The sequence below is a fragment of the Rhodoplanes sp. SY1 genome, assembly GCF_046000175.1.
GTDB lineage: Bacteria > Pseudomonadota > Alphaproteobacteria > Rhizobiales > Xanthobacteraceae > Rhodoplanes.
Genome location: NZ_JBEOMB010000013.1, coordinates 1 through 113083, shown reverse-complemented (window position 1 = coordinate 113083; position 113083 = coordinate 1). Strand labels below are relative to the sequence as shown.

General features: G+C 70.4%; 98 protein-coding genes, 1 tRNA gene and 1 pseudogene (1 of these 100 cut by a window edge). 48 read left to right on the top strand and 52 right to left on the bottom strand.

Annotated features, from left to right (window positions below; all coding sequences use genetic code 11):
• The 3 genes in view from ABTU92_RS05460 to ABTU92_RS05450 are tightly spaced (at most 26 nt apart) and all read right to left on the bottom strand, a layout consistent with a single transcriptional unit that may run on beyond the window.
• Nucleotides 1–230, bottom strand: the 5' portion of a protein-coding gene (locus ABTU92_RS05460) for an ABC transporter substrate-binding protein (protein WP_408088433.1). It extends 907 nt beyond the left edge of the window; only the first 230 of its 1137 coding nucleotides appear in the window; its start codon is at nucleotides 228–230; its stop codon lies beyond the left edge, outside the window.
• On the bottom strand, nucleotides 227–1144 hold the full coding sequence (locus ABTU92_RS05455; protein ID WP_408088431.1) for an alpha/beta hydrolase: 918 nt from the start codon (nucleotides 1142–1144) through the stop codon (nucleotides 227–229). Before ABTU92_RS05455 ends, ABTU92_RS05460 begins: the two co-directional genes overlap by 4 nt.
• Before the next feature lie 26 nt (nucleotides 1145–1170).
• Nucleotides 1171–3504, bottom strand: a complete 2334-nt coding sequence (locus ABTU92_RS05450; RefSeq protein ID WP_408088429.1) for a TonB-dependent siderophore receptor — start codon at nucleotides 3502–3504, stop codon at nucleotides 1171–1173.
• Between the two features lie 268 nt (nucleotides 3505–3772).
• Between ABTU92_RS05450 and ABTU92_RS05445 the strand changes: the two genes are divergently transcribed.
• Entirely contained in the window at nucleotides 3773–4801 is a 1029-nt protein-coding gene (locus ABTU92_RS05445; RefSeq protein WP_408088427.1) for a helix-turn-helix transcriptional regulator, read from the top strand.
• 149 nt (nucleotides 4802–4950) lie between these two features.
• Here the strand turns inward: ABTU92_RS05445 and ABTU92_RS05440 are convergent, their stop codons facing one another.
• From ABTU92_RS05440 to ABTU92_RS05405, 8 genes are all read right to left on the bottom strand, one after another.
• On the bottom strand, nucleotides 4951–5970 hold the full coding sequence (locus tag ABTU92_RS05440; RefSeq protein WP_408088425.1) for an ABC transporter substrate-binding protein: 1020 nt from the start codon (nucleotides 5968–5970) through the stop codon (nucleotides 4951–4953).
• Between the two features lie 117 nt (nucleotides 5971–6087).
• Nucleotides 6088–7101 (bottom strand): amidohydrolase family protein, encoded by a 1014-nt coding sequence (locus ABTU92_RS05435; RefSeq protein WP_408088423.1) that lies wholly within the window; start codon nucleotides 7099–7101, stop codon nucleotides 6088–6090.
• Nucleotides 7098–7952 carry a cupin domain-containing protein gene (locus tag ABTU92_RS05430; RefSeq protein ID WP_408088421.1) on the bottom strand — a complete coding sequence of 285 codons (855 nt, stop codon included), beginning with the start codon at nucleotides 7950–7952 and terminating at the stop codon, nucleotides 7098–7100. The genes ABTU92_RS05435 and ABTU92_RS05430 overlap by 4 nt, the downstream gene beginning before the upstream one ends.
• Nucleotides 7953–7991: 39 nt before the next feature.
• Nucleotides 7992–8384, bottom strand: coding sequence for a hypothetical protein (locus tag ABTU92_RS05425; protein ID WP_408088419.1), 393 nt, complete (start codon nucleotides 8382–8384; stop codon nucleotides 7992–7994).
• Entirely contained in the window at nucleotides 8381–9322 is a 942-nt protein-coding gene (locus tag ABTU92_RS05420; RefSeq protein WP_408088417.1) for a fumarylacetoacetate hydrolase family protein, read from the bottom strand. Before ABTU92_RS05420 ends, ABTU92_RS05425 begins: the two co-directional genes overlap by 4 nt.
• The gene (locus ABTU92_RS05415; RefSeq protein WP_408088415.1) at nucleotides 9319–9732 is read right to left on the bottom strand and encodes a RidA family protein; all 414 of its coding nucleotides are present in this window, start codon (nucleotides 9730–9732) and stop codon (nucleotides 9319–9321) included. The genes ABTU92_RS05420 and ABTU92_RS05415 overlap by 4 nt, the downstream gene beginning before the upstream one ends.
• A 17-nt stretch (nucleotides 9733–9749) precedes the next feature.
• On the bottom strand, nucleotides 9750–10826 hold the full coding sequence (locus ABTU92_RS05410) for an Ldh family oxidoreductase (RefSeq protein WP_408088413.1): 1077 nt from the start codon (nucleotides 10824–10826) through the stop codon (nucleotides 9750–9752).
• Between the two features lie 58 nt (nucleotides 10827–10884).
• Nucleotides 10885–11607 (bottom strand): GntR family transcriptional regulator, encoded by a 723-nt coding sequence (locus ABTU92_RS05405; RefSeq protein WP_408088411.1) that lies wholly within the window; start codon nucleotides 11605–11607, stop codon nucleotides 10885–10887.
• Nucleotides 11608–11979: 372 nt separating this feature from the next.
• Between ABTU92_RS05405 and ABTU92_RS05400 the strand changes: the two genes are divergently transcribed.
• The 4 genes from ABTU92_RS05400 to ABTU92_RS05385 all read left to right on the top strand — a co-directional run bounded on the left by ABTU92_RS05400 (nucleotide 11980) and on the right by ABTU92_RS05385 (nucleotide 15974).
• Nucleotides 11980–12831 carry an ABC transporter ATP-binding protein gene (locus ABTU92_RS05400; protein ID WP_408088409.1) on the top strand — a complete coding sequence of 284 codons (852 nt, stop codon included), beginning with the start codon at nucleotides 11980–11982 and terminating at the stop codon, nucleotides 12829–12831.
• Entirely contained in the window at nucleotides 12828–13595 is a 768-nt protein-coding gene (locus ABTU92_RS05395; protein WP_408088407.1) for an ABC transporter permease, read from the top strand. Before ABTU92_RS05400 ends, ABTU92_RS05395 begins: the two co-directional genes overlap by 4 nt.
• Before the next feature lie 73 nt (nucleotides 13596–13668).
• Nucleotides 13669–14409 (top strand): SDR family NAD(P)-dependent oxidoreductase, encoded by a 741-nt coding sequence (locus ABTU92_RS05390; RefSeq protein WP_408088405.1) that lies wholly within the window; start codon nucleotides 13669–13671, stop codon nucleotides 14407–14409.
• On the top strand, nucleotides 14406–15974 hold the full coding sequence (locus ABTU92_RS05385) for an FAD-dependent monooxygenase (protein WP_408088403.1): 1569 nt from the start codon (nucleotides 14406–14408) through the stop codon (nucleotides 15972–15974). The genes ABTU92_RS05390 and ABTU92_RS05385 overlap by 4 nt, the downstream gene beginning before the upstream one ends.
• A gap of 21 nt (nucleotides 15975–15995) precedes the next feature.
• Here ABTU92_RS05385 and ABTU92_RS05380 read toward each other — a convergent pair whose 3' ends face one another.
• Nucleotides 15996–16895, bottom strand: coding sequence for a LysR substrate-binding domain-containing protein (locus ABTU92_RS05380; protein ID WP_408088401.1), 900 nt, complete (start codon nucleotides 16893–16895; stop codon nucleotides 15996–15998).
• 154 nt (nucleotides 16896–17049) lie between these two features.
• On the opposite strand from ABTU92_RS05380, the gene ABTU92_RS05375 reads away from it, so the two are divergent.
• The 3 genes from ABTU92_RS05375 to ABTU92_RS05365 are packed head-to-tail and all read left to right on the top strand — an operon-like array spanning nucleotide 17050 to nucleotide 20710.
• On the top strand, nucleotides 17050–17772 hold the full coding sequence (locus tag ABTU92_RS05375; protein ID WP_408088399.1) for a Bug family tripartite tricarboxylate transporter substrate binding protein: 723 nt from the start codon (nucleotides 17050–17052) through the stop codon (nucleotides 17770–17772).
• Nucleotides 17772–18629, top strand: coding sequence for an enoyl-CoA hydratase/isomerase family protein (locus ABTU92_RS05370; protein WP_408088397.1), 858 nt, complete (start codon nucleotides 17772–17774; stop codon nucleotides 18627–18629). Before ABTU92_RS05375 ends, ABTU92_RS05370 begins: the two co-directional genes overlap by 1 nt.
• Complete coding sequence (locus tag ABTU92_RS05365; protein ID WP_408088395.1) at nucleotides 18626–20710, top strand: acetate--CoA ligase family protein; 2085 nt, start codon at nucleotides 18626–18628, stop codon at nucleotides 20708–20710. Before ABTU92_RS05370 ends, ABTU92_RS05365 begins: the two co-directional genes overlap by 4 nt.
• Before the next feature lie 18 nt (nucleotides 20711–20728).
• Here ABTU92_RS05365 and ABTU92_RS05360 read toward each other — a convergent pair whose 3' ends face one another.
• From ABTU92_RS05360 to ABTU92_RS05350, 3 genes are all read right to left on the bottom strand, one after another.
• A complete protein-coding gene (locus tag ABTU92_RS05360; protein WP_408088393.1) occupies nucleotides 20729–21211 on the bottom strand; it encodes a DUF192 domain-containing protein in 483 nt (160 codons plus the stop codon).
• 294 nt (nucleotides 21212–21505) lie between these two features.
• Entirely contained in the window at nucleotides 21506–22111 is a 606-nt protein-coding gene (locus ABTU92_RS05355) for a cold-shock protein (RefSeq protein WP_408088391.1), read from the bottom strand.
• Between the two features lie 169 nt (nucleotides 22112–22280).
• Entirely contained in the window at nucleotides 22281–23039 is a 759-nt protein-coding gene (locus ABTU92_RS05350; protein ID WP_408088389.1) for an SIR2 family NAD-dependent protein deacylase, read from the bottom strand.
• A 59-nt stretch (nucleotides 23040–23098) separates the two neighbouring features.
• Here ABTU92_RS05350 and ABTU92_RS05345 point away from each other — a divergent pair, with 59 nt between their 5' ends.
• From ABTU92_RS05345 to ABTU92_RS05335, 3 genes and pseudogenes are all read left to right on the top strand, one after another.
• Nucleotides 23099–23557: a VOC family protein gene (locus ABTU92_RS05345; protein ID WP_408088387.1), complete on the top strand. Its 459-nt coding sequence runs from the start codon at nucleotides 23099–23101 to the stop codon at nucleotides 23555–23557.
• 423 nt (nucleotides 23558–23980) lie between these two features.
• Nucleotides 23981–24056 (top strand) — tRNA-Glu (locus ABTU92_RS05340).
• Between the two features lie 651 nt (nucleotides 24057–24707).
• Nucleotides 24708–27345 (top strand): annotated as a pseudogene (locus ABTU92_RS05335) (cation-transporting P-type ATPase).
• A gap of 58 nt (nucleotides 27346–27403) precedes the next feature.
• On the opposite strand, the gene ABTU92_RS05330 reads toward ABTU92_RS05335, so the two are convergent.
• The 6 genes from ABTU92_RS05330 to ABTU92_RS05305 all read right to left on the bottom strand — a co-directional run bounded on the left by ABTU92_RS05330 (nucleotide 27404) and on the right by ABTU92_RS05305 (nucleotide 32331).
• Nucleotides 27404–28255, bottom strand: coding sequence for a universal stress protein (locus ABTU92_RS05330; protein ID WP_408088385.1), 852 nt, complete (start codon nucleotides 28253–28255; stop codon nucleotides 27404–27406).
• 66 nt (nucleotides 28256–28321) lie between these two features.
• The gene (locus tag ABTU92_RS05325; RefSeq protein WP_408088383.1) at nucleotides 28322–29200 is read right to left on the bottom strand and encodes a universal stress protein; all 879 of its coding nucleotides are present in this window, start codon (nucleotides 29198–29200) and stop codon (nucleotides 28322–28324) included.
• Nucleotides 29201–29370: 170 nt separating this feature from the next.
• Entirely contained in the window at nucleotides 29371–29691 is a 321-nt protein-coding gene (locus ABTU92_RS05320; protein WP_408088381.1) for a P-II family nitrogen regulator, read from the bottom strand.
• 5 nt (nucleotides 29692–29696) lie between these two features.
• Entirely contained in the window at nucleotides 29697–30458 is a 762-nt protein-coding gene (locus ABTU92_RS05315) for a DUF1538 domain-containing protein (RefSeq protein ID WP_408088379.1), read from the bottom strand.
• On the bottom strand, nucleotides 30455–31150 hold the full coding sequence (locus ABTU92_RS05310) for a DUF1538 domain-containing protein (RefSeq protein ID WP_408088377.1): 696 nt from the start codon (nucleotides 31148–31150) through the stop codon (nucleotides 30455–30457). The genes ABTU92_RS05315 and ABTU92_RS05310 overlap by 4 nt, the downstream gene beginning before the upstream one ends.
• A 143-nt stretch (nucleotides 31151–31293) precedes the next feature.
• The gene (locus ABTU92_RS05305) at nucleotides 31294–32331 is read right to left on the bottom strand and encodes a ketopantoate reductase family protein (protein WP_408088375.1); all 1038 of its coding nucleotides are present in this window, start codon (nucleotides 32329–32331) and stop codon (nucleotides 31294–31296) included.
• 154 nt (nucleotides 32332–32485) lie between these two features.
• On the opposite strand from ABTU92_RS05305, the gene ABTU92_RS05300 reads away from it, so the two are divergent.
• Nucleotides 32486–34180, top strand: coding sequence for a GMC family oxidoreductase (locus tag ABTU92_RS05300; RefSeq protein ID WP_408088373.1), 1695 nt, complete (start codon nucleotides 32486–32488; stop codon nucleotides 34178–34180).
• Between the two features lie 8 nt (nucleotides 34181–34188).
• Here the strand turns inward: ABTU92_RS05300 and ABTU92_RS05295 are convergent, their stop codons facing one another.
• The 7 genes from ABTU92_RS05295 to ybaL all read right to left on the bottom strand — a co-directional run bounded on the left by ABTU92_RS05295 (nucleotide 34189) and on the right by ybaL (nucleotide 41794).
• The gene (locus ABTU92_RS05295) at nucleotides 34189–35202 is read right to left on the bottom strand and encodes a branched-chain amino acid ABC transporter permease (RefSeq protein WP_408088371.1); all 1014 of its coding nucleotides are present in this window, start codon (nucleotides 35200–35202) and stop codon (nucleotides 34189–34191) included.
• 10 nt (nucleotides 35203–35212) lie between these two features.
• Nucleotides 35213–36088 (bottom strand): branched-chain amino acid ABC transporter permease, encoded by an 876-nt coding sequence (locus tag ABTU92_RS05290; RefSeq protein WP_408088369.1) that lies wholly within the window; start codon nucleotides 36086–36088, stop codon nucleotides 35213–35215.
• Nucleotides 36089–36182: 94 nt separating this feature from the next.
• A complete protein-coding gene (locus ABTU92_RS05285) occupies nucleotides 36183–36908 on the bottom strand; it encodes an ABC transporter ATP-binding protein (protein ID WP_408088367.1) in 726 nt (241 codons plus the stop codon).
• A complete protein-coding gene (locus tag ABTU92_RS05280) occupies nucleotides 36905–37648 on the bottom strand; it encodes an ABC transporter ATP-binding protein (protein WP_408088365.1) in 744 nt (247 codons plus the stop codon). The genes ABTU92_RS05285 and ABTU92_RS05280 overlap by 4 nt, the downstream gene beginning before the upstream one ends.
• Nucleotides 37649–37686: 38 nt before the next feature.
• Nucleotides 37687–38901: an amino acid ABC transporter substrate-binding protein gene (locus ABTU92_RS05275; protein WP_408088363.1), complete on the bottom strand. Its 1215-nt coding sequence runs from the start codon at nucleotides 38899–38901 to the stop codon at nucleotides 37687–37689.
• A gap of 87 nt (nucleotides 38902–38988) precedes the next feature.
• Nucleotides 38989–40047 (bottom strand): NAD(P)-dependent oxidoreductase, encoded by a 1059-nt coding sequence (locus tag ABTU92_RS05270; RefSeq protein ID WP_408088361.1) that lies wholly within the window; start codon nucleotides 40045–40047, stop codon nucleotides 38989–38991.
• Nucleotides 39995–41794 carry a YbaL family putative K(+) efflux transporter gene (gene ybaL / locus ABTU92_RS05265; protein WP_408088359.1) on the bottom strand — a complete coding sequence of 600 codons (1800 nt, stop codon included), beginning with the start codon at nucleotides 41792–41794 and terminating at the stop codon, nucleotides 39995–39997. Before ybaL ends, ABTU92_RS05270 begins: the two co-directional genes overlap by 53 nt.
• A gap of 252 nt (nucleotides 41795–42046) precedes the next feature.
• Here ybaL and ABTU92_RS05260 point away from each other — a divergent pair, with 252 nt between their 5' ends.
• Complete coding sequence (locus ABTU92_RS05260) at nucleotides 42047–42475, top strand: hypothetical protein (protein WP_408088357.1); 429 nt, start codon at nucleotides 42047–42049, stop codon at nucleotides 42473–42475.
• A gap of 110 nt (nucleotides 42476–42585) precedes the next feature.
• Complete coding sequence (gene secD, locus ABTU92_RS05255) at nucleotides 42586–45150, top strand: protein translocase subunit SecD (RefSeq protein WP_408088355.1); 2565 nt, start codon at nucleotides 42586–42588, stop codon at nucleotides 45148–45150.
• Between the two features lie 222 nt (nucleotides 45151–45372).
• Here the strand turns inward: secD and ABTU92_RS05250 are convergent, their stop codons facing one another.
• From ABTU92_RS05250 to ABTU92_RS05240, 3 genes are read right to left on the bottom strand one after another with little or no spacing between them, the layout of a single operon-like run.
• Nucleotides 45373–46065 carry an ABC transporter ATP-binding protein gene (locus ABTU92_RS05250; protein ID WP_408088435.1) on the bottom strand — a complete coding sequence of 231 codons (693 nt, stop codon included), beginning with the start codon at nucleotides 46063–46065 and terminating at the stop codon, nucleotides 45373–45375.
• Nucleotides 46066–46120: 55 nt separating this feature from the next.
• Complete coding sequence (locus ABTU92_RS05245; RefSeq protein WP_408088353.1) at nucleotides 46121–47254, bottom strand: ABC transporter permease; 1134 nt, start codon at nucleotides 47252–47254, stop codon at nucleotides 46121–46123.
• Nucleotides 47251–48450 carry an efflux RND transporter periplasmic adaptor subunit gene (locus ABTU92_RS05240; protein ID WP_408088351.1) on the bottom strand — a complete coding sequence of 400 codons (1200 nt, stop codon included), beginning with the start codon at nucleotides 48448–48450 and terminating at the stop codon, nucleotides 47251–47253. The genes ABTU92_RS05245 and ABTU92_RS05240 overlap by 4 nt, the downstream gene beginning before the upstream one ends.
• Before the next feature lie 271 nt (nucleotides 48451–48721).
• Here ABTU92_RS05240 and ABTU92_RS05235 point away from each other — a divergent pair, with 271 nt between their 5' ends.
• From ABTU92_RS05235 to ABTU92_RS05220, 4 genes are all read left to right on the top strand, one after another.
• Nucleotides 48722–49276: a hypothetical protein gene (locus tag ABTU92_RS05235; RefSeq protein WP_408088349.1), complete on the top strand. Its 555-nt coding sequence runs from the start codon at nucleotides 48722–48724 to the stop codon at nucleotides 49274–49276.
• A gap of 84 nt (nucleotides 49277–49360) precedes the next feature.
• A complete protein-coding gene (locus ABTU92_RS05230; protein ID WP_408088347.1) occupies nucleotides 49361–51097 on the top strand; it encodes an efflux RND transporter periplasmic adaptor subunit in 1737 nt (578 codons plus the stop codon).
• Between the two features lie 9 nt (nucleotides 51098–51106).
• On the top strand, nucleotides 51107–54241 hold the full coding sequence (locus tag ABTU92_RS05225) for an efflux RND transporter permease subunit (RefSeq protein ID WP_408088345.1): 3135 nt from the start codon (nucleotides 51107–51109) through the stop codon (nucleotides 54239–54241).
• Between the two features lie 32 nt (nucleotides 54242–54273).
• The gene (locus ABTU92_RS05220) at nucleotides 54274–54675 is read left to right on the top strand and encodes a hypothetical protein (protein WP_408088343.1); all 402 of its coding nucleotides are present in this window, start codon (nucleotides 54274–54276) and stop codon (nucleotides 54673–54675) included.
• 166 nt (nucleotides 54676–54841) lie between these two features.
• Here the strand turns inward: ABTU92_RS05220 and ABTU92_RS05215 are convergent, their stop codons facing one another.
• Both ABTU92_RS05215 and ABTU92_RS05210 read right to left on the bottom strand, forming a co-directional pair.
• Entirely contained in the window at nucleotides 54842–55348 is a 507-nt protein-coding gene (locus ABTU92_RS05215; protein WP_408088341.1) for a response regulator, read from the bottom strand.
• A 149-nt stretch (nucleotides 55349–55497) separates the two neighbouring features.
• The gene (locus tag ABTU92_RS05210; RefSeq protein WP_408088339.1) at nucleotides 55498–56436 is read right to left on the bottom strand and encodes a LysR family transcriptional regulator; all 939 of its coding nucleotides are present in this window, start codon (nucleotides 56434–56436) and stop codon (nucleotides 55498–55500) included.
• A 124-nt stretch (nucleotides 56437–56560) separates the two neighbouring features.
• Between ABTU92_RS05210 and ABTU92_RS05205 the strand changes: the two genes are divergently transcribed.
• Both ABTU92_RS05205 and ABTU92_RS05200 read left to right on the top strand, forming a co-directional pair.
• Nucleotides 56561–57121: an N-acetyltransferase family protein gene (locus ABTU92_RS05205; RefSeq protein ID WP_408088337.1), complete on the top strand. Its 561-nt coding sequence runs from the start codon at nucleotides 56561–56563 to the stop codon at nucleotides 57119–57121.
• Nucleotides 57118–58329 carry an MFS transporter gene (locus ABTU92_RS05200; RefSeq protein WP_408088335.1) on the top strand — a complete coding sequence of 404 codons (1212 nt, stop codon included), beginning with the start codon at nucleotides 57118–57120 and terminating at the stop codon, nucleotides 58327–58329. Before ABTU92_RS05205 ends, ABTU92_RS05200 begins: the two co-directional genes overlap by 4 nt.
• Here ABTU92_RS05200 and pflA read toward each other — a convergent pair.
• The 3 genes from pflA to ABTU92_RS05185 form a co-directional block, all read right to left on the bottom strand.
• A complete protein-coding gene (gene pflA / locus ABTU92_RS05195) occupies nucleotides 58316–59134 on the bottom strand; it encodes a pyruvate formate-lyase-activating protein (RefSeq protein WP_408088333.1) in 819 nt (272 codons plus the stop codon). The genes ABTU92_RS05200 and pflA overlap by 14 nt on opposite strands.
• Before the next feature lie 119 nt (nucleotides 59135–59253).
• Nucleotides 59254–61512: a formate C-acetyltransferase gene (pflB, locus tag ABTU92_RS05190; RefSeq protein WP_408088331.1), complete on the bottom strand. Its 2259-nt coding sequence runs from the start codon at nucleotides 61510–61512 to the stop codon at nucleotides 59254–59256.
• A 462-nt stretch (nucleotides 61513–61974) separates the two neighbouring features.
• The gene (locus tag ABTU92_RS05185; protein WP_408088329.1) at nucleotides 61975–62658 is read right to left on the bottom strand and encodes a GntR family transcriptional regulator; all 684 of its coding nucleotides are present in this window, start codon (nucleotides 62656–62658) and stop codon (nucleotides 61975–61977) included.
• A gap of 247 nt (nucleotides 62659–62905) precedes the next feature.
• Between ABTU92_RS05185 and ABTU92_RS05180 the strand changes: the two genes are divergently transcribed.
• Together ABTU92_RS05180 and ABTU92_RS05175 are read left to right on the top strand one after the other, a co-directional pair.
• Nucleotides 62906–63982, top strand: a complete 1077-nt coding sequence (locus tag ABTU92_RS05180; protein ID WP_408088327.1) for a tartrate dehydrogenase — start codon at nucleotides 62906–62908, stop codon at nucleotides 63980–63982.
• Between the two features lie 39 nt (nucleotides 63983–64021).
• Complete coding sequence (locus ABTU92_RS05175) at nucleotides 64022–65062, top strand: tripartite tricarboxylate transporter substrate-binding protein (protein ID WP_408088325.1); 1041 nt, start codon at nucleotides 64022–64024, stop codon at nucleotides 65060–65062.
• Nucleotides 65063–65193: 131 nt separating this feature from the next.
• Here ABTU92_RS05175 and folE read toward each other — a convergent pair whose 3' ends face one another.
• Nucleotides 65194–65904, bottom strand: coding sequence for a GTP cyclohydrolase I FolE (gene folE, locus ABTU92_RS05170; RefSeq protein ID WP_408088323.1), 711 nt, complete (start codon nucleotides 65902–65904; stop codon nucleotides 65194–65196).
• Between the two features lie 204 nt (nucleotides 65905–66108).
• Here folE and ABTU92_RS05165 point away from each other — a divergent pair, with 204 nt between their 5' ends.
• A complete protein-coding gene (locus ABTU92_RS05165; RefSeq protein WP_408088321.1) occupies nucleotides 66109–66522 on the top strand; it encodes a DUF2177 family protein in 414 nt (137 codons plus the stop codon).
• Between the two features lie 444 nt (nucleotides 66523–66966).
• Here the strand turns inward: ABTU92_RS05165 and ABTU92_RS05160 are convergent, their stop codons facing one another.
• The 4 genes from ABTU92_RS05160 to ABTU92_RS05145 form a co-directional block, all read right to left on the bottom strand.
• Nucleotides 66967–67992 (bottom strand): SAM-dependent methyltransferase, encoded by a 1026-nt coding sequence (locus ABTU92_RS05160; RefSeq protein WP_408088319.1) that lies wholly within the window; start codon nucleotides 67990–67992, stop codon nucleotides 66967–66969.
• A 29-nt stretch (nucleotides 67993–68021) separates the two neighbouring features.
• Nucleotides 68022–68846, bottom strand: coding sequence for a DUF1295 domain-containing protein (locus ABTU92_RS05155; RefSeq protein WP_408088317.1), 825 nt, complete (start codon nucleotides 68844–68846; stop codon nucleotides 68022–68024).
• Nucleotides 68847–69155: 309 nt separating this feature from the next.
• A complete protein-coding gene (locus tag ABTU92_RS05150; RefSeq protein ID WP_408088315.1) occupies nucleotides 69156–69899 on the bottom strand; it encodes a ChrR family anti-sigma-E factor in 744 nt (247 codons plus the stop codon).
• On the bottom strand, nucleotides 69896–70468 hold the full coding sequence (locus ABTU92_RS05145; RefSeq protein ID WP_408088313.1) for a sigma-70 family RNA polymerase sigma factor: 573 nt from the start codon (nucleotides 70466–70468) through the stop codon (nucleotides 69896–69898). The genes ABTU92_RS05150 and ABTU92_RS05145 overlap by 4 nt, the downstream gene beginning before the upstream one ends.
• Before the next feature lie 261 nt (nucleotides 70469–70729).
• On the opposite strand from ABTU92_RS05145, the gene ABTU92_RS05140 reads away from it, so the two are divergent.
• From ABTU92_RS05140 to ABTU92_RS05125, 4 genes are all read left to right on the top strand, one after another.
• Nucleotides 70730–72139, top strand: coding sequence for an NAD(P)/FAD-dependent oxidoreductase (locus tag ABTU92_RS05140; protein WP_408088311.1), 1410 nt, complete (start codon nucleotides 70730–70732; stop codon nucleotides 72137–72139).
• Nucleotides 72136–72939: a DUF1365 domain-containing protein gene (locus ABTU92_RS05135; protein WP_408088309.1), complete on the top strand. Its 804-nt coding sequence runs from the start codon at nucleotides 72136–72138 to the stop codon at nucleotides 72937–72939. The genes ABTU92_RS05140 and ABTU92_RS05135 overlap by 4 nt, the downstream gene beginning before the upstream one ends.
• 33 nt (nucleotides 72940–72972) lie before the next feature.
• Complete coding sequence (locus tag ABTU92_RS05130) at nucleotides 72973–74259, top strand: class I SAM-dependent methyltransferase (RefSeq protein WP_408088308.1); 1287 nt, start codon at nucleotides 72973–72975, stop codon at nucleotides 74257–74259.
• Nucleotides 74260–74549: 290 nt separating this feature from the next.
• Nucleotides 74550–74954 carry a hypothetical protein gene (locus ABTU92_RS05125; RefSeq protein ID WP_408088307.1) on the top strand — a complete coding sequence of 135 codons (405 nt, stop codon included), beginning with the start codon at nucleotides 74550–74552 and terminating at the stop codon, nucleotides 74952–74954.
• A 213-nt stretch (nucleotides 74955–75167) separates the two neighbouring features.
• On the opposite strand, the gene argC is transcribed toward ABTU92_RS05125, so the two are convergent.
• From argC to ABTU92_RS05110, 3 genes are all read right to left on the bottom strand, one after another.
• Nucleotides 75168–76226: an N-acetyl-gamma-glutamyl-phosphate reductase gene (gene argC, locus ABTU92_RS05120; protein WP_408088305.1), complete on the bottom strand. Its 1059-nt coding sequence runs from the start codon at nucleotides 76224–76226 to the stop codon at nucleotides 75168–75170.
• Nucleotides 76227–76491: 265 nt separating this feature from the next.
• Entirely contained in the window at nucleotides 76492–77490 is a 999-nt protein-coding gene (locus ABTU92_RS05115; RefSeq protein ID WP_408088303.1) for an MBL fold metallo-hydrolase, read from the bottom strand.
• Between the two features lie 138 nt (nucleotides 77491–77628).
• Entirely contained in the window at nucleotides 77629–78177 is a 549-nt protein-coding gene (locus ABTU92_RS05110; RefSeq protein WP_408088301.1) for a DedA family protein, read from the bottom strand.
• 389 nt (nucleotides 78178–78566) lie between these two features.
• On the opposite strand from ABTU92_RS05110, the gene parE reads away from it, so the two are divergent.
• The gene (parE, locus tag ABTU92_RS05105; protein WP_408088299.1) at nucleotides 78567–80651 is read left to right on the top strand and encodes a DNA topoisomerase IV subunit B; all 2085 of its coding nucleotides are present in this window, start codon (nucleotides 78567–78569) and stop codon (nucleotides 80649–80651) included.
• A 125-nt stretch (nucleotides 80652–80776) separates the two neighbouring features.
• Here the strand turns inward: parE and ABTU92_RS05100 are convergent, their stop codons facing one another.
• Entirely contained in the window at nucleotides 80777–81325 is a 549-nt protein-coding gene (locus ABTU92_RS05100; protein WP_408088297.1) for a hypothetical protein, read from the bottom strand.
• A 137-nt stretch (nucleotides 81326–81462) separates the two neighbouring features.
• Here ABTU92_RS05100 and ABTU92_RS05095 point away from each other — a divergent pair, with 137 nt between their 5' ends.
• The 7 genes from ABTU92_RS05095 (at nucleotide 81463) to ABTU92_RS05065 (ending at nucleotide 87304) form a co-directional block, all read left to right on the top strand.
• Nucleotides 81463–81705 (top strand): DUF4160 domain-containing protein, encoded by a 243-nt coding sequence (locus tag ABTU92_RS05095; protein WP_408088295.1) that lies wholly within the window; start codon nucleotides 81463–81465, stop codon nucleotides 81703–81705.
• The gene (locus ABTU92_RS05090; protein WP_408088293.1) at nucleotides 81680–81922 is read left to right on the top strand and encodes a DUF2442 domain-containing protein; all 243 of its coding nucleotides are present in this window, start codon (nucleotides 81680–81682) and stop codon (nucleotides 81920–81922) included. The genes ABTU92_RS05095 and ABTU92_RS05090 overlap by 26 nt, the downstream gene beginning before the upstream one ends.
• Nucleotides 81923–82348: 426 nt before the next feature.
• Entirely contained in the window at nucleotides 82349–82996 is a 648-nt protein-coding gene (locus ABTU92_RS05085; RefSeq protein ID WP_408088291.1) for an acetate uptake transporter, read from the top strand.
• A 41-nt stretch (nucleotides 82997–83037) separates the two neighbouring features.
• Nucleotides 83038–83592 (top strand): cache domain-containing protein, encoded by a 555-nt coding sequence (locus ABTU92_RS05080; RefSeq protein ID WP_408088289.1) that lies wholly within the window; start codon nucleotides 83038–83040, stop codon nucleotides 83590–83592.
• A 576-nt stretch (nucleotides 83593–84168) separates the two neighbouring features.
• Nucleotides 84169–85725 (top strand): tetratricopeptide repeat protein, encoded by a 1557-nt coding sequence (locus ABTU92_RS05075; protein WP_408088287.1) that lies wholly within the window; start codon nucleotides 84169–84171, stop codon nucleotides 85723–85725.
• Nucleotides 85726–85896: 171 nt separating this feature from the next.
• Entirely contained in the window at nucleotides 85897–86622 is a 726-nt protein-coding gene (locus ABTU92_RS05070; protein ID WP_408088285.1) for a superoxide dismutase, read from the top strand.
• Between the two features lie 301 nt (nucleotides 86623–86923).
• Nucleotides 86924–87304, top strand: coding sequence for a hypothetical protein (locus ABTU92_RS05065; RefSeq protein ID WP_408088283.1), 381 nt, complete (start codon nucleotides 86924–86926; stop codon nucleotides 87302–87304).
• A gap of 204 nt (nucleotides 87305–87508) precedes the next feature.
• On the opposite strand, the gene dksA is transcribed toward ABTU92_RS05065, so the two are convergent.
• Both dksA and ABTU92_RS05055 read right to left on the bottom strand, forming a co-directional pair.
• Nucleotides 87509–87925, bottom strand: coding sequence for an RNA polymerase-binding protein DksA (gene dksA, locus ABTU92_RS05060; RefSeq protein ID WP_111356778.1), 417 nt, complete (start codon nucleotides 87923–87925; stop codon nucleotides 87509–87511).
• Between the two features lie 315 nt (nucleotides 87926–88240).
• Nucleotides 88241–88660 (bottom strand): flagellar assembly protein FliX, encoded by a 420-nt coding sequence (locus tag ABTU92_RS05055; protein WP_408088281.1) that lies wholly within the window; start codon nucleotides 88658–88660, stop codon nucleotides 88241–88243.
• A 244-nt stretch (nucleotides 88661–88904) separates the two neighbouring features.
• On the opposite strand from ABTU92_RS05055, the gene ABTU92_RS05050 reads away from it, so the two are divergent.
• The 11 genes from ABTU92_RS05050 (at nucleotide 88905) to ABTU92_RS05000 (ending at nucleotide 103663) form a co-directional block, all read left to right on the top strand.
• Nucleotides 88905–90020 carry a flagellar basal body P-ring protein FlgI gene (locus tag ABTU92_RS05050; RefSeq protein WP_408088279.1) on the top strand — a complete coding sequence of 372 codons (1116 nt, stop codon included), beginning with the start codon at nucleotides 88905–88907 and terminating at the stop codon, nucleotides 90018–90020.
• Nucleotides 90020–90460 (top strand): rod-binding protein, encoded by a 441-nt coding sequence (locus ABTU92_RS05045; protein WP_408088277.1) that lies wholly within the window; start codon nucleotides 90020–90022, stop codon nucleotides 90458–90460. The genes ABTU92_RS05050 and ABTU92_RS05045 overlap by 1 nt, the downstream gene beginning before the upstream one ends.
• Entirely contained in the window at nucleotides 90457–90945 is a 489-nt protein-coding gene (locus ABTU92_RS05040) for a hypothetical protein (protein WP_408088275.1), read from the top strand. The genes ABTU92_RS05045 and ABTU92_RS05040 overlap by 4 nt, the downstream gene beginning before the upstream one ends.
• Nucleotides 90946–91322: 377 nt before the next feature.
• Nucleotides 91323–94856 carry a hypothetical protein gene (locus tag ABTU92_RS05035; protein WP_408088273.1) on the top strand — a complete coding sequence of 1178 codons (3534 nt, stop codon included), beginning with the start codon at nucleotides 91323–91325 and terminating at the stop codon, nucleotides 94854–94856.
• Nucleotides 94857–95190: 334 nt separating this feature from the next.
• The gene (locus ABTU92_RS05030) at nucleotides 95191–95610 is read left to right on the top strand and encodes a hypothetical protein (RefSeq protein WP_408088271.1); all 420 of its coding nucleotides are present in this window, start codon (nucleotides 95191–95193) and stop codon (nucleotides 95608–95610) included.
• 456 nt (nucleotides 95611–96066) lie between these two features.
• Entirely contained in the window at nucleotides 96067–98340 is a 2274-nt protein-coding gene (locus ABTU92_RS05025; RefSeq protein ID WP_408088269.1) for a flagellin, read from the top strand.
• A gap of 493 nt (nucleotides 98341–98833) precedes the next feature.
• On the top strand, nucleotides 98834–101110 hold the full coding sequence (locus tag ABTU92_RS05020) for a flagellin (protein WP_408088267.1): 2277 nt from the start codon (nucleotides 98834–98836) through the stop codon (nucleotides 101108–101110).
• Nucleotides 101111–101388: 278 nt separating this feature from the next.
• Nucleotides 101389–101757: a flagellar biosynthesis regulator FlaF gene (gene flaF / locus ABTU92_RS05015; RefSeq protein WP_408088265.1), complete on the top strand. Its 369-nt coding sequence runs from the start codon at nucleotides 101389–101391 to the stop codon at nucleotides 101755–101757.
• 135 nt (nucleotides 101758–101892) lie between these two features.
• Nucleotides 101893–102786, top strand: coding sequence for a phosphate ABC transporter substrate-binding protein (locus tag ABTU92_RS05010; RefSeq protein ID WP_408088263.1), 894 nt, complete (start codon nucleotides 101893–101895; stop codon nucleotides 102784–102786).
• 126 nt (nucleotides 102787–102912) lie between these two features.
• On the top strand, nucleotides 102913–103344 hold the full coding sequence (flbT, locus tag ABTU92_RS05005) for a flagellar biosynthesis repressor FlbT (protein WP_408088261.1): 432 nt from the start codon (nucleotides 102913–102915) through the stop codon (nucleotides 103342–103344).
• The gene (locus ABTU92_RS05000) at nucleotides 103289–103663 is read left to right on the top strand and encodes a flagellar biosynthesis regulator FlaF (RefSeq protein ID WP_408088259.1); all 375 of its coding nucleotides are present in this window, start codon (nucleotides 103289–103291) and stop codon (nucleotides 103661–103663) included. The genes flbT and ABTU92_RS05000 overlap by 56 nt, the downstream gene beginning before the upstream one ends.
• Nucleotides 103664–103713: 50 nt before the next feature.
• Here ABTU92_RS05000 and ABTU92_RS04995 read toward each other — a convergent pair whose 3' ends face one another.
• Genes ABTU92_RS04995 through ABTU92_RS04985 form a run of 3 tightly spaced genes read right to left on the bottom strand, consistent with a single transcriptional unit; the run spans nucleotide 103714 to nucleotide 110100 of the window.
• Nucleotides 103714–106200, bottom strand: a complete 2487-nt coding sequence (locus ABTU92_RS04995) for a hypothetical protein (protein WP_408088257.1) — start codon at nucleotides 106198–106200, stop codon at nucleotides 103714–103716.
• Nucleotides 106201–106207: 7 nt separating this feature from the next.
• Nucleotides 106208–108073, bottom strand: a complete 1866-nt coding sequence (gene flgK / locus ABTU92_RS04990) for a flagellar hook-associated protein FlgK (RefSeq protein ID WP_408088255.1) — start codon at nucleotides 108071–108073, stop codon at nucleotides 106208–106210.
• Between the two features lie 29 nt (nucleotides 108074–108102).
• The gene (locus ABTU92_RS04985) at nucleotides 108103–110100 is read right to left on the bottom strand and encodes a flagellar hook-basal body complex protein (RefSeq protein ID WP_408088253.1); all 1998 of its coding nucleotides are present in this window, start codon (nucleotides 110098–110100) and stop codon (nucleotides 108103–108105) included.
• Nucleotides 110101–110539: 439 nt separating this feature from the next.
• Here ABTU92_RS04985 and ABTU92_RS04980 point away from each other — a divergent pair, with 439 nt between their 5' ends.
• Nucleotides 110540–111385, top strand: coding sequence for an AAA family ATPase (locus tag ABTU92_RS04980; RefSeq protein WP_408088251.1), 846 nt, complete (start codon nucleotides 110540–110542; stop codon nucleotides 111383–111385).
• A 120-nt stretch (nucleotides 111386–111505) separates the two neighbouring features.
• Here the strand turns inward: ABTU92_RS04980 and ABTU92_RS04975 are convergent, their stop codons facing one another.
• Nucleotides 111506–111634 carry a hypothetical protein gene (locus ABTU92_RS04975; RefSeq protein WP_408088249.1) on the bottom strand — a complete coding sequence of 43 codons (129 nt, stop codon included), beginning with the start codon at nucleotides 111632–111634 and terminating at the stop codon, nucleotides 111506–111508.
• 111 nt (nucleotides 111635–111745) lie between these two features.
• Complete coding sequence (locus ABTU92_RS04970) at nucleotides 111746–112282, bottom strand: methyltransferase family protein (RefSeq protein ID WP_408088247.1); 537 nt, start codon at nucleotides 112280–112282, stop codon at nucleotides 111746–111748.
• A gap of 109 nt (nucleotides 112283–112391) precedes the next feature.
• Between ABTU92_RS04970 and ABTU92_RS04965 the strand changes: the two genes are divergently transcribed.
• A partial coding sequence (locus tag ABTU92_RS04965; protein WP_408088245.1) for a peptide MFS transporter occupies nucleotides 112392–113083 on the top strand: 692 nt, incomplete at its 3' end.

Sequence of the window (113083 nt, the reverse complement as noted above, 5' to 3'; positions counted from 1 at the left end):
GGCCAGCCGGCGAGCAGCGACACCGGATCGGGGTGGACGAGCGACAGCGTGATCAGCTGGCGCCCCTCGCCGAGCACGATGCGCTTCACCGGTCGGGCGATCTCGACCCGGCGGCCGGCGACGTCCGTCACCGTGATCACGTCGTGCGCCGCGCGGGCGCGGCGCGGTGCCAGCGTGCCCGCCGCCGCGGCGGCGCCGGTCGTGAGAAGGGTGCGGCGGGACAGCGTCATGGGTTGCTCCGCAGCGGCCGGCCGAGCGCCAGCGTGACGGCGCGCGAGATCGCGGCCGGGACCACCGAGACATGGTCCTCGTCAGGAAACTCCACGTAGTCGACCGCGAGCCCGCGGCCCGCGAGCGGGGCGAGGCGGCCCGCCATCTCGCGCGCGTTGTCGATCATGCGGTTGCGCCGCTTCCAGGCGGCCCGCGTGTCGGCGTCGGCGCCGTCGCGCTCGACCGTGGTCGGCTCCTGCTCGCAGCCGCCCATGGTGATCAGCAGGCGCAGATCGGCGTCGGGCCGCAGCGCCGCGACGAAATCGCGCTCGTGCGCCAGGATCACCCGGTCGGCGAACCAGATCGACGGGCTCGCCGCCACATGAGTGCGGAACAGGCCCGGCCGCGTGAACAAGGTGTAGAGCGTGAACAGCCCGCCGAACGAGTGGCCGAACAGCGTGCGGCGCGCCGGGTCGAGCGGGAAATCGCGGCCGATCGCCGGCAGCACGTCGGCCTCGATGAAATCCAGGAACGCATCGGCCCCGCCGACCGGTGGCCAGGCCGCGCCGTCCGGCCGCGGCGGCATCTCGAGCGGCCCGCGCGGCGCCGGCGTGTAGTCGTAGGTGCGCCGGACGAGATTGAGCGGCTCGTCGGTCGGATAGCCGAGCCCGACCACCACGGCCGGCACCACGCCAGTCACCTCTGCGCGCCGCGAGCGAAGGCCCACCGCCTCGGAGACTGTCGCGAAGGCGGCGTTGGCGTCGGTGATCACGATCAGCGGATAGCCGGCCGACGACGGCGGCTTTCCGTGCGGGTGCGCGACGAAGACGCGATGCTCCAGCCCGCCGCGTGGGCGCAGCGCCAGCACCTGCGTGTGCGGCAACGCCGCCGGCGGGGGGCAGAGGCCGGCGGCGTCGAGACGGTCACGGCGCACCGCGACCGCCGGTCCTGAGGATCGCATCACCAGCGATACCTCGCGGTCGCCAGGATGGTGCGCCGCGTGCCGAAGTAGCAGCCGGTGTCGAAGCTGCCGCTGCCGGCGCTGCAGGAGGCGACGTACTCCTTGTCGAACAGGTTGGAGGCGTTGAGCGACAGGCGCAGGCCCTTCAGCTTCGGTTCGATATAGTCGAAGTCGAAATGGACGGCGGCGTCGACCAGCGTGAAGGCCGGCACCTCGAGCGTGTTGGCGACGTCACCATAGGTCGACGAGACGTGGCGCACGCCGGCGCCGAGACCGAGTCCCGCGAACGGGCCGTCGCGGAACGTGTACATGCCCCACACCGAGCCGAAATACTCGGGCACCTGGATGGGCCGCTTGCCGAGGCTGGTGTCGTTCGCCTGCGTCACCACCATGTCCTGCCACGTGAAGGCGCCGAGCAGGTCGATGTTGCGGTTGATGCTCGCCTTGGCCTCGAGCTCGACGCCGCGGGTGCGCACCGCGCCGGTCTGCACGCTGCACGAGCTCGACGGCGTGGTGCCGCAACCCTTGTGGGTCGGATCGGTGTCGGGCGTCTGCACGTTGTACTGGGTGAGCTCGTAGACGGCCGCCGTGAACAGCATGTTGGTGCCGGGCGGCTGATACTTGAGGCCGGCCTCGACCTGCTCGCCGGTGGTCGGCTTGAACGGCCGCTTGTAGTAGTCGAGTGTCGAGCCGGTCACCGGCTCGAACGAGGTCGAGTAGCTGATGTAGGGCGCCAGCCCGTTCTCGAAATGATAGAGCAGGCCGGCCCGCCAGGTGGTCGCCTCGTCGGTCTGCGACGCCGCCGTGACGGCGCCCGACGCGATGGTGACCTGGTCGAAGTCGAAGCTCGCCCGATCGCGCCGGACGCCGAACATCCCGATCAGGTTGCCGAGCCGGATCTGGTCCTGGACGTAGAGGCCGAGCTGGTCGTTGGTCTGCTTGGCGTCGGTCGTATAGGCCGGAATGGTGATGTTCTGCCAGTACTGCGGCGCGAGGAAGTTGATGGTCGCGACGCCAGTGCTGGCGTTGCCGAGCAGGCGGCTCGAATCGGCATACTGGTAGTCGAGGCCCATCAGCACCGTGTGCTTGAACGCGCCGGTGTAGAACTGCGCCTGCACCTGGTTGTCGGTGGCGAGCGAGTCGAGCTCGTCCTTCACGTTCGACTTGGAGCGGTTGATGATCGACTGCGCCGCGTTGGCGTAGCTGGTGGGCGAGAGGCCGCGGAAGTTGGTCTCGAGATGCATGATCCGGGTGTTCTGGCGGACCGTCCAGACATCGTTGAAGCGGTGCTCGAACAGCGAGGTGAGCGAGGTCTGCTTGCGCTCGAACACCTCGTAGCCCGGGTCCGAGACGTTGAAGGTCGACGCGATCCAGCCGCTCCGGCTCGGCATCACGGTGCCTTCCTTGGGCAGGAACACCGAGTAGAAGCTGTTCGGATCCTGGGTGTGGTTGGCGAGCAGCGTCCAGGTGGTGTCGCTGTTGGGCTTCCAGGTCAGCGCCGGGGCGAGCACGTAGCGGTCGTCCTCGGTGTAGTCGACCTGGGTGCTGGAGTTGCGGGCGAGGCCGGTCAGCCGATAGAGCCAGTGGCCGTCCTTGTCGATCGGGCCGGAGAAGTCGAACGTGCCCTGCAGGCGCTCGAAATTTCCGCCCGTGACCTGCACCTCGTGGAACGGCTTGTCGAGCGGCCGCTTGGTCACGAGGTTGATCATGCCGCCCAGATTGGTCTGGCCGTACAGGATCGACGAGGGGCCGCGCAGCACCTCGATCCGCTCCAGCGTGTAGGGATCGATGGTCGGCACCGCGAACGAGATGCCGCGCTGCAGCTTGAGCCCGTCCTGGAAGCCGACGAAGCCCTGCAGCACGCCGAGATTGCCGCCGTAGCCGCGCACCGGGATGATGTCGAAGCGGCTCGCCGGCCGCAGATCGGTGAGCACGCCCGGCGTGTAGCGCAGCGCCTGGCTGACGCTCTGGGCCTGCTGATCCTCCATCTGATCACGGGTGACGATCGACACCGACTCGGGCGTCTCGACCACCGGCGTGTTGGTCTTGGTGCCGGTCATGCTGCGGTCGGCGACGTAGCCGTCGACCGGGCCGACGGCGCTCCCCGAGGTCGCCGCGACGCCGCGCGTCGCCGTGACGGTGCCACCGGCACCCGGCGCCGTCGCCTCGCCGCCGCCGCTGCCGCCGGTGTCGCGATCCCCCTCGACCCGGATGGTCGGCAGGGCCGTGCTCTGCGCGAGCGCCGATGCCGCGAGCGTGCCAGTCAGCATCGTCGTGGCGAGCAACAGGCCGACGATCCGCACGGATCCGCTGGTCGATGTCGTGTGAGTCATGGTCAGCCCCTGTCGTCGCACTCACGGCCGTAGCCGCGTCACACCCGTCCTCAAGTGATCCCGACAGTTAACCGGGGTCGGAGGAGGCGTACATTCGACAGGGCGTGTATTTCCTTTGCGAAATCACCAAACGCCTACGACAATGGGCTTGCTTGATGCAATTCTAGACTTCGAAGTTTAGAGCTATACCATTTCGAAATCGCCGGAGAGCCGTTGACGTCACTGTCGCGCTGAACGAAGTTGCTGGCGTGATCGATCGGACGGCACCTTGAGCGACATCTCGATGAACGCGAGCCAGGACGGCCCGGGCGCACGGCTCGTGCGGCATCGCGATCTGCGTCGCTGGGCCAAGGCAGCGGACTTCCGGCTCGTCGCCCCGGTGCTCGACGACGACGCGGCGCTGCTGCGCGGCGACTTCGTCCAGCTCGTGCTGCGCTCCGGCCTGCAGCTCCACGCCACCGACGTGTGGGATCTGCACGACCTGGAGACCCAGGCCGTGCAGGAGCCCGGGCTGACCTTCTCGCTGTTCCTCGAGGGCGGCGTCACGGCCCATGTGGGCGAGCGTGCCTTCGCCATGGGGCGGCGCGACGGCACGAGCGGCCCGATCGAGGCCGTGGTTGTCGCCCGCGCGCGGCGCGAGATGTTCCGCCGGGTCTCGGCCTGCGGCACCCATATCCGCAAGGTCACCGTGACGGTGTCGCCGCAATGGCTGGAGGAGAGCGGCCTCGACACCATCGAGGATCACCGCGGCGTGCTGGCGTTCAGCCGCTCGCATCTCGCCAGCCTGCGCTGGACGCCGTCAGCGCGGCTGGTCTCGCTGGTCGAGCAGATTCTCAAGCCGCCGCCCTACGCGCCGCTGATGCGCAACCTGTACGTGGAGAGCCGGACGCTCGACATCGTCGGCGAGGCGCTCAACGCGGTCGCGCACGCCGACATCGCCGCTCAGGACAGGACCGCCGCGGCGATGCTGCGGCCGAAGGACTATGCCCGGGTGCGCGCCGTCTGCGAGTTCGTCGACGCCCATCTGGACGATGCCGTGACGCTCGACACGGTCGCCCGCCATGTCGGCATGAGCGTCTCGACCCTGCAGCGGGTGTTCCGGGCGGCGCGCGGGACGACGGTCGTCGACCACATCCGGGCCCGCAAGCTGGAGCGCGCCCGCGAGGCGCTGGAGCGCGACGGCGTCTCGGTCAACGAGGCGGCGTTCATCGCCGGCTACGCCAACCCGGCGAATTTCGCCACCGCCTTCAAGCGCACCTTCGGCGTGCCGCCACGCCATTTTCGCGCCCGCCTGTAGGCGCGTTTCCGGCAGTCGCAGCTCGCCGGATCTGCGCCGCCGTCACACCGACCGGCTCCTCGAGAGCATCGGAGAGGTCGCCGGGGCACGGCCCGCCGGGACCGGCCCGGCCGTGCTCCGGTCGCTCCGCGACCGATGCGACGATCGCCTTACTTCGGCAGGACCGGCGTCTCGGGCAGGAAACCGGGGCGCCAGATCTGCTCGGCCGCGAGCTTCTCGCCCGGGATGTCGACGTTCTTGTTCATGAAGTCGACGGTGCGCTTCATGGTGTCGAGCGAGACGGTGCCGAAGCCCTTCTTCTCGACCTCGGGGGTGACGGCGATGCGCTTGAGGATCTCGACCTCCTCGGCGACGATGTCGGGATTGAGCGCCTTGACGTACTGGATCTGGATCTGCGCCGCCTCCTTCGGGTTGGCGAGCGCGTACTGCCAGCCGCGCAGCGAGGCGCGCACGAACTTCTTCACGACGTCGGGATTCTTGGTCAGGTACTCCTCGGTGGTGCCGATCGAGTTCGAGTAGATGTCGAGCCCGAAATCGCCGAGGAACAGGCACTTCGGCTTCGCGTCCGTGACGGCCCGGCGGATCGCCGGCTCGCTCATGATGAACTGGTCGACCGAGGCGACCTTGCGGGCGGCGAGCATCGGCACGCGCGCGGCGCCGTCGATGTTCACGACCTTGAGGGTCTTGCTGTCGACCCCGTTCATCTCCATGAAGGCCTGCATGATGCGCGGCAAGAACGACGACGTGCTCGAGCCGAACTCGAGATTGGCGAGCTGTTTCGGATCGGTGACGTTGGCGCCGGGGTCGAGCGAGAACACGCAGTACGGCGGTTTCTGATAGTTCACGGCGACGATCTTGACGTTGCCGGCGGCCGAGCCCGACGCGACCAGGCTCGGGATGTCGATGAAGCCGATGTCGGCGATGCCGGTGACGACGGAGCGGATCGCGTCGGCCGTGCCCTTCGACGGGATGATGGAGACGTTCAGCCCCTCCTCCTTGTAGAAGCCCTTGCCGAGCGCCACGTACCACGGCGCGTGCCGGCCGAGGCTGATGAAGTCGAGGATGAACTTGACGTCGCGCTCCTGCGCCATCGCACTGGACGTCAGTGCGGTCGAAAGCGCGACGACCGCGCCCAATGCGGCTCCGATCAGCTTAGTGACGGTCGGCATGTCGGTTCTCCGTGATCATCCGAGCCTCGGGGGTGACGTGGACGAGACCGAGCCGTCGCATCTCACGTCAGGTGGAACGCACGTTACAGGGACGCAAAAGCCGGACCACAGGGCGGTTCATCGCGCCGCGCTCCGCTCGGCTCCCGCACAGCCGGCGAGACGATCGGCCCCGAAGGCCGCGCAGGCGTTTTCGTATCGGATGGTTCGGCGAAGCCCGGGCGGAAGATGGCCGAGATCGTGATCGGCATGGTCGGCGCCCATCGGGAACGGCCAGTCGCTGCCGAGCACGATGCGATCGGCGCCCATGACGGCGATCAGATAATCGAGATAGGCCGGGTGATGCACCAGGCTGTCGACGAAGAAGTGCTTCAGTGCATCGAGCGGCATCAGCGCGGTCTGCGGCACGCCCGGACGCTTCGTGAGAACACCCTGCTGCCAGCGGCCGGCGAGCGTCGCGGTGCAGCCGCCGCCATGGGCCAGCACGACGTGCAGGTTCGGATGACGCTCGAACACGCCGCCGAGCACGAAGCCGGCGCCCGCGAGCGTCGTCTCGTAAGGGTTGCCGAGCAGATTGGTGAGATAGTGGCGATCGAGGCGCTCGTCGGGGCAGTCGCCGGGGTGGAGGAAGGCGGCGAAGCGGCGCGCCTCCAAGAGACTCCAAAGCGGCTCGTAATCAGGATCGGCGTAGGAGCGCGCGCCGAGCGCGGTGCCGATGACGACGCCGGCCCATCCCTCGTCGAGATTTTCGGCCACCGCGACGGCGAGTTCCGGATCCTCGGTCGGCAGATAGGCGAGCGGCCGCAAGGTCGGCGCATGCGGCGCGCAGGCTTCGCGAAGACCCTCGTTGATGGCGTCCACATAGGCGCGCCGTTCCGCCGGGGCGATGTCGGGCCGGAACAGCGGCGGCGGCACCGACACGACGGCGCCGTCGAGCCCGTCGCGCCGCACCCGCTCGACCAGCGCGCCGGCCTCCGAGATCGGCCGCAGCGGCACGCCGTGCCCGCACACCTTCAGGGTGCCGGCGGCCGCCGTCATGCCCCACACGGCCCCCCGCTCCGCCGCCGCGACCAGCGCCGGCGGAATCAGGTGGGTGTGGACATCCCAGCCGCCGGGATCAGAAGGCGTCGTCATCGGGCATCGTCGTCGTTGGTATACCAGGAGGGGCGGACCGGGTAATGCGGGCCGTCGTAGATCTCGAGCAGCACCGAGGTCTCCTCGGCGATGGTCGGGCCGTGCACGCTGCCCTTCGGGTTCCAGTAGAAGCAGCCCGGCGTCAGCGTCGTGCCGGTCGGGATGTAGCGGTATCGGCCCTCCAGGCAGAACATGAACTGATTGGAGGCGTGGGCATGCGCTTCCGGCACGCCCGCCCCCTTCTCGAACCGCACGAGGCCGATCGACGCGCCGGTCTCCTCGTTGCGCCACAGCATCTTCTGCGACAAGCCCGCGAGCGACTTGGCGGCCCAGTCCATGTCGGCGGTCTGGATCAGGATTTCCTTGAACGCCGCCATCGCGTCGGCCGGCAAGGCCGATGCGCTCGCAGAACCCGCTTCGGCCGGCAAGGCCGACGGGGCTCCGGCTGGCGTCGACGACGCGGCCGGCGTCGCCGCATCGGTGCTCGGCAGCGGCGCCTCCTCGGGCGTCCAGGTGATGTGCTTGAGCTCGACCAGGCGCGACAGGTAGGTCACGTTCGACTTGTTGGTGAGCTTGTGGACGGGCCGCATGCCGTCGATGAACACGGTCGCGCCCGGCGGCTCGAAGGTGCTGCGTGTGTCGCCGAAGATCGTCTCGACCTCGTTCTCGCCGCCGTCGATCGAGACGACCGCATAAGGATGGTAGTGGATGTGGAAGTCGACCGTCTCGCCCGGCTCGACCTTCACCTCCCAGATGCGCACGTGCTCGTTCTCGAGCACGACCCGGCTGCCGATCTCGCGCAGCCTGATGCCGAGCTCCTTCGCCTTCTTCAGTCCGTGAACGTCGCTCATGGGCTCTCCTGCTCGGGCGCGTCTTCGCCGCGCTCGCGGTCATTCGGTGTCGGGTCGCTCGAGGCTCGGCAGCGGTGCGGTTTCCGGGATCCAGCGGATGTGCTTGAGCTCGATCAGCCGGGCCAGATAGGTCGTCTTGTCGCGATTGGTGAGGCGATGGACCGGTCGCATGCCGTCGATCAGCACGACATGACCGGGCGGCTCGTAGGTGGTGCGCCGATCGCCGAAGATGGTCTCGATCTCGTTCTTGCCGCCCGTCACGGCGATCACGACATAGGGATGGTAATGGATGTGCCAGCCGAGCGTCTCGCCGGGCGCGATCCGCACCTCCCAGATGCGCACATGCGCGTTGTCGAGCAGGATTTTCGATCCCACGTCGTCGAGCGTCAGGCCACGCTCGGCCGCGAGCTGGAGACCGTGGCGGTCCGTCATGGCACGCTCTCCGCCCGCGCGGGCGCGAGCGCCGCGCCGGTCTTGGCGCCGGCTGCGGGCGTGTGAAGATCGGTCGGAGTCATAACGTTGCGCAGCTCGCCGAGCCCGGTGCCACGCACGATCACCTCGTCGCCTTCGTTCAGGAAGGTCTGCGGCGTGCGGGCATTGCCGACGCCGGACGGCGTGCCGGTGAGGAACAATTCGCCGGCATGCAGCGTCATGCCGCGCGACGCCTCGGCGATCAGGGTCGGCAGGTCGAACGCCATCAGCCGCGTCGAGCCGTCCTGCAGCGTGGTGCCGTTGACGACGCATTGCAGAGTCACGTCGTGATAATCGAGCGCGTCGGCCGTGACGATCCACGGCCCGATCGGCATGGTGCCGTCGACGCTCTTGCCTTTCAGCCACTGGCCGCCATGGGCGCGCTGCACGCTGCGCAGCGAGACGTCGTTGGCGAGGCAGTAGCCCCACACGTGATCCATCGCCGTCTCGACCGGGATGTTGCGCCCGGTCTTGCCGATCACGACGGCGAGCTCGGCCTCGTAGTCCCACTGGTGCGACAGCGCGGGATCGAAGGCAATCGGATCGTACGGCCCGATCACCACGTCGGGGCGCTTGGTGAAGAAGGTCGGATGGTCGGGCTTGGGGACGTCCTGGCCCTCGCGGCGGCCGAAGCCCTCCTCGAAATGATCCCAGTAGTTCCAGCCCGTGCACAGGATGTCGCGGCCGAAGCGGCGGACCGGCGGCAGCAGCCGCGCGCCGGCGAGCGGGATTTTCTCACGTGATCGTTCCGCTGCCGCCCGAAGTCGCGAGAGTGCATCGGCGCCACCCTCCACGATGCCGACCAGATCGCCGAGATCGGCCGGCAGAAGGACGAGGGCGTCACCCTCGACCAGCGCGAGCCGCTCGCCGCCCTGATGCGCGACCGCCGCGATCCTCATGCCGCGACCCCGCTCTCGGGCACCACCGCGATGGCGTTGATCTCGATCAGATACTCAGGGTGCGCGAGCTTGGTCACCTCGACCAGCGTGGAGGCCGGCAGCGGCGGCTTGAAATACTCGCGCCGCACTTTGTGGATCTGCTGGAAGTGCTCCATGTTGCGGACATACACGTCGACCCGACACACGTGATCGAGCGTGCCGCCCGCCGTCTCCAGCGCCGACTTGATGTTCTCGATCACCTGGCGGGTCTGCGCCTCGATGTCGCCGATGCCGGCGATCGAGCCGTCGGCGCGGCGCGCCGTCATGCCGGAGACGAACACCATCTTGCCGCGCGCCTCGACCACGGCGGCCTGCGCATAGTGCCCGAGCGGCTTGATCAGCTTGTCGGTGGAGAGTTCCTGCTTGCTCATGATCGCTGCCTCCCGGGTCACGCGATGGCGCGGCCGCCGGCGGCCCGCCGCCCCGCGTTCATCTCGTCGGTGAGCCGATCGAGCGTCGCGGCGACGCTCGCCGGAATCCTGATGCGGTCGCCGCCGGCACGGCGCCGCTCCCACTCGATCTCGCCCGGCGTGTAGAGCCGCTCGACCCCGGACGCGCGCGGCGCGCTCCGGATGCGATCTCCGGCCGCCGTGGCGGCGGCGCGGAAGGCGTTCAGGTCGCCGAAATGGCCGACGTCGATTGCGACGAACAGATGCGCGCAGTCGTAGGGCTCGCCGAGGTTGCCATAGAGCGGCCGCACCGCGTCGCCGATGGCGCCGCCCGACAGGAGCCCGCACATCAGGTCGATCATGAAGGCGAGCCCGAAACCTTTCGGCCCGGCGGCGGGCAGCAGCATGCCGGCGATCGCCTCGGCCGGATCCGTGGTCGGCGCGCCGTCGGCGCGCACGGCCCAGCTCGGCGGGATCGCGCGGCCGCTCTTCTCGGCGAGCCTGATCTTGCCCATCGCGGCCTCGCTCATCGCCATGTCGAGCGCGAGCGGCGGCGCGCCGTCGCTCGGCACCGCGATGGCGAGCGGATTGTTGCCGACGGCGCGCGCCGCGCCGCCCGGCGCCGGCATCAGCGGGCGCGTGTTGCACATCACGAGGCCGATGCAGCCGTCCTCGGCGGCGATCGCCGCGTAATGGCGCGCGACGCCGAAATGAAAGGCGTGCCGCACCGCCACGATGCCGGCGCCGAGCGACTTCGCCTTGTCGACCGCGATGCGCATCGCCTGCGGCGCGGTGAGATGACCGAGTGCGTGGCCGGCGTCGAGCACCACGGCGATGCCGCGATCGCTCACCACCTCGGCCGTCTCGCGCGCCGACACCGAGCCGCGGCGCAGGCGTTCGAGATACATCTCCGCCATGGCGACGCCGTGCGAGCCGATGCCGTCGCGCTCGGCGTCGACCAGCGTCGTCGCGACCCGCTCGGACGCGGCGGCCGACAGGCCGGCGTCGGCGAACAGCGCGGCGACCCGGGCGATCAGCCCGTCGGCTTCGAGCTCGACCGTTCCGTCCGACGTCATCCGGGGGCTCCTCGATTTTCTTCTGTCGCTCGTCGCCGCCGCGGGCCGCGCTCGGCCGTCAAACGGCGGTGAGCGCGTCGGTCGCGGCCAGCACCTTCTCGGTGGTCTGGCGGATATGGGTCGCGCACAGGTGGCACGCGGTCTCGGCGTCGCGCGCCAGCACGGCCTTCATCAGGCCTTCGTGCTCGCCGATGTCGTCGCGCGGCTTCGCCGTGAAGCCGATCGAGAGCGCCACGTAGCGCTCCGCCTGGTCGAACAGCTGATCACGAAAGTTGCGCAGGAGCTCGGACGGACAGGCGTCCGACAGGCTCGCATGGAAGGCGCGGTGCTCGCGCGACCAGGTGGGCGAGATCGCGCCGGGCGCCGACGGATCGGCCTTCTGCTGGCGCGACAGGCGGTGAAAGGCGCCGAGGATGTCGGCCTCCCAGGCGACGTCGCCGGCCGCGACGGCGCGGCGGATCATTAGCGTCTCGATCTCGATGCGGGTCTCGGTGAGGTCGGTGAGATGCGCCGGCGACACCGGCGCGACCCGGAACCCCTTGTTCTCGGCGAGGACGACGAGCCCCTCCGACTCCAGCCGCATCAGCGCCTCGCGCAGCGGGCTGATGCTCATGCCGTAGCGCTCGCGCAGCTCCTCGAGGCGCAGCCGCGTGCCCGGCCGCAGGCGGCACTGCAGAATGTCGGCGCGCAGCACGTCGAGCGCGCGCCCGCCGAGAGTCTGCGGCTCGGAGAGGTCGGCGCGTCCGCGCGGAGCGGTGCGCGCATTGGTGCTGATCGGCATGGCGGTCTCGCATGGCCCGGCCCGACGCCGGAGCATGCTCCTCCTTAGCCGACCGATTTCCCAAAATCAACGGATTTTATAAAATGTATTGACGCGAGCAGACGACCGCGATCTTATAAAATCATTCTGGTGACCGCCCGTCCCGATGCGTCTCTTGCAGAGTGCGACGGCGGCGTGGATCGCCCGGGATGTGCGCCGGAGCCCCCGTACCGGCAGCAACAGAGGAGCGACGCCGATGCCCGATCGCACGAGCCCCGCAACGCGCGGCGCCGTCGCAGCGTCCGGGCCGCCGCTCGCCCCCGGCGGACGCGCAGGCCCCGCACCCGCTCCGGCTTTGCACGCAAAACCTCTGCCGGCCCGGCCGGTGTCGCCGTGAGCGCCGGCACCGTCACCATGGTCGCGGAACCGACAGCCGGGGCGCCCGGCACGCCGGCGACGAGCGGATCACCGGCTGGCGCGAGCCGGCCGTTCGGGCGCTTCCGCAACGTCCATCAGGAGTTCAGGCAGGACTCGGGCCGCCCGCTGGTGGCGATCGAGGACATCTCCTTCGATCTCGCCGAGGGCACGCTGGTCAGCCTGTTGGGACCCAGCGGCTGCGGCAAGACGAGCTTTCTGAAGATCGTCGCCGGGCTCGCCGAGGCGACCTATGGGGTGGTCGAGATCCGCGGCCAGCAGGTGACGCGCCCGCAGCCCGACTTCGGCTTCGTGTTCCAGCAGGCGAACCTGATGCCGTGGCGCACCGTGCTCGACAACGTGCTGTTCCCGATGGAGATCCTGCGCCGCAAGGATGCCGCCGCGAAGCGCCGCGCCCTGGAGCTGCTCGCCCTCGTCGGCCTCTCCGGCTTCGAGAACGCGCGGCCCTCGCAGCTCTCCGGCGGCATGCAGCAGCGCGCCGCGCTGTGCCGCGCGCTGGTGCACGAGCCGAAGCTCCTCCTGATGGACGAGCCGTTCGGCGCCCTCGACGAATTGACCCGCATGGAGATGCACGACCTGCTCCTGCAGATCCGCAAGGTCACCAACGCGACGACGCTGTTCGTCACCCACTCGATCAGCGAGGCCGTCTATCTGTCCGACGTGATCGTCGCCTTCTCCAAGCGACCGGCCCGCATCGCCGACTACATCGAGGTCGATCTGCCCTACCCCCGCACGCCGGCGCTGCGCTACGACGCGGCCTTCACCGGGTACGAGCACCGCGCCGGCATCGCTCTCGGAATCACGCGATGAAGCCCAGCAGCACCGCCCGCACCGTCGAGGCGATCGCCTATCCGATCGTCGGCATCGTCGTCGTGCTCGGCTTGTGGCAGGCCTATGTCACGGCGTTCTCGGTCAACCCGATCGTTCTGCCGGGCCCGTGGGCGATCGCCAAGGCGAGCATCCGCCACTTCGACACGCTGCTCGAGCAGACCTGGCCGACGCTCGCGGAATCGGTCTACGGCTTCGCGCTCGCCGTGGTGATCGGCGTGCCGCTCGCCGTCTGCGTCGCCAACTCGCGCATCCTCAACCTCACCTTCTACCCGATCCTGATCGCCACCCAGTCGATCCCCAAGGTCGCGGTCGCACCGATCATCCTGGTGTGGTTCGGCACCGGCATGGAGTCGAAGCTCGTCATCGCCTTCCTGGTGGCGTTCTTCCCGATCGTCGTCGACACCGCGACGGGCCTGCGAGCGACGCCGCCGGGGCTGCTCGAGCTCGCCCGCTCGGTCAGCGCCTCGCCGAGCCAGACCTTCTGGAAGGTGCAGTTCCCGGCCGCCATGCCGTTCATCATCTCGGGCGCCAAGGTCGCCGTGACGCTCGCCGTGATCGGCGCCGTGATCGGCGAGTTCGTCGGCTCCAACGAGGGGCTCGGCAACCTGCTGCTCACCGCCAACTCCCAGCTCGACGGCCCGCTCGCCTGGGCCGCGCTGGTCTGGCTCAGCATCCTCGGCATCGCGCTGTTCTTCCTGGTGGTGGTCGCCGAACGCATCCTGATGCCGTGGGGCCATCACTGACGACCCCGACGTCGCGGCCGGCGGCGTCGAGCGACGTTTCACGGGCGCCGCGCCCGCGGGGGAGACCGATCGAATGAAAGTGCGTTTCGAGGCAGACGGCGACGTGATCGTCGTCACGGGCGGGGCGAGCGGAATCGGCCGGGCGCTCGCCCGTGCCGCCGCGGCGGCCGGCGCGCGCGTCGTGGTGTGCGATGTCGACCGCGACGCGATGGCGCGCCTGCAGCGCGACGCGCCGTCGATCGCGGTGCGAGCGCTCGACGTGTCGAACCGCGACGCCGTAATGGAAACCTTCGCCGCCATCGAGGCGGAGCACGGCCGTATCGACGGCCTGGTCTGCGGCGCCGCCGTGCAGCCGCGCCGGCGCGTCGAGGACATGGACGCAGCGGCGTGGCGACGCGTCATCGGCGTCAATCTCGACGGCGTCGTGTGGTGTTATCAGGCCGTGGTCGCCGGCATGGTGCGGCGGCGCCGCGGCAGCATCGTCGCCTTCACGTCCGGCCTCGCGCACCAGGGCTGGCCGGAGGCGTCCGCCTATGCGGCCAGCAAGGCGGCGCTGATCGCCTTCGTGAAGAGCGCCGCCAAGGAGGTCGCGTCGCATCGCGTGAAGTTCAACCTGATCGCGCCGGGCGTGATCGACACGCCGCAATACCGGGCCGCCAACGAGGGCGCCGATCACGAGCGCTGGCGCGCCTCGACGGGCGTCGGGACGCCCGAAGACGTGGTCGGACCGCTGATGTTCCTCCTGTCGGACGCGGCGACCATGACGGCGTCGCTGCTCAGCCGGGACTTCGTCTATTCCGCGAGCGACGCATGAGCAGCGCTGACATCAGGAAGCCTGTCATCGTCGTCGGGGCCGGACCGGTCGGCCTGACCACGGCGCTCGGGCTCGACTTCTACGGCCTGCCCCTAAGAATCTTCGAAGAGGACGACTCGCTGTCGCTCGACACCAAGGCCGGCACGATCCTGACCCGCACCCTGGAGGCGTTCCGCCGCTACGGCGTCGCCGACCCGGTGCTCGCGAAGGCGTTGCGGGTCGACGAGATCGGCGGGCTCGACCGCGCGACCAACACGCCGACGCTGTCGGTGCGCACCGCCGTGCTGGCCGAGGACACCCGCTATCCGTTCGTCATCAACCTGCCGCAGCATCACCTCGAGCCGGTGCTGCGCGACGAGCTCGATGCGCGCTGCCCCGACGCGCTGCATCTGCGGCACCGCCTGACCTCGTTCCGGCAGACTGCCGACGGCGTGGTGGCGACCTTCGCGACGCCCGAGGGCGAGCGCGAGGTCGAGGGGTCCTATCTGCTCGCCTGCGACGGCGGCCGCAGCACGGTCCGCACGCAGCTCGGCGTGGCGGTCGACGGCGTGTCGCACGACGTGCGCTACATGCTGGTCGACCTGAAGGTCGACCTCGACGTCGAGAACCCGCGCGACTACCCGTATCTCGCCTACTTCGCCGATCCGCAGGAGTGGATGATCCTGGTGCGGCAGCCGCACTGCTGGCGCCTTCTGTTCCCGCTGCCGCCCGAGGCCGAGCCGCCCGGCCCCGACGTGCTCGCCGACAAGGCGCGGCGCTTCATCGGCGACGTACGCGACATGGAGGTGATCAACACGGTCGTCTACCGGGTCCACCATCGCATCGCCACGGAGTGGCGGCGGGACCGCGTGTTCCTGATGGGCGATGCCGCGCATCTGATCACGCCGATGTGGGCGCTCGGTCTCAACACCGGCATTCTCGATGCGATCAGCCTGCCCTGGCGCCTCGCCTGGGTGACCCGCGGATGGGCCGGCGCCGCGCTGCTCGACGGCTACGCACGCGAGCAGCAGCCGCTCGCCGTCGGCGGCTCCGGCGAGATGGCCGAGCAGGCCCGCAAATACATGGCCGGTGAAGGCGAGGTCGCCGACCTGATGTCGGGCAGCGCCTGGGGGCTCGCCGCCACCCGCACCCTGCTCGGCATCCGCATCGGCGTCGACGAGACGACGCCATGGTCGATGGTGAAGATGGATCGCGGCCCGCTGCAGGTCGGCGACCGCATGCCCGACGCCGAGCTGCACGGCCCGGACGGGCGGCCGCACCGCCTGCACGACCTGATCGACGACAGCTTCGTCGCGCTCCATTTCACCGACGCGCGTCGGCGGCCGGCGATCCCGCACGCCGGCGTGCCCGGCCTGAAGCATTATGTCGTCTCGCGCTGGGACGCGCCGCTCGACTCCGGGCTGCGCGACCGCGCCCTGCTCGACGTCGGCAACCGGCTGTTCGAACGTCTCGGCTGCCCCGCCGACACGGTGGTGCTGGTGCGGCCGGACGACTGCGTCGCCGCCATCGTGCCGATGCGCGACGGCGTGGCGGAGGAGATCTACCGGCGCATCGTGGGCATTTGAACGGGGCGCTCCAGGGCGTTCTCAGCCTGCCTCCAGCTCGCGGGAAATCTCGTCGCGCAGCCAATCGCGGAACGCCTTCACGGCGCGGCTGGTGCGGCGGCCCTCCGGCAGCAGCAGGTAATAGCCGAGGTCGAGCGGCAGCACGTGGCCGAACGGCGCGACGAGGCTGCCGAGCCGGACATGCTGGGCGACCAGCACCCGCACCCCCATCGCCACCCCGATGCCCTGCAGGGCCGCCTCGTAGGCCAGCACCGAGTTCTCGAACTTCAACCCGCGGGTCGCGTCGATCCCGTCGACGCCGGCGGAGGCGAGCCACAGCGCCCAGTCGTTCGGTCGCGCCATCGAGTGCAGCAGCGTGTGGCGCGCGAGGTGCTCGGGCGCGCTCGCGTCCGTCCAGCCGCGCGCCAGCGTCTCGGTGCACACCGGCATCAGCTCGACCGGCGCCAAAAGCTCCGCCTCGCAGCCCTCGAATCGTCCGGTGCCGGTCCTGATCACGACCTGGTCGGCGCGCGCATCGAGCGTCGGATGCGCCGACGCGGTGAGGCGGATCTCGATGTCGGCAAAGCGGTCGTGGAAACGCTGCAGCCGCGGGATCAGCCAGCGCTGGCCGAAGGTCGTGTGGGTGTGGACGGAGAGGACATTGCGCTGCCCCCGCATGCTGACCGCGGCGACGGCGCCGTCGATCTCGTCGAGCGCGCGGTTGATGGTCGGGAACAGCCGCCGCCCGCTCTCGGTCAGTTTGATCGTGCGGTGCGAGCGCTCGAACAGCGACACCGCGAGCCACTCCTCCAGCGCGCGGATCTGGCGGCTGACCGCGACCTGGGTGACCTCGAGCTCGGCGGCCGCCGCCGTGAAGCTGAGATGGCGGGCCGCGACCTCGAAGGTGCGCAGCGGATTGAGGGGAACGCGACGGCCACGCATGGCTTTGCCCAACATTTGGTTATGGATGCTGAGCCTTTTGCTTCGTTGTGTCAACGCCGGCACCGGCTAGCATCGGGCCGCGGCCGCAATGCGACTTCAAGTCAGCAGGCGCCTCTCCGGGGGCAACGACAAGGCCGGGACACACGGAGGAACCATGCGCACCCTGGACGGCGAAACCCTCTACGCGCCCGAGGCCGATCGGTCGGGCCGGACGACTCCCACGACATCGCGATCGCGCGCCGCCGCGACACTCCTCCAGTGCCTGCGGGCGAGGTTTTGCGCCGCTCTCCTCGGCGTGCTCGCGGTCACGCTCGCCGGCGCGGCGCCGACCCTGGCGGCGTTCCCGGATCGCGTGGTGCGCATCGTCGTGCCGTTCGCGGCCGGCGGCGGCACCGACCTGATCGCCCGCCGCCTCGCCGACGAGATGGGCAAGGTCCTGGGCCAGCGCGTCATCGTCGAGAACCGCCCCGGCGCGGACCTGATGGGCGGCCAGATCCAGGTGATGTTCACGACCGCGGCGAGCGTCGCCTCGCACATCCAGAGCGGCCGGCTGCGGCCGCTCGCCGTCACCACGGCGGACCGCGCCTCGCTCTATCCGGATCTGCCGACCGTCGCCGAGGCGGGCGTCACGGGCTACGTCGCCGAGAGCTGGTACGGGCTCTACGCCCCGGCCGGCACGCCGGCCGAGATCGTTGCGGTGCTGAACCAGGCGGCGCGGCGCGCCGCCGAGAGCGAGGCTTTCGCCAAGCTGAAGGATATCGAGGGTCTCACCATCGAGGCCGGCGCGCCGGCGGATCTCGACCGCTACGTGCGGGCCGAGGCGGAGCGCTGGAAGCGCCTGGTCGAGGCCGCGAACATTCGCACGGAGCGCCAGTGATGAGCGACACGTCCACGTTCCAGTTCGTCGAGCTCGCGATCGAGACCGGCGTCGCCACCGTGACGCTGAGCCGGCCGGAGGTGCGCAATGCCATCAACGACGCGATGCGGGCCGAGCTGATCGCGGCGCTCGACCGGGTCGCCGAGGACGAGACCGTGCGGGCCGTGGTGATCACCGGAGCCGGCGGCGCCTTCTGCGCCGGCGGCGACGTGTCGGGCATGCGCACGCGGCTCACCGAGCCGGCCGGCGAGATCGCCTTCAACGGCTGGCGCCGCCAGCGCAAGACCCATCGCAGCATCGCGAGCCTCCACCAGATGGGCAAGCCGACCATCGCGGCCGTCGCGGGGCCTGCGGTCGGGCTCGGCTGCGACCTCGCGCTGTGCTGCGACTTCATCGTCGCGGGCGAGAGCGCCGTGTTCGCGATGAGCTTCATCCATCGCGGCCTGGTGCCGGACGGCGGCGGGCTCTACTTCCTGCCGCGCCGGGTCGGGCTGCCGCGCGCCAAGGAGCTGATCTTCTCGGGGCGCCGCGTGAAGGCCGAGGAGGCCATGCGCATCGGGCTCGTCGACCGGCTGGTGAGCGACGCCGATCTGCTCGGCACCGCGCAGAAATGGGCGGCCGAGCTCGGCGCCGGCTCACCGGTCGCGCTCGCGCTGACCAAGTCGATCCTCGACCGCACCTTCGAGCTGCCCGAGGAGCAGGTCTTCGCGCTCGGCCGCCAGGCGCAGGCGATCTGCTACACCACGACGGCGCATCGCGAGTCGGTCGAAGCCTTCCTGTCGAAAGCCGATCGCAAGGACACCGACCGCAAGGACACCGACCAAAAGCGCACCGACCGGCCGGAGCCGAAGTCGTGAGCGCCATCGCTCGTCTGTTCAGCCCGCGCAGCATCGCCGTGATCGGCGCCTCCGCGGACGCGACCAAGCTCACCGGCCGCCCGATCGCCTATCTGGAGAAGCACGGCTTCGCCGGTGCGATCTATCCGGTGAACCCGCGGGCCGAGACGATCGGCAGCCGCCGCTGTTATCCCGATGTCGCGTCGCTGCCGGAGGTGCCCGATGTCGGCCTCGTGCTGCTCGGCGCCGAGCGCGCCGTCGCCGCGGTCGATCAGCTCGCGCGCGCCGGGGCGGCCGCCGCCGTGGTGCTGGCGAGCGGCTTCGGCGAGGCCGGCGAGGACGGCCGGCGACGCCAGCAGGCCCTTCGCGAGGCGGCCGGGAGCATGCGGCTCCTCGGGCCGAACACGATCGGGCTCGTCAATGTCGGCGAGCGCATCATGCTGTCGGCGAGCGGCGCCATGGAGCTCGACGGCTTCGTGCCCGGACGGGTCGCCCTCGTATCGCAGAGCGGCGGCATCCTCGGCGCGCTCCTGTCGCGCGGCGCGGCACGCGGGATCGGGTTCTCGAAGCTGGTCGCGACCGGCAACGAAGCCGATCTCGACATCGCCGACATGATCGCGCATCTGGCCGACGACGACGCGACCGCCGTGATCGCGCTCTACATCGAGGGCCTGCGCCATCCCGACCGGTTCCGCGCCGCCGCCACGACGGCTGCCGCGCGAGGCAAGCGGCTCGTCGTATATAAAGTGGGCCGCTCGGAGACCGGGGCCCGCTCGGCCGTGTCGCACACCGGTGCGCTCGCCGGCTCCGACCGGATGTACGACGCGCTGTTCCGCCAGCTCGGCATCGTCCGGGTGAACGCCTTCTCGGATCTGCTCGACATCCCGGCCGCGCTCGCCACCGGCCGCCGGCTCGCCGGCGCGCGACTCGCCGTCGTCACCACCACGGGGGGTGCCGCGACCCTGATCGCCGACAATGCCGGGCTCGCCGGATTTGCGCTGCCCGACCCCGATCCGCCGACTTCCGAAGGGCTGACGGCGCTCGCCATTCCCGACGCGACGCTCGACCGCAACCCCGTGGACGTGACGCTGGCCGGGCTGCGGCCGGAGCTGTTCCGCCGCGTGCTGGCGCTGCTTTCCGAGAGCCCCCGCTACGACGCGATCGTGACGATCGTCGGATCGTCGGCGCTCGGCCAGCCCGATCTCGTCGCCAAGCCGCTGATCGCGGCGCTCGAGAACACCGAAAAGCCGATCCTCGCCTATGTGAGCCCGGAGGCGCCCCACATTGTCGCGGCGCTCAACCGCGCCGGCGTTCCGGCCTTCGCGAGCCCCGAGGGCTGCGTCGCGGCGCTCGCCGCCCTGCGGGTCGTGCCGCCCGGGCCTTGTATGGAAACCACGACCGCGGCTGCATCGCCGGACGCAGAGCCGGCCGCGCCCTCGGGTAGCGGCGCCCTGAACGAGGCCGACAGCAAGGCGCTGTTCGCGCGCTTCGGCATTCCGGCCGTCGCCGAGATCGTCGCCGCGACCCCGGATGACGCCGCGGCGGCGGCGCAACGGCTCGGCGGCGCGCCCGTGGTGGTGAAGGTCTTGTCGCGCGCCATCCTGCACAAGAGCGAGGTCGGCGGCGTCGCGGTCGGCGTCGCACCCGAGGCGGTCGCCGACTGTTGCCGCGCCATGGCGGTGCGCGTTTCGGAATGCGCGGCGGACGCGCTCGACGGCTTTCTGGTGCAGGAGCAGGTCGCCGACGGCGTCGAGATGATTCTCGGCCTGTCGCGCGATCCGCAGCTCGGCCCGGCCGTGCTGCTCGGCTTCGGCGGGGTCACGGCCGAGCTCCTGAAGGACACGACGCTGCGGCCGCTGCCGCTCGCGCCCGGCGACGCCGAAGCGATGATCGGCGAGCTGATGCTGTCACCACTGCTGAAGGGGTATCGCGGCCGACCGCCGGCCGACGTGGTGGCGCTCGTCGGCGCGATCGAGGCGTTCGCCAGGATGGTGACGCGCCTCGGCGACCGGCTGCAGGAGGCCGAGATCAACCCGCTGTTCGTCCGCCCCGCCGGAAAAGGCGTCGCCGCCGCCGACGGCCTCGTGGTGCTCGCACCGTAGCCCGTCCGGTTCAGGTCGTCAGCGGCCCGAGAACATCGGATGCCCGATGCGGTCGCCCGGCGCGATGCCGAGCTTCTTCGCGGTGCCGGCGACCACCTCGAGCACGCCGCGCACCGGGCCGCCCGACGGGATGATGCGCTCCGACATCGGCGTCGTGTTCTCGGCGATGCGGTGGATGCGTCCGTCCGCCGTGATGAAGATCATGTCGAGCGGCACATAGGTGTTCTTCATCCACATCGCGACCGGCTCGTCGCGCTTGAAGTCGAACAGCATGCCGGTGCCTTCGGGCAGCTCCTTGCGGTGCATCAGGCCCTGCGCCCGCTCGGCGTCCGTGGTGGCGACCTCGACCGAGAAGACGTGCACGCCGGTCTTGGTGGCGATCTCGAGCGTCTGGCGCTCGAAGGCGGCGGCGCCGAGGCCGAGCGGCGCGTCGAGAACAAACACCACGACCGCGGCGACGACGAGCCGAAGCGCGGCGGACAGAACGGTACGTCGGGTCATGCGGAACCTTGCGGCCATGTGCCATGCTGGTGCGGACACCCCGCGGGCACGGGGTGCCGGCGGGCGAGCTTCGCCGTGCGGGCGCGATGCGCATGCCAGCCCGGCGGCGCGTCACCCTACCCCATCGTGCGTGGATTTGAAGGGCCGATCCCGCGAGAGGCCCGGGGACTCGACGTACGACGACCACGATGGGCCAGTGTCATCGTGCGGATGGCATCAATGCGCGCAATCCGAAATCCACGTCGGTGGTGAAGCCACACGGACGTCGGCGCGAACGCGGTGTCGGCGATCGGATCAGTGCGAGGCGAGCGCGTGGGTGCCGCCGTCCGGCCGCACCTCGGCGGCCATCAGGCCCTTCGGGCCGGGGCCGAAACGGACCAGCACGGTCTGTCCGGGCCGCAGCTCGGTGAGACCATACCGCCGCAGCGTCTCCATGTGGACGAAGATGTCGGGCGTGCCCTCGCCGCGCGTCAGGAAGCCGAAGCCGCGTAGCCGATTGAACCACTTCACCACGGCGCGCTCGAGCCCGCTGGTCGGCGTCACCGTGACGTGGGTGCGGGGCGGCGGCATCTGGGCCGGATGCACGGCCGTGGATTCGTCCATCGAGACGATGCGGAACGCCTGAAAGCCCTTCGGACGGGCCAGCGCCTCGCACACCACCCGGGCGCCTTCGTAAGCGGTCTGGAAGCCGTCGCGCCGCAGGCAGGTGACGTGCAGGAGGACATCCGGCATGCCGTTGTCCGGAACGATGAAGCCGTATCCCTTGGCGACGTCGAACCACTTGATGACGCCGCTGATCTCGACGACCGCAGCCGTCGCGTCGTCGACGAAGTCGCCGATCGCCTCGCTCACGCCGTAGCTCGCGCTAGGCCCCTTCGCACCGAATTCGTCCGTGGCCATGAGGACGTACGCCGCCGCTTTTGGCGCCTCTTCTGGAGCGCTTCAACGAATCTCTTCAACAAAAGATATCCAGGCCGCCCCGGATGGGAAACAGGAAAATGAGTTTGCCGCAATCTGTGCGCTAAATCTGTGCACGACCGTGGCAACCGTGCACGGAAGCCGAGTCAAATCAATGTGAAACGAGCGGGGCTAGCACGTTTCCTATATCGGCATGCACGACGAGGTCGGCGATCTCGTCGAACTCGGTCGACTCGCGGTTCAGGATCACCAAGCGTGCGCCGTTGCGCTTGGCGAGCAGCGGGAATCCGGCCGCCGGCCACACCACCAGCGAAGAGCCGATGGCGATGAAGAGATCGCAGCGGAGCGTCAGCTCCTCGGCGCGCCGCATCTCCGCCTCCGGCATCGCCTGGCCGAACGACACGGTCGCTGTCTTGATGTGACCGCCGCAGGCGCAGTCCGGCGCGTGGCCGGTCGCATCGAACCGCTCCTTCACCCAGGCGATCTCGTAGCGGGCGGCGCAGGACAGGCAGAGCGCGTAAGTGGTGTTGCCATGCAACTCGACGACGTCCTGCGCGGCGACGCCGGACGCCTGGTGCAGATTGTCGATGTTCTGGGTGACGACGGCGGGCGCCTTGCCGGCGCGCCACAGGCCGGCGAGGGCATGGTGGCCGCGGCCCGGCCGTGCGGCGCCGAACTGCTCCTCCAGCACGAAGCGGCGCCGCCAGGCCTCGTCGCGCATCTCGCGGCGGGCGACGAAATCGCGAAAGTCGATCGGCGCGTTCTTGGTCCATACCCCGCCGGGCGAGCGGAAGTCCGGGATCCCGCATTCGGTGGAGATGCCGGCGCCCGTGAAGGGCAGCACCACATCAGAGTCCTCGATCAGGGCGAGAAGCCTGCGGCGACCTGTCTCGACGTCCGTCGTGATCATATATGCAATCTCGGGTGGCCGGCCTTCGTGCGCGGCCGCCATCTGTCGAAGAGGACTTCATGCGATATCTGCACACGATGCTCCGCGTCCGCAACCTCGACGCCGCGCTCGACTTCTGGCGCGACAAGCTCGGGCTCGTCGAGACGCACCGGACCGAGAGCGAGAAGGGCCGCTACACGCTGGTGTTCCTGGCGGCCCCCGAGGACGAGGGCGACGTCGAGGCGAGCCGCGCCAAGGGCCGCCCGGCGCCGCTGCTCGAGCTGACCTACAACTGGGACGGCGACGAGGACTACGCGGAGGCGCGTTATTTCGGTCACCTCGCCTTCGAGGTGGACGACATCTACGACACCTGCGCACGCCTGCAGGCGGCCGGCGTCACCATCCTGCGGCCGCCGCGCGACGGCCAGATGGCGTTCGTCCGCTCGCCCGACCGCCAGTCGGTCGAGCTCCTGCAGAAGGGCGCCGCCAAGCCGCCTCAGGAGCCGTGGAGCACGATGCCCAACACCGGGCACTGGTAGCCGCCCCCGCGGCGGCAGGCCCCCGGCGAGGTCGCACCGCGGCCCAGGGCATCGCCCGATGGCTCCGGGACCGCTCGACGGCCCCGGCGTCGTCGCGACGGCCGCGGCGGCGTGTCGACGGCGCCGGCGGCGGGGCGGACTCGGCGGCGGGGCGGGCTCGGCGGCCGGGCGGCCGTCGCGGAGCGGGCCTCACGACGCGGACGGGGGCCCGATGCGCCCTGCCGGCGGGCCGATGCGCTGCCGGCGGCCAGTGGGGTGCGCCTTCGCCACGCCGTCCCAGAGCCGATGCGCCCCCTGCCCGGCGGCCGTCGCGGGCGCGGGCGGAATGGGCCGGCCGGGCCATTCGGCCGTCGGCCGGCCGCTTGCCGGCCGACCCAAACGCCACTATACGTCTCGCCGCGTCGGCGCCGCGCGCCGGCCTCCGCGCCCATCGTCTAGCGGTCCAGGACGTCGCCCTTTCACGGCGAAAACAGGGGTTCGATTCCCCTTGGGCGCGCCAGGAAGATCAATCGCTTACCTCGAAAATTCGAACCGATGCGGCGCCGGCGTCGAACCGGTAGCCGATACCGTGCGTGGAGAGGCTTCGAACCGCTCCTCGGAAGACCTGGCTTCAGGACGCTCCGACCACGTCCCGGACCTCCCGCTCACGTCGGCGGCGAACTCGTCCGGCTGCTCCTGTTTCCACGAGGCCGCGGACTCGCGACCGCTCTCGAACCTCGGGACATCGCCGCCCGCGCTGTTCGCGTGCAGATGCGGCAGCCGCGACGATCATGCGCCGCTCGATCAGGGAGCGCTCGAGGTCGCCCTCGTCGGCGGGCGGGCGCGGGTCGTCTCTCGGGGGCGTCGTCTCTCGGGGGCGTCGTCTCTCGGGGGCGTCGTCTCTCGGGACGTCGTCTCGGGTGGGCCGAGCCTGTCCCGCTTCATCGCCCGCCCAGCGTCATCACGCCCCACCCGGAAGACGCCGGAATTGCGACGCATGCCCGCGTCGCCATGATCAGGAGGACCGTTCGGCAGACCCGCGGAGACATCGATGACCATCGATCCCACCGAGGCCGCGCTCGATCCCGGCACCGCCACCCGCGAGCACCGCGCGCTCGGTGCGGATCCCGACCGTGTCGTCCCCTGGCACGCCACGCCGGCCGCCGAGGTTCTGGACCGCCTCGCGGTCACGGCGGAGGGATTGACGGGAGCCGAGGCCGCGACGCGGCGCGCGGTCCACGGCTTCAATCGCCTGCCGACGGCCGCGCCGCGCAGCCCGCTGCTGCGCTTCCTCGCCCAGTTCGACAATCTGCTGATCTACGTGCTGCTCGCCGCGGCCGTGGTCACGGCGCTGCTCGGTCACCCGGTCGATACGGCCGTCATCCTGCTGGTCGTCGTCGCCAATGCGGCGATCGGCTTCGTCCAGGAGGGCAAGGCCGAGAAGGCGCTCGACGCCATTCGCGGCATGATCACGCCGCACGCTTCGGTGCTGCGCGACGGCCACCGCGTCACGCTCGCCGCCGAGGAGATCGTTCCCGGCGACGTCGTGCTGATCGAGGCCGGCGACCGGGTGCCGGCCGACCTGCGGCTGATCCGCGTCCGCAACCTGAAGATCGAGGAGGCGATCCTCACCGGCGAGTCGGTGGCGGTCGACAAGGACGTGCAGCCGGTGGCGGTCGACGCCGCGCTCGGGGACCGCGCCCCGATGGCGTTCTCCGGGACGCTCGTCGTGGCCGGCCAGGGCCGCGGCGTCGTGGTGGCGACCGCGCTCGCCACCGAGCTGGGCCGGATCAGCGCGCTGCTCGGCAGCGTCGAGACGCTGACGACGCCGCTGCTGCGGCAGATGAACCGGTTCGCCCGCCAGCTCACCGGGGTGATCCTCGGCGTCAGCGTGGTCGTCTTCGGCATCGCCGTGCTGCTGCGGTTACACTTGGCCGGAGGCCTTCATGGCGATGGTCGGGCTCGCGGTCTCGGCCATCCCGGAGGGGCTGCCGGCCGTGATGACCATCACGCTCGCCATCGGGGTGCAGCGCATGGCGGCCCGCCACGCCATCGTGCGCCGCCTGCCCGCCGTGGAGACGCTGGGCTCGGTGTCGGTGATCTGCTCCGACAAGACCGGCACGCTGACCCGCAACGAGATGATGGTGCAGACCGCCGTGACGGCGATCGGCACCATCGCGGTGGCGGGCGAAGGCTACGAGCCGCGCGGAGCGTTCCGGTACGACGGACGCGACATCGTGCCGGCCGACCTGCCGGTCCTCGACGACCTCGCCCGCGCGGCGCTCCTGTGCAACGACGCGGACCTGCGCCAGGCCGAGTCCGGCTGGACCATCGACGGCGATCCGATGGAGGGGGCGCTGGTCTCGTTCGCCGTGAAGGCCGGGCACGACGCCGCGCTCGTGCGCAAGCAGATCCCGCGCACCGACGAGATCCCGTTCGACAGCCGCCATCGCTTCATGGCGACGCTGCATCACTCGCACGAGGATGCGGCGGTCGCCTATGTCAAGGGCGCGCCCGAGGTGGTGATCCGCATGTGCGCCCGGCAGGCCGGTGCCGACGGTCCGGAGCCGCTCGACACGTCGCGGTGGACCCATGCGGTCGAGGCGTTGGCGGTTCAGGGCCAGCGCGTGCTGGCGCTCGCCCGCCGGACCATGCCGCACGGCGCCGTCACGCTCGACGTCGCCGACGTCGAGAGCGACCTGGTGCTGCTCGGCCTGCTCGGCCTGATCGATCCGCCGCGCGAGGAGGCGATCGCCGCGGTGGGCGAGTGCCGCAGCGCCGGCATCGCCGTCAAGATGATCACCGGCGACCATGCGGCGACGGCGAGCGCCATCGCGGCCCGGCTCGGCCTGCCCCGGCCCGCCTCGGTGATCACCGGCGACCGACTCGCCGCCCTCGACGAGGACGCCTTCGCGGCGGCCGCGCGCGACACCACGGTGTTCGCCCGCACCAGCCCGGAGGACAAGCTGCGCATCGTCACCGCTCTGCAGGCGGACGGCGGCGTGATCGCGATGACGGGCGACGGCGTCAACGACGCCCCCGCGCTGAAGCGCGCCGATGTCGGCATCGCGATGGGCCAGAAAGGCACCGAGGCCGCCAAGGAGGCGGCCGAGATGGTGCTGGCCGACGACAACTTCGCCTCGATCGTCGCCGCGGTGCGCGAGGGCCGAACCGTCTACGACAATCTCGGCAAGGTGATCGGCTGGACGCTGCCGACCAACGGCGGCGAGGCGATGGCGATCATCACGGCCATCCTGTTCGGGCTGGCGCTGCCGATCACGCCGGTGCAGATCCTGTGGATCAACATGGTCACGGCGGTGGCGCTCGGCCTGACGCTCGCCTTCGAGCCGACCGAACCCGACGCCATGCGGCGGCCGCCGCGCGCCGCGGATGAACCGATCCTGTCCGGGCTGCTGGTCTGGCGGGTCGTGCTGGTGTCGCTCCTGTTCGTCGCCGGCGCGTTCGGCATGTTCTTCTGGGCCGAGAGCCGCGGCCTGTCGATCGAGGAGGCCCGCACCATCGTCGTCAACACGATCGTCGTGATGGAGATCTTCTATCTGTTCAGCATCCGTTATCTCCACACGACGTCGCTGTCCTGGACCGGCGTGGTCGGCACGCCCGCCGTGCTGATCGGCGTCGGCGTGATCACGGCCGCCCAGGTCCTGTTCACCTATGCGCCGTTCATGCAGGCCATGTTCGCGACCCGCCCGGTGTCGCTGATGGACGGCATCGCTGTGGTCGCGATCGGCGTCGCCCTGTTGCTGGTGCTGGAGGTCGAGAAGCTGGTGCGACGGCGCCTGTGGCCGTGAGGCCGCGGGCGGGCGGCAGGGCACCGAGCGCGACGCGACGACCGCGGCCGGGGCCGCGTCAATACGACATCAGCACCAGTAGCCGCGGCGCGGCGAGCACCGAGCGGGTGGCGCCGCCGAACACCAGCTGCCGCACCCGCGCGTGCCCGTAGGCACCCATCACCATCAGGTCGGCCTCCAGGCGCAGAGCCTCGGCCATCAGCTGCTCGCCAACCGGCAGGCCGCCGAGCCCGACCGCGTGATGACGCGCCGCGATCGCGTGTGCCGCGAGATGCCGCACGAGGTCGTCGCCGCTCGGGCCGCGGTCCAGCGGCTTCTCGTCGGTGATCGAGACGATCTCGACGCGGCGGGCGCGGCCGAGCAGCGGCAGTGCGTCGTGCACGGCGCGGGTCGCCGCGCGGCTGCCGTCCCAGGCGATGCAGGCGACGTCGAGACGCCCCTCCGCGGTCGTGTCCCGGGGGATCAGCAGGAGCGGACGGCCGGAGCCGAACAGCACCTGCTCGACGATCGGCGCCGCATGCCCGGCGACCATGTCGGCGGCCGGCACGAGGACGAGATCGTGGACGCGGGCCAGATCGGCGACGAGGTCCGGCACGTCCTCGGGCGTGCAGTGACGAACCATCACGTCGTGCGGGACGCCGCGCGCCGCGGCGGCCGCCCGGACCGCCTCCTCGGCCTGGCGGGCCGCCGCATGGCCGGCGCGCCGTCGCTCCGCCAGCCGGGCGATCGCCTGCTCGCGCTCGCTGTCGAACACGGCCCGGTCGAGCTCGGTGTAGTCGACCACGTGGGCGTCGATCACCACCGCGTGGAGGCGGGCGGCGAAGCGCGACGCCACCGCGACCGCAACGCCCGCCGGCCCCGCTGCCTCGTCTCCGGTATCCACATAGGCCAGGATCTCGCGATACGACATGGGACACCCGTCATGGCTGGGATCCGGCGGCCCCCGCCGGATCGAGCGTGATGACGTCGGGCCGGGTTACCCTTCGGGCGCCTCCGAGGCGCGCAGCGGCGGTACGGCCAGGACGTCGATGTCGAGGCTGCGGAGCACCGCTTCCGCGACGCTGCCCAGCAGCAGCCGCGCCAGGGCGCCGCGTCCGTGCGTGCCGACGATGACGAGATCGGCGCCGAGCTCGCCGGCGACACGACCGATGGCATCGAACGGCACGTCCTCGACCAGATGCATTGCGGTCTCGGCTACGGTCAGGCGGCTCGCCTCGAGGAAGACGGACAGCTCGCGGCGCACCTGGTCGCGCTCGCGCGCCACGTAGTCGCCGAGCACCGCGCCGGGAACGTCCACGGCGGCCAGCTTGCCCTTCCCGGCCGCCGTGAAGGCATGGACCACGGCGAGCATGTCCGCGGCGACGAGCCCGAGGGCGAGCGCCGTGCGGACCGCGCGGGCCGACGACTCCGACAGATCGATCGCCGCCAGGGGGCGGACGTGCGGGCCGGCCACCGGACCATTCACCATCAGCACCGGGAACGGCCCGCTGCGGATGACGCGCTCCACCGTGGTGCCGACGAAGATGTCGCGCAGGAGCTGCCGGCGATGCGGTCCCATCACGATCAGATCCGAGCCGCGCGACTCGGCGGCGCGCAGGATGCCCTGGAACGCCTCGCCGGTGACGACCAGCGCCTCGCATCGCACGTCGCGCAGCTCGGCCGTGGTCGCCGTCAGCCCGGCCATGATCCGGACCGCCTCGTCGCGCTCGACCGCGATCAGGCTGTCCGGCTGCTCGTCGTCGACGACGTGGACGAGCGTGATGGCGCAGCCGGTCGTCCGGGCGATCAGCCCGGCGCGACGCAGGGCGCGCTGCGAGCGTGCGGAAAAGTCGGTCGCGACCGTGACATGGCGCATCGCATCCTCCTCGCGGCGGATCGTGGACGATCCTGAGCGGGGCGCGGGCGCCGCGCTTGATCCCGGTCAAGACGCGGCGATGCGTCGCGGCACGGGACGTCGTGAGTGCGGAGTGCAGGAACCACGTCGGACAAAAGCTCGGGCGCGAGGTCGGACGAGAGTCGCGAGCCCTACTCTTCGACGAGGTGCGCGACGCCGACCAGATCCTGCACGGGAAGGACGAAGGCGAGGCCCTTCCCGGGACCGTCGAGCTCGGCCGCCGCCACGATGGCGTCGAGGACGGCGGCCTTGATCTCGGTCGGGACGAGCGTGAGGACGATCTCCTTCTCCGGCTCGATCTGGATGCCGAAGACCCGAAGCTGCTCGTTGCGGCCGATGCCGCGGCCGAGCACGATGGTGCCGCCGTGCGCGCCAGCCGCCATGCTGGCCTCCAGCACCGCGTCGCCCCATCCCTTCCGCACGATGGTCACGATCAGGCAGCGGTCGTGCATGGTGGTCACTCCGGTAGGGGCCGCCGCGACGGCGGCGTCGCGGGCGGTCGTTCGGCCGTTCTCGCGCGGACCAGCAGCCCGAGCAGGCCGACCGAGATGATCGGCGCGACGGCGATCAACGCGACGAAGCCGAAGCCCTGCACCACCGGGTCGGCGCCGACGGCCGTCGCGGCCCCCAGCGCCAGCGCCAGCAGGAACGAGTTGGCGAGCGGCCCGGTGGCGACGCCCCCGGCGTCGACCGCCACGGCGACGAACTCGCGGTCGCCGAGCCAGACCAGCACGAGCACCACGAGATAGCCCGGCACGAGCAGCCAGAGGAGCGGAATGCCGAGCGTGATGCGCAGCATGCCGATCCCGACCCAGGCGGCGACCCCGACGCACACCGCGATCAGCACCATCCGGCCGCGGATCGCGCCGCTCGACGCGCTCTCCACCTGGTCGGCCAGGATGCGGACCGCCGGCTCGCCCCAGGTGACCAGGAACCCGAGCAGGCCGGCGATCGCGACGACCAGCCACATGCTGTCGAGCGCCCCCAGCGCCTCGCCGACCGCCCGGCCATAGGGCAGGAAGCCAACGCCGATGCCGAGCAGGAACAGGAACAGGCCGACGCCGGCGATCGCGGTGCCTTTCAGGATGTCGCTCACCTGTCGGCGCGGCAGGCGGAGCATCGTCATCTGGAGGATCAGGAAGACGGCGCCGAGCGGCAGCACCGCGACCGCGACGCTCTCCGCGACGGCGACGACCTCGTCGATCAGAAGCGGGATCACGACAGCAGGATCTCCATGATCAGCACGGCGATGATCGGGCCGATCGAGGCGAAGCCGAGGAGCCCGAACCCGTCCGACACCGCGGAGCGGCCGGCCAGCACCGAGCTGAGGCCGATGGCGAGTGCGATCACCACCGGAGCCGAGAGGATGCCGGTCGTCACGCTGCCCCCGTCGAAGGCGAGCGGCACGAAGGTGCCGGGGGCGACGAGGGCCAGCGCGAGCATCAGTCCGTAGGCGACCGTCAGGGCGTACTTCATCGGCCAGCCGGTGACGATGCGGGCCATCGCCAGCGCCGCGAAGACGGCGAGCCCGGTCGCGATGACGAGCAGAACGGCGAGCCGCGAGATGACGCCGTCGGACGCCGCGTCGATCTGCCGCGACAGCACGAGCACGTCCGGCTCGGCGACCGTTGTGGCGAAACCGAGCGCGAAGGCGACCGCCAGAATCAGCGCCAGCGAGCCCTCCCGCGGCAGCGCGGCGCCGATGAACCGGCCCATCGGCAGGATGCCGATCTCGATGCCCATGAACAGCAGCAGCATGCCCACGACGGCGAGCAGCGATCCGGCGAGAAACTGCAGGAACAGCGCGGTCGGCGCTTGCACCAGCACGAGCTGGAGCACCACCACGACGACGATGAACGGCCCGACGGCTCTGACCACCTCGAGCAGCTTGTCGCGAACGAGGGTCATCATGCGGCGACGGTATCGCCGCACGCGGCACACGGTCAACCGAGCCACCCCGCCCCGGACCGGACGGTCGTCGCGGCAAGAGCGCCGAAGCCGGCCGATCGCGTCGGCACGGCCGCGTCCTCCCGCCCCTGCGGGCCCGCCGCGAGTCAGGCGCGGGCGAGGTGCTGCAACAGCTCCAGGTTCTGCGGACCCGGGGCCAGCTCGCCGCGCTCGATCCGGCGGGCGAGCGCGACCACGGCCGCGTTGATCGGCGCCCGGCCGCCGTGCCGCGCATGCTCGGCGACGACGAGACCGTTGAGGTCGTCGACCTCGCTGTGACGTCCCTTCATCCAGTCCTGCAGCACGGTCGTCTTGGTGTGCGGCAGCACGAAGCCGGCGAGCAGCGTGTCGAGCAGCATCTCGACCAGCCGGTTGGTCTGCCGCACGTCGTCCGGCGTCAGGCCGAAGATCGGCAGCACGGCGTGACCGGCGAGCGCGCCCGCGTCGAGCGCCTCCTGGCCGGAGCCGAGCATCAGCTCGCGCATGCCCGGCAGCCGCGCCGCCTCGAGCATCGGCAGGCCGAGAATGGCCGTCGTCACCAGCGTGGTGGCGTTGCTGACGAGCTTCATCCATTTGGCCGCGCGGATGTCGTCGACGATCTCCACCGTGCCGACATGGCGCAGCAGCGCCGCGATCTCCTCCTCGCGCCCCGCGGCGGCAGCGTCGATCGCCCCGACCGCGAACCACGAGCGCGGCGGCGGCGAATGGCGCTGCACGACCCCTGGGTCGAACATCATCGACGAGATCTCGATGACGCAGCCCATCGTCCGGTGCGCCCCGACCACCGCCGCGATGGTGTCGGTCGTCATGCCGTTCTGCACCCCGGCGACCAGGCCGTCCGACTTCAGATACGGCGCGATCAGCTCGCAGGACCAGCGGGTGTCGTAGGCCTTGGTCACCAGGAGAACGACGTCGAACGGCTCCCGGAACGTGCAGACGTCGCACAGATGGTGCGCCCGCACCGGCACGGTCAGGGTCTCGTCCGGCATCTCGATCCGCGCACCGCGCGCCCGCATCGCCTCCACATGTGCCGGCCACTGATCGATCAGCACCACGTCGAGCCCGGCACGGGTGAGGTCGGCGCCGATCGAGGCGCCGTTGGCGCCGGCCCCCAGCACGGCGATCTTCGTCTTCGTCACGTCCACGCGGCGCTCCGTTTTTTTGGCGGTCAGGCGATCACGAGATCGGATGGTTCGAGATGTGGCGCGCCGCGCTTCGCTCTTGACGAGCCGGGGCGGTTGATTGTCCGATCGGGCATCGTCGATGCCTCCTCCCCTCACCCGCGCGAAACAGTTTCAGATGGACGAGCCGGACCACCTGATCGTCGGCGGCGGCAGCGCGGGCGCGGTTCTCGCCGCCCGCCTCTCCGAGGATCCGAGCCGCCGCGTGCTGCTGATCGAGGCCGGACCGGACACGCCGCCCGGCGCCGTTCCGAGCGACGTTGCCGACACGTTCCCGACCTCGTCGCTGAACCCGCGCTACTTCTGGCCGGGTTTGCAGGCGACGCGCCGACCGGACAGCGCCGCCTATCCGTTTCCGCAGGCGCGGATCATGGGAGGCGGCTCCAGCGTCATGGGCCTGTGGACGCTGCGCGGCCTCGCCAGCGACTTCGCGGCGTGGGAGCGGGCCGGCGCGACCGGCTGGGGACCGGCCGAGGCGCAAAGGCTCTATGACGCCATCGAGCGCGACCTCGGCCGGCACGTTGCGCCCGATCGCCCCCGTGACGACGCAGACCCGCGGCCTTATCCGGTGCGGCGGATGCCGCGCTCCGAATGGCCCGGCTTCGTCACGGCGATCGAGGCGGCCGCCGTGGCGCGCGGCCTGCCGGTCGTCGACGACATCAATGCACGGCCGGGCGACGGCTTCTTCCCGATGCCGGTGGCGCAGGACGAGCACGTCCGCTCGACCAGCGCGGGCTGCTATCTCACGGCCGCGGTCCGCCGCCGGCCGAACCTCGCGATCCTCACCGACGCCGAGGTGACGGCGCTGCGCTTCGACGGGCGGCGCGCCTGCGGCGTGACGGTCCGGCACGGCGGCACCACGCGCGACATCGCGGCCCGCGCCGTGATCCTGTGCGCCGGCGCGATCCACTCTCCGGCGCTGCTGCTGCGCGCCGGGATCGGTCCGGCCGCAGAGCTCGCGGCGCTCGGCATCGTGCCGCTCGCCGATCGTCGCGGCGTCGGCGCCAACCTGCAGAACCATCCCTACCTGCAGTTCGCCCTCACCCTGCCGCGACGCTCGCGGCTGCCCGCACGGCTGCGCCGCTTCGCGATCGCCGGAATCAGGATGTCGTCGCAGGCCTCGGACTGCCCACCCAGCGACCTCCTCGCCTTCGCGATCGGGCGGGTGAGCCCGCACGCCTACGGGCCCGATCTCGGCATGGTCGGCGCCGCCCTTTACGCCCCCTTCTCCCGCGGGCGGGTGACGCTGCGCAGCGCCGACCCCGACGTGCCGCCCGACATCGCCTTCGCGCTGCTGCAGGATCCGCGCGATCCGCCGCGGCTCCTGGCGGCGGCCCGCCTGGTCGAGGCGCTGCTCGCCGACCCGGCGGTCGTCGCGACCTACGGCGACGCCTTCCTGTTGCCGCCCGTGATGTCGCTGCAGCAGTTCAACCGGCAAGGCGCCGCCGGCACGCTGCTCGCCGGCGCCGTGAAGGCCGTGCTGGCCGCACCGGCGCCGCTGCGCCGGCTGGCGCTGGACCGGGTGCTCGCGCCGGGGCGCTGGGTCGGCAACCGGACCGGCCGCTCGCAGATCCCTGACGACGAGCTCCTCGGCGCGATCGCCCCGATGGCGCATCCGAGCGGCACCTGCGCGATCGGCCGCGACGGCGATCCGATGGCCGTGGTCGATCCGCACTGCCGGGTCCACGGGGTCGAGAGCCTGCGGGTCGTCGACGCCGCGGTGATGCCGAGCGTGCCGAGCGCCAACACCAACCTCACCGCCATTATGGTGGCCGAGCGGGCCGCCGAGCTGATCAGGTCCGATCGGGGCTGACCGCGGACTCACGGCGCCGGCACGCCGCTCGGCGCGTCCTTCTCGACGGCACGGGCGCGCCGCAGGCGCTGCACCAGGCCCATCACGCCGCCCGGAACGAACAGCGCGATCACGATGACGATCAGGCTGAAGATGACGCGATTGACCTCGGACGTCACCGTGACGCGCAGCGCATCGGCCACGAGCAGCACGATCGGCGCACCGATGAGCGGCCCCTGCCAGGTGCCGGCGCCGCCGATCACCGCCATCAGCACGACATTGAGCGAGATGTCGAACGAGAACGTGCCGGTCGGCTCGATATAGGCGATGCGCTGGGCGTAGAGCCCGCCGACCACGCCCGCGATGAAGCACGAGATGGTGTTGACGGCCCATTTGATCTCGACGGTCCGCACCCCGACGATCTCGGCGGCGTCCTCGTCCTCGCGGATCGCCACCAGGGCCCAGCCGACATTGGAGTGCTCGACCGCGTAGACGAAGGCCGTGACCAGCACGGCGAGCCCGAGGAACACGAAGTAGAACAGCCGCTCGACGGCGAGCGGCGACAGCGGCAGCCGCGGCAGGTAGATGCCGAGCGCCCCTTGTGTGATCGCCAGGTTGAGCGCGAGGATCTGCACCGCGAAGGTGATGATCATGGTGACGAGCGCGAAATAGGCGCCGCGCAGCCGCAGCGTCGGAATGCCGATGGCGAGGCCGGCGATCCCGGCGGCGAGACCAGCGACCGGCGCGGTCAGGAACGGCGACAGCTCGAAGTAGTGGAACAGGATGCCGCTCGCATAGGCACCGATGCCGAAGAAGGTGACGAGGCCGAAATTGAGATAGCCGCCGTAACCGCCGATCAGGTTCCAGGCCTGCGTCAGGATCACGTACATGAACACGGTGCCGAGCGTGCTGAGCACGAACAGCTTCGTGCCGAGCAGGCCGTAGGCGGCAAGTCCGGCGACGAGCGCGAGCCACGCGCTCCAGGCCGCGACCGTCGCGGCGCGGCTGCCGCCCGACTTCGGAACCAGATAGACCGAGAACACCCGCCCCCTCCTAGATGGTCCGACGAACGGCGCTGCTCAAGCCCTCGCGACGGACCATGAGGATGACGGCGAGCAGCACGTAGAGCACGAGATAGACGTAGTCGAACGGCATCACGGCCGTGCACACGCTCTGGATCAGTCCGACCGCGACGCCGGCGAACAACGTGTTCTCGACGCTGCCGAGGCCGCCGAGCACGACGACCAGGAACGCCCAGGCGAGCCACACCACCTGGGTGTTCGGAGAGAACGGGAACACCATGGCGAGCGCCACGCCGGCGGCGCCCGCGCAGGCGATGCCGAGCCCGAACATGATCGCGGAGAGGCGGCGGATGTCGACCCCGACGATGCGAGCGGCCTCCGGGTTCTGCCCCATCGCCCGGATCGCCCGGCCCGTGAGCGTGAAGCGCAGGAGGCCCCAGAACAGCCCGATGAGCCCGAGCGCGAGGCCACCGGCGATCAACCGGACATACGGCAGCACCAGCCCGCCGACCGCCAGCGAGGCGTTGGTGTAGCTCGCCGTGATCACCCGCGTGTCGGTCGTCCAAACGATGGTGCCGAGGTTCTCGATCAGCACCATCAGGCCGAACATCGCCACCAGCCCCTGGGTCTGCGCGGCGGTCTCGAGCCGGGTGACGAGAACGCGGTAGACGACGGTGCCGAGCAGGAAGAACACCGGCAGCGCAACGACGAACGCCACCACCGGATCGACGCCGAAGCGCCGGAACAGCTCGAAGGCGAGGAACGAGCCGAGCATCACGAAGGCGCTGTGCGCCACGTTGACGATGCCCATCACGCCGAGCACCAGGCTCAGCCCGAGGCCGGTGATCGCGTAGATCAGGCCGAGCAGCACACCGTCGACGAGGATCGAGAGGATCTGGTCCAGCATCACGGGTCCTGACGCGAGGTATCGTGCCGCGGCGCCGCGCGTCCCTGTCGCGCACGAGCCGACGACACTTGGATCGAGACCATGGAAAACTCCCCTAGACGCCGAGCCAGCCGCGCACCATGGCGCCGAGATCGCCCTCGAAGGCGGAGCGATCGCCCTCGATGTCGTTGCGCCCGGAGCCGAGGACATAGACGTAGTCGGCGACCGCCACGGCGGCCCGCACGTCCTGGTCGACCAGCAGGATGGTGCGGCCCTCCGCCTTCAGGGCCTGCAGCTCCTGATAGACCTGACGCGCGACGATCGGCGAGAGCCCGACCGACGGCTCGTCGACGAGCAGCACCTTCGGATCGGGCACCAGCATGCGGGCGATCTCGACGGCGCGCTGCTGGCCGCCGCTGAGGCTGCCGGCCGGCCGGTCGCGCAGCTCCCGCAGATGCGGATAGCGGGTCAGCACAGCCTCGACGGCAGCGGCGAGCCGCTTGCGGTCGGACCGCATCGACCAACCGCCGAGTTCGATGTTCTCGTGGACGGTCAGGTCCGGAAAGGTCGAGCGCCCCTGCGGCAGCAGCCCGACGCCGAGCGCGATGTGGCGATGCGCCGGCAATTGCCCGATGTCGGTGTCGTCCAGCATCACGGTGCCCTGCTGCGGCGCCAGGAAGCCGGCCGCGACCTTGAGCAGCGTCGACTTGCCGGCGCCGTTCGGCCCGAGCACCACGGTGATGCGCCCCGCCCGCGCCGTCACGTCGACGCCGCGGAGCACGGGGTGCGCCGGGGTGTAGCCGGCGACGAGGCTCGTCATGCGGAGCGTCGGCGCGGTCATGCGTCGCTGCGTCCCAGATAGCCGTCGATCACCTTCTCCTCCGCGATCACCTCGGCCGGCAGGCCGCGCGCCGCGACGGCGCCCTCGACCAGGCACACCATCTGGTCCGACATCGCGACCAGATCCGGCACCTCGTGGCTGACGATCAGGAACGAGGCGCCCTCCTGCGCGACCGTCTCGCGGATGCAACGCACGAGCGTGGTCTTGATCTGCGGATGCACGCCGGCGAAAGGCTCGTCCATCAGCACGACGCGCGGCCGGGTGACCAGCGTGCGGGCGAACTCCAGGAGCCGCTGCTGGCCGCCGGACAGCTCGCTCGCGACCCGGTCGGCATGCCGCTCGAGGCCGACGAAGGCGAGCAACTCGGCGGCACGCCGCCGCGCCGGGCCACGATCGAGAGCCCGCTGATGGAGGAGCGGCACGAACAGGTTCTGCATGGCGGTCAAGGTGCGGAACACCCGCGCGGCCTGGAACGTGCGGGTGATGCCGAGCGCGGCGAGATCGGACGGGCGGCGCCCCGTGGTCGCGGCGCCGCCGAGCCGGATCTCGCCCTGGTCCGGCGAAAGCACGCCGTTGACGATGTTCAGCAGCGTCGTCTTGCCGGAGCCGTTCGGCCCGATCAGGCCGACGACCGCGCGGTCCGGCACCGAGAACGACACGTCCCGCACGGCGATCACGCCGCGGAACCGTTTCCCGATGCCGTCGATGCTCAGGAGCGGCGCACCGCCCGCCCCGCTCATGACCGAGTGCTCACGACCGAGTGCTCACAGCTGCGTGCTCACGGCTTGGCGAACACCGGCGGCGCGGTGCGGGCCTGCTTCGGCCAGACGACCTGGTTCTTGCCATTCTGGAACTGCAGCAGCACCTGGCTGTAGACCGGCGTGCCGTCCGGCTGATAGCGGAACGTTCCGGCCGCGGTCTTGAACTCGTTGGCGTAGATGTACTCCTTGAGCTTGGCCTGATCGAGCGTCTTGGCGCCGGTGACCGCCTGCTCGATTACCTGCAGGATGGCGTAGCCGACGATCGCATAGGTCGGCAGCGTCTCGTAGCCGCGCGTCTTGAACACCTCGGCGAGCTCGGCGAGTCCCGGATAGCCCTGGGTCGGCCACGCGATCGTGGTGCCGAAGCCGTTCTCGGCCGCCTCGCCGAGCTTCGGCCACGCCGACAGCGTCGTCACCTGCGAGCCGCAGGTGCAGAACACCATCGGCTTGAGACCCTGCTGATGGACGGTGCGGGCGATGTTGAGGGTGTCGTTGGGCAGGCCGAGCGCCAGCACCATGTCGGCGTTCGCCGCGCGCGCCTTCTGGACGAGACCGTTGAAGTCCGTGGTCGTCGGCGGATACTGCTCGTCGACGACGATCGGGATTCCGGCCGCCTTGGCGTAGCCGAGCACGCCGCCGACGCCGCCGAGCCCGGCCCGCACCACCACGGTGAAGGGGTTCTGCGACGTGAACACGGCGAGGCGCTTGGGCTTCTGGTCGGGCGGCAGCTCGCCCAGCATCTCGAACAGGCCGCGCGTGTAGTCGGGCTCCTGATAGGTGAAGCTGCCGATCATCGAGCCCTTGTTGTTCTTGAAGATGTTGATGCCGACGAAGCCGCCGTTGAACAACAGCTTCTCGTGCGACATCACGATCGGCACGACGGCGCCGCCCACGAAGGTCGTGTAGGGGGCCAGCACGAGGTCGACCTTGTCCTGGTCGAGCAACCGGTTGTAGAGAGACTGGGCGACGGTCGGCGTGCTCTCGTCGTTGTAGATGATCATCTTGACCGGCCGGCCGAGCAGGCCGCCCTTCTTGTTCACCTCCTCGACCCAGCGGTCGTAGACGAACTTGTAGTCGGTCGAGGGCTCGGCATAGGCGCCGGTCAGGCCGAGCGTCCCGCCGATCACGATCGGGGTCTGCTGGGCCGCAGCCGGCGCGGCACCGGCGATCGCCGCGGCGAGGCCCGAGGCGAGGACGAGGACGCGACGCCGCGTCTGTTCGAACGAAGTCATGCTGGAACCTCCCTGGAGACGATTCTTGTCGTGAACCTGTCGTGGTCGCGCGGCGGCGAACGGACCAGCCGCGGTCCCGTCGGTCGCTCAGGCGGCGTCGAGGCCGGCGCGGCGCAGCGCCACGCCGGTGACGGCCGACCAGTCCTGGTGGCCGGCCCCGTGCGCGAGCGCGTCGAGATAGTTGTCGCGGAGAACGCTGGCGAAGGGCAGCGGCAGGTTCGCCGCCTCGCCGGCGGCAAGCGCGAGCCGGGCATCCTTCAGGCCGAGCGCGAGATCGAACCCGGCGGGCTCGAAGCGCTGATGCGCGACGAGATCCGCATAGATGCGGAAGATCGGCACGTCGAACAGCGAACCGACGACGACGTCCAGGAGGTCGGCCGGCGGCATGTCGTAGGCGCGCGCGAGCGCCGCCGCCTCGCCGAGCGACTCGATGACGCACGCGACCAGGAGATTGCCGGCGATCTTGGTCACGTTGGCGCGCGTCGGATCTTCGCCGAGCCGCCAGGTCTTGCGGCCGATCGCGTCGAACAGCGGCTGCACCCGGTCGATCGCCGCCGCGGGGCCGGCCGCCATGATGTTCAGCTCGCGCCGCGCCGCCATCTCGGGACGGCCGAACACCGGCGCCGCCACATAGGCGATCCCGTGCCGGCCATGCAGCGCGGTCAGCTCCTGCGCGCACGCGAGCGAGGCCGTCGCCATGTTGACGTGAACGAGCCCCTTGGGCGCGGCGGCGAGGAGATCGTCGGTGAACACGCCGCGCATCGCCGCGTCGTTCGGCAGCATCGAGACGACGGCATCGCCCCGGAGCGCGTCGCGGGCACTCGAGACGCCGGTGGCACCGGCCGCGACGGCGGTCGCCACGGCGACGTCGGACACGTCCCAGACGTGGACGCGATGGCCGGTCTGCAAAAGGTTGCGGAGCATGGCGAGCCCCATTCGGCCCGCCCCGACGAATCCGACCTCCATGACGTCTCCATCCCGGCGCTTTTTAGTATTTTGTATATCAGGCAGGTTAGCGTGTCGGGACGAGGTTGCAAGCGGGCCGTTGCGCCGGAACGAGGTGCCGCCGCTCAGGCGGGAGGGGATCGGGGGATCAGCGCCTCGGCGGCACGGGCTCGTCGACGCCCGCGCCACCCGACGCCGCATCGCCGGCCGCGGCCGCGTCGAGCGGCACGATGTGCTCGACGATGCCGCGGGCGATCTCGCGCTCGCCCATGATCACCACGGCGGCACCGAGCGACTCCAGGTGCTCGACCTCGGCGTCGGAATGCGCCCGCGCGATGATCTCGAGCGCCGGATTGGCGGCCTTCGCCTGCTCGACCACCTGCCCGGCCTCGAAGGCGTTGGGGATCGCGAGCACCAGCCTGCGGGCGCCCGCCAGGTTGGCGGCGGCCAGCACCTCCGGGTCGGCGGCGTTGCCGGCCACCACGTCGGTCCCCTGCGAGCGCAACGCCGCGACGGCCGCGTCGGCGTCCTCGATCACCAGGACCGGGAGCCCCCGTGCGGCGAGCGCGGTCGCGACCAGGCTGCCGACCCGGCCATGGCCGACCAGCACCGTGTGGCCGGTGAGCGCGGTGGCGACCAGCGGCTCGACCGCGGTCGCGGCGGGGGACGTTCGGGCGCCCGCGGCCACCGTGCCGCCCATCGGCGAGGCGACCGGCCCGCCGGCGCGGCGCCTGAGCGCGGCGACCGTCGCGAAGGCGAGCGGATTGAGCAGGATCGACAGGATGGCGCCGGCCAGGATCAGGTCGCGCGCCGCCTCCGGCAGCAGCTTCAGGCCGACGCCGAGCTCGGCGAGGATGAAGGAGAACTCGCCGATCTGTGCGAGGCTTGCCGAGATGATCAGCGCCGTGCTGGTCGGGTGGCCGAACGCCCGCACGATGAGGAACGCCGCGGCCGACTTGCCGACGACGATGATGAACAGGGTGATCAGCACGGCGATCGGCTCACGCAGGATGCTCGCCGGATCGAACAGCATGCCGACCGAGACGAAGAACAGCACCGCGAAGGCGTCGCGCAGCGGCAGCGATTCTTCGGCGGCCCGATGGCTCAGCTCGGATTCGGACAGGATCATGCCGGCGAAGAAGGCGCCGAGCGCGAACGACACGCCGAACAGCTTCGCCGCCCCGAAGGCGACGCCGAGCGCGATCGCCAGCACGGCGAGCCGGAACAATTCGCGCGAGCCGGTGTGCGCGACCCAGTGCAGGACCCACGGAATCACGCGCCGGCCGACCACCAGCATCAAGACGACGAAGCCGGCGACCTTCAGAACCGTCACGGCGAGCACACCGCCGACGCCGAGGTCGCCGACGAAGCCGAACAGGCCGCCCGGCGCCGCATGGCCGCTCGCATCCGCGCCGCCGGTGCCGAGCGCCCCGGCGAGCGCCGGCAGCAGCACCAGCGCCAGCACCATCGCGAGATCCTCGACGATCAGCCAGCCGACCGCGATCTTACCGCGCTCGGTCTCGACGAGACGGCGCTCCTGCAGGGCCCGCAGCAGCACGACGGTCGAGGCGACCGAGAGCGCGAGCCCGAACACCAACGCGGCCGGCATCGACCAGCCGAGCCACCAGGCGAGTCCCGCGCCCATCGCCGTCGCGGCGGCGATCTGCACGATCGCTCCCGGCACGGCGATCGCCCGCACGGAGAGCAGATCGTCGAGCGAGAAGTGCAGGCCGACGCCGAACATCAAGAGGATCACGCCCATCTCGGCGAGCTCCGGCGCCAGCGTCTGGTCGGCGACGAAGCCCGGCGTGTGCGGACCGACCAGCACCCCCGCCACGAGATATCCGACCAGCGGCGGCACCTTCAGCCGGTGCGCGAGCGCGCCGAACACGAAGGCGAGGCCGAGACCGGCGACGATGGTGGCGATCAGCGGAGTGTGATGCAGCATGAACGGCGAGGCCTCGCACGGTCCCGCGGGCGGAACGGCATCCTGATGGATGGATTTCCGCCATTATGATCGGTTAGAGGACGATCGAGCAAGCGCACCGGCACGCGTCGTCCGCGACTTCGTGCGCGAGATGCGATACGACACGCGAATCGATATCACCAGTGAACCGTGACAGCTGTTCGCGACCCGACGAGACCCTGGCGACGAGACCTTGGGACGAGAGCCTGGCGACGAGAGCCTGACAGCGAGATCATGACGGCCAGACGCGCGACACGACAGCAGACGAGCGGCACGGCGACGCCGGCCGGCCTGCGCGCTTGTCTGGTCATCGCCCTGCTGATGCTGCACTGGAGCGCGCTGCCGCTGCTCGGGCTCCATCTCGGGATCGGCGTCGGCGGCACGATGTCGCGGGGCGTCGAGAACGCCGATCAGACGGCGCGGCCAGCCCTTCCGGTGCGCGACATGCTCCGCGCCGCCGTGACGATGCGGGCGGAGCGCAGCGAGCCGGGCGCCCCGGCCGCCTTCGGGCCGTCGGGCGATCACCCGGCCGTGCTGCCGGTCGATGTGCAACTGACGATCGTCGGGGCAGCGACGCGCCTCGCCGGGCCATCGATCGAGTCGTCGCGCGCGCGCGTCCGCCGCGCCTTCGACGCGCGCGGTCCGCCGGCCGTCGGGGTCTGAGCCCGACCGCGCCTCCGTCGCGCGGCTGTTTCCTCCTTTCCGATCTCATCACGGTCCCGCCGGGCGACGACGTCGCGCCGGTGCGCGATCGCTCGACCTGGACGACACCCATGCGAACCTCGCCTCGGGTGCTGGTGACCTATGCCCTCGTGATCCTTCTGGGCATGCTCGCGGCACTCCCCAATCTCCTCACCTCCACCCAGCTCGCGGCCCTGCCGGACTGGCTCCCCAAGAAGCAGATCACGCTCGGGCTCGATCTGCGCGGCGGATCGCATCTCGTGCTCGAGGTCGACATCCGCGAGCTCGTCAAGGAGCGCCTGCAGGGGCTCGTCGGCGAAGCCCGGCGCGAGCTGCGCCAGGCCGGCATCGAGACCGCCTCGGTCCGCCGGCAGGACAATGCCGTGGTGGTCGACCTGCGGGATCCGGCCCGCGAGGCCGATGCCGTGAAGCTCCTGCGCAAGCTCGCGCAGCCGGTGGCGTCGCTCGCCTTCGGCAGCCCGACGACCACCGACATCACGGTGACGCCCGGCCCGGCCGGTCCGACCGGCCCAGCCGGACGCATCCGCATGACGCTCGGCGAGGACGGCATCCGCGACCGCACAAACGCCGCCGTGGAGCAGAGCATCGAGATCATCCGCCAGCGAATCGATCAGGTCGGCGTCGCCGAGCCGACGATCCAGCGCGCCGGCGCCGACCGGATTCTCGTGCAGCTTCCCGGCGTGCAGGATCCGAGCCGCATCCGTGCGCTGCTCGGCAGCACCGCCAAGCTGACCTTCCATATGCTGTCGATGACCGATCCGTCCGGACCGCTGCCGGCGGGCGTTCACGTGATGCCCGGCACCACGGCGGGCGAGCGCTACGCCATCGAGGATCGCGTGTCGGTCGCCGGCGACCGGCTCGCCGACGCGCGCGCCGGCTTCGACCAGCGCACCGGTGAGCCGATCGTCTCGTTCCGCTTCGACGGGGTCGGCGCCCGCCAGTTCGCCGACATCACCACGGCCAATGTCGGCCGGCCCTTCGCCATCGTGCTCGACGGCAGGGTGCTGAGCGCGCCGGTGATCCGCGAGCCGATCACCGGCGGCTCGGGCCAGATCAGCGGCCGCTTCACGGTGGCGCAGGCGACCGACCTCGCCGCGCTGCTGCGCGCCGGTGCGCTGCCGGCGCCGCTCACCGTGATCGAGGAGCGCACCGTCGGCGCCGATCTCGGTGGCGATGCCATTGCGCGCGGCCTGGAGAGCGGGCTCATCGGCTTCGGCCTGGTGTTCGCCTTCATGCTGGTGCTGTATGGGCCGTGGGGGCTCGTCGCCAACGCGGCCCTCGCCCTCAACGTGGTGCTGACGCTGGGTGCCCTCAGCGTGCTCGGCGCCACCCTGACGCTGCCCGGCATCGCCGGCATCGTGCTCGGCATCGGGCTCGCGGTCGACGCCAACGTGCTGGTCAACGAGCGCATCCGCGAGGAGACCCGCAAGGGTCTCGGCGCGTTCGCGGCGCTCGATGCGGGCTTCAATCGCGCCTGGGCGACCATCGTCGACTCCAACGTCACGGCGTTGATCGCCACTGCGCTCCTGTTCCTGTTCGGCTCCGGCGCGGTGCGCGGCTTCGCCGTCACGATGGGGCTCGGCATCGCCATTTCGATGTTCACGGCGGTGTCGATCGTGCGGGTGATCATGACCGCGATCGTCCGGCGCCGGCGTCTGAAGACCCTGGACATCGGGCCGCTGTTCCGACTGCGGCTGATCCCGGAGGGCACCGCGATTCCGTTCATGCGCGGCCGCTTCGTCGGCATCGGCGTGTCGGCCTTCCTGTCGCTCGCCTCGCTCGGCCTGTTCGTCACGCCGGGGCTCAATTACGGCGTCGACTTCCGCGGAGGCATCCAGATGGAGGTGGTGACCAAGGGGCCGGCCGACCTCGCCGCGCTGCGCAGCGGGCTGGACAAGCTCGGGCTCGGCGAGATCGCGCTGCAGGAGTTCGGCGACGCCTCGACCGTGCTGGTGCGGGCTGAGCGGCAACCCGGCGACGAGGCGGCCCAGACCGCGGCCGTGGAGACGATCCGCGCAGAGCTCGCGACGATCGCGCCGGGCTCGAAGGTCGAACGCACCGAGGTCGTGGGGCCGAAGGTGAGCGGCGAGCTCGCCACCGCGGGCGTGCTCGCCGTGGTGCTCGCGAGCCTCGCCATGATGGCCTACATCTGGGTGCGTTTCGAATGGCCGTTCGCGGTCGGTGCCATCGCGACCCTGGTGCTCGACGTCACCAAGACGGTCGGCTTCTTCGCGCTGACCGGGCTCGACTTCAACCTCACGGCGATCGCGGCGCTGCTGACGCTGATCGGCTACTCGGTCAACGACAAGGTCGTGGTATACGACCGCATGCGTGAGAACATGCGGCGTTTCAAGGCGATGCCGCTGCGCGACGTGATCGACCGGTCGATCAACGAGACGCTCGGCCGCAGCCTCTACACCTCGGTGACGGCGTTCCTGGCGATGCTGCCGATGGCGCTTTTCGGCGGCGCCGCGGTGGCTAGCTTCGCCATTCCGATGGTGTTCGGCATCGTCGTGGCGGCGAGCTCGTCGGTGTTCATCGCGGCGCCGATCCTCCTGTTCCTCGGCGACTGGCGGACCCGCCGGCGGGCGGCGATCGCCCCGCATCGCGGCGACGAGGCCGAGAGTCCGGCCTGAGCGGCCGATGCGCGCGACCGACAGCCGGCGCCGCGCGGTGCCGGCGGTCGGCAGGCGGCGGGCGTATCATCCGGCATCCGCCCGATCACTTCCGGTCATTCCGGGGCGGTGCGCAGCGCCGAACCCGGAATCCAGCCGAGCGTTCGGGCGTATCGCTGGATTCCGGGTTCGCGGCTTCGCCGCGCCCCGGAATGAGGGCGTACCGATCGACCGCAACGGGTGTCAGATCAGCAGGCCGTCGCGCAGCTCCAGCACGCGGTCGAAGCGGTCGACGATCTTCTCGTCGTGGGTGACGACGACGATCGCCGCCTTCTGGTCGACGGCGACGCGGCGGAGCAGATCCATCACGGTCTGGGCGCGCTGCGAATCGAGCGCCGCGGTCGGCTCGTCGGCCAGGATGATGCGGGGCCGGTTGGCGAGCGCGCGGGCGATGGCGACGCGCTGCGCCTCGCCGCCCGAAAGCTGCGACGGAAAGGCGTCGCGGCGATGACCGACGTCGAGATAGTCGAGCAGCTCGCCGGCGCGACGCCGGGCCGCTGCGCGCGGCTCTCCGGCGAGCTGAAGCACCAGCGCCACATTGTCGGTCGCTGTGAGGAACGGCAGCAGGTTGTGGAACTGGAAGATGAAGCCGACGGTCTCGAGCCGCAGCCGGCGCAGATCGCGCCGCAGCCAGTGCCCCTCGGCGAAGATGTCCTCGCCGGCGATCCGCACCGTGCCCGCCGACGGCGCCAGGATGCAGCCGACGATGTTGAGCACCGTCGTCTTGCCGGAGCCGCTCGGGCCGCGCAGCCCGACCACCTCGCCGGCGCCGACGTCGAACGAGACGCCGCGCAGCGCGTCGACCCGCGCCGGGCCCTCACCGTAGTGCTTCTTCACGTCGACGAAGCTGACGAGGGGTGTCGCGGCGTCGATCATCGCGGCACTGATCATCGCGGGGCTGATCATCGTAGGATCGCTCATGCTGCGCTCCTCACCCGGCCAGCGCCGTCGCTGGATCGACCTTGAGGGCGAGCCGGACACCGAGCGTGCTGGCGACCAGGCAGATGACGACGACCACGGTGGCGAGCGCCATCACGTCCGGCGGATCGACGACGACGCGGCGCGGGAAGCTGTCCTTGAGGGCGAGGAGCAGGCCGAGGCCCGCGGCGAATCCGATCGCGCCCATCGCGAGCGCCTGCTGCAGGATCAGGCCGACGATGGTGCGATCCGGCGCGCCGATCAGCTTGAGGGTGGCGATCTCGCGGGTCTTGTCGATGGTCAGCGTGTGGATGATCAGCGCGATGATCACGGTCGAGACGATCAGCAGCAGCGTCGTGAACAGACCGATCTGCCGGCGCGCCCGCTCGATCACCGAGCGGCTCAGCACCGTCTCCTGCTCCTCCTGGGTCAGCACCGCGAGATGCTTCCAGCGCCGCACGCCGTCGGCGACGCTCGCCACCGGCACGTCGGGGCTCACCCGCGCGACGATCGCGTTGACGATGTCGCTCGACGCCTCGCCGCCGCCGCGGGCGAGCTCGCGGCGCGCCGCCGGCGGGGCGAGCTCGAACTGCAGCTTCTGCGAGTCGCGCAGCGTGATGAACACCACCGGGTCGCCGCCCGAGGAGACCTGCCCGGCCGTGACGCCGACCACCGTGAAGGTGCGGCGGCCGAGCTTCAGACGCTCGCCGACCGTCAGGCCGGTCGAGCGATCGACGACCGCCTCGTAGCGGCTCTGCACGATCGGGCGCCCGTCGATCAGGTTCGCCGGCCCGCCGGGACGGCCGGGCTCGGAGCCGATCACATAGACGCGCAGCTTGCCGGCCGCCGTCTCGGTCTCGACCGACTGGAACGTCACGGCGCCGGCCACCGTGACGCCGGCGACGCGGGCGACCGCCTCGCGCGTGTCGCCGGGCAGCCGCGAGGCCTCGGCGAACGGACCGCGCGTATTGGTCTCGACCACCCAGAGGTCGACGGCCGGCGAGCGCGCGAGCGTCAACGCCTCGGCGATCAGGCCGCGATAGATGCCGAGCATCGAGAGCACGATGGCGAGCAGCAGGCCGAGCCCCAGGCAGGTCATCAGGAAGCGGCCGAGATTGTGCCGGATGTCGCGGGCCGCGAGATTCATGGCCGCGATCCTTGGGCCCGCGATTCTTGGGCCCGCGATTCTTGGGCCCCTGCCGCGATCGAGGCGGAGCGTCCCTCGCGAAATCCCGAGCCGACCACGGCGGCGATGCGGGCGCCGTCCGGCAGCCCGCCCCTCAGCGCGACGCGGCCATCGTGATTGCGGTCCCCGAGCTGCACCTGCGCGCGAGCGAGCCGTCCATCGCGAACGATCCAGACGACACCGGTGGCGCCGTCGAAGCGCTCGATCGCCTTTTCGGGGATCATCAGGGCGTGCGGCAGCACCGCCTTGGTGACGAACACCTCGGCCTGCTCGCCGATGTGGAAGTCGGTCGGACAGTCCGTGCAGGCGACGTAGACGCGGCGCTCCTCGTTGACCCGGTCGCTCTCGATGCCGATGCGCACGACCGTGCCGTGGAACGTCCTTTGGGGCAGCGAGCGCAGCCGCACCTCGGCGGGCTGGCCGAGCGCGATGCCGCCGGCGCGCGCCTCGTCCACATAGGCGAGGATCCACACGGTCTGCGGCGCGACCAGCGTGAACAGCGCCTCGCCGGCCCCCACCACGGCGCCGAGCTCCTTCGCACGCGACACCACGATCGCGTCGAACGGCGCCTTGAGGACGTGCTGATCGAGCACGGCGCGGTCGCTGGCGAGCTGGGCGCGGGCGTCGTCGAGCCTCGCCTTGGCGGACGCGATCTCGCTCTGGGCGACCAGGAGATCGGCGCCGGCGATCGCCTCGTTGGCCTGTGCCTCCTCGGCGGCCTCCTGCGACACCGACTGGCGCTCGAGCAGCGACTGGCGGCGGCGGTTGGTCTGCACGCGCTGGCGATGCGTCGCCTCCGACTTGCGGGCGGCCGCCTCGGCGACCTTAAGGGCCGCTTCGGCGCTGGCGACCTGGGCTTCCGCCTTGGCGAGGCGCGCCGCCTGCTCGGTCGCGTCGATCGCGGCCAGCACCTGCCCGGTCTTGACGGCGTCGCCGTGGTCGGCGTGCAGCGCCGTGAGCGTGCCGGCCACCTTGAACCCGGTCCGGCTCGTCACCCGCGCCTCCACGGTGCCGAGCCCGAACACTTTTATGGGCACCTCGACCCCCGGCTCCACGACCGTGACCGAGATGGGCGACGATCGCACGACGAAGACCACGCCGGCCGCGACGACGGCGACGACACCGAGCACGGCGAGCACGAGAGCGAGGCGGCGCATGGGCTGCTCTGATCAGGACAAGGGGAGCGAATGGACGACACCGTGGACAAGCACGCAGGACGGATGCACGGCGGGACCGATCACGCGAACGATCACGGGCGGGAATGATCACAGGTCCGAGTGTCCATGCGATGTCTTGAATGTAAAGTCGTGTAAAGACCGGACGGTCGGGCGCGCATCGCAGATGTCCCGACCATCTTACCTCTCGTTGCGTCGATTGCCGTCGCGGCCGAACACGTGTATTCTGATTGGCGAGAGGATCTCCCGACCGATGCAACCGTCGATCCTGCGCCTGCTCGGGCTGGCCGCGCTGCTCGTCGCAGTCGCGGTCGGCTTCGTTGCGGCCGGATCCGGCCACGCCCAGGCCCATCCGGGACATGGTCACGATCGTCCGGGCCATGCTCACGCCGGTCATCTCCTGCCGAGCCTAGTCCAATCAGGTGATGCCCATGCGGGTCACGTCCCGGCACCGCCGCCGGTGTCGGCTCCGGCCGAAGTCGACCTGACAGTCTCGGCCACGACGATTACCCAAGCGCCGCATTCGGCCACCCTCGCGCCGCAGGCGAGCGTGCATGAATCCAACTCGTCCGGCGCCGCCGCGGTCGACGGGTCCGTGCAGCACGACGGCACGGCATCCGGAGGCGGCTGCGCGGCACCCGGCTGCTGCGGCGGTGGTCCCTGCAGTGTCTGCTGCTCGGTGGTGCCCACCGGTGCCGGCCTCGTCTGGCCGTCGCGTGCCGCCGCGACGCTCGGCATCCTCTCCGGCCCGACGCTCGACGACGCGGTGTCGTCCGGCCTGATCCGTCCCCCTCGATCCTTCGTCTGAGCCCGCTTCCGCAACGACCACGCCCCCGGCCCGTCCCGCCGGGACGTGATCACTGCCCGGTTCCAGGACGAAGGACGTTTTTCGATGCTCTCCCGCATGTTTCGCGCGGCCGCGTCACACGCGACCGTGGCGGCTGCCGCGCTGCTCGTCGCGCTGCTCGCCAGCATGGCGACCGCCGTCGCCCACGAAGGTCACGATCACGGCGACCAGCCGACCGCGCCGGCCCATGTGCTGCCGCGCGGCGAGGCGACGAGCGGACCCTTCCAGCTCGTCGCCGTCCTCAACGGCGACGAGCTGGCCCTGTGGCTCGACGACTTCGCCACCAACCGGCCCATCACGGACGCCACGCTGGAGATCGAGACCCCGCAGGGGCCGGTAGCGGCGGACGCGCGATCGGCGGACGGCAGCTTCCGCCTGAAGGCGCCCTGGCTCACGGCCGCCGGCGCCGCCGCCGGAGGACATGTCGATCTCGCCGTCACGGTGACGGCCGGCGACGCGATCGAGATTCTCGCGCTCACCATCGAGACCGGAGGCGCGGCGGCGACCACGGCCCCGCCCGCCGCCGGCAGCTGGCCGGCCTGGACGGCCCGCCTCGCCGCGCTCGGCCGGCCGGCCGTGCTGTCGACGCTGGCCGGCGGCATCGCGGCGGGCCTGCTCCTCGCCGGCCTGTTCGGACGGCGCCGCGCCGCCGCCGTGCCGCTCGCCGGCGTCGGGCTTCTCGCCGCGGTCGGCCTCGGGCTCCTCCAGCAGGAGAGCGTCGCGCACGAGGAGCAGGCCGCCGACGTCCAGCAGGTAGCGCCCCGCCCGTCCGCGACCGCGGTCGCCGAGCGGGCGCAGCGCCAGACCGACGGCACCCTCTTCGTGCCCAAGGCGGTGCAGCGCATCTTCGCGCTGGAGAACACGCTCTCGGTAACCAGCGACACGCGTCGCGCCGTCGAGCTGCCGGGCCGCATCATCCCGGACCCGGACGCCGCCGGCTACGTGCAGACCGCGGTGGGCGGCCGGCTGGCGCCGCCGCCCGGCGGCTTCCCGCGGCTCGGTGCGACCGTGAAGGCCGGCGACGTGCTCGCCTATGTCACGCCGCCCGTGCAGGCGATCGACGCCTCCGACATGCGCCAGCGCCAGGGCGAGCTCGACCAGCAGATCGCCATCGTCGAGCGCCGCATCGCGCGCTGGGAGCCGCTCGCCGCCTCCGGCGCCGTCACCCGCACCCAGCTCGAGGAAGCCAGGCTCGAGCTGAAGGGCCTCGCCGACCGCCGCGCCGCGCTCGACCGCGTGCGCCGCGAGCCGGAGGCGCTGGTCGCCCCGGTGTCGGGCATCGTCGCCGACGGCGTGCCGGTCGCCGGCCAGATCGCCCAGACCAACGCGATCGTGTTCCAGATCGTCGACCCGACGCGCCTGTGGGTCGAGGCGATGAGCTTCGATCCGCTCGACGGCCTCGCCCAGGCGAGCGCCGTCACGGCCGGCGGGACGACGCTGCCGCTCGCCTTCCGGGGCGCCGGCTTCGCCGATCGCGGCCAGGCCATCCCGGTGCACTTCGCCGTCACGGGCGACACCAAGGGCATCCGCAGCGGCCAGTTCGTCACCGTGGTGGCGGCGACCGGGGAGACGACGTCCGGCCTCGCCGTGCCGCGCTCCGCCGTCGTGCGCGGGTCCGACGGTCAGGCGCAGGTGTTCGACCACGTCTCGGCCGAGCGATTCGTGCCGCGCCCGGTGCGCACCGCGCCGCTCGACGGCGACCGCGTGCTGATCCTGGCCGGCGTCGAGCCGGGCCGGCGGATCGTCGTGCAGGGCGCGCCGCTCCTCGACAACGTGCGCTGAGGCCGCGCCATGTTCACCACCCTGGTCACCCAGTCGCTGCGCAACCGCATCCTGGTGCTGGCGCTCGCCGCCGTGCTGATCCTCGTCGGGATGTTCAGCGTGTCGCGCCTGCCCGTCGACGTCTTCCCCGACCTCAATCGCCAGACCATCACGATCATGACCGAGGCGGAGGGGCTCGCGCCGCCCGAGGTCGAGCTGCTCGTCACCTATCCGATCGAGACGCGGATGAACGGGGCACCCGGCGTCACCCGCATCCGCTCGGTGTCGGGCGTCGGCCTGTCCATCGTCTATGTCGAGTTCGAGTGGGGCGGCGACATCTACCGCAACCGCCAGCTCGTCGCCGAGCGGCTCGCGCTGGTGCGCGATCAGCTCCCGCCCGAGGTGACCCCGATGATGGGGCCGGTCTCCTCGCTGATGGGCCAGATCGTGATGATCGCCATGACGAGCCAGACCGCGACCCCGATGGAGCTGCGCGAGACCGCCGACTTCGTGGTGCGGCCGCGGCTGCTGGCGATTCCGGGTGTCGCCCAGGTGATCCCGATGGGCGGCGAGGTACGCCAGTATCGCGTCTCGCCGCAGCCGCCGGCGCTGCGCGCGCTGGGCGTGAGCTACGAGCAGATCGAGAAGGCGCTCACCGCCTTCGGCGCCAATGCGGGCGGCGGCTTCGCCGATCTCGATGCGCGCGAGGTGCTGATCCGCAACATCGGCCGCACGACCAGTCTCGAGGATCTGCGCAACGTGGTCGTCGCGACCGTCGACGAGCGGCCCGTGTTCCTGCACCAGGTCGCGACCGTCGACTACGCGGCGCGCGCCAAGCGCGGCGATTCCGGCTACATGGGCAAGCCCGCCGTGGTCGTCGCCATCGAGAAGCAGCCGGACGTCGACACGGTGGCGCTGACGCGCCGCATCGAGGAGGCCGTCAAGGAGCTGGAGCCGTCGCTGCCGCACGGCATCTCGCTCGACAATCCGATGTTCCGCCAGGCCGACTTCATCGAGACCTCGATCCGCAACGTCGAGACGGTGCTGATCGAAGCCGGCATCGTCGTCGCCGTGGTGCTGTTCGCCTTCCTGTTGAACTGGCGCACCACCGTGATCTCGCTGACCGCGATCCCGATGTCGATCCTGATCACGGCCGTGGTGTTCCACCTCGCCGGGCTCTCGATCAACACCATGACGCTCGGCGGCATCGCCATCGCGATCGGCGAGCTGGTCGACGACGCGGTCGTCGACGTGGAGAACATCTTCCGCCGCCTGCGCGAGAACGTCGCGCTGGGCTCGCCCCGCACGGTGTTCGACTTGGTGGTCGGCGCCTCGCAGGAGGTGCGCTCCGGCATCGTCTACGCCACCGCCATCATCGTGATGGTGTTCGTGCCGCTGTTCGCGCTCGGCGGCATCGAGGGCAAGCTGTTCGCGCCGCTCGGCCAGGCTTACATCGTCTCGATCCTGGCGAGCCTCCTGGTGTCGATCACGCTGACGCCCGTGATGGCCTTCTACATGCTGCCGGCGCTCGGCCGGCACGCCCATCGCGAGGGCTGGCTGGTCCGCGTGCTCAAGCGCGGCTATGCGGCGACGCTGCGCCGCGCCTACGGCAACGGCGGGCCGATCATCGGCGCCACCGTGGCGCTGGTGATCGCCGCCGGCGCCGCCGCGCTGTCGCTGCCGCGCGTCTTCCTGCCGCCCTTCAACGAAGGCACGTTCACGATCCTGCTCACCTTCAATCCGGGCGTGTCGCTGCCCGAGTCGAACCGCGTCGGCACCATCGCCGAGCGCCTCCTGATGGACGTTCCGGGCATCCGCACGGTCGGCCGGCGCACCGGCCGGGCCGAGCTCGACGAGCACGCCGAGGGCATCCACGTCACCGAGCTCGAGGTCGCGCTCGACCGCGGCCGCCCCAAGCAGGAGATCGTCGCCGACATCCGGGCGCGGCTCGCCGTGCTGCCGCTGTCGCTCAACATCGGCCAACCGATCTCGCACCGGCTCGACCACATGCTGTCCGGCATCCGCTCCGAGCTCGCCCTGAAGGTGTTCGGCGAGGATCTCGACACCATGCGGACGGTCGCCGAGAGCTTCCGCGAGAAGCTCGCCGGCATCCCTGGCGTCGTCGACCTGCAGGTCGAGAAGCAGGTGCGCATCCCGCAGCTCGAGATCCGCGTCGACTACGGCCGCGCCGCGCTCTACGGCGTGCAGCCGGCCGCCGTGGTCGATCAGCTCGGCCGCCTCTCGAACGGCCGCGTCGTCTCGCGGGTGATCGACGGCAATCGCCGCTTCGACGTGGTGATGCGCCTGCCCGAGCGGCTGCGCACCACCGGCGGGCTCGGCGATCTCCTGATCGAGACGCCGCGCGGCTGGATCCCGGCCCGCCTGATCGCCGACATCCGCGAGACCGACGGGCCGAACCAGATCCTCCGCGAGAACGCCCGCCGCCGCATCGTCGTGCTCGCCAATGGCGACGGCTCCAGCGACATGGCCGGCATCGTCGCGTCGATCCGGAAGATCATCGCGGAGACCTCGCTGCCGCAGGGCGTCACGGCGCGCCTGGAAGGAACGTTCCAGGCCCAGGAGGAGGCGACCCGCACCATCGGGCTCCTGTCGCTCGTCTCGCTGTCGATGATCTTCGCGATCCTGTACGGCCGCTACCGCTCGGCCGTGCTGGCGCTGATCATCATGGGCAGCGTGCCGCTCGCGCTGATCGGCTCGGTCGCGGCGCTGTGGATCGCCGGCGAGCCCCTGTCGGTCGCCAGCATGGTCGGCTTCATCACGCTCACCGGCATCGCGGCCCGCAACGGCATCCTCAAGATCAGCCACATCGCGAATCTCGCGGTGAGCGAGGGCATGCCGTTCGGCCGCGATCTCGTCACCCGCGGGTGCCTGGAGCGGATGACGCCGGTGTTGATGACGGCGCTCTCCGCCGGCGTCGCGCTGGTGCCGTTGCTGATCGATGCCTCGGGCGCCGGCAAGGAGATCCTGCACCCGGTCGCCGTCACGATCTTCGGCGGGCTGATCAGCGCGACGCTGCTCGACGCCTTCGTGACGCCGATCCTGGTGCTGCGCCTCGGCGAGAAGCCGATCGCCCGGCTGCGCGCCATCGCGGCCGAACGCGCCACCGATTCCGCCGCGGCCACGCCCGCGCCGGCGACCTACTGATCACTCACTCACACCACAGAAGGAGAATCTCGATGGTCAACCGACGCACCCTGCTCACGAACGCCGCCCTCATGACCGCCGCCCTGATGGCCGGCACCACCCTGCTCGCCCCCGCGCCGGTCCTCGCCCACAATCCGAAGCCGAGCCACGGCGGCCGGATCGTCATCGCCGGCAACTTTCACGTCGAGCTGGTGATCGACGGCACGAGCCTGTCGGCCTATCTGCTCGGCCACGACGACAAGCCGCGCGATGCGGCCGGCTATCAGGGCGTCGCCCTACTGGTGGTCGACGGCAAGAGCCAGCGCGTGCCGCTCGCGCCCGCCGGCGGCAACCGCCTCGACGGCAAGGCACCCGCAGCGCTGCCGGCGACCGTCAAGGCGGTCGTGCAGATCACCGGGCCGAGCGGCGCCACGGCGCAGGCCAAGTTCGACTGACGGCCGGCAAAGCGGAGTGCCTGGTGAAGTCGCCCCGCACTCCGCTCATGCCCGCGAAGGCGGGCATCCAGGGCTCCACGTCGTGACGCCCCTGGGTCCCCGCCTTCGCGGGGACGAGCGGAAATCGGGGCAATGCACGTAGACGAGAACGAGCGCCTGCTCCGGCTCAGGCCGGCAGCGGCTGCGGCGCGGCGGCTTCGGCCTCTCGGCGGATGCGGGTCAGCACCTGGCGCAGCAGGGTGAGGTCGACCGGCTTCGGCAGCGCCTCGCGCACGTCGAGCTTCATCAGGATCGCCATCGACACGGTCTCGCTGCGCATCGCCGCGTTCGAGCCGCTGACGATGACGATCGGGGAGCGGCAGTCCATCTCGACCAGCGCATGCATGACGTCGAGGCCGTTGCGGGCGCCGAGCGAGAGATCGAGCGTGATGGCCGTGAACACCGTGCGGCGCAGGCTCGACACCGCCGCGCCGAAGGTCGCGGCCTGGGTCGGTACGTAGCCGGCCCGATCGGCCGTCTTGCACAGCACCATCCGGTGCACCGGATCGTCGTCGATCACCAGCACGGTCGAAGCGGCGACGGTCGGTGCGCCGACGGTCGGCGCGGCGACGGCGCCCGCACAGGCGGGCTCGAACGACTTCCGGAGGATCGGGTCGTGGGCCAGATCGAGCATGTCCGACCTCCCAGCTCGTGATTGGACCCCTCCGACCTACGCCCGCCGGCCCCAACGTCCTGTTAATTCGATCCGACAAACTCGGGCATATTGTCGAATTCGCCGCAACGAACTCGAAACCGCATCACTCCGCCAATCGCGCACCGCCCTCAGGGCGCCCGCCGCCCGGCCGCCGATGCCCGCCGCGGGCCCGCATCCGCGGACGTCGGCGACAGGTCCGAGAGCGCCTCGACCACGGCGCGCAGGCCGCGGTCGAGCCGCTTGTCCCGGCGCAGAACGACGCCGAGCGAGCGGGCCAGCCGCGGCGACAGCGGCCGCATCGCGATCTGGCCGCGCGCCTCCGCCGCCGCGACCGCGAGGCGCGGCAGCACGGCGAATCCAAGCCCGGCGCCGACCAGCTCCTTGATCGCCTCGACGCTGCCGAGCTCCATCACGGGCTTCGGCGTGCGGCCGGCGCGGGCGAACCAGCGATCGATCACCCGGCGCGTGTTGCCGCCGGCCTCGTAGAGCACCAGCGGCTTGTCGGCGAGCGCGGCGGCGCCGAAGCGCGGCGGCAGCGCCGCGTCGGGCGGCGCCACCGCGACCAGCTCGTCGGCATAGACGGGCGTCACCTGGAAGTTGCGGCCGGCGATCGGCAGGGTCGCCAGCGCGACGTCGAGCGCATTGGCGGCGAGGCGGTCGAGAATGTCGGCGGTGTTGCCGGTCTCGACCGTCAGCTCAAGCCCGGGCAGGCGCCGCCGCAGCGCCCGCAGCACCGGCGGAAGCAGATAGATGCAGGCCGTGGCGCCGGTGCCGATGCGCACCCGCCCGGCCGTCCCGGCGCGGTGCGGCGCCAGCGCCGCGACCGCAGCGGCGAGCTCGTCGCCGATGCGGCTCGCGTGGACGAGGAGATCGCTGCCCGCCGCGGTCGGCTGGGCGCGGCGGCCGAGCCGCTCGATCAGCCGCACCCCGAGCCGTCGCTCGAGGGTGCGGATCTGCAGGCTGACGGCCGGCTGCGTCAGCCCGGCCCGTTCGGCCGCGGCCGAGAAGCTGCCGAGCGTCGCCACGTCGCAGAAGGTGCGGAGCTGGTCGAGCGTCACGCCTTTCATGGCAGCGATCCTTATCGGATGCATAAGTCCCATAAGCTTCCATCGCGGCGCCTCAGGGCGCAAGATCGCAGGCCCGCGGCACGCCGCTCCGCCCTGCCCGCTCCGGGCCTCTCGCGAGGTGTTCTTGTCCCGTCCGCTCGTCTCGTCCCGGCCGTCGCTGCGCGATTGCGCGGTCGGCGACCTCCCGGCCGTCACGGCCATCTACGCCGAGGCGGTGCGCCACGGCCGCGCCAGCTTCGAGCTCGAGCCGCCCGATCTCGCCGAGATGACGCGGCGCCGTGCCGTCCTGGTCGCCGGCGGCTTTCCGTATCTGGTCGCCGAGATCGACGGCGCGGTCGCCGGCTACGCCTATGCGGGGCCGTATCGGCCGCGGCCCGCCTATGCCTGGACGGTGGAGAACTCGGTCTATGTCGCGCCGCAGCTGCAGGGCCGCGGCCTCGGCCTCGCGCTGCTCACCCGGCTGGTCGAGGCGGCAACCGCGCGCGGCTTCCGCCAGATGATCGCCGTGATCGGCGATTCGGCGAACCACGCCTCGATCCGGCTGCACACCCGCGCCGGCTTCGCACCGGTCGGCGTGCTGCGGGCGAGCGGCTTCAAGCACGGCGTCTGGCTCGACAGCGTGCTGATGCAGCGCCCGCTCGGCGACGGCGACCGCACGCCCCCGCCCGCTCCGGCTGCCCGATGAACGCCGGCAGCGGCATCTCGCGACGCCTGGTCGCGGCGCTCGGCGCCGGGCAGCTCGTGATGTGGGGCGTGTCCTATTATCTGGTCGGCGTGCTCGGCGACCCGATGGCGGCCGACCTCGGCTGGTCGCGCACCGCCGTCTATGGCGGCTTCGCGCTGGCGCTCGTGGTGATGGGCATCGTCTCGGCACCGGTCGGTCGGGCCATCGACCGGCTCGGCGGGCGCCGGGTGATGACGGCCGGCTCGCTGCTCACCGCGCTCGGCTGCGCCGGGCTGGCCGCCACGACCGGGCCGATCTCGTTCTTCGCCGCCTGGGCCTGCCTCGGCCTCGCGATGCGGATGACGCTCTACGAGGCGGCCTTCGCGGCGCTGGTGCGGATCGGCGGCCGCGACGCGCGGCCCGCCATCGCCCAGATCACGCTCTTGGGCGGGCTCGCGTCCAGCGTGTTCTGGCCGATCGGCGACCTCCTCACCAAGGGCTTCGGCTGGCGCGGCGCCGCACTCGGCTACGCCGCCTTCGCGCTCGCCACCGTGCCGATCCACCGGGCGATCCCGGACGCCCGTGCGAGCGATCGCCCGGTGCCGACCGGCACCGCCCCGCCGCCGGCGCCGCTCGCCGTGACGCCGGCCCAGCACCGCACCGCCGCCGTGCTCTACGCCACCGCCGTGACCGTGACGGCCTTCCTCGCCGCCGCCATGTCGGCCCACATGATCGGGCTGATGGCCGGGCTCGGCCTCGGCGCCGGCATGGCCGTGTGGATGTCGGCGCTGCGCGGCGTCGGCCAGTCGACGGCGCGGCTCGGCGAGGTGGCGCTCGGCGGCCGCAGCGACCCGCTGGCGCTCGGCACGCTGGCGGCGGCGCTGTTGCCCCTCGGCTTCGTGGTCGGGCTGTGGGGTGGCGTGTCGCTCACGGCGGCGGCCGTGTTCGCGCTCGCTTACGGGGCCGGCAACGGGCTGATGACGGTGGTGCGCGGTACCCAGCCGCTGGTGCTGTTCGACCATCGCACCTATGGCGGCCTGGTCGGACGCCTCACCGCGGCGAGCTTCTTCGTCTCGGCGGCGGCGCCCGTGACCTACGCAGCCGTGATCGACCGGCTCGGCGCCGGCGTCGCGCTGATCGGCTCGGCCGTGCTGGGCGTCATCGTGCTCGCCTGCGCAGCGACGCTGCTTCTCATCTTCCGCCGGCGCGAGGAGATCAGCGGACCGTGAGACCGCGCGTCCTGAAGATCGCGATCGCCGCCGCGATCTGCTCGGCGGTCGGCACCGGCGTGTCGCCGAGCGGATAGGCGCGGCCGAGCGCCGCCCATTTGTGCTCGCCGAGCCGGTGATAGGGCAGCACGTCGACCTGCTGCACCAGCGGGCCGAGCTCGACCAGAAAGTCCGCGAGCCGGGCGATGTCGGCCTCGCCGTCGGTGAGGCCGGGCACCAGCACGTAGCGGATCCACAAGGGCTTGCCGAGCCGCACCATGCGCCGCGCGAAGTCGAGCGTGGGGCCGAGCTCGCGGCCGGTGATCTGTTTGTAGACGGCCGGATCGGAATGCTTGATGTCGAGCATCACGAGATCGACCGGATCGAACCAGTCGTCCGCGACTTTTCGGCCGAGGAAGCCAGTGGTGTCGAGCGCGGTGTGCAGGCGCAGGTCGTCGTGCAGGCGGCGCAGGAGCGCGCCGACGAAGCCGGGCTGGCTCATCGGCTCGCCGCCCGAGACCGTGACGCCGCCGGCGAGGCGCAGGAAGCCGCGATACGGCGCGATCTCGGCGATCGCCTCGTCGAGGTCGACGCGGCGGCCACCCTTCGTGGTCCAGGTGTCGGGGTTGTGGCAGTAGACGCAGCGCAGCGGACAGCCGGCCACGAAGTAGACGAACCGCATGCCCGGCCCGTCACCCGCCGCCCCGGTCTCGACCGAGTGCAGGAACCCGACCGGCGCCGCGTCGGCATCGGTGCCGGCCGGCGGCACGATCACGCAGGCCGGACGACCGGCGGGGGCGTGGATCAGCGAGGGCTCGGGGGTCATGGTCTCTTGTCCTTCGGCTCGTCGTCGGCGCCCGGCCCGCGATCAGGAGTGTTTGGAGCCGGGCGCCTTCGCGACGAACGCTTCTGACCGGCGCCGCCGCGAAGCGGCGCCGGTCGTGATCACATGCAGCCGTGGAACGTCCGGCTGATCACGTCGAGCTGCTGCTCGCGCGACAGCTTGACGAAGTTCACGGCGTAGCCGGACACCCGGATGGTGAGCTGCGGATAGTTCTCCGGGTGCTCCATCGCGTCGAGCAGCGTGTCGCGGTTGAGCACGTTGACGTTGACGTGATGGCCCATGGCGCCCGCGAAGGCGTCGAGGCAGGCGGCGAGGTTCTTCTGCCGCTCCTCCGGCACCCGGCCGAGCGCCGTCGGGGTCGCCGAGGCGGTCCAGGAGATGCCGTCGAGCGCGCAGGCGTAAGGGATCTTCGCGACCGACGCGCCAGCCGCGACGAAGCCCTTCTTGTCGCGCCCGTTCATCGGGTTGGCGCCCGGCGCGAAGGGCTCGCCGGCGCGGCGGCCGTCCGGCGTGTTGCCGGTCTTCTTGCCGTAGACGACGTTCGACGTGATGGTCAGCACCGACTGGGTCGGCACCGCGTCGCGATAGAAGTGCGGCTGCGCCTTGATCTTCTCGATGAAGCTCTCGGCCAGCCACACGGCGATCGCGTCGGCACGGTCGTCGTTGTTGCCGTAGGCCGGGTAGTCGCCCTCGATCACGTAGTCGACCGCGAGGCCGGCGGCGTTGCGCACCACCTTCACCTTGGCGTGCTTGATGGCCGACAGGCTATCGGCGGCGACCGACAGGCCGGCGATGCCGCACGCCATGGTGCGCAGCACGTCACGGTCGTGCAGCGCCATCTCGATGCGCTCGTAGGCGTACTTGTCGTGCATGTAGTGGATGACGTTGAGCGCCTTGACGTAGGTCTTGGCGAGCCAGCTCATCATCGGATCGAGCTTGGCGACCACGGTGTCGTAGTCGAGCACGTCGCCCTCGATCGGCGTGAAGCCCTCGGCCACCACGAGGCCGGATTTCTCGTCGACGCCGCCGTTGATCGCGTAGAGCAGCGCCTTGGCGAGGTTGGCGCGGGCGCCGAAGAACTGCATCTGCTTGCCGATGCGCATCGGCGAGACGCAGCAGGCGATGCCGTAATCGTCGCCCCAGTGCGGCCGCATCACGTCGTCGTTCTCGTACTGGATCGACGAGGTCTCGATCGACACCTTGGCGCAGAAGTCCTTGAAGCCCTCGGGCAGCTGGGTCGACCACAGCACCGTGAGATTGGGCTCGGGCGCCGGGCCGAGATTGAACAGCGTCTGCAGGAACCGGAAGCTGGTCTTCGTCACCAGCGGACGGCCGTCCTCGCCGATGCCGCCGATCGACTCGGTCACCCAGGTCGGGTCGCCGGAGAACAGCGTGTCGTATTCGGGCGTGCGCAGGAAGCGCACGATGCGGAGCTTGATCACCATGTCGTCGATCAGCTCCTGCGCCTGCGCCTCGGTGAGGAGCCCGCGCGCGATGTCGCGATCGAGATAGATGTCGAGGAAGGTCGAGACACGGCCGAGCGACATCGCCGCGCCGTTCTGCTCCTTCACGGCGGCCAGATAGCCGAAATAGGTCCACTGCACGGCCTCGCGGCCGGTCGCGGCCGGCTGGGTCACGTCGCAGCCGTAGGTCGCCGCCATCTGGGCGAGCTCGTCGAGGGCGCGGATCTGCTCGTTGAGCTCCTCGCGCAGCCGCATCGTCGTCTCGTCGAAGACGGCGTCGTCGATCTCGTGCAGCTCGCGCCGCTTGTCGGCCTTCAGACGCTCGGTGCCGTAGAGCGCGACGCGGCGATAGTCGCCGATGATGCGGCCGCGGCCGTAGGCGTCCGGCAGGCCGGTGACCACGCCGGACTTGCGGGCCGCGAGGATCTCCGGCGAGTAGGCGTCGAAGACGCCCTGGTTGTGGCTCTTGCGGTACTTGGTCCAGATCTCCTGGACGATCGGGTCGATCTGGAACCCGTAGGCCTCGAGGCCCATCTCGACCATGCGCAGGCCGCCGTTCGGCATGATGGCGCGCTTGAGCGGCGCGTCGGTCTGCAGGCCGACGATCAGCTCGGCGTCACGATCGATGAAGCCCGGCGCATGCGCCGTGATGGCGGCGGGCTTGTCGGCCGACACGTCGAGCACGCCCTTCTTGCGCTCCTCGGCGAGCAGCCCCGTGAGCGTCTCCCAGACGCCGAGCGTGCGCTTGGTCGGACCGGCGAGGAACGCCGCGTCACCGAGATAGGGGCGATAGTTCGCCTGGATGAATCCGCGCACGTCGATCCGGCTCTGCCACGGTCCGGCGACGAAGCCGGCCCACGGCTCGGTTGCGGTGACGGTCTCGGTGATGGCGTTCATGACGACCTCTGAAGGAAACTTGTCCGGCGGAGGCACGAGCACGCGGCGGGTCGGTCGTCTGATACCGAAAGGCGTGTCAGGCGAGGAAGGTCGTCACGGAGACGTCGGAGCCTTGCGGTTCCGGCGAGACCGCCCGGCCCTCAGGGTCGCGCAGCGGTTCGAACCTCGATGTCAGGTGATATATCACTACGTATTTCCGGTGAGCAGCGCCGAGTGCGAATGCCCGCGTCGCGCCGAAAGCGGCCGTCCGGCCGGATACGACATCTTGTGATATTTCATCCCGGCGACGGCGCAGCTTCGTTCCGTTTCGGGACCGGGTTTTGATTACGGGATCCTGCGCTCCGGGGAATTGCGTAGGCAGGCAGCCGTGCTCGCGGTCCGAAAAGCCGCGCCGGCACGAGTTGTTCCGGCATCCGGAAATCCGGATGTTGTTGCTGAAAAGTGTTCGAAAATCCGACCGTTCTACAGATGCCGCATGCCAAGCTTCTCCAGCAGCGGGAGCAGCTCGTCGCGGGCGTGCTCGCGATGCGCCCGCGCCAGCGCACCAGCGCGCGGGGCGTCGCCCTTGCGGATCGCCGCCGTCACGGCGAGGTGCTCCTTCAGCGAGCGGGTCGGCTTCACGCGCAGCCGCAACGTCACCATGCGGGCGCGGTGCGACTGGTCCATGACGGTCGAGACCGCGCGGGCGAGCCGCGCATTGCCGCAGCGCTCGACCAGCGCGCGGTGGAAGCGGTCGTCGGTCCGCGCCCAGGCGTCGAGGTCGTCGCGCTCCAGTGCGGTCTTCATGTCGATGTTGATCGCGTCGAGCGCCTCGAGGGCCGCCCGCTTCGGCGCGTCGGCGGCCGCCGCGATCGCCTCGGCGGCGCGGCCCTCGAGCGTCGCGATCAGATCGTAGATCTCGCGCATGTCGTCCGGCGAGAGCGCGCAGACCTGGATGCCGCGCTTCGGCAACACGCGCACCAGCCCCTCCTCCTGCAGGCGGATCAGTGCCTCGTGCACCGGCGTGCGGCTCATGCCGAGCTTGAGCGCGATCTCCTGCTCGGAGCCCTGGTAGCCGGGCGCGAACACGTTGTCGCGCACCGCCGCCTTCATGGCCCGATAGGCGTTCTCCACCAGCGACGACGACGTGGCTTCGGACGTCGACATCCCGGTCGTCGCCACGGCGGCCGCGGGGCCGGACGTCGTCCCCCTGCCCCGGGCGATCACGACCGTGCTCCGCGATCCGAGGCACTAACGGGCTGTTGCATGGAAGCTCCGATGGAAGATTGACGGTCCGGCACGATCGCAGTATAGCGGATTCGGCAACTTGCATGGAAGCCGGCATGCATCTGACATGGATGCAGCGCCCGCCCTGGCGGCGCCCGGCCGACGACGGACGAGAGGCGGAGCGACGATGCGGGACTATCGGATCGCGGCGATCCCGGGCGACGGAATTGGGACGGAGGTGATCGCGGCCGGCCTGCAGGCGCTCGAGGTCTGCGCGGCGCGCGACGGCGGCTTCCGTCTCGCGGTCGATCACTTCGATTGGGGCTCCGCCTACTACAAGCGGCACGGCCGCATGATGCCGGAGAACGGCCGCGACCAGATCCGCCGTCACGACGCGATCTATTTCGGCGCGGTCGGCGCGCCGGACGTGCCGGATCACGTCACGCTGTGGGGGCTGCGGCTCGCCATCTGCCAGCCGTTCGACCAGTACGCCAATGTGCGGCCGACCCGGATCCTGCCCGGCATCACGAGCCCGCTGCGCGCCGTCTCCGGCCCCGAGCTCGACTGGGTGATCGTGCGCGAGAACTCCGAGGGCGAGTACGCCGGCGTCGGCGGCCGGGTCCACCAGGGCTTCCCCTACGAGACCGCGACCGACGTCGCGATGTTCACCCGCGTCGGCGTCACCCGCATCATGCGCTACGCGTTCCGCCTCGCGCAGTCGCGCCCGCGAAAACTCCTCACCGTCGTCACCAAGTCGAACGCCCAGCGCCACGCCATGGTGATGTGGGACGAGATCGCCGCCGAGGTCGCGGCCGAGTTCCCCGACGTCACCTGGGACAAGATGCTGGTCGATGCCATGACGATGCGGATGGTGACCCGACCGGCGACCATCGACACCATCGTCGCCACCAACCTGCACGCCGACATTCTCTCCGATCTCGCCGCCGCATTGGCCGGCTCGCTCGGCATCGCGCCGACCGGCAACATCAATCCCGAACGTGAGTTTCCGTCGATGTTCGAGCCGATCCACGGCTCCGCCTTCGACATCACCGGCAAGGGCATCGCCAACCCGATCGCCACCTTCTGGTCGGGCTCGATGATGCTCGAGCATCTCGGCGAGACCGCCGCGGCCGCACGCCTGATGCGCGCCGTCGAGCGGGTCACGGCCGATCCGCGTCTGCACACGCCGGATCTCGGCGGCAGCGCGACCACGGCAATGGTCACCGACGCGGTTTGCGAGGCGCTCGTCGGCGACAATCTGTAACGGCCGAGCAAGGCCACGCCCTCGCGCACGAGGGAGCCCATGCCTGACACGTCGAAGCGTCACGCCCCGAAACCGGGCGTGCGAACGATCCTGCGCGCCGCCGCCGGCCTGGCGACCGGCCTCGCCACCATCGGCCTGGCCGTGCTCGGCCCGGCCGCTTCGGCGAAGGCCGACAGCTATCCGTCGAAGCCGATCACCATCCTGGTTCCGGCCGCCGCCGGCGGTCCGACCGACACGGTGGCGCGGCTGATCGCCGAGTCGATGACCAAGACGCTCGGCCAGACCGTCATTGTCGAGAACCAGGGCGGCGCCGGCGGCACCATCGGCATGGGCCGGATCGCGCGGACGCCCGCCGACGGCTACACGCTCGCCATCTGGCACATCGCCCACGCCACCGCGCCGGCCCTCTACGACACGCTGAAGTACGATCCGGTGGCGGATTTCGACCATATCGGCCGCATCACCGACGTGCCGATGACGGTCGTCTCCAAGGCGGCCCTTCCGCCCAAGACGATCGACGAGCTGATCGCCTGGATGAAGGCCAACAAGGCGTCGGCGAGCTTCGGCCACGCCGGCGTCGGCTCGGCCGCGCATCTGTGCTCGCTCCTGTTCCTCAGCGAGCTGAACCTGCAGATGGCGCAGGTCGCCTATCGGGGCACCGGACCGGCCATGAACGACTTGGTCGGCGGCCAGATCGATCTCCTGTGCGACCAGACCACCAACACGACGAACCACATCAAGGAAGGCCGCATCAAGGGCTACGCGGTGACGACGAAGACGCGCGTCTCGTCGCTGCCGGATCTGCCGACGCTCGACGAGACCGCCCTGAAGGGGTTCGAGGTGTCGGCCTGGCACGCCCTGTGGGCGCCGCGCGGCCTGCCGAAGGAGGCGACCGACAAGCTCGTGCCGGCGCTGCAGAAGGCGCTGCAGGATCCGAAGGTGATCGAGCGCTTCGCCGCCCTCGGCACCGAGCCGGTGCCGCTCGCGCTCGCCACGCCCGAGGCGCTCAAAGCCCAGCTCACCGCCGAGGTCGAGAAGTGGGGCAAGGTGATCCGCGCCGCCGGCGTGAAGGGGAACTGAGGGGCGCGCCTGCCCGAAGCACCGCTCGTCCCCGCGAAGGCGGGGACTCAGGGGCGCCTCGACGTGTCGCCCCTGGATTCCCGCTTGCGCGGGAATGAGCGGAGCGAGGATCGCGCCGAGTGATAAGGCCGCTAGTCGATCAGCGCCAAAAATTCCTGGCGGGTGGCCGTATTGTCGCGGAACACGCCGGTCATGCGGCTGGTCACCATGTCGGTGTCGTGCTTGTGGACGCCGCGGGTCGACATGCAGTGGTGCTGCGCCTTGATCACCACGGCGACGCCCTGTGGCTCCAGCACGTCCTGGATCGTGTCGGCGATCTGGGCCGTCATCTTCTCCTGGATCTGCAGCCGCTTCGCGTAGACCTCGACGACCCGCGCGAGCTTCGAGATGCCGACCACCCGGCCGTTCGGCACATAGGCGACCCAGGCGCGGCCGATGATCGGCACGATGTGGTGCTCGCAGTGGCTCTCGAAACGCACGCCGCGCAGCACCACCATCTCGTCGTAGCCGGCGGTCTCGTCGAAGGTCTTGCGCAGGATCGCGGCCGGATCCTCGCGATAGCCCTTGAAGAACTCCTCGTAGGCGCGCGCCGCGCGGGCCGGCGTCTCCAAGAGGCCCTCGCGATCCGGATCGTCGCCGGTCCAGCGCAGGATGGTGCGGAACGCCGCCTCCACCTCGGCACGCGACGGGCGCTCGATCTTCGGGCGCTCGATCTTCCCGCGTTCGGTCCGGCTCCGGCCACCCGGGGCGTCGTGGTCCTTGTTGCGCTTCGCCATGATGTCCAGAGTCGTGTCCGATGCCGGTTCGGTCGCCGGGTCGAGTGCCTGCAGGGCGGGGGTCATGCGTCGTCCTTTCTTATAGAGCGACCCGAATACGACGGGAAGCGCGGCCCGGATCACGGTGCGGCATCCACGCCCCAGCCACCCGACACGAGGTCGCCGCCGCATCCGCGACATCTTCGGCCGAACCTGACATCGCCGACGCGGTGATCCGGCGGCGAAACGGCGACGTAATGCCGATACTTCGTTCAGTGCAGGACCGATCCATTGCCCTACGCCATCGCCTACGTGGCCGTTCTGGTCGCCTTCGTCGCCATCGATTTCGTCTGGCTGTCCAAGATGGGGCCGCTGCTCTATCGCCCGACGCTCGGCGACATCCTTCTGGAGTCGCCGCGCTTCGCACCGGCGATCGTGTTCTATCTGATCTATCCGATCGGCGTGCTCGCCTTCGCGGTGGCGCCGGCGCTGCGCGAGGAGAGCATCCTGCCGGCGATCGGCTGGGGCGCCCTGTTCGGCGCGCTCGCCTACGCGACCTACGATCTCACGAACTACGCGACGCTGCGCAACTGGACGCTGCAGCTGACGCTCGCCGACATCGTCTGGGGCGCGGTGCTGACCGGCATCGCCGCCGCGGCCGGCTACGGCGCGGCTGCGGCGTCGCGTCACTGGTTCGCGTCCTGACGCGATCCCATCTCCAGCGGCGCGCGGCCACGCGAGGCGCGCGCGTCGTTCCCCTACGGCCCTGCCCCGTGCCCTCTTCGGGGTGAAGGTTTCCGACACACGACCGGTGGTCAGCCATCCCGGTCGTGTTCACGGCCCCGGCCTTGTCGTATTGCCGCTGCAGGCGAGACGAGGCTGGGGCCGTGACCCTCGCGGGCTGCTGCCTGCCTCCAGCCTTGACCTGATCGCCCGGCCCCGCCCTGCGGACGGCCTCGTGTCCCGGGCGCGACGCAACGCGTCGCGAACCGGGACCCAGGGGCGATCAGGCAAAGCGGCTTTCGTGGGGCCCCTGGGTCCCGGCTCTGCGGCCCATCAGTCCTACGGCCTGACGGGCCTTGTCCGGGACACACGGCCGAGTGTTGGGACGACTCCTCTTGTCCAGCGCACGGCGCGGCCGATGGCCGCTCACCCCGCCGACGTCAGCCGGTAGTGGCTGACGCCCCATTCGGTGCCGTCGGCGTGGCCGAACAGGCCGGCCGTGGCGAGGAAGAACAGCCGCCAGCGGCGTGCCCACAGGCCGGCGTCGGCGCCGTAGACGTCGCGCAGGATCGGGTCGATCGCCGCGCGGTTGGCGTCGAAGTTCATCAGCCAGTCCTCGGCCGTGCGGGCGTAGTGCGTGCCGCTCCACCGCCATTCGGCTTCGACGTCGAAGGCGTCGAAGGCGCGGATGAGCCCGTGGCTCGGCATGATGCCGCCGGTGAAGAAGTGCTGGGCGATCCAGTCGGTCTTGTCGCGATGGTCGAACCGGTACGGCGCGCTCCTGTGGCTGAACACGTGCAGGAACAGGCGCCCCTCGGGCGTCAGCCAGCCGCGGACCCGCCTCAGCAAGGCCTGCCAGTTGGCCATGTGCTCGAACATCTCGACCGACACGACGCGATCGAAGGTCTGCGTCGTCGCATAAGCATTCATGTCGGCCGTGACGACCGTCAGGTTGCCGAGGCCGCGGCGCAACGCCTCGCCCTCGATCGATGCGCGCTGCGAACGCGAGTTCGACACCGCCGTGATGCGGGCGTTCGGGAAGCGCTCGGCCATCGCGAGCGACAGCGAGCCCCAGCCGCAGCCGAGCTCGAGGATGCGCTGCCCGTCGGCGAGGTCGGCATGCGCCATCGTCTCGGCGAGCGCCCGCTCCTCGGCCTGCGCCAAGGTCTCGGCGCCGTCGCCGTAGAGGCAGCACGAGTACTTCTTTCGCGGTCCCAGCACATGGGCGAAGAACGCGGCCGGCACCTCGTAGTGCTGGGCGTTCGCCTCGCTGGTGTGGACGGCGATCGGATGCGCCGCCATGTCGGCCGCGAAGCGCCGCTCCAGCGCCGGATCGACCTCGCCCAGCGCCTGCCGGGTGCGGCCGACCAGAAAGGAGATGCCGGCGCGGGTCAGGGCATCGGGGATCGGCAGGCGCTCGGCGCCGCCGATCGCGGTGGCGATCAGGCTCATCGGGGGTGCTCCTTGGTCGAGACGGCGCCTCACGCCGTCGAGGATTTCGGCGGCAGGGGGAAGAACGCGCTGACGCGCGCCTTGTAGGCCCGGAAGGCGTCGCGGTGGCGCGCCTCCATGTGCTCCTCCAGCGGCGGAATGCCGGAGACGTGGACGAGCAGCCAGTACATGCAGGCCGGGCCGCCGAGCGCCAGCCAGCCGATCCAGTACGCGCCCGACACGTCGAGGGCGATCACGGCGAGGCCGACCCAGGTGAGCCACTCGAAGAAGTAGTTCGGATGGCGCGACCAGCCCCACAGGCCCTCGTCGCAGATGCGGCCTTTCTCGGCCTTGGTCTCGCGGAAGGCGCGCAGCTGACGGTCCGAGATCGCCTCGCCGGCGATGCCGGCGACGACCAGCGCGAGGCCGACGAGATCCTGGAGACCGAGGCCGGGCGCCGGGCGGTGCGCGGCCAGGAGCGCGGTGGCGATCATCGGGATCGAGACCAGCGCCTGCATCTGCAGGAACATCGCCATCTTGCGCTCGGCGTGGCGGCCCCATTGCTGGCGCAGCGCCGCGTAGCGCGGGTCGTCGCCGCTCTTCCTTGCGCGCACCGCGATGTGGCTGCCGAGCCGGACCGACCAGGCGGCGACCAACGCGGCGACGAGGAGCTGGCGGGCCGCCGGCCAGCCCTCGAGCCCGAGCGGCGCCAGCGCCGCGCCGACGCAGACGGCGCCGAGCCCGAACGTCCAGATGGTGTCGACCCAGCCGGCATTGCCGGTGCGGCGCTCGACCAGGGTCGCGACCGACATCACCATCGAGAAGGCGACGGCGGCGATCACCAGGGCGACGAGAAGCTGGAGGAGGAGAAACATGGCAATTCCGATCGGAAAACAACAAAAGCCAACAACGAGACGGTCACCCGTCGACTGAACTTCCCGTCTACGGGTCGGTCCGGAGTCCGCGCGACGCCGGCAACCCGGACGTGACGTGCAACGGCACGGGTCCGACGCCGGCTGAACGGCGCCGAGATTCTCCGCCTCACCCTGAGGAGCGCCCGAAGGGCGCGTCTCGAAGGGCGAGGCGGCCCGGGACACCAGCGGAGAACGGCCTCATGGTTCGAGACGCGGCCTGCGGCCGCTCCTCACCATGAGGGGCCGATCCGCGCAAGACGCACAACGACGTCAGAGCCGGACGAACGGCTGCAGCACGCGCCCGAGGAGGCCGTTGAGCTTGAGCCGGCCCTGCATGGCGACGAGGCAGATGCAGTCCGGCCCCGCCTCGACCACCGGGGTGTGGTCGACCTCGTCGTCGGCCTCGTCGACGTCGCCCGGCCCGTAGCGGCCGTGCTCGTGGCGGAACGCGCCGGTGAGCACGCAGGTCAGCTCGGTGCCGGTGTGGGTGTGATCGGGCAGCAGCGTGCCGCCGGCCGCCTTCAGGAGGAACACGCGGCCGCCCGGCAGGGTCGGCGCGGCGATCTGGCGCCACGACACGCCCGGCCCGATCCACTTCCACGGCCCCATCTCGTAGGGCGCGAGCATCGCCTGGTGCTCGGGCAGCAGACCGGGGATCGGGTCGGCTCGCCCAGCCGACCGAGAGAGATCGATGACCGCGCTTCGACGGTGCGGAGACGCCCCCTCACCCGACTCGCCGCTTCGCGTCGAGCCACCCTCTCCCCGCGTGCGGGGAGCGGGAAAAGCAGGCGCATCGATCTCGGCCATGGCGCGTAAAAACCCGTCGGAGGCCATCTCGGCGGGGGCGAGGTCGTCGAGCATAAGCCCGCCGGTCGCCTCGAGCATGCGGACGGTCCTGCGGCAGTCGGGGCACGCGGCGAGATGCGCCGCCACCACCAGCATTCGGCCTTCGTCGAGGGTGCCGGCCGCGAACGCGGCGAGCGTCTCCTCGGTGGGATGATGGGCCACGGTCATGTCAGATCACCTAGGAGAACGCGCATCCGGTTCATGGCGAGACGCAGACGCGACTTGACGGTTCCGAGCGGGATGTCGAGCAGCCCGGCGATGTCGCCGTGCGCCCGTCCCTCGAAGAATGACAACTCCACGATGCGGCGCTGCTCGCCCGGAAGATGGTCGAGCGCGGCCCGCACCCGCTGCTGGCGCTCGCCCGCCTCGACGTCGTGGTCGGGCGGCGGGGCGAGCTCCGGCTCCGGGTCCTCGGCCATGGCGTGCAGGGCCTCGCGCCGCTGCCGCCGCGCCGCATCGATACGCAGGTTGCGGGCGATGGCGAAGATCCAGGCCGAGGCACCCGCCTTCGACGCATCGAACAGCGCCGCCTTGCGCCACACCGTGACCAGCGTCTCCTGGGCGAGCTCCTCGGCCAGATCGGCCGCGGTGCCGGACCGCATCAGGAATGCCTTCACGCGCGGGGCGTAGTGCGCGAACAACGTCTTGAAGGCCTCGCGGTCCCCGCGCTCCGCGATCGCCTCGATCAGCCGGTCGTGGTCCCGCACGCCCTCCTTCGCTCCCTCGATGGTCGCCATGCCCTCCCCCGCTCGGACCCGCCGCGGCGGCCGGCCGCAATCGACCAGCGCCGCGACGGCGCCGACCGGGAGAGTCTGAACGGGAACGGCGGTTCGAACAAGCATGCCCCCTCTACGGCGCCTGCCGGGACTTGGATCAGTCGCCCTCCGGGATCCGAGTGGCGGCCGGATCCGGGTGGTGATCCAATGCCATCGACGACACGTAGTCGATCCGAAGCAGCCGGACGCGACGTCCGCGGGCCGGTCTCAGGGGGGCTTAGGATGAGTGACGGTCACGGGCCGGGATTGCACGGGCCGGGGGTGGACGGGCTGGGCCCGAACGGGCCGCGACTGAAGATCGCGGTGGTCGGCACCGGCATTTCGGGCATGGCTGCGGCGTGGCTGTTGTCGCAGGCCCACGACGTCACCGTCTACGAGCGGGCCGACCGGATCGGCGGCCATTCGAACACGGTGCGGACCCCGCCCAAGCACGGCGGCGTGCCGGTCGACACCGGCTTTATCGTCTATAACGAGACGACCTATCCCAACCTCACCGCCCTGTTCCGCCATCTCGACGTGCCGACGCTGCCGACCGACATGTCGCTCGCCGTGTCGCTCGACGACGGCGCGCTGGAATACGGCGGCGGCAGCTTCGCGGCGCTGCTCGCCCAGAAGCGGAACCTCTTGCGCCCGCGGTTCTGGTCGATGCTGGCCGGGCTGGTGCGGTTCTATCGCCGCGCCCCGGGCGACGTCGGCGGGCTCGACGAGGTGCATGTCACGCTCGGCGACTACCTGAAGCGCGAGGGCTACTCGCGCGCCTTCCGGGACGACCACCTGCTGCCGATGGCGGGCGCCATCTGGTCGGCGGCCCCGCAGGAGATGCTGGAGTATCCGGCCGCGGCGTTCATCCGCTTCCACGAGAACCACGGCCTCCTGAAGTTCGTCGACCGCCCGGTGTGGCGCACCGTGGCGGGCGGCAGCGCGACCTATGTCGAGCGCCTCACCCGCGGTTTCCGCGAAAAAATCCGGCTCGACCGCGGCGTCGCCGCGATCGAGCGGACCGGCAGCAGCGTCACCGTGACGGACGACACCGGCGCGGCGGAAAGTTTCGACCACGTGGTGATCGCCACCCATGCCGACCAGGCGCTCGGCATGCTGGCCGACCCGACGATCGACGAGCGTGCGCTGCTCGGCGCCTTCCGCTACACTCGCAACGTCGCTGTTCTCCACACGGACGACAGCCTGATGCCGAAGCGGCGCGCCGCCTGGTCGAGCTGGAACGTGGTCGGAACCCGCACCGGTCCCGACGACAAGCCTCGCGTCACCGTCACCTACTGGATGAACACGCTGCAGCATCTCCCGGCCGAGACGCCGCTGTTCGTCACGTTGAACCCGCCGCGTCCGCCGCGGCCCGGCACCCTCATTCAGACCGAGATCTACGAGCACCCGCTGTTCGACCTCGCCGCCTGCGCGGCCCAGCGCCAGCTCTGGTCGCTGCAGGGCACCGGCAACACCTGGTACTGCGGCGCCCATTTCGGCGCCGGCTTCCACGAGGACGGCCTGCAGTCCGGGCTCGCCGTCGCCGAGGCGATCGGCGGCGTGCGCCGGCCGTGGACCGTGCCGAACGAGAGCGGCCGCATCCCGCTCGACCGGACTCGCGTGCGCGTGCCGCAATCGACGCTCCCGGCATGACGACCGCCCCCACCGATACGTCCGCGTGGCGCTCCGCGCTCTACACCGGGGCCGTGGTCCATCGCCGCCTCAAGCCTCGGGTGCACGCGCTGCGCTACCGCTGCTTCTGGATGCTGCTCGATCTCGCCGAGATCGACGCGCTCGACGTCCGGCTCCGGTTGTTCTCGCGCGACCGCCTGAACCTGTTCACGTTCAGCGACGCCGACCACGGCGCCGGCCCGTCCGCCACCGAGCCGCTGCGCGAGCAGGTCGACCGGATGCTGGCCGAGGCCGGCATCGCGATCCCGGGCGGCTCGGTTCAGATTCTCACGATGCCGCGGGTGCTCGGCCACGTGTTCAATCCGCTCAGCGTCTATTTCTGTCACCGTGCGGACGGCACGCTCGCCGCCGTGCTGTACGAGGTCACCAACACGTTCGGCGAGCGGCACACCTATCTGATCCCGACGGAACCGGACGCCGGCGGCGCGGTTCGCCAGGAGTGCGACAAGCTGTTCTACGTCTCGCCGTTCATGGACATGGACCTGCGCTACGAGTTCCGCGTGACGCCGCCGGCCGGCACGGTCGGCGTCGCGATCCGCGGCGTGCAGGCGGGCGAGCCGATGATCGTCGCCGCGCTCACGGGGAAGCGCCGCGCGCTCTCCGACCGGGCGCTTCTGACGACGTTCCTGGCGCATCCGCTGGTCACCTTGAAGGTGATCGTGGCGATCCACTGGGAAGCCCTCAAGCTGTGGCGGAAGGGCGTCGGCCTGCGGCCCCACGTGGCCGCGCCGGCCCGCCCGGTCACCATCGTCCGAGCTTGAGTCGTTTCGGAGCTCGATCGTGCGGAGTGGAGCATGAGTCACGTCTCTCCTTGCGACGCCGGCAGCGTCTGCGACGCCGCGGGCGCCCAGACCGCGGCGCCCGCCGCCGCCGCGCTGCGGCCACGCCGGTCGCTCGCCCATCTTCTGCTCGCCCGGGTGCTGCGCCGGCTCGACGTCGGCAGCCTCACCGTCCAACTGCCGAGCGGCGAGCGCCTCGAGCATCGCGGCCATCGGCCCGGCACCGCCGCGACCTGGATCCTGCATCGCTGGCGGCCGCTGTGGCGGGTGCTGTGGCGCGGCGATCTCGGCTTCGCCGAGTCCTACATAGACGGCGACTGGTCGACGCCCGACCTGCCTGCCCTGCTGACGATGTTCTCCGAGAACGACACCGGCCTCGCCGATGTGTATGCGGGGCTGCGCACCGAGCGCCTGCTCGACCGGCTGCGTCACAAGAACCGCGCCAACACGAAACGCGGCAGCCGCCGCAACATCGCGGCCCATTACGACCTCGGCAACGCGTTCTACGCCGCCTGGCTCGACCGCAGCATGACCTACTCGTCGGCGATCTATGACGACGCCGACCCGTCGGACGCCGACCAGTCGCTGGAGGATGCGCAGCGCGCGAAGCTCGACCGCATCGTCTCGATGCTCGGGCTCGCGGGCGGCGAGCGCGTGCTGGAGATCGGCTGCGGCTGGGGCGCACTCGCCGAGCGCATCGCGGCGGCCGGCTGCCGCGTCACCGGTCTGACGCTGTCGTCCGAGCAGCTCGCCTTCGCGCAGCGCCGCCTCGCCGAGGCCGGGCACGCCGACGCCTGCGACCTGCGCCTGCAGGACTATCGCGACGCCGACGGCAGCTTCGACCGCATCGTCTCGATCGAGATGATCGAGGCGGTCGGCGAGAAGTATTGGCCGGTCTATTTCGAGACGCTGTTCGCCCGCCTGAAGGCCGGGGGCAGTGCCGTGATCCAGGCGATCACCATCGAGGCGAGCCGCTTCGACAGCTATCGCCGGAACCCCGACTTCATCCAGCGCTACATCTTTCCGGGCGGCATGCTGCCGACCCGCGCCATGATGATCGAGCACGCGCGCCGCGCCGGGCTCGTGCCGGCGGCCGAGCACGCCTTCGGCCAGAGCTACGCCCACACGCTCGCGGAATGGCGGCACCGCTTCGTCGCCGCCTGGCCGGCGATCGAGCCGCTCGGCTTCGACCGGAGGTTCCGGCGCATGTGGGAGTACTACCTCGCCTATTGCGAAACAGGCTTCCGCCTCGGCGTCATCGACGTCGGCCTGTTCGCCTTCGTCAAGCCAACCGAGGCGTGAGAGACACCGGAAAATCGCCGCGCGACGGCAGGGCCCCGGCCGCGGCGGCAGCGTGGCCGGACCGTGACGGTCCACGGGAACCACCCGAATTGGTGAACGCAGCGATCATTCCGTTCCGGTGAATTGCGAAGACCGGCACAGCGGTCTCGTAAGGGCTCCCGGGCTATAACCGTCACCGTGACGGCGCTCCGGCGGCGGGCTCATCGCCCGGCGGTGCGAGCGGCCCTCGAGCGGTGCCGCATGGTGGATCGTCCGCCCGACGGCCCGTCTTTCGACAGGGATGAAGTGCCTTGCGCCCATTGCGTGCCTCCTGGGACGCGGCGTTCCGCCGCCGCGCCGACAACGACAACCGTCGCGAGCCGTGCGCCGTCAGGCTCGCGCGTCGCAACGTTCTCGCCAGCCGGACCGTGGTCGAATGTGCGGCCGGGCTGGTCACGACCGCGCGCGAGGCCTTCTTCACGGCCGAGCACGCCTGGGCGGCGGAGCGCCTGCTCGACGCCGTCGGGCGGCAGGACTTTTCCGGCTGGGCGGCCGGCGACGAGGGCACGAGCCCCCACCGCTGGCGGCTCGCGCGACGGCGCCTGGAGTTGCACCTGCTCGCCGGCCCGACGCCCTTCGAGGCGCTGCTGCGCGACGAGTTCGACCGGCTGTGGGCCGAGATCGCCGCCCCGGCGGCGGCCGAATGCGCGGCGTGAGGACGCGACCCGACATCGTCGCCGCCATTCCGGGCGCGCCGAAGGCGGGCGCGAGCCGCGGCGCTCGTCGTCCCGGGGCGTGCCGAAGGCGCGAGCCCGGGACCCATATCCCCTGTCTGTCGATTTACATCCAACACCGGAGGTATGGATTCCGGGCTCGCGGGCCTGCGGCCCGCGCCCCGGAATGACCGGCTCGTACGTCCGAGCGTCAGCTCACGGGAACAGCGCGATCTGGTCGATCCCCAACCCCTCGGGGAAGCCGAGCATCAGGTTCATGTTCTGAACGGCCTGGCCCGAGGCGCCCTTGACCAGGTTGTCGAGCGCCGCGCCGACGATGGCGCGCCCCGGGCGGCGATCCTTGGCGACTCCGAGGAACGTCATGTTGGAGCCGCGCACGTGGCGCGTGTGCGGCATCTCGCCGAACGGCAGGACGTGCACGAACGGCTCGTCCCGATAGGCGTCGGCCAGGATCGCGTAGAGCTCCTCCGGCCCCTTTCCGTCGGTGCCGCGGACATAGATGGTCGACAGGATCCCGCGGTTCATCGGCACCAGATGCGGCGTGAAGGTCGGCACGACGGTGCGCCCCGCCGCCTTGGAGAACTCCTGGTCGAGCTCGGCCATGTGGCGGTGATGCCCCACGCCATAGGCGTTGAAGCCCTCCGACACCTCGGAGAACAGCATCGCCTCCTTGGCGGCGCGGCCGGCGCCGGTCATGCCCGACTTGGCGTCGATGACGATCTCGTCCGTGTCGATCGCCCCGGCCCGGATCAGCGGCACCAGCGGCAGCTGCGCGCAGCTCGTGTAGCAGCCCGGATTGGCGACGAGGCGGGCGCCCTTGATCTTGTCCCGGTAAACCTCGACGAGTCCGTACACGGCCTCGCGCTGCAGCGCTTCCGCCTGATGGGCGTGGCCGTACCAGCGCGCATAGGCCTCCGGATCCGAGAGCCGGAAGTCGGCCGACAGATCGACCACCTTGGTCTTCGGCGCCTTCTCCAGCAGCGTCGCGATGACGGTCTGGGTCGTCCCGTGCGGGAGCGCGCAGAACACGAGGTCGAGGCCGGCGCTCGGCCAGTCGATCTCGTCGATCGCGACGAGGCGCGGCAGCGCATAGGGCGAGAACTGCGGGAACACGTCCCGCATCGCCTGGCCGGCGCGACGGTCGGCGGTCAGGAGCGCGATGTCGACGCGCGGGTGGCGCAGCAGCAGGCGCAGCAGCTCCGAGCCGGTGTAGCCCGAGGCGCCGAGAATGCCGATATTCGCCTTGTCCGCCATGACCTGTCCTTCCGCGGTCCGGTATTGTCCAGTGCGGCGGACACATAGCCCCTCGAGGGGTCAGCGGAAAGACCCCGCGCAACGCGGGGCGGCCGTGCGTGCGGACCGATGCCGGTCATCCCGGGGCGCGGGCACAACCCGCGAACCCGGGATCCAGCGGAGACAATGGCGCTCGCCGCTGGATTCCGGGTTCGCGAGCCTTCGGCTCGCGCCCCGGAATGACAGCAGCAGACCACCGAGTCCGGAATCGGAGTCTGCGCTCCCCTCAGAGCGCCGGGTTCCAGGCGACCGGCACCAGCCGGTAGCCGGTCCCGTCCTTCTCGACGAAGCCGGTCGCCGGGAACGGGAAGTGGAAGCCCTGCACCTGCATCTTCTCGGCCGCCGCCATGTCGTAGACGCGGCGTCGCGTCGCCTCGGCCTGGGCGGCGTCCATGTCGAACATCACGTGCCAGCCGGGATTGCGCAGGAACAGCGCCGGATGGTTGGTCACGTCCGACTGCACCAGCACCTTGCGGTCGCCGGAGGCGAGCACGAAGGAGGTGTGGCCCGGCGTGTGGCCCGGTGTCGCGATCGGCGTGATCCCGGTCACCACCTCCTTGTCGTGCGGATAGCGCGTGACCTTGTCGCCGAACACGCCGAGCACCCGGCGGGCGTTCTTGAAGTTGCCCTCGATGCCGCTGCCGGCCGGCGCCTTGGCCATGTTGGCGTCGTTCATCCAGAACGCCCACTCGGCCTCCGGCACGAGAATCTCGGCCTTCGGATAGAGCGGCTTGCCGTCAGCGGTCAAAAGCCCGTTGATGTGATCGCCGTGGAAGTGGGAGATGACCACGGCGTCGACGGCCTCCGGCGCGATGCCGGCCGCGGCGAGGTTGCGCGCGTACTGGCCGACCGCGCCTTTCGACTGCTCGAACGCCGCCGGGCCGTTGCCCGGGTCGACCAGCACCACCCGGCCGCCGGTGCGGATGGCGAGCGGGTTGAACACGATCGTCATCTGACCGGGCGTCAGGTAGGCGGCCTGGAGCGCCGCGTCGACCTGGTCCTTGCCAGCGTTCTTCACGAAGCCGTCCGGCATCGGGAAGGTCCGCGCGCCGTCCGGCACCACGGTCACCTCGAGGCTGCCGAGCTTGTAGCGGTAGAACCCGGCGGCCGGCCCGGCCGCGGTCGGCGTGTCGGCGAGCGCGGGCGCCGCCGCCATCGGCAGGCCAACGCCGGCCGCGCCGAGGGCGGCACCGGCCATCACGTTCCGTCGGGACATCTCGCTCATCCTCTTCTCCATGCTCGGGGGTCGCTATGCTCGGGGGTGGTCGTCGGGAAAGCTCTGGGGACGCGGGGGTCGGCGGGTCGGCCGCGCGGCCGCATCCCTCTTACGACAGCCCGGCCGGCGCGCGCACGACACGCACGATCACGCTCCGGTGAACCACTTGAGACCGAGTGCGCCGGGCACCAGCAGCACGGCGGCCCAGACGAAGGCGGAGGAGAAGTTCGCCGCCTGGAAATGCCACCACGGCATCACGAAGATGCCGGCGACCAGCGGCACCGAGGCGCGCAGCGGCCCGAAGAAGCGGCCGATGAAGATCGCGGCAACGCCGAACCGCTTGATGAAGGCCTCGCCCTTGGGCAGCAGCTCGGGATGGCGCGACAGCGGCCAGATACGGGCGACCTTGTCCTTGAAGGTGAAGCCGAGCCAGTAGGACACCCAGTCGCCGAGCCCGGCGCCGACCGCCGCCGCCACCCAGATCGGCCAGAACTCGAGCCCGCCGAGCCCGACCAGCGCGCCGATCCCGATCAGGGCCGCCCAGGCCGGCACGATCAGCGAGAAGAAGGCGAGCGATTCCGCGAAGGCCAGGAGGCCGACCACGGGGGCGGCCCACATCTGGTTGTCGCGCACGAAGTCGATCAGGCTCTGGGTGTATTGTTCAAGCATGTCCGGGAAGAGATGGGAGCCGAGCATGGGCGGAGCCAGGGTCCCGGACGGCGGAACACCGCGGCGGCGTGACGCGGACCGCCTCCGCCCCGGGATCCGGCGGGACGGAACGCCTCGTCCGCGACGATCGCACGGGGGCCGAGGGTTGTCACGCGGCGCGGCGCCGCGGTAGACGAACGCCCCGTGCGACCGCCATTCGCGCAGGAGTTGAGTCAACACCTCGCTATCCGCCCTGCTCGTGCCACAGCGTTGGTGCCACACCTTCGCCCGGCCGCATGGCATAGTGCGGCGATCCCGATTCGGCCGGTCCCGCCGCCGCCGCGCAGGATGCGCAGGCGCCCGGAGCCGCCGTCCGAACCGTTCTTGCGACCCGTCCTTGCGACCCGTCCGCGTGACCGAAGAGACCGACCCGTCCGATGGCCAAGCCCGCCCAGAAGCCCGCGTCCAAGACCTCCGCCGACGACCTGTTCGCCGGCGCCCCGGCCGCCCGCCGGCCGGAGCCGGCCAAGCCAGAGCCGACCAAGCCCGAGCCGCGCCGCGTGCCCGCCGGCGCCGGCGGCGACGGCAACTACACGGCCCAGGACATCGAGGTGCTGGAGGGGCTGGAGCCGGTCCGGCGGCGCCCCGGCATGTATATCGGCGGGACCGACGAGCGGGCGCTGCATCACCTGTTCGCCGAGGTGATCGACAACTGCATGGACGAGGCGCTGGCCGGCTTCGCCACCTTCATCGAGGTGATGCTCGGCGCCGACGGCTTCCTGACCGTCACCGACAACGGCCGCGGCATCCCGGTCGACCCGCACCCGAAGTTCCCGAAGAAGTCCGCCCTCGAAGTGATCATGTGCATGCTGCACGCGGGCGGCAAGTTCGACTCCAAGGTCTACGAGACCTCGGGCGGCCTGCACGGCGTCGGCATCTCGGTCGTCAACGCGCTGTCCGAGACGCTGGAGGTCGAGGTGGCGCGCGGCGGCCAGCTCTATCGCCAGACCTTCGCCCGCGGGAAGCCGCAGGGAGGCCTCGAGACGCTCGGCAAGATCAACAATCGCCGCGGCACGCGGGTGCGGTTCAAGCCGGACGCGCAGATCTTCCCGAAGTCGAAGTTCAGCCCGCAGCGCCTGTTCAAGATGGCGCGCTCGAAGGCGTATCTGTTCGGCGGCGTCGAGATCCGCTGGCGCTGCGACCCGAGCCTGCTCGCCGGCCTCGACGGCGTGCCGGCCGAGGAGACGTTCCACTTCGCCGGCGGCCTCAAGGACTATCTCGCCACGGCGGTGGAGGGCCAGACGCTGGTGCATCCGGATCTGTTCACCGGGTCGAGCGGCCGGCCGGGCCAGAACGGCGCGGTCGAATGGGCGATCGCCTGGACGGCGGACGGCGACGGCTTCGTCTCCTCCTACTGCAACACGATCCCGACGCCCGAAGGCGGCACCCACGAGTCCGGCCTACGCGCGGCGCTGCTGCGCGGCCTGAAGGACCACGCCGAGCGCGTCGGCCAGGGCAAGCGCGTCTCGGGCGTCTCGTCCGACGACGTGATGAACGGTGCCGGCGTGATGCTCTCGGTGTTCGTGCGCGAGCCCGAGTTCCAGGGCCAGACCAAGGACCGGCTCGCCACCGTCGAGGCGAGCCGCATCGTCGAGGGCGCCGTAAAAGATCAGTTCGACCACTGGCTCGCCGGCAACCCCAACCAGGCCAACAAGCTGGTCGACTGGGTGGTGGAGCGCGCCGAGGAGCGGCTGCGCCGCCGCCAGGAGAAGGAGATCGCCCGCAAGTCGGCGGTGAAGAAGCTGCGGCTCCCCGGCAAGCTCGCCGACTGCACCGGCACGGCGACCGAGGGCTCGGAGATCTTCATCGTCGAGGGCGACTCGGCCGGCGGCTCGGCCAAGCAGGCGCGCGACCGCGCGACGCAAGCCGTCCTCCCGTTGCGCGGAAAAATCCTCAACGTCGCCTCGGCCGGCAAGGACAAGCTCGCCCAGAACCAGCAGCTCGCCGACCTCGTGCTGGCGCTCGGCTGCGGCACCGGCGCGAGCTATCGCGACGAGGATCTGCGCTACGAGAAGGTGATCGTGATGACGGACGCCGACGTCGACGGCGCCCACATCGCCTCGCTGCTGATCACGTTCTTCTACCGGCAGATGCCGCAGCTCATCGAGAGCGGCCACCTCTATCTCGCGGTGCCGCCGCTCTATCGCCTCTCGCACGGCGGCAAGACGTTCTACGCCCGCGACGACAAGCACAAGGACGAGATCATGGCGAAGGAGTTCCGCTCCAACGCCAAGGTGGAGATCGGCCGCTTCAAGGGCCTGGGCGAGATGATGCCGCACCAGCTGAAAGAGACGACCATGAACCGCAAGACCCGCACGCTGCTGCGGGTCAAGCTTTTGGCCGAGGACCGCTCCGACACGGCCAAGTCGGTCGAGCGCCTGATGGGCACCAAGGCCGAGACCCGCTTCGCCTTCATCCAGGAGCGCGCCGAATTCGCCTCCGAGGACATGCTGGACGTGTGAGGGCGCTCGGGGTTTGGGCGCCGCCTCGTAGGGTGGGTGGAGCCGAAGGCGATACCCACCGACACGTTCGTGCAAGGCCATGATGGGTATCGCCTGCGGCTCCACCCATTCTACGGCTTATAGAATTACATCGCTTGTTGAGCGTTACGAATGCTCCGAATCCCATCTGACTGTTCGTACTGCGCACGAGGCCACGATTGAAGCTCGGAAGCAATCCGGTCCCTAAGAGCCCAGAACTCCTTCTGATGCTTAAGTATCTTGTTGTAAATATCTTTCAGATCTTCGATTTTGGTCGGCACGAAATCAAATTGGAGGTCCTTATCCGCCGTAAGGTGTATCCTAGCTACTTCTCCGCGCCTATCAACTGTCCACGCATCATGGACGAGCCGGTTCCGTTGCGCCGCAAGACCTTCTGCTTTTCTTGCATGCTTGGACAAGTCCTTTATCAAATCGGCGCTTCCACCGTGTAGCTTAACCAGAGAGAGAAGCGCTCTGAACCGCGGGCCTGGACCGATCATTTGAGCAGTAAGACATGCGCCCGCCTTACGACTGACGTTTGACAGCTCCCATATTGTCTCATTGATGACGAACTCGAAGTCTGACCACATTGCGGCGACCCGGCCAAGCGCCAGCATGTGCTCGTCAAGGTACTCATCGGCGGGATAGTTTGACATTGCGCTCCTTTGCGGTGGCAGAGAGCAAGCGAAGTTTGGTACCAAGCGTATTCCGATTTGAGAGCAAAGAGAACCTGCCCCCTCCCCGGCGTCATGGGCTACAGCTACGATTGCTTTGGTGCCGCGCGAGGTCCGCGATGCCGACGGTGCTTCGAATCTCCGGGTTTCGGTTCTTCTTCTATAGCCTCGAAGGCGCTGAGCCGCCGCACATCCACGTCGAGCGCGGCGACGACGTCGCCAAGTTCTGGCTCGATCCGATCGACCTCTGCGAGTCCCACGGCTTCCGATCGCACGAATTGAACCGCGTCCGGCTTCTCGTGATACAACACCGCCTGTCCTTCCTGGAGGCGTGGCATGTCCATTTCGGCCGTGAAGCGTGACCCGACCGCCGTGGCCGTCGCCGTGACGGACGACCGGCTGGTCGTCACGCTCGCGGACGGGCGCGAGGTTGCGGCACCACTCGTGTGGTTTCCGCGCCTCGTCGACGCGACGGCGGCGCAGCGCGGCAACTGGCGGCTGATCGGCCGCGGCCAGGGCATCAATTGGCCCGATCTCGACGAGGACGTCTCGGTCGCGAGCCTTTTGAAGGCGAGCTGAGGAACGACGGGCGTCGCGGCCAGCCGTAGCCCGGCTCGACCGCCGCGAAAGCCGGGGTCTTTGGCGCGCTACCATCCCGGGTTTCGTTTCACTCGGCCCGGGCCATAAGTTTGCGTCTTCGTAGGGTGGGTGGAGCCGAAGGCGATACCGACCGACAAGCGTTGACGCCGACACGATGGGTATCGCCTGCGGCTCCACCCATCCTACGGGCCACACGCCCCCTCTCTACGCCCGATACCCCCGACGACGCCCGCCGGCGCGACGACGTCCGGCCGCACGCTTTTCTCACATCCCGACACTACAATCATAAATCACGCAAAACTCCATACACACCCTCTGCTTGCGACCGCCTAGCCGCGTCGGCATAGTTGGGCGTGCGAGGTCGCGCCGCGTCACGTCGCGGCCCGCTCAGGGGGAGTGCGTCGCATGGCAGAGCAGAAAGTCGGAAATCCCGCCGTGGTCGGGCTGGCCGGGTTCGGCCTCACCACGATGGTGCTGCAGTTCCACAATGTCGGCTGGATGGGCATCGGCCCGGTGGTGTGGCTCGGGCTGATCTTCGGCGGCTTCGCCCAGATGGTCGCCGGCCTGCAGGAGATGAAGACCGGCAACAATTTCGGCTACTGCGCCTTCACGGCCTATGGCTGCTTCTGGATCGCGCTGGCGCTGCTGCTGATCGGCAACCACTACAATCTCTACGTCTCCAGCAAGAGCGACATCGGCTGGTTCCTGATCGCCTGGACGCTGTTCACGGCGATCCTGTGGGTCGGCGCGCTGCGCATCTCGGGCGCGCTGGCGCTGACCTTCACGCTGCTGCTCGGCGGCTTCATCCTGCTCGATCTCGCCCATTTCGGCTTCCCGGAGCTGACCGTGGTGGCCGGCTACGAGCTGATGCTGTGCGCCGCCATGGCCTGGTACATCATGGCGCATCTGATCTTCGCCGACGTGTTCGGCCGCGACGTCCTGCCGGTCGGCAAGCCGTGGCTGCGCGCCCGTACCGCGCCGGTCGCCGCCGCCGCGCCGCGTCCGTCGGCGGCGCCGGTCGCGACCCTCGAGGTCGCCGGCGCCAAAGGCTGAGCGCCCGCCGCCGGGACCGCAACCGAGATCGGAGACCCATCATGCGTGCATCGAGACTGATCGCTGCGGCTCTCGCGGCGGCACTGTGCGGCGCCGCCGCGCCGCCCGCCGTCGCCGGCGAGGACACTGCCACGCCCGAGGAGGTTGTCGCGAAAGTGTGGGGCGCGGCGCGCTTCCTCAACGAGAAGGGCGCGTCCGGCATCGCCGAGTTCAACAACGCCAGCGGCCGCTGGGTGTGGAAGGACTCCTACGTGTTCGTCTACGACTGCCGGCTCGACCGCATGGTGGCGCATCCGCTGCGGCCCGACCTGGTCGGCCGGCCGATCATGCAGATCACCGACAACAACGGCCGGCTGATCTTCAAGGATCTGTGCAAGGCGGGCGGCGACAAGCGCGGCGGCTGGGTCGAGTATCTGTGGACCCGGCCGGGGGCCGGCGGCGTCTCGCGAAAGATCTCCTACGCGCTCGGCGCCGACATCGCCTTCTCGACCGGCCTGCAGGTGGCGGCCGGCGTCTACGACGACAAGGCCTCGGCGGCGGACCTCGCCAAGCTCACCGACAAGATGGCGGACCCGGCCAAGTACCCGGCGCACTGATCGGTCGATCGAGCCTCAAAACCGACGAAGGATCCCGGCCGTGGCCGGCCGAGATCCTTCGTGTCGCATGGGCAAGCGTGTCGTATGGGGCAGCGCGTACCCCCGCTTCGTTGCTACGCGCCCGGCTTGCCCTTGTGGCGGCGGTGGCCGTCGCCGGCCATCCACTCGTCGATCTCGTCGAACCGCCGAACTCCCACCGGCCGCTGGCGCGGCACTCTCGTTATCTGTCGCATCACTGGTCCACACTGGTATTCGGACCGAAAACGCACGGTCCGAGAAAACGTGACGCCCGCCGAAGGGCGGGCGTGTTCGATCCCGTATATGGGGGCTCACGACGACAATTCGACGGCAGGGCACCGCAACCCTGCTCCGCACCGCCCGCAATAATTGAGATCCGCTTGCCCGCGACCTGCGAATGCAGGGGCCGCACGCGGTTCCGGCCTTCACCATCGGTTAACCATGTTGCGCGACGGTGCATTAACCATCTCTCTCAACCCTTTGTTAACCATGACGCGGCTTCGATCGTGATCGCCGGCCCGACGCTGCTGCGAACCCGGCACCGCGGGAGTGCGTGCCATGGCCTCGAAAAAATACCCACCGCCCCGCCCCGCCGTGGTCGCCGCGGTGCAGCTGCAGGCCGCCGGGCGCCTCGCCGAAGCCGAGCAGGCCCTGATCGCGGCCCTGCGCGAGGACCAGGCGGACTTCTACGCCCTCCACCAGCTCGGCCTGATCTGCTGCGATCGCAAAAACTTCGCCGACGCCGTGCTGCTGCTCGCGACCGCGGTGGAGCGTCGGCCCGACTCGCCCGAGGCGCTGTGCAATCTGGCGCTGGCGCTGCGCGGCCTCGACCGGCTCGACGAGGCGGTCGCCGCCTGCGACGCGGCGCTGGCGCTCGCGCCCGATCACGCCGCCGCCCACCACAACCGGGGCAACGCGCTCCTCGACCTCGACCGGCCGGCCGAGGCGGCCGCCGCGCACGAGCGCGCCGTCGCCCTCGACCCGACCAACGCCGAGTCGCTCTACGGGCTCGGCAACGCGCTGCGCGAGCTGCACCGCTTCGACGCCGCGATGGCCTGTTACGAGACGGCGCTGACGCTCGCCCCTGGCCGCGCCGACATCCGCTTCAACGTCGCGCTCCTGAACCTGCTCACCGGCCGGCTGTCGGAGGGCTTCGCCGGCTACGCGCACCGGCTGGAGAAGCCGGAATTCGCCGAGCTGCGCGGCCGCTTCGCGGCGCCCGCCTGGGCCGGCGAGCCGGTCGACGGCCGCACCGTGCTGCTGCATCCCGAGCAGGGCGCCGGCGACGTCATCCAGTTCGTCCGCTATGCGCCTCTCCTCGCAGCGCGCGGCGCCCGGGTGATCTGCGCCGTCACGGCGCCGCTGAAGCCCCTGATCGACAGCCTCGCCGGGCCGTCGATCGAAGTGACGGTGTGGGATCGCACCGCCCCGCCGGCGCACGACCTCCACTGCCCCTATCTCAGCCTGCCGCACGGTTTCGGCACGACTCTCGACACGGTTCCGGCCGCCGTGCCGTATCTCGCCGCCGCACCAGCGCGGGTCGCGGCGATGGCGGACCGGATCGCGGCCGCGGTGGCGGCGGCCCGGAGCGCGACGCCGGTGGCCGAAGGCGACGGCCCGGCGGACGCGCGGCGGCTGCGGGTCGGCCTCGTCTGGGCCGGCAACCCGGCCTTCGCCAACGACCGCCACCGTTCGATCCCGCTCGCGACCCTGGCCCCGCTGCTGGCGCTGTCGGGCATCGGCTTCGTCAGCCTGCAGAAGGACTTGCGAGAGGGAGATGAAGCCCTGCTGCAGCAGTACCGGGTGGCACAGCTCGGGCCGGACCTCGCCGATTTCGCCGCGACGGCGGCGGCGATCGAATGCCTCGACCTGGTGATCGCGGTCGATACCGCCGTCGCCCATCTGGCCGGGGCGCTCGGAAAGCCGGTGTGGATCCTGCTGCCGTTCTCGCCCGACTGGCGCTGGCTGACCGGGCGCGCCGATTCGCCCTGGTACCCGACCGCCCGGCTGTTCCGACAGCCGGCGCTCGGCGACCGGGGCAGCGTCGCGACCGCCCTGTGCGCCGCCCTGGCGGAGGTCCGGGAGAAGACTCGGGCGGACGCTTCAAGCATCTGAGTTCCCTGCGGCTTTTGGCCCCGATCACGGTTCGGTGTGGCGCCCGCCCGAGCCCTCGCGGCCCGATCGGCGAGCCGCTAGCCTGCGGGCGACGTCGCGGCCGGCGAACGACCGCCCCGAGGCGGCCTCGGACACCGCATCCCCAGACGTGCATCCCCAGAGGAGACCCCCATGTCCTTCCATCGTCGTCAGTTCCTCGTCGGCGGCACGGTCGCCGCCGCGGCCCTGCTCGGCCCCCGCGTCGCCTTCGCCCAGACGGCGGCGCCGTCCGGCCCGTTCAAGCTCGATCCGCTGCCCTACAAGAACGATGCGCTGGCTCCACACATCGATGCGAAGACCATGGAGATCCACCACGACCGTCACCATCAGGCGTATGTGAACAACCTCAACGCCGCCCTGAAGGACCACAGCCAAGTGGCTCAGATGTCGCTGAAAGACATCCTGGCGAAGCTCAGCGAGATGCCCGAGGCGATCCGCACCGCGGTGCGCAACAACGGCGGCGGGCACGCCAACCACACGATGTTCTGGCAGGTGATGGGACCGAACGGCGGGGCGCCGTCGGGGGCGCTCGCCGAGGCGATCCAGCGCGATCTCGGCGGCCTCGACAAGCTCAAGAGCGATTTCAACGGCGCCGGCGGCCGGGTGTTCGGCTCGGGCTGGGTGTTCGTCACGGTCACGCGCGACGGCAAGCTCGCGATCGAATCGAAACCCAACCAGGACACGCCGCTGATGGACGGCAAGATGGTGCTGTTCGGCAATGACGTGTGGGAGCACGCCTATTACCTCACCTACCAGAACCGCCGGCCCGATTACCTCGCCGCGTGGTGGAACGTGGTGAACTGGGGCAAGGTCGGCGAGCGCTACGCCGCCGCCACGGCCGGCACGCTGGCGATCTGATACCAAGGGGACAGAGCCTCGACCGTCATCCTGAGGTGCCCGGCAAAGCCGGGCCTCGAAGGATTCGGCCCGGGCCGTCGCCCTTCGAGGCTCGGGCTTCGCCCGAGCACCTCAGGGGTGACGGGGAAGAGTCGATCGTCAGGCCCTTTGGTAGGACGCGGCGCGGCCGGCCCGCAGAAAATAATCGCGCCTTTTCAAGGATCGCGAGTCCCGCCGCGGCGGGACTTGCTTTACACTCCGTAGCTATACTCGTTGGGGATGGGGGCGGCCCGGCGCCGCGAACGAGCGAGCGAGGTTTCCGATGTCGAGGTTTCTGCGAGGCGCGGCCCCGGCGGCCGTCGGCGTGGCGCTCCTGTTCACCGCTGCCCTGCCCGGCTCCGCCGCGGCCCAGACCGCCGTCGGTTGCGCGCCGTATTGCGACTTCCGCCACTACTACGGCACCTACACCTACGACTATGTGCAGCGCGGCATCTATTGCGCCCCGATCTGCGACGCCTTCGGCAACTGCGTGCCGGCCAAGACCTGCGTGCGCGCCCCGAACGCGATCCCGAGCACAGCGACCGTGACCTATTACGACCCGACCATCGCGACCCCGGGCGTCGTCGGCCCGCGCCGGATCGTGCGCTCGACCGCCGCCCGCTCCGCCACGGTCCGGGTGCGGCCCTACCGGCCGCAGCGCTGAGGCTCGTACCCGGGTCGAGACCGCGAATCGGATCCGCTCGCCCGAACCGTAAAAAACGCTCCCGCGAGGCGGGCATCGAGAGGCCGGGCATGGAGAGAATGCGAAACGCCCCGCCGGGCGGGCGCGGGCAGAACTGAAAACGCCCCGCGGAGCGGGGCGTTCGGGGCCGTGTTGGCCGTCGGTGGGCTGTCCTTCGCGCGATGATCAGTCGTCGCGATACACCCGCTCGCGCCGCTCGTGCCGCTCCTGCGCTTCGAGCGACAGGGTGGCGATGGGGCGCGCCTCGAGGCGCTTGATGGAGATCGGCTCGCCGGTCTCCTCGCAGTAGCCGTAGGTTCCGTCCTCGATCCGCTGCAGCGCGGCGTCGATCTTGGCGATCAGCTTGCGCTGGCGATCGCGGGCACGAAGCTCGATGGCCCGCTCCGTCTCGGACGAGGCACGGTCGGCGAGATCAGGATGATTCTGGTTCTCGTCCTGCAGGTGCTGAAGTGTTTCCTTCGCTTCCCGCAGAATATCGTCCTTCCATGAAAGCAGCTTGTTGCGGAAGTACTCGCGCTGCCGCTCGTTCATGAAGGGCTCTTTGTCCGTAGGTCTGTAAATCCCGTTCGTTTCCAGGCGCATGACACGCTCACTCCCACGCGGCCATCCCGTTTCCCTCCCGATCGACTTCTTTGGTCGATTCATCGGCGGATGCGCACGCTATATACAAGCGTTGCGACATAACGACAACAACAGATTGGATTAATCCTGCCGCTCTTCGTTCAGTAAAGTATATGTCGGTGCGGCAAGGAGAAGCGTCGTCGCGCGAGGCTCCGTCGCGCCCCCGCGATACCGCCGGGCCGCCATTCGCAGGAGGATTTAGTTACCACCTTCACGCGAATTATTCCGCGATGCGGCGAATCGGCTCGATTGCTCCAGGGTGCTCCCGAACTGCCGTCACACGCTACCGAGCGGCTTGAGCTTGGCGAGTTCGACCTCGACCCGAAGCTCGATCTCGGCGAGGACGCCGTCGAGGCCGGGGTCGCCGGTCGTCTCCTTCAGGCCGGCCGCGATGGCGGCGAGCCGGCCGAGGATGGCGGGATCGAGATTGCCGGAGAGCAGCGCGAGCTTCATCTCGTCGAGCACGTCGAGGGCGGAGCGGCCACGCAGCACGGCGCGGCGACGCCGCTCGGTGGGGTCCTCGACGCCCTGGAGGGCGAGCAGCGCGTCGATGCCGGTCAGCGCACGGGCGCCGCCGCTCGCCGAAGGCCCTTGCGGCTCGTCGGTCGCCGGCAGGGAGAAACGGCCGGTCCCGGTGCGCCGGACCGTTGATCCGGGCGTCGTCGAGGCGGGTCCAGTGGGGCCGGTGATACGCATGGTCCGTCGAGTCCTCCGAGACTCGCGACGTGTCGAGGCTCGCGACAATTCAGCGCCGCAATGGTTAACGCGCCGTTAAGGCTCGGCAATTCCTGCCGGGTCGACCGGGCCGACGACCCTTTCCTTCCTGCCCCGCATCCCGGGCGCCGTATTTTTCAGCAATGATTTCAACAGTTAACAAATCCACACCGGCTGGCACGCTCCTCGCAGAGCCGTTTCCGTCACGCCGTCCGAGGAGCATGCGATGCGGACCCTTCTCCACTGCGCACTGGCCGCGATCACGCTCGCCGCGACCCTCTTCGCAGGGTCGCCGGCCGGCGCCACGTCGCGCATCAAGGACCTCGCGAATGTCGAGGGGGTCCGGCAGAACCAGCTCATCGGCTACGGCCTCGTCGTCGGCCTGCAGGGCACCGGCGACACCATCAATAACTCGCCCTTCACCAAGCAGTCGCTGCAGGCGATGCTCGAGCGCCTCGGCGTCAACATCCGCGGCCAGACGCTGCGCACCGGCAACGTCGCGGCCGTGATGGTGACGGCGAACCTGCCGCCGTTCTCGACCCAGGGCACCCGGGTCGACGTCACCGTCTCGGCGCTGGGCGATGCCAAGAGCCTGCAGGGCGGTGTCCTGGTGATCACCCCGCTGCTCGCCGCCGACGGCAATGTCTACGCGGTGGCGCAAGGCTCGCTCGCCATCGGCGGCTTCATGGCCGAGGGCGAGGCCGCCAAGATCGTGCGCGGCGTGCCGACCGTCGGCCGCATCGCCAACGGCGCGATCATCGAGCGCGAGATCGACTTCGCGCTGAACCGGCTCACCCAGGTGCGGCTCGCGCTGCGCAATCCCGACTTCACCACGGCCAAGCGCATCGCCGCGGCGATCAACGACTTCCTGGCGATGCCGGTGGCCGAGCCGATCGACCCGTCGACCGTGCAGCTGACCGTGCCGAAGGAGTACACCGGCAACGTCGTCGCCATGCTGACCGAGATCGAGCAGCTCCAGATCGTCCCCGACCAGCTCGCCCGCATCATCGTCGACGAGCGCTCCGGCATCATCGTGATGGGCCGCGACGTGCGCGTCTCCACGGTGGCGGTGGCGCAGGGCAACCTCACCGTGACGATCACCGAATCGCCCGAGGTGAGCCAGCCGGCGCCGTTCTCGGAAGGCCGCACCGTCGTGGTGCCGCGGACCAACGTCACGGCGACCGACGACGGCCACAAGCTCGCCGTCGTGCGCGAGGGCGTGTCGCTGCAGCAGCTCGTCGACGGGCTCAACGCGCTCGGCATCGGTCCGCGCGACCTGATCGCCATCCTGCAGGCCATCAAGGCGGCCGGCGCCATCCAGGCCGACCTGGAGGTGATGTGATGAGCACGGCGAGCATTCCCGCCGCGGCCGCGCTGACGGCCGACCAGATCAGGTCCGGTGGCCTGCCGGTCTCCGCCGGCGGCGCCAGCCGCACCGCGCCGGCGAAGACGGCGGCCGAGAAGGCCTGGACCCAGGCCCAGGACTTCGAGGCGGTGTTCCTCAATCAGATGATGCAGACGATGTTCACCGGCGTCGGCGAGGACGGTCCGCTCGGCAACGGTCCGGGTGCCGGCATGTGGCGCTCGTTCCTGATCGACGAGTACGCCAAGTCGACCGTCAAGGCCGGCGGCATCGGCATCGCCGAGCAGGTCTACGCACAGCTCCTGAACCAGCAGGAGGCCGCCGCCTCGCGCGGCGCCGGCGCGGCCGCCGCCTCCTACGCGGCCACGACCACCACCGCCATGCCGACCATCGCGAAGACCAAGGGGAGCGTCCAATGACCGACCAGGCCGCCGCCGTCCAGGAGACCCCGCCGCGTGCGATCACGTCCGTCGACGAGGCGCGCGACGTGATCCGCATGCTCGACGAGACCATCACGGCGCTCGTCGAGGTGATCGAGGAGGAGGACCGGCTGGTGCGGGCCGGCAAGCTGTCCGAGGTGGCGCGGCTCTCGCCGACCAAGACCGGATATGCGCGGCGCTATCTGTCCGGCAGCCTGCGGCTGCGCGACAGCCTGCCCCGGCTGCGCGGCGAGCTCGGCGGCGAGCTTCCCGCCGTGAAGGCGCGCCATGCCGCCTTCCAGGACCGGCTGCAGAGCAATCTGACGGCGCTCGCCACGGCGCACGCGGTGTCGGAGGGCATCGTGCGCGGCGTCGCCGGCGAGCTCACCCGCACCGCCAGCCCGCAAACCTACGGCGCCTCCGGCCGCACGCCGATGCCCGATTCGCGCCACGTGAGGCCGCTGGCGGTCAGCCGGACGCTGTGAGGTCGCCGCGCGCCGCGTCGTCACGAACCGCCTCGTCGCGAGCCGCGTCGCCGCGTCGCGACGTTCCGGCATCCGCCATCCCGGCTGTGCGCGTCCCGCCGTTCGCACGAACGTGATCGGTCACCTGATACCGATCAAGACACGGGCATGGAAACCCGCGCGAGATTTCGTCCCGAAGCTGATTGTGCCCGGGCAGTCCTTCTGCGCGCGACCGTCGATTTCGTTCGGCGGCGGCGACAGGATCTGCCGCTGGCGTGCGAGGACGGAGCCGGCCGTCTTGCCCGTGCGGACCGATCGGAAATCGTCGAACGCGGTCCGGGACGTGCCGGACCTTCAGAGGCGCACGGGACGGTCGACCCCACCGGATGGAGGTCGACATGGCAAGGTACAGGTCCGCGGTCGCTCTGATCGCCGCCGTGCTCTTCGCTTGGGTGGCCGGGACGGTCGGGTCTCGGGCCCAGGGTCTCGTCGGTGACGGCAACGCCGTCGCGACCGGCTTCTCCGGCACGCTCGCGCCGACCCGGATCGCCCCCGGTGCCGATCCCGACGACACCCGCGTGATCGACGGCAACGGCGCGGTGCTGCGGGTGATCGACCTGCAGGCGCCGGGAGCGCCGCCGTCCGGCCAGCTCGTCCAGGCGGCGAAGCCGTTCACGGTCACGGCCGCGCAGATCGGGCAGGTGTTCGGCGTCGCGCTCGACCGCGCTTCGCCTCCCAATCTCTACGCCGCCGCGACCTCGCTCTACGGACTGCCGATCACCGGTCCGGACATCGACGGCGACGGCCAGCGGGACCGGCTGCTGCAAGGCGCGGCCAATGCGGCCTTCATGACGGGGGTGTTCGGTCCCGACGGCGGACCGGGCACGATCTGGCGGATCGACGGCACGACCGGCGCCGTGACGGCGCACGCCACCGTCGCCCTCGACGGCGTCGCCAATCCCGGCCCGGCGCTCGGCGCCCTCGCCTTCGATCCCGAATCCGACTCGCTCCTGGTGGTCGACCGGGCGACCGGCATGATCCACCGCATCGACACCGGCGGCGTCGAGGGCGGGCGCTACGACCACGGCACCACGGGGCGCGCCGCCGCCGCCCTGCCGCCGGTGCCCTACGATCCGTCCGGGCGACTCGACATCCGGAACCCGGCGTTCCGTCCGGGCGATCCGGCGACCTGGGGTCTCGCGCCGCCGGCACGGCGGGTGTTCGCCGTCGCGCTGCAGGGCCGGCGCCTGTTCTACAGCGTCGCCGAGGGTCTGCAGATCTGGTCGGTGTCGCTCGCGACCGACGGCCGCTTCGGCAACGACGCGCGCCTCGAGCTGAGCGTGCCGCCCGGGCCGTCGCCGAGCGAGATCGCCGGCATCACCTTCGACGACCGCGGCCGCATGCTGCTGGCCGAGCGGGTCGCCCCGAGCGGGGCCTACGATTTCGTCGCCCTGACGCTGTCGGGCGCCGGCCGGGTGCTGCGGTTCGACCCCGCGACCGGTGGCGGCGCGCGCTGGCAGCCGGCGGCCGGCGATCCTGCCGAGGGGCTCGATCCGACCCTGCACGGCAACGGCGGCATCGCGGTCGGCTCCGGCTACGACGCGGCCGGCCGGCGCGACCCGGCGGTGTGCGCGGGCAGCGTCTGGTGGACCGGCGAGAAGCTGGCGCTGGGCACCCCGCATGCGGTGAACGGCCTCGTCGGCCGGCCCGACGGCGCCGACGCCATCTGGGCGATCGACTTCGACGAGAGGCTCGACGACCCGGCGATCCGCGGCTGGATGGGTGGCCTGCTCGTGTTCCGCACCTGCACGCCGACGGTCGCCGGGCCACCGCCGGCGCCCGCGCCGATCGGCGAGCCGCCGCCGACCCCCGGGCCGGGGCAGCAGGCTGCATTCCCGTGGCCGGGCATGCCGGACCTGCCGCCCGGCACCGGTCCCATCGGGCCTGGCCCGGACGGCCCGTTCGGGCCGTGGTGGCCGGACGGTCCGTGGCCGCCACCGCCGCTGTGTCCGGTCGGCACGCATCTGGAGGAGAACGGGCTCCAGTGCTGCCCGCTCAACCAGATTCCGGGGCCGACCGGCGCCTGCCGGTCGCCCTGCGCCAACGGATCGCTCACCGACCCGGATGCTTCGGCCTGCCTGCAGGGGTTCCAGCCGACCGGCTTGCCACGGCCCAACGGCATCTGCTGGAACGGCACGCCGCCGGTTCAGATCGCCGGCTGCCCTCCGGCGTCCGAGCTGTGCTGGAAATGCCCGAAGTCTCCGCTGAAGACCTGCCCGGCCGGGTGGACCGAGGTGGTCGCCTCGGCCGCCAACCCGGTGGGCCAGTTCTGGTGGTGGAGCGACCGGACCTGCGTGCCGACCGCGACGCAGCTCACCTGCCCGGCCGGCCAGCAGGTCGGCCTCGATGGAGTCTGCGCCCAGCTCTGCCCCGCCGGGCAGATCTCCTGGAGCGGCGTCCGCCGCTGTTGCGTGAACGGGACCGGACCCGACGCGGCCGGCCAGTGCAATCCCGGCATCGTCGTTCCGCCGCAGTGGTTCCTCGACTATGTCGCGACCGGAAGCGGGCCGTGCATCCCGCCCAACTGCTCTCGCTTCGAGTTCACGGTCACGGGTCGCGGCGGATTCGGCCGCGGGTCGCTGACGCAGCGGATCACGCTGCCGCCGGGCTCGGCCTTCGCCGCGCCGCGGGTCACCAGCACGGGACGCCATTGCCCCGCCTCGGCCGTCGCCTGCCGGAAGGCCGGTGACGTCGTCACCTGCAGCGTCGAGGACTGCGGGCTCGCGGCCGGCGACCAGGTCGCGATCCAGTTCGAGGGGCGCGTCGCCCCCGACATCACGGCACCGCCCCCGGCCCCGATCGAGCGGACCGCGTGCGGCGATCTCGAGTGGCTGGCCGCGGCCGGACCGCTCTCGCCGCCGGGACGGCCCGGCGACCCCGACCGGACGCAGGCCCGCCAGCGGCCGCAGGAGACCCCGCCGGCGACCACCGGCCCCGGGCAGCCCGGCGGCGCCACCACGAAGCGGGCGTGCTGGACGATTCGCCTGGTCGGTCGGCCGGTGCAGGCTTGCGCCAGCGGCTATGTCCCCACCGGCGACGGCCAGTGCTGCCTCGCCGGCCAGATGACGACGGCCGGCGTCTGCTGCTCGCCCGCCACCGTCCCGCGCGGCGGCCAGTGCGTGCCGCGGGTGACGCCGATCCCGCCGGAGCAGCGGCTCGTCCCCGACCCGGGCGCCGATCCCGCACGCTGCCTGCCCGGCCAACGCTGGGACGCGCGGCGCCGTGCCTGCCTGTCGATCTGTCCTGAGGGCCGCGTGTGGACGGGCCGCCGGTGCGAATGTCCGCCCGGCACGGTCGAGCGGCGCGGGCGCTGCGTCGGCACACCGGAGCAGACCTGTGGGCCGAACCGGACCGGCGTGTGGCCGAACTGCTGCCCGCCCGGCCAGCGCTGGGACGGCCGGCGATGCCTGCCGCCCGACATCGGCGCCTGCCCGCCCGACAGCATCGGCCGCTTCCCGAGCTGCCGCTGCCGGCCGCCGCTGGTCGGAGCGCCGGGGCGCTGCCGGCCACCCGCGTGCCCGCCCGGCACGACCGGGACGCCGCCGCGGTGCAAGCCGATCGTGCGGTGCCCGCCGGACAGCGTCGGCGAGCCGCCGAACTGCCGCTGCCGGCCGCCGCTGGTCGGAGCGCCGGGACGCTGCCGGCCGCCCGCGTGCCCGCCCGGCACGACCGGGACGCCGCCGCGGTGCAAGCCGATCGTGCGCGAATGCCCGCCGGGAACGACCGGACGGCCGCCGCGCTGTCGGCCCGAGCCGGCAGCCCGGCCGACCCCCGAGCGTCCGCCGATCCAGCGGCCCCCACGGCCGCAACCGGAGGCCCGGCCCGGCCCATCCCGGCCGAGCCGGCCTGCGGACGGCACCGGGCCGCGCTGATCCGGCCGCTCGGCCGCCCCTCGGCGGACGTCGCCGCCGAGGGCTTGGGCCGGTCCCTGCCCCTCCGGCGGGGCCGACGGCGCGGCGGTGATGCCGTCCTGGACGCCGGCGATCGCTCGCTCCCTGTCGCGCCGTCTCCCCGGCGCCGGCGGCACCGCGACTCGCCCGCCCCGCCGCGGCTGCACCGGAACTCGTTAAAATTTTACGCATCCAAGTATTTCCCGATAACCATCTTTTCTAACAAGACCTTAATGCGCAGCATTTATGAGTATGGGATTGGAAGGTGGAAAACGTGGAGCCGACAGAACGTTCGGCCCCACCGGTAGGACGTCACATGGACACGAGCCTCACCATAAGGCCGCAGAGCGTCGCCCCGATGGGCGACCATGCGCGGCCCATGGCGGTCGAGGCCCCGGCCGTTCCCACCGTGCTCCCCGAGCACCAGACGGTCGCCGCACTCGGCGCCAGCAAGTCCACCTCGACGGACCCGGACCTCGGCCAGAACGGCAATCCTCCGTCCCAGGAGCAGCCGCTCGCCGCCCAGATGCGCCAAGCCGCCGAGCAGACCACCCGCGTGGTGGTCCTCAACCCCGAGACCCGGGAGGTGATCTTCCGGGTGATCGACTCGCGCTCCCGCCAGGTGCTCCGCCAGGTGCCCGACGAGGCGCTGATGCGCATGCGCGCCTACAACAAGGCGCTCGAGGAAGGCAGGAGTGCGGCCGACGTGTTGATGCACGCCGACCTGCAGGTCTGATCCGGCCAAGGTCGGCCCGCTTCCTCACTGGTCTCTCCACGTGCCGCGCTCGGCCCGCGCCGTCTCTCTCCTCGCGCCGCACGTCACGCCCCGTCCTCCGCGCCGCCCGAGCTTGTCGCGCGCCGATCGACCGCCTGCGCCGCGACGCCGTCGCGTCTGCGCCACCGCTCCCCGCCCGCCGGTTCCTCGTGCGCATCGCCGCGTGGATATCGCCGCGCGGACGTCGTCGCAGGGCGCGCGCAGCGCGCATCGAGCCGCCGTCTCGCGGCCCCGTATGCTTAATGAAAACCTAATCGAAACCAATGTGTTCGGTCGCCCGGCGGAGAGCCGAAATTAGGCGGGAATTAACGGGCCGTATTTACGCTTGTTTACGGCCCGCCGTGCGATCACGGCCGGCGACCATGAAGGTCGAAGCTCCACCGCCAGTACGGCACACAACCAGAAAGGTTGAATTCCATGGCTTCCGGTATCACCCTCTCGGCCGGCGTCCGTCAGAACCTGCTCTCGCTGCAGTCGACTGCGGACATGATGGCGACGACGCAGAACCGTCTCGCCACCGGCAAGAAGGTCAACTCGGCTCTCGACAATCCGTCGAACTTCTTCACCTCTCAGTCGCTCAGCGACCGGGCGGGCGACCTCAACTCGCTCCTCGACTCGATCGGCCAGGCGGTGAAGACGCTCGACGCGGCCAACAACGGCATCACCTCGCTGACCAAGCTCGTGCAGTCCGCGAAGTCGATCGCCCAGCAGGCCCGCTCGGCGACGGCTCCGGCCGCCACCTACGACGCCCTGAACGTCACCGGCACGCTCCCCTCCGAGACGATCTCCTCGACCATCGCGGGCGGCGCCAACGACCTGTCGGCGAAGGCCGTCAACCTGTCGTTCACCAACCTGGCCGAGACGATCGGCACCAAGACCGGCACGGCCGACCTGTCGTCCGGTCCGGGCGGCGCCGGCGCGGCCGGCACGGTGCAGATCCGGATCACCGCGTCGGGCGTCGACAAGACGTTCAACGTCAACCTGGCCGGCACCGAGGCCGACTTCGCCGCCACCCAGGCGGTGTTCGACGCCACCACGTCCGGCACGCCGGGCGACACGCTCGACCAGTACATCAACATCACCGAGAGCGCCGGCCACCAGCTCGTGCTGACCGCGGCCTCGGCCGATGTCGACTTCTCGATCAGCGCCGCCGGCTCCGGCTCGACCGCCGCCACCCTGACGGCCGTCGGCCTGACCGCCACGACGCACAACTCGACCAGCCTGCTCGACCAGGTCACCGCCAATGGTGGCACGGCGGGCACGTCCAGCCTCGTGCTGAGCGTCACCGGCCAGACCGACAAGACCGTCACGTTCGGCAACAGCGGTGGTCAGGTCTCGACCATCTCCGAGCTGAACACCTGGATCAACAGCAATCGCGGCGCGGCGACCGGCTCGATCTCCGGCACCACGTTCTCGATGAGCCTGGCGGCCGGGGCGGGCAATGCGATCGGCTTCAACGCGACCGATGTCGGCGTCACCACGGCGCTCGGCCTCAGCGCGGCGACCGCCGACTACAACTTCGGCACCGGCGCCCGTGGCGGCATGGGCTCGGCGCTGTCGAAGTCGTTCAACAGCGACCTGACGCTCGGCGAGATCGATACCGACCTCGCCAACGGGACCAGCATCTCCATCACCGTCAATGCCAACGACGGCAACGGAGCGCAGACCCAGACGGTCGGTCTCGCCGGCACCGACGACCTCGACGCCGTCGTGGCGAAGCTGAAGGGCAACGCGACCCTGAACGCCAACCTCGACATCACCAACCAGGCCGGCAAGCTGAAGCTGGTCGCCAAGACCGCCGACGTCGACTTCTCGATCGCCGCCGGCACCGCCACCACGGCCCTCAACATGACGGCCGGCTCCTACAACTCGACCAGCCTGCTCGACCAGGTCATCGCCGGCGGCGGCACCGAGGGCGACACCATGACGGTGGCGGCCAACGGCGGCGCGGCCCAGACGATCACGTTCGGCAAGGGTGTCGGCGAGGTCTCGACCATTGCCGAGTTCACCTCGGCGATCGGCAACCTGTCCGGCGTCACCGCGAGTGTCACCGGCTCGGCGTTCTCGGTCGGTGTCGCGCAGGGCACCAGCCAGACGACGCTGACCATCGGCGGCGCCACCAACACGCTCGCGGCGATCGGCACCAGCGCCCAGACCAAGTCGGGCGTGAAGCACGAGGGTGATCCGAACGCCACCCGCGAGAGCCTGCAGAAGGACTACAACGACGTCCTGTCGCAGATCGACGCCCTGTCGAAGGATGCCTCCTACAACGGCATCAACCTCCTCAACGGCGACGATCTCAAGGTGGCCTTCAACGAGGACAACTCCTCGTCGCTGACCATCAAGGGCGTCACCTACAACGCCTCCAACCTCGGCCTGAACAAGCAGAACGGCACCACGTTCCAGGACAACGCGAAGATCGACGAGACCATCTCGGCGATCAACGACGCCCTGACGTCGCTCCGCACCCAGGCGTCGAAGTTCGGCTCGAACCTGACGACGGTCCAGACCCGGCAGGACTTCACCAAGAGCATGGTGAACACCCTGCAGATCGGTGCCGACGCCCTCGTTCTCGCCGACTCGAACGAGGAAGGCGCCAACATGCTGGCCCTGCAGACCCGCCAGCAGCTCTCCACCACGGCCCTCTCGCTCGCCAACCAGGCGAACCAGGCCGTGCTGCGGCTGTTCTGAGTCTCTCGGTCTACGCACAAACACGGACGGCGGGGCTTCGGCCCCGCCGTTTACTTTTTATGGACCGCCCGGCGGCGCCGCCGGGCGACCGAGAGGGGACCGCGACCGCGGCGTCGCGAGCGACCCGCGCCGGCCGCACCCGGCCCCGGTCCCGACGTCGAAAGCCCCCGCCCGACGGTCCGGCAAATTCCAGATTCTTCAACGATCCGAAGCTGTTGCCGCGCGCGACTTGGCGCCCGCGAGCGCCCGGTCGCGGCTCTCCGCCGGCCGTCGCGACGGGCGTCGCGCGGCCGGGATTGCCGGCCCGCCGGAGCCGACCCGGCAAAAATTGCTTATACGTAAAGAAAGCCGAATCCAGGCGCACATTTTTCAACGTCGTTATCGAGGCGTTAACGATCTCGACCTTAACCTCTCCACGTTCGGCAAGAGGCTGGCGCGAATCTCCACCCGCGAGCCCTCCGCGCCGGTCCGAGATTTCGACGGAGAGGCTTCCATGTCGTCCAACATCACCCTGTCCGCCGGCGTCCGCCAGAACCTGCTGTCGCTGCAGGCCACCGCGGACCTGATGGCGACCACCCAGAACCGTCTCGCCACCGGCAAGAAGGTCAATTCCGCGCTCGACAACCCGTCGAACTTCTTCACCTCGCAGTCGCTCAGCGATCGCGCCGGCGACCTGAGCTCCCTGCTCGACTCGATCGCGCAAGGGATCAAGACCATCGAGGCCGCCAACAACGGCATCACGTCGCTGACCAAGCTGGTGCAGTCGGCGAAGTCGATCGCCCAGCAGGCTCGCTCGGCGACGGCTCCGGCCGCCACCTACGACGCGCTGAGCATCACCGGCTCGCTGCCAACCGAGGTGATCGGATCGGCGATCGCCGGCGGCGCCAACGACCTGTCGGCGAAGGCCGTCAACCTGTCCTTCACCAACATGGCCGAGACGATCGGCACCAAGACCGGCACGGCCGACCTGTCGGCCGGTCCGGGCGGCGCCGGCGCGGCCGGCACGGTGCAGATCCGCATCACGGTGGCGGGCGTCGCCAAGACGTTCAACGTCAACCTGGCCGGCACCGAAGCGGACTTCGCCGCCACCCAGGCGGTGTTCGACGCCACCACGTCCGGCACGCCCGGCGACACGCTCGACCAGTACATCAACATCACCGAGAGCGCCGGTCACCAGCTGGTGCTGACCGCGGCCTCGGCCGACGTCGACTTCTCGATCAGCGCCGCCGGCTCCGGCTCCACGGCCGCCACCCTGACCGCCGTCGGTCTCACCGCGACGACCCACAACTCGCAGAGCCTGCTCGACAACGTCATCGACAACGGCGGCACGCTCGGCACCTCGAACATGATCCTCAAGGTCTCCGGCCAGGCCGACAAGACCGTCACGTTCGGCCATGGCGGCGGCATGGTGTCGACGCTCGCCGAGCTGAACTCCTGGATCAACTCGAACCGCGGCGCGGCCACGGCATCGATCAGCGGCACCACCTTCTCGCTCGGCCTCGGCGCAGCGACCGGCAACTCGATCGGCTTCGCGCTGTCCGACGTCGGCGTCGCCGACGCGCTGGGGCTCAGTCTCGCCGAGGCCGACTACAACTTCGGCACCGGCGCCCGCGGCGGCATGGGCTCGCTGCTCAGCAAGACCTTCAACAGCGACCTGACGCTGGGCGAGATCGACACCGACCTCGCCGCCGGTACCAATATCGCCATCACGGTCGACCCCAACGACGGCACCGGCCCGCAGACACAGACGGTCGGCCTCGCCGGTACCGACGATCTCGACTCCGTGGTCACCAAGCTCAAGGCCAACGCGATGCTCGGGGCCAACCTCGACATCACCAACGAGGCCGGCAAGCTGAAGATCGTCGCCAAGTCGGCCGACGTCGACTTCTCGATCGCCGCGGGCGTCGCCACCACGGCCCTCAACATGACGGCCGGCAGCTACGCCTCGACCAGCCTGATGGACCGCCTGATCGCGGCCGGCGGCGCCGAGGGCGACGTGTTCACGGTGTCGGCCAACGGCGGCGCCGCCCAGACCATCACGTTCGGCAAGGGCACGACCCAGGTGTCGACGCTCGCCGAGTTCACGGCGGCGCTCTCCAACCTGTCCGGCGTGACCACCAGCGTGACCGGCACGGCCTACACGATCAGCCTGGCCGAGGGCACCAGCCAGACGACGCTCGCGATCGGCGGCTCGACCAACACGGTCACGGCGCTGGGCACCAGCGCCCAGACCCTCAAGGGCGTCAAGCACGAGGGCACGGCGAACTCGACCCGCGAGAGCCTGCAGAAGGACTTCAACGACGTCCTCAACCAGATCGACGGGCTGTCGAAGGACTCCTCCTACAACGGCATCAACCTGCTCAACGGCGACGACCTCAAGATCACCTTCAACGAGCGCGGCACCAGCTCGCTGACCATCACGGGCGTCACCTACTCGTCTTCGAACCTGGGCCTCAACAAGCAGAACGGCGCGTCCTTCCAGGACAACACGATCGTCGACCAGGTGATCGAGTCGATCAACACGGCGCTGACCACGCTGCGCACCCAGGCCTCGAAGTTCGGCTCGAACCTGTCGACCGTGCAGGTGCGGCAGGACTTCACCAAGCAGATGGTGAACACGCTGCAGATCGGCGCCGACAACCTCGTCCTGGCGGACACCAACGAGGAAGGCGCCAACATGCTGGCCCTGCAGACCCGCCAGCAGCTCTCCACCACGGCCCTCTCGCTCGCCAACCAGGCGAACCAGGCCGTGCTGCGGCTCTTCGGCTGACGCCGACGAGCATGCTCCGGCGGACCGCGGGGCCACGGCCCCGCGACACCGCCGAGACGCCGGACGGCAGGCGCCGCGGTCCGTGACGATCGCCGGCCGACGCACGCCGCGCCGTCCACATCATCCCAAACGATCCAGAAGAGATCGATGCGGCTACGCGCGAGCCGCACGAACCAGGCGCGCGTCCTGCACAAGTCAGGCGGCCTGAATAAACATGTCTTAACGGCACGACGCTAAAACTGACGTCCTGCCGATCAGTGGCACCAGGAGTCCCCGAGATGCACAGCGCGGCGAAAGCCTACGGACAGGTGGCGCAGCAGATCGCGAATCCGCGCGAGCTCGAAGCCCGCTTGCTGCTCAAGGCGGCGGCCCGCCTGCAGCACGTCCGCGAGGACTGGGAGAAGGATCGCTCCGACCTGTTCGACGCCCTGCTCTACAATCGCAAGCTCTGGACCGTGTTCCTCACCTCGGTCACGAGCCCGGACCACCAGATGCCGGCGGCGATCCGCCAGAACGTCGCCAATCTCGGCCTGTTCGTGATGAACCACACGCTCGACATCCAGCGCGAGCCGCGGCCCGAGGCGCTCGTCGCGCTGATCAACATCAACCGCGAGATCGCCGCCGGCCTGCTCGGCCAGCCGGCCTGAGGGCGACGCGCCGCCGCCGCGGCGCAACCCTGCCCCATCGTCCAAGCCGTTGATTTTCCGCCTCCATACCGGCAGAACCCGCTCTGGCGGGCCCTGCCGGGGCCTCGGCGGGCGAGGACGAGAGGGGACGACGACATGAGCCATCCGGAAAAGCTCCGGCTCCACACGCTGCTCGGCACCCATCCGAATACCAAGGCGCTCAAGTCGGGCGCCGTCGCCTCGGACCTGGTGGCGTTCGACTTCGCCGACATCCCGGTCGCCAATCGCGGCTTCAAGCCGATGGTCCGCCAGCACGTCTTCGATTTCGGCGAGCTCGCCATCGGCACCTTCCTGCAGGCCCGCGTCGCCGGCGCGCCCTACCGGCTGATCCCGGCCACCGTGGTCGGCCGCGGCCAGCTCCACACCATCGCCTACCTGCCCGAGCGCGGGCCGCTGGCGCCGGGCGATCTCGCCGGCAAGCGGGTCGGCGTGCGCGCCTACAGCCAGACCACCGGCATCTGGCTGCGCGGCATGCTGGAGGAGCTGTACGGCGTCGCCCCCGAGACCATCGACTGGGTGACGTTCGAGGACGCCCACGTCGCCGGCTATCAGGATCCGCCCTTCGTGCGCCGCGCCGCCGAAGGCGAGGATCTCGTCCGGATGTTGCTCGACGGCGCGCTCGACGCCGCGATCGTCGGCGACAAGTTTCCCGATCCGCGCCTCGCGCCCCTGGTGCCCGATCCCGAGGCGGCCAACGACCGTTGGGCGGCGTCGCACGGCGGCGTGCCGATCAACCACATGCTCGTCCTCCGCGAGGAGATCGCCGCCACCCGCCCCGACGTGGTGCGCGAGCTTTACAGAATGATCCGCGAGAGCACGGCGGCCGGCGGGCTGCCGACCGACGACGCCACGGCGGCGCTGCGCTTCGGCATCGAGCCGAACCGTCGCTCGCTCGAGCTGATCATCGACTATGCGTTCCGCCAGAAGCTGATCCCCGAGCGCGTCGGCGTCGATTCGCTGTTCGACGACACGGCCCGCAGCCTCGCCTGACGCGGGCGGCGCGCTCCGGACCTCGGAGACGCCGGCCAACGCCTTGCACACACGCACGTTTTTCCCCTTAACGGTTCGTTAAACCAGATGGTTAACGATCCGTGAGACTCATGGGGGAGAGCGGCCATGGCCTTGAAGGTCGAACTGAAGCCCGGCGAACGCATCATTCTCGGCGACTGCGTGATCACCAACTCGGACCAGCGGGCGCGCCTGCTGATCGAGGGCGAGACGCCGATCCTGCGCGAGAAGGACATTCTCACGGCCGAGACGGCCGACACGCCGGCCAAGCGCATCTATCTCGCCGTGCAGCTCATGTACACGTCGAAGGACGCGCGCGCCTATCACGAGATCTACTTCAAGCTGGTCAGCGACGTTCTCAAGGCGGCGCCGAGCACCTGGCCGCTGATCGAGAGCGTGAACAACCACATCCTGGCAGGCGAGATGTACAAGGCCCTCAAGGAGGCCAAGAAGCTGATCGCCTACGAGAGGGAGCTGGTCGACCATGCCCTGCATCGAAACAGCGAGCCGTCCGGAGCGCCCCACGCCCGCTCCGCGTGAAGTTCAGGCCCTCCTCCTCCTCGACGCCGCGCGGCGGCTCCAGGCGGCCCAATCGGGCGCGGTCCGCAGCGGCGCCCAGGCGAGCCGCGACGCCATCGACGCGGCGCTGGTCCACAATCGCCGCCTCTGGCACGATGTCGTCGGAGCCACCGTGGCGACCGACCCGGCGCTTCCGTGCGCGGTGCGGCACAGCCTCGCCAGCCTCGGCCTGTTCGTCGATCACCAGACCGTCGCCTTCGCGGCCGACCCCCGCCCCGAGCGCCTCGCCGCCCTGATCGGCATCAACCACGACATCGCCGACGGCCTCATGGGCGCCTGAGGGACGCCGGACCCGGCCGGCGCCCTCCTCGGCTCACCCCTCGCGAGCCGCTACAGGTAGTTCACGAGATTGAGCTTGGAGAGCAGCGCCGTCGTCTGCAGCGACGCCTGCAGGCTCGTCTGCAGGGCGAGGATCATGGCGCTCGATTCCTCCATCGGCACGCCTTCGATGTTCTCCAGCATGTCGGTCAGCGCCGCGGTCGTCTGGGTGTGGCGATCCTTGGCGGTCTGGACCGCCTTCTGCGAGGCGCCGAGATCGGCCGTGATGTCGGAGATCTTCTGGACGCCCTGCTGATTGCCGAGATTCGACTGGACCCGGCTCATCAGCGCCGAGAACCGGCCTTCGCCGTTCACGTCGCTCGACGAGAAGGTCACGGCGGCCATCGCGGCCGTGTTGGCGATCGCCACCCGGAACGCCTGCTCGTTCGCCCGCATGCCGTAGGCGACCGAGATCTCCGAGTCGATGCGCGCGACCGAGGTCGAGCGCGCCGAGGTCGCGCCGGCCTCGCCCGTGTACCAGGCGAGCGTGTCGGTCGTGGTGCCGTTCTTCAGGGCGACGGCGGTGTCGAAGGGCGGGCCATCGACCCGCTGCGGCGGGGTGGCGTCGCCGGCGTTGAAGAACTCGTTGGAGGCCTGCACGGCCGAGGCCGCCATCAGCGACGTCTTGGCGAGCGTGCCGACCGAGGTGTTCAGGAGCGTGTGGAGGTTGGCGAGCGTCTCCGCCTCGGTGACGCCGATGGCGAACTGGTTCTTCTCCTTGGGCGGATCGACGACGTTGCCGACCCGGTTGCCGGCCGTGAAGCCGAGCGAGTCGAGCGTCGCGGAATCGCCGCCCAGCGTGATCTGCTCGCCGGCCGCCGACTTGAACACCAGCTGGCCGCCCTCGTTGGTGACCGACACGCCGCCGTTGCCGGCCGGCAGCGAGTTGAGCGCCGCCATGATCTTGGTCGCCGCGGTCGACGGGCTGTCGCTCGCGTTGAGCCCCGAGATCGTCACGGCGGCGCCGCCGTTCATCAGCGGCGTCTGGATCGTGATGGCGCCCGGCGTCCCGCCCAGGATGTGGCCGGGGGCCGCGAAGCCGCCGGTGCCGACCAGGCTCTTGGGCGTCGACACCGCGGTGAGGACGAGATTTTCCGTCGTCCCATCGGGAAGCGAGAAGCTGAACGTCACCGTGTCGCCGTCGCGCGGCAGCGTGCCGCCGATGTCGACCGACATCGCGGGCGGTGCGCCCGCCGGCTGCGTCGCGGTCGCGCCCGGGATCGTCGTCGCCATCGACAGGAGCTTGAAGCCGAACACGGAGCCGGCGACGTCCTCGCCGATCGAGACGACGTTGGTCGCCTTCGACGACGTCGTCGCGAGGCCGAACTTCGCCGCCGCCACCGTGCCGCCGATCGTGATGTCGCCGGTGCTGCTCGACGCCGTGACGGTGAGGTTGCCGTTGGCGGGATCGACGACCGCGGTGCCGCCCGTGATGGCCGACAGCGCCGTGTTCAGCTCGGCGATGGTCGACACCTGGCCGACACCGGTGCCGAACGTCACCGTGACGGCGCTGGTGCCGATCGCGACCGACAAGGTCTGCCCGGCCGTGACGCCGCCCGCCTGGGTCAGCAGATTGGTCGGCGCAGCGGTGCCGACCGAAAGGCCGAGCTCGGTCAGGAGGCCGGCCGTGCTGCCCGCCCCGATCGTGACGCTGGCGTCGGCGTCGGCGCCGGTGAGAACGAGATGGTTCGCGCCGTCGAGCGACGCCGTGACGCTCGGCGCGGCGGGTGCGGCCGCGGCGATCAGGGCCGTGTTGATGGCGTCGCGGATCGTGGCACCGTCGTCTCCGGCGTTGATCGTGACGCTGACGCCGCCGATGTCGAGCGTGCCACCGGCCGCCGAAGTGAACGGCGCGCTGAGGTCCGCCGTGCCGGTCGTCACCGCGGCGGCGTCCGGCGCCAGCGTCGCCGTGGTGCCGGTCAGGCTCGCGGAGGTCGAGGTGGTCGCCGGGATCACCAGCCGGCCGAGACCGGCGGCACCGAGATCGGCCTGGTTGCGCTCGGTGATGAGCTGGATCAGCCCGGCCCGCGGCCCGACCCCGTTGAGGATGTGGTCGGTGGTCTCCACCGCGGCCTTGTCGGGCGACAGGCCGGAAAAGATGAACTGGTCGCCGAACTGGGTGTTGAGCGCACCCAGCATGCGGTCGAGCTGGCCCTGCGCCGTCACCTGATCCTGGGTGCGGCCGTTCTGCGAGAGCACGTAGGTCGCCTTGGGGATCGAGGTCTTCACGGTCCGCGCCGCTGCGTCGATGTCGGTGAGCGCCATCTGCGACAGCTTCAGCCGCGTCTCGAGCTGCTGGATCGAGCCGTTGTAGGACGACACCGACGAAAGCTTGGTGCGCAGCCCGACGGTCAAGCCACGGTCGAGGCCGATGCCCGCGTAGGTGTTGGAGCGCTTCTGCGTGCCGAGCTGCCGCTGCAGATCGTCGAGCTGACGCCGCATCGAGATGAGGCGCTCGACCTGGAGCAGGCTCTGGCTTCCCAAGCCGGTGATCGCCATGGCAGCCTCACATCATCTGGAGCAGGGTCTTGAGCATCTCGTTGACCACCGAGAAGACCCGCGCATTGGCCCCGTAGGCCGTCTGCAACGTGAGGAGCGTCGTCATCTCCTCGTCGATGTTGACGGCGGCGCCTTCGTTGAGCCGCTGCTGCAGCGCGTCGACGACCATCTTCTGGCCCTCGGCGAGCTTGGCGGCGCCGGCGGCGTTCTCGCCCTGCAGCGCCATCGCCTGGCGCAGGAAGGACGCGATCGTGCCGTTGTAGGGCGCGGCGTCCGAGCCGACGCCCGTGTTGGTCACGTAGGTCTGCCCGGTGTTGACGAGCTTGTCGTAGAGGAACGTCGGACGGGTCTGGTCGCCGGACGGCGTATTGACGTCGAACTGGACGAGCTTGCTCACGTCGGCGAGCAGCGACGGGTTGACCGTGATGCGGGCGGCGTAGCCGACCGACTGCGGATAGGTGCCGGCCACCGCGCCGGAGAAGTAGTCGGGACCGTCCATGAAGAACGGCAGCGCCGCGGTCCCGCCGCTGAGCGAGGTCTGGGTCTTGGTGACCGTGACGGCGACGATGTCGGCCACGCTCGCGGCGCCGTCGTCGAGGACGCGCAGCGTGTTGCCGGCCGGATTTGAGAACTGCACCTGGCCGTTGAAGGCCTTGTTCATCTGGGTGACGGCGCTCGCGAGGCCGCCCGAGAAGTCGATGCCGATCACCTTGTCGTTCGGATCGGCGGTGAGGCTGTCCGACAGCGGCAGCGCACTCGGATTGTCGACCCGCATCAGGGTCGCCGTGTGGGTCCTGCCGGTGAGCGTGTCCATCCAGCTCACCTTCACCGAGTTGCCGGCGAGGAGCCCGGTGAGATCGACGTCGAAGCCTGACTGCGCGCCCGAGGTGGCCGGTGTGCCGGCCGTCGTGACGTCCGAAAGGGTGCGCGACACCGCGGCGGCGAACTCGTCGAGCTGGTTCTGCGCCTGGACCAGGACCTTGTCGCGCATCTCGAGATAGGCGGCGATCTTGCCGGAGCGGATCGAGCGCGACGCGATCAGGTCGATGGTGCCGCCCGACGAGTTGGTCGCGATGATGGTGCCGACCTGTCGCTTGCTCTCGTCGGCGTTCCACTGCGCGCCGGCCGTGATCATGCCCTGGGCGTCGAACGACAGGGTGGAGGCGGAGGCGCCGGCGAGCTGGATGCCGGAGCTCGTGAACACCGCGACGCTGTCGTCGGCGTTGTGCGTGACCTGGATGTCCATCAGCTCGGCGAGCTGATCGAGATAATAGTCGCGCTGGTCCAGCATGGTCGCGCGCGACGCATCGTCCGCGTGCGACGCGGTGAGCTGGTTGTTGACCTGCGCCAGCCCTCTGAGGCAGGTGTTGACGCTCGCGATGCACTCGGCCAGCCCCTGCTCGGCGTTCTGCCGCAGCGACTGGATGTCCTCCGACATGTTGTTGAGCTGCTGCGCCATCGCGACGCCGGTCGACAGCACGTTGGCGCGCGTCGAGTAGTCGGACGGATTGGTGGTGAGCGCCTGGATCGCCTCGGTGAAGTCGTTGTAGACCGACTCGAGCGACGTCGCCGAGTTGGGATCCCCGTAGATGTTCTGCAGCCGGTCGTAGAACTGCGAGCGGAGCGTCGCGTAGGAGCCGCCCGTGCTCTCGGTGCGCAGCTGCTTCTGGATGTACTGGTCGACCAGGCGGTTGACGGAGGCCAGCCGGACGCTGACCAGATCGCCGCCGGCCGCGACCGTGGCGGTCTCGACCGTCTTGCGGGTGTAGCCGGGCGTCTGCGCGTTGGCCACGTTGGCGGAGACGAGCGACAGCCCGCCCTGCGCCGCATTGAGGCCGGCCGCGGCCGTCCGGAGCGCCTGGGTGAGACTCATTTAGGTGCCCTCCGCCGTCGCGCGCTCGCTCAGCGCAACATGTTCAGCAGATCCTGGATCATCTGGTTGCTGGTCGTGATCACCCGCGTGTTGGCCGAATAGGCCTGCTGGGTGACGATCAGCTTGGTGAACTCGTCGGCGATGTCGGTGTTGGCGCCCTCGAGCGACGAGCCGACGATCTTGCCCGCCGCTCCGTAGACCGCGGTTCCCGACTCGTCGGTCGCCTCGAAGGCGCCGCCGTCGATCTTCTTGAGGTAGTTGGCGCCGGCGAACTTGGCGAGCGTCACCTCGGCGAGGTCGATGGTGCGGCCGTTCGAGTAGGAGCCGACCACGCGGCCCTTCTCGCTGACCGAGATGGTCTGCAGCGCGCCGGCCGCGTAGCCGTTCTGGGTCAAGAGGTTGACCTGGACGTTGCCGTTCGGGTCGGAGAACTCGGTGATTCCGCCGGCACCGAACTTCAGCGAGATGGTGCCGAGCGCCGCGCCGTCGACCGTCACGTCGGAGAGCGTGAGGTTCGCCACCACCGGGTTCATCTGCCCGTCGGACCCGAACGTGAAGTTGGTGCCGACATTCTTCCAGGCGGTCTCGCTTCCGGTGGCCGTGGAGTTGACCTGATAGAACAGGTTCCAGGTGTCGACGTGGCCGGAGCCCAGCGTGGTGGAGTCGATCTTGGCCCAGCGGAGCTGGATGTTGGCCTGCGACCCGGACACGTCGTAGGCCGTGATGGCGCCGCCGCCGATCGACTGCGACACGAAGGTGGTGACGTCGTCGCCGACCACGGTCTGGTTCGACGGCAGCGCCGACTTGGTGCGCAGGCCGAACATGGTCGGGTTGGCGTCGCCGCCGATCGTGATCTCGTCGGTCAGGCTCGCCGCCGTGATGGTGAGATTGCCGTTGAGCGAGTTCACCGAGGCGGAGCCGCCGGTCAGGGTCGCGATCTGGGTGGCGAGATCGGCCATGGTCTGGATGTTGGGCAGGCCGCCGGTGCCGAACGTGAGGGTGAGGGTCGGGTTCGATCCGATCGTGATGGTCAGGGTCTGGCCGGACGCCGCCGCCGACTGGGTCAGCAGGTTGGTCGGATTGGTGGTGCCGACCGACAGGCCGATCTCGGTCATCAGCGCGGCGTTGCTGCCGCCGATGGCGATCGCGGTGCGGGCGTCCGCGCTCTGCAGCACGAGCTTGCCGGAGGCGTCGAGCGAGGCCGTCACGGCGGGGTTCGCGGCCGTGTTGATGGCCGCCATGACGTTGGCCGGCGTCATGCCGGCGGTCAGGGTCACGGTGTTGCCGTTCACCGTGATGGTGCCGGCATTCACCAGCGTACCGGGCAGCACCGCCGCGCCGGTGAGCAGCGCGTTGGCGTCGGGGCTCAGCGTCGCGCCCGTGCCGGTGATCTTGGCGGGCTGCGGCGACACCGCCAGCGGATTGGCGATGAAGTCGGTCGCCTTCAGCAGCTCGGAGCCGACCGTCTTGGTGTCGTGCGACGGCGTGAACGGATAGCGCGGCAGGTTCGCCCGGTAGGAGACCTCGGTGGTCGCCTGGGCGGGGAGGAAGTCGTTCTTGAACTTCAGCAGGCTCGGCACGCTGGCCGTGAGGTTCCCGGTGGTGGAGTCGACCGGGATGCCCATCAGGTAGTAGCCAGCGCCGTTGACCAGGTAGCCGTCCTTGTTGGGCTGGAAGTCGCCGCGGCGGGTGTACTGGTTGACGCCCGAGAAGATCGGGTTGTTGTCGACCACGTTGGTCGGCTTCATCACGACGAAGTAGCCGTCGCCGTTGATCGCCATGAAGGTGCCGATCGAGCTGGTCTGGATGTCGCCCTGCACCGTGTTGGTGCCGCGCGACGACGCCTGCACGCTGCCGGCGACCTGCTTGGACGGCTGATTGTCCTGGATGAGATCGGTGAAGCTCGTGTCGGTGCGCTTGTAGGCGGTGGTCTGCGCGTTCGCGATGTTGCCGGAGATGTTCTGCAGGGCGAAGGACTGCGCCTGCATGCCCGTCACGGAGGTGGTCAGCGCGCCAAAGATACCCATCGGTCGTCTCCACTCGGCCGAGCGGTACGCGAACTCCCTGCGCGCCCGCACCCTGTCGGTTGTTCAGCAAGCGCTGTGCCGACAGGCTGCAGTTCGTTTTTTCAAAGGGTTAGACTCGTCCGGGCGGCGCGTCGCGGGGCCGCGCCCCGGCAAGAACGGCCGCCGGCCGGCAGATATTTCCGTCCAACGGAGATCGCGGCTGCGCGATCCTGCCGGGTCGCACATCCGTGGGCGGGCGGAGGCCTGTCTCCGGCCGCATGTCCATCAAACGGCCGCCGCGGCCGAACCAGGCGCGAATTTTTTCCGAGGCGCCGAACTTTTTTTGCCCGCTCCGGGCGGCCGCGGACGACGCCCCCGAGCACCGGCCGGCTCCCGCCTCGCTTGCCCCGTCCCGGTCGCGGCCCTACTGTCGCGAGAACCCGGACATCGAGGATCCGACATGCGCTTCGACGGCACCAGTGCCTATGTCGCCACCGACGACCTCAAGGTCGCCGTCAACGCCGCCATCGCGCTCGAGCGCCCGCTCCTCGTGAAGGGCGAGCCCGGCACCGGCAAGACCGTGCTGGCCGTCGAGATCGCCAAGGCGGTCGGCGCGCCGCTGATCGAGTGGCACGTCAAGTCGACCACCAAGGCCCTGCAGGGCCTCTACGAGTACGACGCCGTGTCGCGCCTGCGCGACAGCCAGCTCGGCGACGAGCGGGTCAAGGACATCCGCAACTACATCAAGCGCGGCAAGCTGTGGGAGGCGTTCGTCGCCGACGAGCGCCCGGTGCTCCTGATCGACGAGATCGACAAGGCCGACATCGAGTTCCCGAACGACCTCCTGCAGGAGCTCGACCGGATGGAGTTCTATGTCTACGAGACCGGCGAGACGGTGCGGGCGCGGCGCCGGCCGATCGTGGTCATCACCTCGAACAACGAGAAGGAGCTGCCGGACGCCTTCCTGCGCCGCTGCTTCTTCCACTACATCCGCTTCCCCGACCAGGACACGATGCGGGCGATCGTCGAGGTGCACTTCCCCGGCATCAAGCAGCGCCTGGTCGCCGAGGCGCTGAGGCTCTTCTACGAGATCCGCGACGTGCCGGGCATGAAGAAGAAGCCGTCGACCTCGGAGCTCCTGGACTGGCTCAAGCTCCTGATGGTCGAGGACATCGGCCCGGAGATGCTGCGCGAGCGCGACCCCAAGAAGCTGATCCCGCCGCTGCACGGAGCGCTGATCAAGAACGAGCAGGACGTTCACCTGTTCGAGCGCCTCGCCTTCATGGCGCGGCGCGAGGGGCGCTGAGGACGGGCGACGCGCCGCGGCGGGCGGCAGCCGCGCGCGAGCCCGGTTACGTCTCGCCCGGCCACCCGCTCGTCCGGCCACCCGCTCGCCCAGCCCCCTGCTCGCCCGGCATCTGCCGCCTCAAGCGATCCGCTCGATCGTCAGCGCCACGGCCCCGTGATTGTCGGCGTACATCTGCCAGGCGTCGTTGGCGAAGCAATAGAGATAACCGCCCTCGCCGTCCTCGATCACTTGCGTGCAACCGGCCATCCGCCCTCCGACCGGCCGTGAAGCCGAGGCGGAGAGGCTGGAGGTCACGACCCATGATTGCAATTACCGGCGCGAGCACGACGATTAACTCTACGTGAGGGCGCAAGCCGACTAGCGTCGCCGGACCAACCAGCCGTAGCGCGGGACCTCGGCCAGGAAGCGCCGGTAAGGCGCGCCGAATTTTCGCGCGAGGTAGCGCTCCTCGCGCAGCACCACGCCGTAATGAAGGACGAGCCCGGCCGGCGCGATCAGGACCAGGAGCCAGACCGAGTCGAAGCCGACCGCGAGGCCGAGCAGCAGCAGCCCGAGCCCGACATACATGGGGTTGCGCATGTGGTGGTAGATGCCGTCGGTCACCAGCGCGGTGGCGGGCCGCCAGGGCAGCGCGTCGGTGCCGGCCTGGTAGAAGCGGCGCTCGCCGGCGACCGCCAGGGCGCCGCCCGCGAGGGCGAGCACGGCGGCCACGGCCAGCCTCCCGCCGAACCCGAGGAGGCCGGTGCCGCTCGGCCAGACCTGCTCGAGGCCCGCGGCGAGCGCCAGCGTGACGGCGGCGATCACGGGCGGCGGGGCGATCACGCCAGCCTTGTCGGGCCGGGTGTCATCCGCCTCGTGGTCGCCTCCCGGGGTCGCGTCAGGCCCCTCCGCCATCGCCCTCTCCTCGCGCCGGCCGGCGGCTCCCCGGCCGTCCGGACATGCTCTACACTGGCCCGTCCCCCTCGCGCGGGCCGGGATCGATCCGGCGCCCAGAATAGACCCGATGCCGCCAGCGCAAAGCCCCTCGCCCGCCCCTTCCACGTCCGCCGGCCCGGAGGACCACGCCGCCGCGCCGCCGCGCTCCGGCGAGCTGTTCGGCCACCCGCGCGGTCTCGCCGTGCTGTTCGGCACCGAGATGTGGGAGCGCTTCTCCTATTACGGGATGCGCGCCCTCCTGGTGCTCTACATGGTGAAGTACCTGTCGGAGCCGGGGCGGGCCGAGCAGGTGCTCGGCTGGACGGCGCTGCGCGGCGCGCTGGAGGTTCTGGTCGGGCCGCTCGGCGTCCAGGCCTTCGCGTCCTGGGTCTACGGCTTCTACACCGGGCTCGTGTATCTGACGCCGCTGCTCGGCGGGCTCCTGGCCGACCGCCTGCTCGGCCAGCGCCGCACCGTCGTGCTCGGCGCCGCCCTGATGGCGGTCGGCCACTTCATGATGGCGTTCGAGACGCTGCTGTTCCCGGCGCTGCTGACGCTGATCCTCGGCAACGGCGCCTTCAAGCCGAACATCGTGACCCAGGTCGGCGGCCTCTACGACGAGGGCGACCCGCGCCGCGACCGCGCCTACTCGATCTTCTATGTCGGCATCAATGTCGGGGCCTTCCTGGCGCCCTTGGTGTGCGGGACGCTCGGCGAGACGGCCGGCTGGCACTGGGGCTTCGGCGCCGCCGGCGTCGGGATGCTGCTCGGGCTCGGCTT

What these genes read in the sequence shown, in the direction of transcription:
- ABTU92_RS05430 (WP_408088421.1), bottom strand. Translation starts at nt 7,952, where the DNA reads ATGAGCGACGTTCACGGACTGAAGAAGGCGAAGGAGCTCGGCATCAGG.
- ABTU92_RS04975 (WP_408088249.1), bottom strand. Translation starts at nt 111,634, where the DNA reads ATGGCCGGTTGCACGCAAGTGATCGAGGACGGCGAGGGCGGTTATCTC.
- ABTU92_RS05080 (WP_408088289.1), top strand. Translation starts at nt 83,038, where the DNA reads ATGCGTGCATCGAGACTGATCGCTGCGGCTCTCGCGGCGGCACTGTGC.
- ABTU92_RS05175 (WP_408088325.1), top strand. Translation starts at nt 64,022, where the DNA reads ATGCCTGACACGTCGAAGCGTCACGCCCCGAAACCGGGCGTGCGAACG.
- ABTU92_RS05050 (WP_408088279.1), top strand. Translation starts at nt 88,905, where the DNA reads ATGCGGACCCTTCTCCACTGCGCACTGGCCGCGATCACGCTCGCCGCG.
- ABTU92_RS05275 (WP_408088363.1), bottom strand. Translation starts at nt 38,901, where the DNA reads ATGACTTCGTTCGAACAGACGCGGCGTCGCGTCCTCGTCCTCGCCTCG.
- ABTU92_RS05085 (WP_408088291.1), top strand. Translation starts at nt 82,349, where the DNA reads ATGGCAGAGCAGAAAGTCGGAAATCCCGCCGTGGTCGGGCTGGCCGGG.
- ABTU92_RS05280 (WP_408088365.1), bottom strand. Translation starts at nt 37,648, where the DNA reads ATGAGCGGGGCGGGCGGTGCGCCGCTCCTGAGCATCGACGGCATCGGG.
- ABTU92_RS05030 (WP_408088271.1), top strand. Translation starts at nt 95,191, where the DNA reads ATGGACACGAGCCTCACCATAAGGCCGCAGAGCGTCGCCCCGATGGGC.
- ABTU92_RS05045 (WP_408088277.1), top strand. Translation starts at nt 90,020, where the DNA reads ATGAGCACGGCGAGCATTCCCGCCGCGGCCGCGCTGACGGCCGACCAG.
- ABTU92_RS05095 (WP_408088295.1), top strand. Translation starts at nt 81,463, where the DNA reads ATGCCGACGGTGCTTCGAATCTCCGGGTTTCGGTTCTTCTTCTATAGC.
- ybaL (WP_408088359.1), bottom strand. Translation starts at nt 41,794, where the DNA reads ATGCTGCATCACACTCCGCTGATCGCCACCATCGTCGCCGGTCTCGGC.
- ABTU92_RS05385 (WP_408088403.1), top strand. Translation starts at nt 14,406, where the DNA reads ATGAGCAGCGCTGACATCAGGAAGCCTGTCATCGTCGTCGGGGCCGGA.
- ABTU92_RS05390 (WP_408088405.1), top strand. Translation starts at nt 13,669, where the DNA reads ATGAAAGTGCGTTTCGAGGCAGACGGCGACGTGATCGTCGTCACGGGC.
- ABTU92_RS05310 (WP_408088377.1), bottom strand. Translation starts at nt 31,150, where the DNA reads ATGATGACCCTCGTTCGCGACAAGCTGCTCGAGGTGGTCAGAGCCGTC.
- argC (WP_408088305.1), bottom strand. Translation starts at nt 76,226, where the DNA reads ATGGCGGACAAGGCGAATATCGGCATTCTCGGCGCCTCGGGCTACACC.
- ABTU92_RS05290 (WP_408088369.1), bottom strand. Translation starts at nt 36,088, where the DNA reads ATGCTGGACCAGATCCTCTCGATCCTCGTCGACGGTGTGCTGCTCGGC.
- ABTU92_RS04980 (WP_408088251.1), top strand. Translation starts at nt 110,540, where the DNA reads ATGCGCTTCGACGGCACCAGTGCCTATGTCGCCACCGACGACCTCAAG.
- ABTU92_RS05110 (WP_408088301.1), bottom strand. Translation starts at nt 78,177, where the DNA reads ATGCTCGGCTCCCATCTCTTCCCGGACATGCTTGAACAATACACCCAG.
- ABTU92_RS05040 (WP_408088275.1), top strand. Translation starts at nt 90,457, where the DNA reads ATGACCGACCAGGCCGCCGCCGTCCAGGAGACCCCGCCGCGTGCGATC.
- ABTU92_RS05360 (WP_408088393.1), bottom strand. Translation starts at nt 21,211, where the DNA reads ATGACCCGACGTACCGTTCTGTCCGCCGCGCTTCGGCTCGTCGTCGCC.
- flbT (WP_408088261.1), top strand. Translation starts at nt 102,913, where the DNA reads ATGGCCTTGAAGGTCGAACTGAAGCCCGGCGAACGCATCATTCTCGGC.
- ABTU92_RS05380 (WP_408088401.1), bottom strand. Translation starts at nt 16,895, where the DNA reads ATGCGTGGCCGTCGCGTTCCCCTCAATCCGCTGCGCACCTTCGAGGTC.
- flaF (WP_408088265.1), top strand. Translation starts at nt 101,389, where the DNA reads ATGCACAGCGCGGCGAAAGCCTACGGACAGGTGGCGCAGCAGATCGCG.
- ABTU92_RS05100 (WP_408088297.1), bottom strand. Translation starts at nt 81,325, where the DNA reads ATGTCAAACTATCCCGCCGATGAGTACCTTGACGAGCACATGCTGGCG.
- ABTU92_RS05075 (WP_408088287.1), top strand. Translation starts at nt 84,169, where the DNA reads ATGGCCTCGAAAAAATACCCACCGCCCCGCCCCGCCGTGGTCGCCGCG.
- ABTU92_RS05010 (WP_408088263.1), top strand. Translation starts at nt 101,893, where the DNA reads ATGAGCCATCCGGAAAAGCTCCGGCTCCACACGCTGCTCGGCACCCAT.
- ABTU92_RS05020 (WP_408088267.1), top strand. Translation starts at nt 98,834, where the DNA reads ATGTCGTCCAACATCACCCTGTCCGCCGGCGTCCGCCAGAACCTGCTG.
- ABTU92_RS05320 (WP_408088381.1), bottom strand. Translation starts at nt 29,691, where the DNA reads ATGCACGACCGCTGCCTGATCGTGACCATCGTGCGGAAGGGATGGGGC.
- ABTU92_RS05230 (WP_408088347.1), top strand. Translation starts at nt 49,361, where the DNA reads ATGCTCTCCCGCATGTTTCGCGCGGCCGCGTCACACGCGACCGTGGCG.
- flgK (WP_408088255.1), bottom strand. Translation starts at nt 108,073, where the DNA reads ATGAGTCTCACCCAGGCGCTCCGGACGGCCGCGGCCGGCCTCAATGCG.
- ABTU92_RS05090 (WP_408088293.1), top strand. Translation starts at nt 81,680, where the DNA reads ATGTCCATTTCGGCCGTGAAGCGTGACCCGACCGCCGTGGCCGTCGCC.
- ABTU92_RS05185 (WP_408088329.1), bottom strand. Translation starts at nt 62,658, where the DNA reads ATGTCGACGTCCGAAGCCACGTCGTCGTCGCTGGTGGAGAACGCCTAT.
- ABTU92_RS05405 (WP_408088411.1), bottom strand. Translation starts at nt 11,607, where the DNA reads ATGCCGATCAGCACCAATGCGCGCACCGCTCCGCGCGGACGCGCCGAC.
- ABTU92_RS05210 (WP_408088339.1), bottom strand. Translation starts at nt 56,436, where the DNA reads ATGAAAGGCGTGACGCTCGACCAGCTCCGCACCTTCTGCGACGTGGCG.
- ABTU92_RS05250 (WP_408088435.1), bottom strand. Translation starts at nt 46,065, where the DNA reads ATGATCGACGCCGCGACACCCCTCGTCAGCTTCGTCGACGTGAAGAAG.
- ABTU92_RS05375 (WP_408088399.1), top strand. Translation starts at nt 17,050, where the DNA reads ATGCGCACCCTGGACGGCGAAACCCTCTACGCGCCCGAGGCCGATCGG.
- ABTU92_RS05415 (WP_408088415.1), bottom strand. Translation starts at nt 9,732, where the DNA reads ATGAGCAAGCAGGAACTCTCCACCGACAAGCTGATCAAGCCGCTCGGG.
- ABTU92_RS05000 (WP_408088259.1), top strand. Translation starts at nt 103,289, where the DNA reads ATGCCCTGCATCGAAACAGCGAGCCGTCCGGAGCGCCCCACGCCCGCT.
- ABTU92_RS05055 (WP_408088281.1), bottom strand. Translation starts at nt 88,660, where the DNA reads ATGCGTATCACCGGCCCCACTGGACCCGCCTCGACGACGCCCGGATCA.
- pflA (WP_408088333.1), bottom strand. Translation starts at nt 59,134, where the DNA reads ATGACCCCCGAGCCCTCGCTGATCCACGCCCCCGCCGGTCGTCCGGCC.
- ABTU92_RS05450 (WP_408088429.1), bottom strand. Translation starts at nt 3,504, where the DNA reads ATGACTCACACGACATCGACCAGCGGATCCGTGCGGATCGTCGGCCTG.
- ABTU92_RS05065 (WP_408088283.1), top strand. Translation starts at nt 86,924, where the DNA reads ATGTCGAGGTTTCTGCGAGGCGCGGCCCCGGCGGCCGTCGGCGTGGCG.
- ABTU92_RS05160 (WP_408088319.1), bottom strand. Translation starts at nt 67,992, where the DNA reads ATGAGCCTGATCGCCACCGCGATCGGCGGCGCCGAGCGCCTGCCGATC.
- ABTU92_RS05150 (WP_408088315.1), bottom strand. Translation starts at nt 69,899, where the DNA reads ATGACCGTGGCCCATCATCCCACCGAGGAGACGCTCGCCGCGTTCGCG.
- ABTU92_RS05140 (WP_408088311.1), top strand. Translation starts at nt 70,730, where the DNA reads ATGAGTGACGGTCACGGGCCGGGATTGCACGGGCCGGGGGTGGACGGG.
- ABTU92_RS05330 (WP_408088385.1), bottom strand. Translation starts at nt 28,255, where the DNA reads ATGTCGTATCGCGAGATCCTGGCCTATGTGGATACCGGAGACGAGGCA.
- ABTU92_RS05420 (WP_408088417.1), bottom strand. Translation starts at nt 9,322, where the DNA reads ATGAGGATCGCGGCGGTCGCGCATCAGGGCGGCGAGCGGCTCGCGCTG.
- ABTU92_RS05180 (WP_408088327.1), top strand. Translation starts at nt 62,906, where the DNA reads ATGCGGGACTATCGGATCGCGGCGATCCCGGGCGACGGAATTGGGACG.
- ABTU92_RS05435 (WP_408088423.1), bottom strand. Translation starts at nt 7,101, where the DNA reads ATGACGACGCCTTCTGATCCCGGCGGCTGGGATGTCCACACCCACCTG.
- ABTU92_RS05325 (WP_408088383.1), bottom strand. Translation starts at nt 29,200, where the DNA reads ATGCGCCATGTCACGGTCGCGACCGACTTTTCCGCACGCTCGCAGCGC.
- dksA (WP_111356778.1), bottom strand. Translation starts at nt 87,925, where the DNA reads ATGCGCCTGGAAACGAACGGGATTTACAGACCTACGGACAAAGAGCCC.
- ABTU92_RS05350 (WP_408088389.1), bottom strand. Translation starts at nt 23,039, where the DNA reads ATGATCACGACGGACGTCGAGACAGGTCGCCGCAGGCTTCTCGCCCTG.
- ABTU92_RS05240 (WP_408088351.1), bottom strand. Translation starts at nt 48,450, where the DNA reads ATGCGCCGCCTCGCTCTCGTGCTCGCCGTGCTCGGTGTCGTCGCCGTC.
- ABTU92_RS05235 (WP_408088349.1), top strand. Translation starts at nt 48,722, where the DNA reads ATGCAACCGTCGATCCTGCGCCTGCTCGGGCTGGCCGCGCTGCTCGTC.
- ABTU92_RS05300 (WP_408088373.1), top strand. Translation starts at nt 32,486, where the DNA reads ATGGACGAGCCGGACCACCTGATCGTCGGCGGCGGCAGCGCGGGCGCG.
- ABTU92_RS05025 (WP_408088269.1), top strand. Translation starts at nt 96,067, where the DNA reads ATGGCTTCCGGTATCACCCTCTCGGCCGGCGTCCGTCAGAACCTGCTC.
- ABTU92_RS05070 (WP_408088285.1), top strand. Translation starts at nt 85,897, where the DNA reads ATGTCCTTCCATCGTCGTCAGTTCCTCGTCGGCGGCACGGTCGCCGCC.
- ABTU92_RS05225 (WP_408088345.1), top strand. Translation starts at nt 51,107, where the DNA reads ATGTTCACCACCCTGGTCACCCAGTCGCTGCGCAACCGCATCCTGGTG.
- ABTU92_RS04995 (WP_408088257.1), bottom strand. Translation starts at nt 106,200, where the DNA reads ATGGCGATCACCGGCTTGGGAAGCCAGAGCCTGCTCCAGGTCGAGCGC.
- ABTU92_RS05285 (WP_408088367.1), bottom strand. Translation starts at nt 36,908, where the DNA reads ATGACCGCGCCGACGCTCCGCATGACGAGCCTCGTCGCCGGCTACACC.
- ABTU92_RS05440 (WP_408088425.1), bottom strand. Translation starts at nt 5,970, where the DNA reads ATGCCGACCGTCACTAAGCTGATCGGAGCCGCATTGGGCGCGGTCGTC.
- ABTU92_RS05370 (WP_408088397.1), top strand. Translation starts at nt 17,772, where the DNA reads ATGAGCGACACGTCCACGTTCCAGTTCGTCGAGCTCGCGATCGAGACC.
- ABTU92_RS05130 (WP_408088308.1), top strand. Translation starts at nt 72,973, where the DNA reads ATGAGTCACGTCTCTCCTTGCGACGCCGGCAGCGTCTGCGACGCCGCG.
- ABTU92_RS05035 (WP_408088273.1), top strand. Translation starts at nt 91,323, where the DNA reads ATGGCAAGGTACAGGTCCGCGGTCGCTCTGATCGCCGCCGTGCTCTTC.
- ABTU92_RS05270 (WP_408088361.1), bottom strand. Translation starts at nt 40,047, where the DNA reads ATGCGGCGTCGGGTGGCGCGGGCGTCGACGAGCCCGTGCCGCCGAGGC.
- ABTU92_RS05355 (WP_408088391.1), bottom strand. Translation starts at nt 22,111, where the DNA reads ATGGCCACGGACGAATTCGGTGCGAAGGGGCCTAGCGCGAGCTACGGC.
- folE (WP_408088323.1), bottom strand. Translation starts at nt 65,904, where the DNA reads ATGACCCCCGCCCTGCAGGCACTCGACCCGGCGACCGAACCGGCATCG.
- ABTU92_RS05145 (WP_408088313.1), bottom strand. Translation starts at nt 70,468, where the DNA reads ATGGCGACCATCGAGGGAGCGAAGGAGGGCGTGCGGGACCACGACCGG.
- ABTU92_RS04970 (WP_408088247.1), bottom strand. Translation starts at nt 112,282, where the DNA reads ATGGCGGAGGGGCCTGACGCGACCCCGGGAGGCGACCACGAGGCGGAT.
- ABTU92_RS05260 (WP_408088357.1), top strand. Translation starts at nt 42,047, where the DNA reads ATGACGGCCAGACGCGCGACACGACAGCAGACGAGCGGCACGGCGACG.
- secD (WP_408088355.1), top strand. Translation starts at nt 42,586, where the DNA reads ATGCGAACCTCGCCTCGGGTGCTGGTGACCTATGCCCTCGTGATCCTT.
- ABTU92_RS05115 (WP_408088303.1), bottom strand. Translation starts at nt 77,490, where the DNA reads ATGAGCGAGATGTCCCGACGGAACGTGATGGCCGGTGCCGCCCTCGGC.
- ABTU92_RS04985 (WP_408088253.1), bottom strand. Translation starts at nt 110,100, where the DNA reads ATGGGTATCTTTGGCGCGCTGACCACCTCCGTGACGGGCATGCAGGCG.
- ABTU92_RS05345 (WP_408088387.1), top strand. Translation starts at nt 23,099, where the DNA reads ATGCGATATCTGCACACGATGCTCCGCGTCCGCAACCTCGACGCCGCG.
- ABTU92_RS05410 (WP_408088413.1), bottom strand. Translation starts at nt 10,826, where the DNA reads ATGACGTCGGACGGAACGGTCGAGCTCGAAGCCGACGGGCTGATCGCC.
- parE (WP_408088299.1), top strand. Translation starts at nt 78,567, where the DNA reads ATGGCCAAGCCCGCCCAGAAGCCCGCGTCCAAGACCTCCGCCGACGAC.
- ABTU92_RS05220 (WP_408088343.1), top strand. Translation starts at nt 54,274, where the DNA reads ATGGTCAACCGACGCACCCTGCTCACGAACGCCGCCCTCATGACCGCC.
- pflB (WP_408088331.1), bottom strand. Translation starts at nt 61,512, where the DNA reads ATGAACGCCATCACCGAGACCGTCACCGCAACCGAGCCGTGGGCCGGC.
- ABTU92_RS05155 (WP_408088317.1), bottom strand. Translation starts at nt 68,846, where the DNA reads ATGTTTCTCCTCCTCCAGCTTCTCGTCGCCCTGGTGATCGCCGCCGTC.
- ABTU92_RS05200 (WP_408088335.1), top strand. Translation starts at nt 57,118, where the DNA reads ATGAACGCCGGCAGCGGCATCTCGCGACGCCTGGTCGCGGCGCTCGGC.
- ABTU92_RS05135 (WP_408088309.1), top strand. Translation starts at nt 72,136, where the DNA reads ATGACGACCGCCCCCACCGATACGTCCGCGTGGCGCTCCGCGCTCTAC.
- ABTU92_RS05425 (WP_408088419.1), bottom strand. Translation starts at nt 8,384, where the DNA reads ATGACGGACCGCCACGGTCTCCAGCTCGCGGCCGAGCGTGGCCTGACG.
- ABTU92_RS05395 (WP_408088407.1), top strand. Translation starts at nt 12,828, where the DNA reads ATGAAGCCCAGCAGCACCGCCCGCACCGTCGAGGCGATCGCCTATCCG.
- ABTU92_RS05215 (WP_408088341.1), bottom strand. Translation starts at nt 55,348, where the DNA reads ATGCTCGATCTGGCCCACGACCCGATCCTCCGGAAGTCGTTCGAGCCC.
- ABTU92_RS05245 (WP_408088353.1), bottom strand. Translation starts at nt 47,254, where the DNA reads ATGAATCTCGCGGCCCGCGACATCCGGCACAATCTCGGCCGCTTCCTG.